At 71.8% G+C, this 113,313-nt stretch carries 103 protein-coding genes, 3 pseudogenes and 1 riboswitch (1 of these 107 only partly in view); of the genes and pseudogenes, 68 read left to right on the top strand and 38 right to left on the bottom strand.

Annotated elements, in window-relative coordinates:
• From glmS to ACZ4LX_RS21195, 8 genes are all read left to right on the top strand, one after another.
• Positions 1-321, top strand: the 3' end of a protein-coding gene (gene glmS / locus ACZ4LX_RS21230) for a glutamine--fructose-6-phosphate transaminase (isomerizing) (protein WP_467646857.1). Its footprint begins 1,527 nt before the window's first position; only the last 321 of its 1,848 coding nucleotides appear in the window; its start codon lies off the left edge, out of view; the stop codon is at positions 319-321.
• Between the two features lie 28 nt (positions 322-349).
• Entirely contained in the window at positions 350-718 is a 369-nt protein-coding gene (locus ACZ4LX_RS21225; RefSeq protein ID WP_467646854.1) for a holo-ACP synthase, read from the top strand.
• Between the two features lie 29 nt (positions 719-747).
• On the top strand, positions 748-2,214 hold the full coding sequence (locus ACZ4LX_RS21220; protein WP_467646852.1) for an NAD(P)H-hydrate dehydratase: 1,467 nt from the start codon (positions 748-750) through the stop codon (positions 2,212-2,214).
• A 47-nt stretch (positions 2,215-2,261) separates the two neighbouring features.
• A complete protein-coding gene (locus ACZ4LX_RS21215) occupies positions 2,262-2,648 on the top strand; it encodes a DUF488 domain-containing protein (protein ID WP_467646850.1) in 387 nt (128 codons plus the stop codon).
• An 82-nt stretch (positions 2,649-2,730) separates the two neighbouring features.
• Entirely contained in the window at positions 2,731-3,900 is a 1,170-nt protein-coding gene (alr, locus tag ACZ4LX_RS21210) for an alanine racemase (protein WP_467646847.1), read from the top strand.
• A 129-nt stretch (positions 3,901-4,029) separates the two neighbouring features.
• Positions 4,030-5,286: an alpha/beta fold hydrolase gene (locus ACZ4LX_RS21205; protein ID WP_467646843.1), complete on the top strand. Its 1,257-nt coding sequence runs from the start codon at positions 4,030-4,032 to the stop codon at positions 5,284-5,286.
• Positions 5,255-5,815 (top strand): tRNA (adenosine(37)-N6)-threonylcarbamoyltransferase complex ATPase subunit type 1 TsaE, encoded by a 561-nt coding sequence (gene tsaE / locus ACZ4LX_RS21200; protein ID WP_467646839.1) that lies wholly within the window; start codon positions 5,255-5,257, stop codon positions 5,813-5,815. Before ACZ4LX_RS21205 ends, tsaE begins: the two co-directional genes overlap by 32 nt.
• A 138-nt stretch (positions 5,816-5,953) precedes the next feature.
• Positions 5,954-6,130, top strand: a complete 177-nt coding sequence (locus tag ACZ4LX_RS21195; RefSeq protein ID WP_467646836.1) for a hypothetical protein — start codon at positions 5,954-5,956, stop codon at positions 6,128-6,130.
• A 222-nt stretch (positions 6,131-6,352) separates the two neighbouring features.
• On the opposite strand, the gene ACZ4LX_RS21190 is transcribed toward ACZ4LX_RS21195, so the two are convergent.
• The gene (locus tag ACZ4LX_RS21190) at positions 6,353-6,892 is read right to left on the bottom strand and encodes a hypothetical protein (protein ID WP_467646952.1); all 540 of its coding nucleotides are present in this window, start codon (positions 6,890-6,892) and stop codon (positions 6,353-6,355) included.
• Between the two features lie 192 nt (positions 6,893-7,084).
• Here ACZ4LX_RS21190 and tsaB point away from each other — a divergent pair, with 192 nt between their 5' ends.
• From tsaB to ACZ4LX_RS21150, 8 genes and pseudogenes are all read left to right on the top strand, one after another.
• Positions 7,085-7,732: a tRNA (adenosine(37)-N6)-threonylcarbamoyltransferase complex dimerization subunit type 1 TsaB gene (gene tsaB / locus ACZ4LX_RS21185; RefSeq protein ID WP_467646949.1), complete on the top strand. Its 648-nt coding sequence runs from the start codon at positions 7,085-7,087 to the stop codon at positions 7,730-7,732.
• Positions 7,729-8,262, top strand: a complete 534-nt coding sequence (rimI, locus tag ACZ4LX_RS21180) for a ribosomal protein S18-alanine N-acetyltransferase (RefSeq protein WP_467646833.1) — start codon at positions 7,729-7,731, stop codon at positions 8,260-8,262. The genes tsaB and rimI overlap by 4 nt, the downstream gene beginning before the upstream one ends.
• Positions 8,262-9,365, top strand: a complete 1,104-nt coding sequence (gene tsaD / locus ACZ4LX_RS21175) for a tRNA (adenosine(37)-N6)-threonylcarbamoyltransferase complex transferase subunit TsaD (protein WP_467646831.1) — start codon at positions 8,262-8,264, stop codon at positions 9,363-9,365. Before rimI ends, tsaD begins: the two co-directional genes overlap by 1 nt.
• Positions 9,362-9,640, top strand: a complete 279-nt coding sequence (locus tag ACZ4LX_RS21170; RefSeq protein WP_467646828.1) for a hypothetical protein — start codon at positions 9,362-9,364, stop codon at positions 9,638-9,640. Before tsaD ends, ACZ4LX_RS21170 begins: the two co-directional genes overlap by 4 nt.
• Positions 9,641-9,663: 23 nt before the next feature.
• A pseudogene (locus ACZ4LX_RS21165) lies at positions 9,664-9,867 on the top strand (RNA polymerase subunit sigma-24); the annotation flags it as partial.
• Positions 9,868-9,930: 63 nt separating this feature from the next.
• Positions 9,931-10,401 carry a VOC family protein gene (locus tag ACZ4LX_RS21160; RefSeq protein WP_467646826.1) on the top strand — a complete coding sequence of 157 codons (471 nt, stop codon included), beginning with the start codon at positions 9,931-9,933 and terminating at the stop codon, positions 10,399-10,401.
• A 53-nt stretch (positions 10,402-10,454) separates the two neighbouring features.
• Positions 10,455-11,120, top strand: a complete 666-nt coding sequence (locus ACZ4LX_RS21155; RefSeq protein WP_467646823.1) for a hypothetical protein — start codon at positions 10,455-10,457, stop codon at positions 11,118-11,120.
• A gap of 52 nt (positions 11,121-11,172) precedes the next feature.
• A complete protein-coding gene (locus ACZ4LX_RS21150) occupies positions 11,173-11,538 on the top strand; it encodes a hypothetical protein (protein WP_467646819.1) in 366 nt (121 codons plus the stop codon).
• A gap of 10 nt (positions 11,539-11,548) precedes the next feature.
• On the opposite strand, the gene ACZ4LX_RS21145 is transcribed toward ACZ4LX_RS21150, so the two are convergent.
• A complete protein-coding gene (locus tag ACZ4LX_RS21145; RefSeq protein ID WP_467646946.1) occupies positions 11,549-12,796 on the bottom strand; it encodes a class I SAM-dependent methyltransferase in 1,248 nt (415 codons plus the stop codon).
• Positions 12,797-12,926: 130 nt separating this feature from the next.
• Here ACZ4LX_RS21145 and ACZ4LX_RS21140 point away from each other — a divergent pair, with 130 nt between their 5' ends.
• From ACZ4LX_RS21140 to groL, 4 genes are all read left to right on the top strand, one after another.
• Positions 12,927-13,910: a polysaccharide deacetylase family protein gene (locus ACZ4LX_RS21140; RefSeq protein WP_467646816.1), complete on the top strand. Its 984-nt coding sequence runs from the start codon at positions 12,927-12,929 to the stop codon at positions 13,908-13,910.
• Positions 13,907-14,230 carry a hypothetical protein gene (locus tag ACZ4LX_RS21135; RefSeq protein ID WP_467646812.1) on the top strand — a complete coding sequence of 108 codons (324 nt, stop codon included), beginning with the start codon at positions 13,907-13,909 and terminating at the stop codon, positions 14,228-14,230. The genes ACZ4LX_RS21140 and ACZ4LX_RS21135 overlap by 4 nt, the downstream gene beginning before the upstream one ends.
• Positions 14,231-14,494: 264 nt before the next feature.
• Complete coding sequence (gene groES / locus ACZ4LX_RS21130) at positions 14,495-14,803, top strand: co-chaperone GroES (protein ID WP_024490209.1); 309 nt, start codon at positions 14,495-14,497, stop codon at positions 14,801-14,803.
• A gap of 102 nt (positions 14,804-14,905) precedes the next feature.
• Positions 14,906-16,528, top strand: a complete 1,623-nt coding sequence (gene groL, locus ACZ4LX_RS21125) for a chaperonin GroEL (protein WP_467646809.1) — start codon at positions 14,906-14,908, stop codon at positions 16,526-16,528.
• A gap of 129 nt (positions 16,529-16,657) precedes the next feature.
• Here the strand turns inward: groL and ACZ4LX_RS21120 are convergent, their stop codons facing one another.
• Both ACZ4LX_RS21120 and ACZ4LX_RS21115 read right to left on the bottom strand, forming a co-directional pair.
• Positions 16,658-17,431, bottom strand: a complete 774-nt coding sequence (locus tag ACZ4LX_RS21120) for an SDR family NAD(P)-dependent oxidoreductase (protein ID WP_467646806.1) — start codon at positions 17,429-17,431, stop codon at positions 16,658-16,660.
• Positions 17,432-17,599: 168 nt separating this feature from the next.
• On the bottom strand, positions 17,600-18,271 hold the full coding sequence (locus tag ACZ4LX_RS21115; RefSeq protein WP_467646941.1) for an MOSC domain-containing protein: 672 nt from the start codon (positions 18,269-18,271) through the stop codon (positions 17,600-17,602).
• Positions 18,272-18,362: 91 nt separating this feature from the next.
• Here ACZ4LX_RS21115 and ACZ4LX_RS21110 point away from each other — a divergent pair, with 91 nt between their 5' ends.
• On the top strand, positions 18,363-19,253 hold the full coding sequence (locus ACZ4LX_RS21110) for a LysR family transcriptional regulator (protein WP_467646803.1): 891 nt from the start codon (positions 18,363-18,365) through the stop codon (positions 19,251-19,253).
• A gap of 141 nt (positions 19,254-19,394) precedes the next feature.
• Here the strand turns inward: ACZ4LX_RS21110 and ACZ4LX_RS21105 are convergent, their stop codons facing one another.
• Entirely contained in the window at positions 19,395-19,721 is a 327-nt protein-coding gene (locus tag ACZ4LX_RS21105) for a WhiB family transcriptional regulator (protein ID WP_018550557.1), read from the bottom strand.
• Between the two features lie 411 nt (positions 19,722-20,132).
• On the opposite strand from ACZ4LX_RS21105, the gene ACZ4LX_RS21100 reads away from it, so the two are divergent.
• From ACZ4LX_RS21100 to ACZ4LX_RS21085, 4 genes are all read left to right on the top strand, one after another.
• Positions 20,133-20,744 carry a response regulator transcription factor gene (locus ACZ4LX_RS21100; RefSeq protein WP_003948568.1) on the top strand — a complete coding sequence of 204 codons (612 nt, stop codon included), beginning with the start codon at positions 20,133-20,135 and terminating at the stop codon, positions 20,742-20,744.
• 323 nt (positions 20,745-21,067) lie between these two features.
• A complete protein-coding gene (locus tag ACZ4LX_RS21095) occupies positions 21,068-21,643 on the top strand; it encodes a sigma-70 family RNA polymerase sigma factor (RefSeq protein ID WP_018101160.1) in 576 nt (191 codons plus the stop codon).
• Positions 21,644-21,780: 137 nt separating this feature from the next.
• Positions 21,781-23,283, top strand: a complete 1,503-nt coding sequence (gene guaB, locus ACZ4LX_RS21090; RefSeq protein WP_467646796.1) for an IMP dehydrogenase — start codon at positions 21,781-21,783, stop codon at positions 23,281-23,283.
• Positions 23,284-23,388: 105 nt separating this feature from the next.
• Complete coding sequence (locus ACZ4LX_RS21085) at positions 23,389-24,513, top strand: GuaB3 family IMP dehydrogenase-related protein (RefSeq protein WP_007453079.1); 1,125 nt, start codon at positions 23,389-23,391, stop codon at positions 24,511-24,513.
• 82 nt (positions 24,514-24,595) lie between these two features.
• Here the strand turns inward: ACZ4LX_RS21085 and ACZ4LX_RS21080 are convergent, their stop codons facing one another.
• A complete protein-coding gene (locus ACZ4LX_RS21080) occupies positions 24,596-25,159 on the bottom strand; it encodes a hypothetical protein (RefSeq protein WP_467646790.1) in 564 nt (187 codons plus the stop codon).
• Between the two features lie 117 nt (positions 25,160-25,276).
• Positions 25,277-26,539, bottom strand: coding sequence for a nucleotide sugar dehydrogenase (locus ACZ4LX_RS21075; protein WP_467646786.1), 1,263 nt, complete (start codon positions 26,537-26,539; stop codon positions 25,277-25,279).
• 410 nt (positions 26,540-26,949) lie between these two features.
• Between ACZ4LX_RS21075 and ACZ4LX_RS21070 the strand changes: the two genes are divergently transcribed.
• The 7 genes from ACZ4LX_RS21070 to ACZ4LX_RS21040 all read left to right on the top strand — a co-directional run bounded on the left by ACZ4LX_RS21070 (position 26,950) and on the right by ACZ4LX_RS21040 (position 41,748).
• The gene (locus ACZ4LX_RS21070) at positions 26,950-28,656 is read left to right on the top strand and encodes a glycerol-3-phosphate dehydrogenase/oxidase (protein ID WP_467646782.1); all 1,707 of its coding nucleotides are present in this window, start codon (positions 26,950-26,952) and stop codon (positions 28,654-28,656) included.
• A 433-nt stretch (positions 28,657-29,089) separates the two neighbouring features.
• Positions 29,090-31,060, top strand: a complete 1,971-nt coding sequence (locus tag ACZ4LX_RS21065) for a serine/threonine-protein kinase (protein WP_467646779.1) — start codon at positions 29,090-29,092, stop codon at positions 31,058-31,060.
• A gap of 177 nt (positions 31,061-31,237) precedes the next feature.
• Positions 31,238-34,057: a protein kinase gene (locus ACZ4LX_RS21060; protein ID WP_467646776.1), complete on the top strand. Its 2,820-nt coding sequence runs from the start codon at positions 31,238-31,240 to the stop codon at positions 34,055-34,057.
• Positions 34,058-34,204: 147 nt separating this feature from the next.
• The gene (locus ACZ4LX_RS21055; protein ID WP_467646773.1) at positions 34,205-35,935 is read left to right on the top strand and encodes a serine/threonine-protein kinase; all 1,731 of its coding nucleotides are present in this window, start codon (positions 34,205-34,207) and stop codon (positions 35,933-35,935) included.
• Between the two features lie 206 nt (positions 35,936-36,141).
• Positions 36,142-37,770, top strand: coding sequence for a succinic semialdehyde dehydrogenase (locus ACZ4LX_RS21050; RefSeq protein WP_467646771.1), 1,629 nt, complete (start codon positions 36,142-36,144; stop codon positions 37,768-37,770).
• Positions 37,771-37,817: 47 nt separating this feature from the next.
• Positions 37,818-39,671: a GMC oxidoreductase gene (locus ACZ4LX_RS21045; RefSeq protein WP_467646767.1), complete on the top strand. Its 1,854-nt coding sequence runs from the start codon at positions 37,818-37,820 to the stop codon at positions 39,669-39,671.
• 334 nt (positions 39,672-40,005) lie between these two features.
• Positions 40,006-41,748, top strand: coding sequence for a peptidase (locus ACZ4LX_RS21040; RefSeq protein WP_467646764.1), 1,743 nt, complete (start codon positions 40,006-40,008; stop codon positions 41,746-41,748).
• Between the two features lie 354 nt (positions 41,749-42,102).
• On the opposite strand, the gene ACZ4LX_RS21035 is transcribed toward ACZ4LX_RS21040, so the two are convergent.
• Entirely contained in the window at positions 42,103-42,420 is a 318-nt protein-coding gene (locus tag ACZ4LX_RS21035; RefSeq protein WP_467646761.1) for a chorismate mutase, read from the bottom strand.
• A 443-nt stretch (positions 42,421-42,863) separates the two neighbouring features.
• On the opposite strand from ACZ4LX_RS21035, the gene guaA reads away from it, so the two are divergent.
• The 4 genes from guaA to ACZ4LX_RS21015 all read left to right on the top strand — a co-directional run bounded on the left by guaA (position 42,864) and on the right by ACZ4LX_RS21015 (position 47,626).
• Positions 42,864-44,450 (top strand): glutamine-hydrolyzing GMP synthase, encoded by a 1,587-nt coding sequence (gene guaA, locus ACZ4LX_RS21030; RefSeq protein ID WP_467646758.1) that lies wholly within the window; start codon positions 42,864-42,866, stop codon positions 44,448-44,450.
• Positions 44,451-44,621: 171 nt separating this feature from the next.
• Positions 44,622-45,392, top strand: a complete 771-nt coding sequence (locus ACZ4LX_RS21025; protein ID WP_467646754.1) for a class II aldolase/adducin family protein — start codon at positions 44,622-44,624, stop codon at positions 45,390-45,392.
• A gap of 125 nt (positions 45,393-45,517) precedes the next feature.
• Entirely contained in the window at positions 45,518-46,783 is a 1,266-nt protein-coding gene (locus tag ACZ4LX_RS21020) for a hypothetical protein (protein ID WP_467646751.1), read from the top strand.
• Between the two features lie 333 nt (positions 46,784-47,116).
• Entirely contained in the window at positions 47,117-47,626 is a 510-nt protein-coding gene (locus ACZ4LX_RS21015) for a DoxX family protein (protein WP_467646748.1), read from the top strand.
• Here ACZ4LX_RS21015 and ACZ4LX_RS21010 read toward each other — a convergent pair.
• Positions 47,533-47,796, bottom strand: a complete 264-nt coding sequence (locus ACZ4LX_RS21010; RefSeq protein ID WP_467646745.1) for a hypothetical protein — start codon at positions 47,794-47,796, stop codon at positions 47,533-47,535. The genes ACZ4LX_RS21015 and ACZ4LX_RS21010 overlap by 94 nt on opposite strands.
• On the bottom strand, positions 47,783-49,102 hold the full coding sequence (locus ACZ4LX_RS21005; protein WP_467646741.1) for a PspC domain-containing protein: 1,320 nt from the start codon (positions 49,100-49,102) through the stop codon (positions 47,783-47,785). Before ACZ4LX_RS21005 ends, ACZ4LX_RS21010 begins: the two co-directional genes overlap by 14 nt.
• Before the next feature lie 253 nt (positions 49,103-49,355).
• Here ACZ4LX_RS21005 and ACZ4LX_RS21000 point away from each other — a divergent pair, with 253 nt between their 5' ends.
• A complete protein-coding gene (locus tag ACZ4LX_RS21000; RefSeq protein ID WP_467646738.1) occupies positions 49,356-50,654 on the top strand; it encodes a PspC domain-containing protein in 1,299 nt (432 codons plus the stop codon).
• Positions 50,638-51,342: a LuxR C-terminal-related transcriptional regulator gene (locus ACZ4LX_RS20995; protein WP_136327611.1), complete on the top strand. Its 705-nt coding sequence runs from the start codon at positions 50,638-50,640 to the stop codon at positions 51,340-51,342. The genes ACZ4LX_RS21000 and ACZ4LX_RS20995 overlap by 17 nt, the downstream gene beginning before the upstream one ends.
• A 58-nt stretch (positions 51,343-51,400) precedes the next feature.
• Here ACZ4LX_RS20995 and ACZ4LX_RS20990 read toward each other — a convergent pair whose 3' ends face one another.
• Both ACZ4LX_RS20990 and ACZ4LX_RS20985 read right to left on the bottom strand, forming a co-directional pair.
• Positions 51,401-52,174, bottom strand: a complete 774-nt coding sequence (locus ACZ4LX_RS20990) for a GNAT family N-acetyltransferase (protein ID WP_467646734.1) — start codon at positions 52,172-52,174, stop codon at positions 51,401-51,403.
• 43 nt (positions 52,175-52,217) lie between these two features.
• The gene (locus ACZ4LX_RS20985; protein WP_467646730.1) at positions 52,218-53,264 is read right to left on the bottom strand and encodes a C40 family peptidase; all 1,047 of its coding nucleotides are present in this window, start codon (positions 53,262-53,264) and stop codon (positions 52,218-52,220) included.
• Positions 53,265-53,619: 355 nt separating this feature from the next.
• On the opposite strand from ACZ4LX_RS20985, the gene ACZ4LX_RS20980 reads away from it, so the two are divergent.
• Entirely contained in the window at positions 53,620-53,973 is a 354-nt protein-coding gene (locus ACZ4LX_RS20980; protein WP_467646727.1) for a hypothetical protein, read from the top strand.
• A gap of 73 nt (positions 53,974-54,046) precedes the next feature.
• Here ACZ4LX_RS20980 and ACZ4LX_RS20975 read toward each other — a convergent pair whose 3' ends face one another.
• Positions 54,047-55,222, bottom strand: a complete 1,176-nt coding sequence (locus ACZ4LX_RS20975) for a C40 family peptidase (protein WP_467646724.1) — start codon at positions 55,220-55,222, stop codon at positions 54,047-54,049.
• Positions 55,221-55,386, bottom strand: a riboswitch (cyclic di-AMP (ydaO/yuaA leader). (Overlaps the previous gene by 2 nt.)
• A 260-nt stretch (positions 55,387-55,646) precedes the next feature.
• Here ACZ4LX_RS20975 and pcrA point away from each other — a divergent pair.
• On the top strand, positions 55,647-58,085 hold the full coding sequence (gene pcrA / locus ACZ4LX_RS20970) for a DNA helicase PcrA (protein WP_467646721.1): 2,439 nt from the start codon (positions 55,647-55,649) through the stop codon (positions 58,083-58,085).
• Positions 58,086-58,234: 149 nt separating this feature from the next.
• Here pcrA and ACZ4LX_RS20965 read toward each other — a convergent pair whose 3' ends face one another.
• Together ACZ4LX_RS20965 and ACZ4LX_RS20960 are read right to left on the bottom strand one after the other, a co-directional pair.
• A complete protein-coding gene (locus ACZ4LX_RS20965) occupies positions 58,235-59,965 on the bottom strand; it encodes a M23 family metallopeptidase (RefSeq protein WP_467646717.1) in 1,731 nt (576 codons plus the stop codon).
• A 260-nt stretch (positions 59,966-60,225) separates the two neighbouring features.
• Positions 60,226-61,302 (bottom strand): esterase/lipase family protein, encoded by a 1,077-nt coding sequence (locus tag ACZ4LX_RS20960; protein WP_467646712.1) that lies wholly within the window; start codon positions 61,300-61,302, stop codon positions 60,226-60,228.
• Positions 61,303-61,709: 407 nt separating this feature from the next.
• Here ACZ4LX_RS20960 and ACZ4LX_RS20955 point away from each other — a divergent pair, with 407 nt between their 5' ends.
• Positions 61,710-62,123 (top strand): cobalamin B12-binding domain-containing protein, encoded by a 414-nt coding sequence (locus tag ACZ4LX_RS20955; RefSeq protein ID WP_328898391.1) that lies wholly within the window; start codon positions 61,710-61,712, stop codon positions 62,121-62,123.
• A gap of 416 nt (positions 62,124-62,539) precedes the next feature.
• On the opposite strand, the gene ACZ4LX_RS20950 is transcribed toward ACZ4LX_RS20955, so the two are convergent.
• Entirely contained in the window at positions 62,540-64,270 is a 1,731-nt protein-coding gene (locus ACZ4LX_RS20950; RefSeq protein WP_467646707.1) for a DUF5691 domain-containing protein, read from the bottom strand.
• A 17-nt stretch (positions 64,271-64,287) separates the two neighbouring features.
• On the bottom strand, positions 64,288-65,760 hold the full coding sequence (locus ACZ4LX_RS20945) for an SWIM zinc finger family protein (protein WP_467646703.1): 1,473 nt from the start codon (positions 65,758-65,760) through the stop codon (positions 64,288-64,290).
• A 117-nt stretch (positions 65,761-65,877) separates the two neighbouring features.
• Here ACZ4LX_RS20945 and ACZ4LX_RS20940 point away from each other — a divergent pair, with 117 nt between their 5' ends.
• The 5 genes from ACZ4LX_RS20940 to sucD all read left to right on the top strand — a co-directional run bounded on the left by ACZ4LX_RS20940 (position 65,878) and on the right by sucD (position 73,557).
• A complete protein-coding gene (locus tag ACZ4LX_RS20940) occupies positions 65,878-67,089 on the top strand; it encodes an ATP-binding protein (RefSeq protein ID WP_467646700.1) in 1,212 nt (403 codons plus the stop codon).
• Complete coding sequence (locus ACZ4LX_RS20935; RefSeq protein ID WP_467646696.1) at positions 67,086-69,641, top strand: DUF5682 family protein; 2,556 nt, start codon at positions 67,086-67,088, stop codon at positions 69,639-69,641. The genes ACZ4LX_RS20940 and ACZ4LX_RS20935 overlap by 4 nt, the downstream gene beginning before the upstream one ends.
• A complete protein-coding gene (locus ACZ4LX_RS20930; RefSeq protein WP_467646690.1) occupies positions 69,638-70,963 on the top strand; it encodes a vWA domain-containing protein in 1,326 nt (441 codons plus the stop codon). Before ACZ4LX_RS20935 ends, ACZ4LX_RS20930 begins: the two co-directional genes overlap by 4 nt.
• 506 nt (positions 70,964-71,469) lie before the next feature.
• The gene (gene sucC, locus ACZ4LX_RS20925; protein ID WP_467646685.1) at positions 71,470-72,651 is read left to right on the top strand and encodes an ADP-forming succinate--CoA ligase subunit beta; all 1,182 of its coding nucleotides are present in this window, start codon (positions 71,470-71,472) and stop codon (positions 72,649-72,651) included.
• Between the two features lie 21 nt (positions 72,652-72,672).
• The gene (sucD, locus tag ACZ4LX_RS20920) at positions 72,673-73,557 is read left to right on the top strand and encodes a succinate--CoA ligase subunit alpha (RefSeq protein ID WP_467646680.1); all 885 of its coding nucleotides are present in this window, start codon (positions 72,673-72,675) and stop codon (positions 73,555-73,557) included.
• A gap of 203 nt (positions 73,558-73,760) precedes the next feature.
• Here the strand turns inward: sucD and ACZ4LX_RS20915 are convergent, their stop codons facing one another.
• Positions 73,761-74,642, bottom strand: a complete 882-nt coding sequence (locus ACZ4LX_RS20915; RefSeq protein WP_467646961.1) for a SigE family RNA polymerase sigma factor — start codon at positions 74,640-74,642, stop codon at positions 73,761-73,763.
• A gap of 516 nt (positions 74,643-75,158) precedes the next feature.
• Positions 75,159-75,314: pseudogene (locus ACZ4LX_RS20910) on the bottom strand (helix-turn-helix transcriptional regulator); the annotation flags it as partial.
• A gap of 125 nt (positions 75,315-75,439) precedes the next feature.
• Here ACZ4LX_RS20910 and ACZ4LX_RS20905 point away from each other — a divergent pair.
• Complete coding sequence (locus tag ACZ4LX_RS20905) at positions 75,440-77,230, top strand: cell division protein PerM (RefSeq protein ID WP_467646938.1); 1,791 nt, start codon at positions 75,440-75,442, stop codon at positions 77,228-77,230.
• Here the strand turns inward: ACZ4LX_RS20905 and ACZ4LX_RS20900 are convergent.
• Entirely contained in the window at positions 77,220-78,200 is a 981-nt protein-coding gene (locus tag ACZ4LX_RS20900) for a hypothetical protein (RefSeq protein ID WP_467646677.1), read from the bottom strand. The genes ACZ4LX_RS20905 and ACZ4LX_RS20900 overlap by 11 nt on opposite strands.
• A gap of 367 nt (positions 78,201-78,567) precedes the next feature.
• Here ACZ4LX_RS20900 and purN point away from each other — a divergent pair, with 367 nt between their 5' ends.
• Both purN and purH read left to right on the top strand, forming a co-directional pair.
• Positions 78,568-79,224: a phosphoribosylglycinamide formyltransferase gene (gene purN / locus ACZ4LX_RS20895; RefSeq protein ID WP_467646672.1), complete on the top strand. Its 657-nt coding sequence runs from the start codon at positions 78,568-78,570 to the stop codon at positions 79,222-79,224.
• Complete coding sequence (purH, locus tag ACZ4LX_RS20890) at positions 79,211-80,764, top strand: bifunctional phosphoribosylaminoimidazolecarboxamide formyltransferase/IMP cyclohydrolase (RefSeq protein ID WP_467646667.1); 1,554 nt, start codon at positions 79,211-79,213, stop codon at positions 80,762-80,764. The genes purN and purH overlap by 14 nt, the downstream gene beginning before the upstream one ends.
• A gap of 72 nt (positions 80,765-80,836) precedes the next feature.
• Here purH and ACZ4LX_RS20885 read toward each other — a convergent pair whose 3' ends face one another.
• The gene (locus ACZ4LX_RS20885) at positions 80,837-81,538 is read right to left on the bottom strand and encodes an RDD family protein (RefSeq protein WP_467646662.1); all 702 of its coding nucleotides are present in this window, start codon (positions 81,536-81,538) and stop codon (positions 80,837-80,839) included.
• 229 nt (positions 81,539-81,767) lie between these two features.
• On the opposite strand from ACZ4LX_RS20885, the gene ACZ4LX_RS20880 reads away from it, so the two are divergent.
• The 3 genes from ACZ4LX_RS20880 (at position 81,768) to ACZ4LX_RS20870 (ending at position 84,882) form a co-directional block, all read left to right on the top strand.
• The gene (locus tag ACZ4LX_RS20880; RefSeq protein ID WP_467646659.1) at positions 81,768-82,631 is read left to right on the top strand and encodes a bifunctional methylenetetrahydrofolate dehydrogenase/methenyltetrahydrofolate cyclohydrolase; all 864 of its coding nucleotides are present in this window, start codon (positions 81,768-81,770) and stop codon (positions 82,629-82,631) included.
• A 29-nt stretch (positions 82,632-82,660) separates the two neighbouring features.
• Positions 82,661-83,419 carry a DUF3017 domain-containing protein gene (locus ACZ4LX_RS20875; protein ID WP_467646656.1) on the top strand — a complete coding sequence of 253 codons (759 nt, stop codon included), beginning with the start codon at positions 82,661-82,663 and terminating at the stop codon, positions 83,417-83,419.
• A gap of 473 nt (positions 83,420-83,892) precedes the next feature.
• Positions 83,893-84,882, top strand: a complete 990-nt coding sequence (locus ACZ4LX_RS20870; RefSeq protein WP_136327632.1) for a malate dehydrogenase — start codon at positions 83,893-83,895, stop codon at positions 84,880-84,882.
• Positions 84,883-85,013: 131 nt separating this feature from the next.
• On the opposite strand, the gene ACZ4LX_RS20865 is transcribed toward ACZ4LX_RS20870, so the two are convergent.
• Together ACZ4LX_RS20865 and ACZ4LX_RS20860 are read right to left on the bottom strand one after the other, a co-directional pair.
• Positions 85,014-85,733, bottom strand: coding sequence for an isocitrate lyase/PEP mutase family protein (locus ACZ4LX_RS20865; protein WP_467646650.1), 720 nt, complete (start codon positions 85,731-85,733; stop codon positions 85,014-85,016).
• A gap of 46 nt (positions 85,734-85,779) precedes the next feature.
• A complete protein-coding gene (locus ACZ4LX_RS20860) occupies positions 85,780-86,286 on the bottom strand; it encodes a carboxymuconolactone decarboxylase family protein (protein ID WP_467646648.1) in 507 nt (168 codons plus the stop codon).
• 47 nt (positions 86,287-86,333) lie between these two features.
• On the opposite strand from ACZ4LX_RS20860, the gene pdxR reads away from it, so the two are divergent.
• On the top strand, positions 86,334-87,737 hold the full coding sequence (gene pdxR, locus ACZ4LX_RS20855; RefSeq protein ID WP_467646644.1) for a MocR-like pyridoxine biosynthesis transcription factor PdxR: 1,404 nt from the start codon (positions 86,334-86,336) through the stop codon (positions 87,735-87,737).
• Positions 87,738-87,763: 26 nt separating this feature from the next.
• Here pdxR and ACZ4LX_RS20850 read toward each other — a convergent pair whose 3' ends face one another.
• From ACZ4LX_RS20850 to ACZ4LX_RS20835, 4 genes and pseudogenes are all read right to left on the bottom strand, one after another.
• Complete coding sequence (locus ACZ4LX_RS20850; protein WP_467646640.1) at positions 87,764-88,150, bottom strand: hypothetical protein; 387 nt, start codon at positions 88,148-88,150, stop codon at positions 87,764-87,766.
• Positions 88,147-88,365 (bottom strand): hypothetical protein, encoded by a 219-nt coding sequence (locus tag ACZ4LX_RS20845; protein WP_467646958.1) that lies wholly within the window; start codon positions 88,363-88,365, stop codon positions 88,147-88,149. Before ACZ4LX_RS20845 ends, ACZ4LX_RS20850 begins: the two co-directional genes overlap by 4 nt.
• A complete protein-coding gene (locus ACZ4LX_RS20840; protein ID WP_467646636.1) occupies positions 88,362-88,559 on the bottom strand; it encodes a hypothetical protein in 198 nt (65 codons plus the stop codon). Before ACZ4LX_RS20840 ends, ACZ4LX_RS20845 begins: the two co-directional genes overlap by 4 nt.
• 4 nt (positions 88,560-88,563) lie before the next feature.
• A pseudogene (locus tag ACZ4LX_RS20835) lies at positions 88,564-88,794 on the bottom strand (hypothetical protein); the annotation flags it as partial.
• A 93-nt stretch (positions 88,795-88,887) separates the two neighbouring features.
• Here ACZ4LX_RS20835 and ACZ4LX_RS20830 point away from each other — a divergent pair.
• The 4 genes from ACZ4LX_RS20830 to ACZ4LX_RS20815 all read left to right on the top strand — a co-directional run bounded on the left by ACZ4LX_RS20830 (position 88,888) and on the right by ACZ4LX_RS20815 (position 90,647).
• Complete coding sequence (locus ACZ4LX_RS20830; protein ID WP_467646935.1) at positions 88,888-89,727, top strand: helix-turn-helix domain-containing protein; 840 nt, start codon at positions 88,888-88,890, stop codon at positions 89,725-89,727.
• Positions 89,724-89,933, top strand: a complete 210-nt coding sequence (locus ACZ4LX_RS20825) for a DUF397 domain-containing protein (protein ID WP_467646634.1) — start codon at positions 89,724-89,726, stop codon at positions 89,931-89,933. The genes ACZ4LX_RS20830 and ACZ4LX_RS20825 overlap by 4 nt, the downstream gene beginning before the upstream one ends.
• A gap of 147 nt (positions 89,934-90,080) precedes the next feature.
• Positions 90,081-90,290: a DUF397 domain-containing protein gene (locus tag ACZ4LX_RS20820; RefSeq protein ID WP_467646631.1), complete on the top strand. Its 210-nt coding sequence runs from the start codon at positions 90,081-90,083 to the stop codon at positions 90,288-90,290.
• A 147-nt stretch (positions 90,291-90,437) separates the two neighbouring features.
• Positions 90,438-90,647 carry a DUF397 domain-containing protein gene (locus tag ACZ4LX_RS20815; protein WP_467646628.1) on the top strand — a complete coding sequence of 70 codons (210 nt, stop codon included), beginning with the start codon at positions 90,438-90,440 and terminating at the stop codon, positions 90,645-90,647.
• A gap of 99 nt (positions 90,648-90,746) precedes the next feature.
• Here ACZ4LX_RS20815 and rocD read toward each other — a convergent pair whose 3' ends face one another.
• Positions 90,747-91,952 carry an ornithine--oxo-acid transaminase gene (gene rocD / locus ACZ4LX_RS20810; RefSeq protein ID WP_467646625.1) on the bottom strand — a complete coding sequence of 402 codons (1,206 nt, stop codon included), beginning with the start codon at positions 91,950-91,952 and terminating at the stop codon, positions 90,747-90,749.
• Positions 91,953-92,167: 215 nt separating this feature from the next.
• Here rocD and trpS point away from each other — a divergent pair, with 215 nt between their 5' ends.
• Both trpS and ACZ4LX_RS20800 read left to right on the top strand, forming a co-directional pair.
• On the top strand, positions 92,168-93,181 hold the full coding sequence (gene trpS / locus ACZ4LX_RS20805) for a tryptophan--tRNA ligase (protein WP_467646623.1): 1,014 nt from the start codon (positions 92,168-92,170) through the stop codon (positions 93,179-93,181).
• Between the two features lie 105 nt (positions 93,182-93,286).
• The gene (locus ACZ4LX_RS20800; protein WP_467646619.1) at positions 93,287-93,886 is read left to right on the top strand and encodes a 2'-5' RNA ligase family protein; all 600 of its coding nucleotides are present in this window, start codon (positions 93,287-93,289) and stop codon (positions 93,884-93,886) included.
• 133 nt (positions 93,887-94,019) lie between these two features.
• Here the strand turns inward: ACZ4LX_RS20800 and ACZ4LX_RS20795 are convergent, their stop codons facing one another.
• Together ACZ4LX_RS20795 and ACZ4LX_RS20790 are read right to left on the bottom strand one after the other, a co-directional pair.
• Positions 94,020-94,820 (bottom strand): decaprenylphospho-beta-D-erythro-pentofuranosid-2-ulose 2-reductase, encoded by an 801-nt coding sequence (locus ACZ4LX_RS20795; RefSeq protein ID WP_467646616.1) that lies wholly within the window; start codon positions 94,818-94,820, stop codon positions 94,020-94,022.
• A 61-nt stretch (positions 94,821-94,881) separates the two neighbouring features.
• Positions 94,882-96,261, bottom strand: a complete 1,380-nt coding sequence (locus ACZ4LX_RS20790; protein WP_467646613.1) for an FAD-binding protein — start codon at positions 96,259-96,261, stop codon at positions 94,882-94,884.
• Positions 96,262-96,401: 140 nt separating this feature from the next.
• Here ACZ4LX_RS20790 and ACZ4LX_RS20785 point away from each other — a divergent pair, with 140 nt between their 5' ends.
• Complete coding sequence (locus ACZ4LX_RS20785; RefSeq protein WP_467646609.1) at positions 96,402-97,379, top strand: YihY/virulence factor BrkB family protein; 978 nt, start codon at positions 96,402-96,404, stop codon at positions 97,377-97,379.
• Here the strand turns inward: ACZ4LX_RS20785 and ACZ4LX_RS20780 are convergent.
• Positions 97,327-98,595, bottom strand: coding sequence for a D-alanyl-D-alanine carboxypeptidase family protein (locus ACZ4LX_RS20780; protein WP_467646605.1), 1,269 nt, complete (start codon positions 98,593-98,595; stop codon positions 97,327-97,329). The genes ACZ4LX_RS20785 and ACZ4LX_RS20780 overlap by 53 nt on opposite strands.
• A gap of 121 nt (positions 98,596-98,716) precedes the next feature.
• On the opposite strand from ACZ4LX_RS20780, the gene ACZ4LX_RS20775 reads away from it, so the two are divergent.
• The 3 genes from ACZ4LX_RS20775 (at position 98,717) to ACZ4LX_RS20765 (ending at position 102,226) form a co-directional block, all read left to right on the top strand.
• Positions 98,717-98,962: an SCO4848 family membrane protein gene (locus ACZ4LX_RS20775; RefSeq protein ID WP_467646601.1), complete on the top strand. Its 246-nt coding sequence runs from the start codon at positions 98,717-98,719 to the stop codon at positions 98,960-98,962.
• An 83-nt stretch (positions 98,963-99,045) separates the two neighbouring features.
• A complete protein-coding gene (locus ACZ4LX_RS20770; protein WP_467646932.1) occupies positions 99,046-100,434 on the top strand; it encodes a metallophosphoesterase in 1,389 nt (462 codons plus the stop codon).
• A 238-nt stretch (positions 100,435-100,672) separates the two neighbouring features.
• Positions 100,673-102,226, top strand: coding sequence for an ABC transporter substrate-binding protein (locus ACZ4LX_RS20765; protein ID WP_467646929.1), 1,554 nt, complete (start codon positions 100,673-100,675; stop codon positions 102,224-102,226).
• Positions 102,227-102,333: 107 nt separating this feature from the next.
• Here ACZ4LX_RS20765 and ACZ4LX_RS20760 read toward each other — a convergent pair whose 3' ends face one another.
• On the bottom strand, positions 102,334-103,050 hold the full coding sequence (locus ACZ4LX_RS20760; protein WP_467646599.1) for a TetR/AcrR family transcriptional regulator: 717 nt from the start codon (positions 103,048-103,050) through the stop codon (positions 102,334-102,336).
• Positions 103,051-103,116: 66 nt separating this feature from the next.
• On the bottom strand, positions 103,117-104,343 hold the full coding sequence (locus tag ACZ4LX_RS20755; RefSeq protein WP_467646596.1) for an MFS transporter: 1,227 nt from the start codon (positions 104,341-104,343) through the stop codon (positions 103,117-103,119).
• 102 nt (positions 104,344-104,445) lie between these two features.
• On the opposite strand from ACZ4LX_RS20755, the gene ACZ4LX_RS20750 reads away from it, so the two are divergent.
• On the top strand, positions 104,446-104,958 hold the full coding sequence (locus ACZ4LX_RS20750; RefSeq protein WP_467646593.1) for a MarR family winged helix-turn-helix transcriptional regulator: 513 nt from the start codon (positions 104,446-104,448) through the stop codon (positions 104,956-104,958).
• A 146-nt stretch (positions 104,959-105,104) separates the two neighbouring features.
• Here the strand turns inward: ACZ4LX_RS20750 and ACZ4LX_RS20745 are convergent, their stop codons facing one another.
• The 5 genes from ACZ4LX_RS20745 to ACZ4LX_RS20725 form a co-directional block, all read right to left on the bottom strand.
• Positions 105,105-105,881 (bottom strand): succinate dehydrogenase iron-sulfur subunit, encoded by a 777-nt coding sequence (locus ACZ4LX_RS20745; RefSeq protein WP_467646590.1) that lies wholly within the window; start codon positions 105,879-105,881, stop codon positions 105,105-105,107.
• Positions 105,881-107,635: a succinate dehydrogenase flavoprotein subunit gene (sdhA, locus tag ACZ4LX_RS20740; protein WP_467646588.1), complete on the bottom strand. Its 1,755-nt coding sequence runs from the start codon at positions 107,633-107,635 to the stop codon at positions 105,881-105,883. Before sdhA ends, ACZ4LX_RS20745 begins: the two co-directional genes overlap by 1 nt.
• Before the next feature lie 29 nt (positions 107,636-107,664).
• Entirely contained in the window at positions 107,665-108,138 is a 474-nt protein-coding gene (locus ACZ4LX_RS20735) for a succinate dehydrogenase hydrophobic membrane anchor subunit (protein WP_467646585.1), read from the bottom strand.
• Positions 108,139-108,143: 5 nt separating this feature from the next.
• Complete coding sequence (gene sdhC / locus ACZ4LX_RS20730; RefSeq protein ID WP_026249405.1) at positions 108,144-108,524, bottom strand: succinate dehydrogenase, cytochrome b556 subunit; 381 nt, start codon at positions 108,522-108,524, stop codon at positions 108,144-108,146.
• Positions 108,525-108,766: 242 nt separating this feature from the next.
• Positions 108,767-109,252 carry a 2-oxo-4-hydroxy-4-carboxy-5-ureidoimidazoline decarboxylase gene (locus tag ACZ4LX_RS20725; protein ID WP_467646580.1) on the bottom strand — a complete coding sequence of 162 codons (486 nt, stop codon included), beginning with the start codon at positions 109,250-109,252 and terminating at the stop codon, positions 108,767-108,769.
• Between the two features lie 376 nt (positions 109,253-109,628).
• On the opposite strand from ACZ4LX_RS20725, the gene ACZ4LX_RS20720 reads away from it, so the two are divergent.
• From ACZ4LX_RS20720 to ACZ4LX_RS20705, 4 genes are all read left to right on the top strand, one after another.
• A complete protein-coding gene (locus ACZ4LX_RS20720) occupies positions 109,629-111,230 on the top strand; it encodes a beta-N-acetylhexosaminidase (protein ID WP_467646578.1) in 1,602 nt (533 codons plus the stop codon).
• Between the two features lie 220 nt (positions 111,231-111,450).
• A complete protein-coding gene (locus ACZ4LX_RS20715; protein ID WP_467646575.1) occupies positions 111,451-112,167 on the top strand; it encodes a DUF4328 domain-containing protein in 717 nt (238 codons plus the stop codon).
• Positions 112,168-112,322: 155 nt separating this feature from the next.
• The gene (locus ACZ4LX_RS20710) at positions 112,323-112,892 is read left to right on the top strand and encodes a hypothetical protein (protein ID WP_467646572.1); all 570 of its coding nucleotides are present in this window, start codon (positions 112,323-112,325) and stop codon (positions 112,890-112,892) included.
• A 112-nt stretch (positions 112,893-113,004) separates the two neighbouring features.
• Positions 113,005-113,313 (top strand): SseB family protein (locus ACZ4LX_RS20705; protein WP_467646568.1); only part of this gene is annotated, 309 nt, incomplete at its 3' end.

The raw sequence follows: 113,313 nt of genomic DNA, 5'->3' as shown, positions 1-113,313 counted from the left end.
ATCGCGCTGATCGAGGACGGTCTGCCGGTGGTCGTCGTGGTGCCGTCACCGGCCGGACGCTCCGTGCTGCACGGCAAGATCGTGTCGAACATCCAGGAGATCCGGGCCCGCGGCGCCCTCACCGTCGTCATCGCCGAGGAGGGCGACGAGGAGGTCGTTCCGTACGCCGACCACCTCATCCGGATCCCCGCAACGCCTACGCTGCTTCAGCCGCTGGTCGCGACCGTGCCGTTGCAGGTCTTCGCCTGCGAGCTGGCGACGGCCCGCGGCAACGAGGTGGACCAGCCGCGCAACCTGGCGAAGTCCGTCACCGTGGAGTGAGCCGTGAGCGAGCAGTGAGGGTGTGTACGTGATCATCGGGGTCGGGATCGATGTGGCGGAGATCGAGCGGTTCGACGCGGCGCTGGAGCGCACGCCGCAGTTGGCCCAACGGCTCTTCGTCGAGAGCGAGTTGCTGCTTCCCAGCGGTGAGCGGCGCGGGATCGCCTCGCTGGCCGCCCGGTTCGCCGCCAAGGAGGCCCTGGCCAAGTCGCTCGGCGCGCCCGCCGGGCTGCTGTGGACGGACGCCGAGGTGTACGTGGAGGAGAGCGGGCAGCCCAGGCTGCGGGTCCGGGGCACCGTCGCCGCGCGGGCGGCGGCGCTGGGTGTGCGGCAGTGGCACGTGTCGCTGAGTCATGACGCGGGGGTGGCCTCGGCGGTGGTGATCGCGGAGGGGTAGGGCGGCGGATCCTTGCGTACGTTGGATCCATGCGTACCGCTTACAGCGTCTCCACCGTGCGGGCGGCCGAACAGGCCCTGATGGCGCGGCTCCCCGAGGGCGCGCTCATGCAGCGCGCCGCCGCCGGACTCGCGGCCGCCTGCGCCGACCTTCTGCGGCGCGGCGGCCGCGTCTACGGTTCCCGGGTCGTCCTCCTCGTCGGCAGCGGCGACAACGGCGGCGACGCGCTGTACGCGGGAGCCAGGCTGGCGCGGCGCGGCGCGGGCGTCGTGGCCGTGCGGGTGTCACCCGGCCGGGCCCACGAGCGCGGCACCGCGGCCCTGCTGGCGGCCGGCGGACGGGTGATGGACGGGGGCGACGTCGCCCCGCACCGCGACTGGGGCGGGCACATCGACCTCGTGGTGGACGGCATCACCGGGATCGGCGGGCGCGGCGGACTGCGGCCGGACGCCGCCGCCCTGGTCGCCCACTACGCGGCGCACGGGATCCCCGTCCTCGCCGTCGATCTGCCGAGCGGTGTCGAGGCGGACAGCGGCGAGGTGCGGGGGGCGGCCGTGCGGGCCGACGCCACCGTCACCTTCGGCGCGTACAAACCCGGGCTGCTCGTCGACCCGGCGGCCGGACTGGCCGGGGCCCTGCACCTCGTCGACATCGGACTCGGCGCGGAACTGCCCGAGGTGCCCGACCTGGAGGCGCTCCAGTACGCGGACGTCGCCGCCCTGCTGCCCCTGCCCGCCGCGGAGAGCGACAAGTACCGGCGCGGTGTGGTCGGCATCGTCGCCGGATCGGCGCGCTACCCGGGAGCCGCGGTGCTGGCCGTCTCCGGCGCGCTGCGCGGCGGGGCGGGGGCCGTGCGCTACGTCGGGCCGGGCGGGGACGCGGTGATCGCGCGGCATCCGGAGACGCTGGTCCACACGGGCCCGCCGTCGAAGGCCGGGCGCGTACAGGCGTGGGTGGTCGGGCCGGGGCTCGGCGACGGCACGGACGCCGTCGGGGCGGTCTCCGACGTGCTGGCCACGGACGTCCCCGTACTCGTCGACGCGGACGGGCTGCGGCTGCTGGACGCCGACGTCGTACGGGCCCGCACCGCGCCCACCGTCCTCACCCCGCACGCCGGGGAGGCCGCGGCGCTGCTCGGCGTTCCGCGCGAGGAGGTCGAGGCGGGGCGGCTCGCCGCCGTACGCGAACTCGCCGCCCGGTTCCGTGCCACGGTCCTGCTCAAGGGGTCGACGACCCTGATCGCCACCGACACCCCGCACACCCCCGTGCGGGTCAACCCGACAGGCACCTCCTGGCTGGCCACCGCGGGCAGCGGCGACGTGCTCTCCGGGCTGACCGGCTCGCTGCTGGCCGCGGGCCTCGCCCCGCGCGACGCCGCGTCCGTCGGCGCCCACCTCCACGGCCTGGCCGCCAGGCACGCGTCGGACGGTTCCCCGGTCGCCGCGCAGGACGTCGCCGAGGCCGTCCCGGCGGCGTGGCGGGACGTCCGGGCCTGAGCGATGCTGAGGGCTGTCCCGTTGGGAGCGGCGAGAGGGGAATGCCAGTGACCGCCAGCAGCGAACTGCGCGTACGCAGGGTGTACGACCCCCAGGAGGACGGCGACGGCACCCGCGTCCTCGTCGACCGGCTGTGGCCGCGCGGCGTCTCCAAGGACCGGGCCGCGATCGACCGCTGGCTCAAGGACGTCACCCCGTCGGACGAACTGCGCTCCTGGTACCACGAGGACCGTTCCGGGGCCCGGTACGACGCCTTCGTGGACCGCTACCGCGCCGAGCTCGCCGACCCCGTGCACACGGCGGCCGTGGACGCCCTGACGGCGCTCGTCCGGGAGGGCGGTCCGGTGACACTGGTCACGGCGGTCAAGGACGTTCCGCACAGCCACGTCCCGGTCCTTGTCGACCATGTGGAACACGAGTTGCGCCACCACTGACGTGCGCGTCCGCCCGCGCCCCGCGCCCTGCCCCGGCCGCCGACCGGGGGCCCCGCCGTACGCCAGTGAGACACTGGGCGCGATGAACGAGACAGCGTCCTTGAGAGCCCGTGCCGAGATCGACCTCGCCGCACTCCGCGCCAATGTGCGCGTGCTGCGGGACCGGGCGTCCGGGGCGCAACTCATGGCCGTGGTCAAATCCGACGCCTACGGGCACGGCGCGGAGCGCTGCGCCCGCGCCGCGCTCGAAGCCGGCGCGACCTGGCTGGGCACCGCCACCCCGCACGAGGCGCTGGCCCTGCGCGCGGCCGGTGTCGGAGGCCGGGTGATGTGCTGGCTGTGGACGCCGGGCGGGCCCTGGCGCGAGGCGATCGAGGCCGACATCGACGTGTCGGTGAGCGGCCTGTGGGCCCTGCGTGAGGTCACCGCGGCGGCGACGGAGGCGGGCCGGCCCGCCAGGGTCCAGCTGAAGGCCGACACCGGCCTCGGCCGCAACGGCTGCCAGCCCGCCGACTGGCCCGCGCTGGTCGCCGCCGCCCGTACGGCCGAGCAGGCGGGCACCCTCCGCGTCACCGGCCTCTGGTCGCACTTCGCCTGCGCGGACGAGCCGGGGCACCCCTCCATCACCGCGCAGCTCGACACGTTCCGCGACATGGTGGCGTACGCGGAGAAGGCCGGAGTCGAGCCCGAGGTGCGGCACATCGCGAACTCCCCGGCGACGCTGACGGTCCCCGAGTCGCACTTCGACCTGGTGCGGACCGGGATCGCCATGTACGGCATCTCGCCCAGCCCCGAGCTCGGCACCCCGGCGGACTTCGGACTGCGTCCGGTGATGACGCTCGCCGCCTCCCTCGCCCTGGTCAAGCGGGTGCCGGCCGGTCACGGCATCAGCTACGGGCACCACTACACGACGGTCGCCGATTCCACGCTCGGCCTGGTTCCGCTGGGGTACGCGGACGGCATCCCGCGCCATGCGTCGGGCCGCGGCCCGGTCCTGGTCGGCGGTGTCCGGCGGACGATCGCGGGCCGGGTGGCGATGGACCAGTTCGTCGTCGACCTCCACGGGGACGAGCCCGCGGTGGGCAGCGACGCCGTGCTGTTCGGCCCGGGGGACCGGGGCGAGCCGAGCGCGGAGGACTGGGCGCAGGCGGCCGGCACGATCGCGTACGAGATCGTCACCCGCATCAGCGGCAGAGTGCCGCGCGTCTACCGGGACGACGAAACGCCGGAGGGCCCCTCGGCCGGGTCCTGACCGAACAGGCGCCCCTGACCAGGCACGATCTGAGACACCGGGGGCGGCCGGAGGAGATCGCGGGAGACCGGGGACGGCCGTCGGACCCGACCCGACGGACACGACACGACCGACGAGGAGCGCGGCACGGTGAGCGAGATCAGCGCGGGGGACGCGGTGGTGACGGCCGCTTCGGCGGCCGGCTGGCGCCGGGCGGGGATCGCCGGGGCCGCCATAGGCGTGATCGCGGCGGGCGCGGCGGCCGGGGTCGCGGTCGAGCGGCTGACGGTCGGCCGGGGGACGCGCAAGCGGGCCAGGCTGGCCCTGGACGCCACCGGACCGTACGGCTCGCTGCGCGGGCTGCCGGGCCGGGCGACAGCGGACGACGGCACCGAGCTGTACTACGAGATCGACGAGGCCGAGCCGGGCGGCGGCGGTGGTACGGGCGGCGCACCCGCCCCCGGTGCGGCCGCCGCCGGTCCCCGCAGGCGCCGTCTCTTCGGGCGCAAGGCCCCCGCCCCGGTGACGGTCGTCTTCAGTCACGGGTACTGCCTCAGCCAGGACTCCTGGCACTTCCAGCGGGCGGCCCTGCGCGGCATCGTGCGCACCGTCCACTGGGACCAGCGCAGCCACGGCCGCTCCGAGCGCGGCCGGGCGCAGGCGCAGGGTGTCCACGTCGGCATCGACCAGCTCGGCCGCGACCTCAAGGCCGTGATCGACGCAGCGGCCCCGGAGGGGCCCGTGGTGCTGGTGGGGCACTCCATGGGCGGCATGACGATCATGGCGCTGGCCGACCAGTACCCGGCCCTGATGCGGGACCGGGTCGCCGCCGTCGCCTTCGTGGGCACGTCGAGCGGGAAGCTCGGCGAGGTCAGCTTCGGGCTGCCGGTGGCGGGTGTGAACGCGGTACGGCGGGTGCTGCCCGGTGTGCTGAAGGCGCTCGGCTCGCAGGCGGAGCTGGTGGAACGGGGGAGGCGGGCGACCGCGGACCTGTTCGCCGGCCTGATCAAGCGGTACTCGTTCGGCTCACGGGATGTGGACCCGGCGGTCGAGCGGTTCGCCGAACGGCTCATCGAGTCCACGCCCATCGATGTCGTCGCGGAGTTCTACCCGGCCTTCGCCGAGCACGACAAGAGCAACGCGCTGCCGCTGTTCCGGGACGTCCCGGTGCTGGTCCTGGCGGGCGACAAGGACCTGGTGACGCCCAGCTCGCACAGCGAGGCGATCGCCGACCAGCTGCCCGACGCGGAACTCGTGATCGTCCCGGACGCCGGTCACCTGGTGATGCTGGAGCACCCGGAGACGGTGACGGACCGGCTGGCGGACCTGCTGGTGCGGGCCGGCGCGGTGCCGGAATCCTCTAACGTTGGCGGGCATGGAAGCACCGCACAGCAGCCCGGCGGCTGAGCCCGCCGGATCCCCCGCGCACGACACCGTCACGGTGACGCTGGCCGTCGAATCACCCGAACAGATGCAGGCCCTGGGCCGCCGGATCTCCGGCGTCCTGCGCCCCGGCGACCTGGTGATGCTCACCGGCGAACTCGGCGCGGGGAAGACGACCCTGACCCGCGGTCTCGGCGAGGGCCTGGGGGTGCGCGGCGCCGTCACGTCCCCCACCTTCGTGATCGCCCGCGTCCACCCCCCGCTCGGTGACGGCCCCGCGCTGGTCCATGTCGACGCGTACCGCCTGGGCGGCGGGCTCGACGAGATGGAGGACCTGGACCTCGACGTCTCGCTGCCCGACTCGGTGGTCGTCGTCGAGTGGGGCGACGGCAAGGTGGAGGAGCTTTCCGAGGACCGGCTCCAGGTGCTGATCGACCGCGCGGTCGGCGACACGGACGACGAGCGGCGCGAGGTCAGGCTCGTGGGCGTCGGCACGCGGTGGGCGGGGCTGCGGAACGACTCCTGGGACCCGTGGGACGTCGCCGGCGCCTGAGGCGAGCCCGCCCCGGCCCGTTTCCGACATGGTGTCGGTAAATTGTTGCGCGGGGCGGTGCGGCCGTGGTGACATGGAGGGCGAGAGCAGGTTAGGTCTGCCTAACCGTGCCTTCCATCGGAGCCCGAGGAGGCGTCCATGCCGACATCCGAGCGTGACGTGCAGCCGCCGCGGGCGGTATCGATGAGAGAGCTGCTGGCCGCGGGGGCGGCGGCCGACGCGGTCTCCACCCCACCGCCGAGCCCGAGCGCGCGACCGCAGGTCGCGGCACCCGTGCCGCGCGAGGGCGCCGGAGCGGACACGAAGCGGCCCTGAGCAGCCGCGCGGACGCGTCGGGTGGGGCCTCTCGCGCGACGCGTCCGGAGGCGGGTCTTTGGTCCGGATCGCGGCCGGAGCGTCGGAGCCGGGGCGAGGGCCGGAGCGGCGAGGGCTGGAGCGCGGCCGGCGCCGGCGCAGGGGCCGGACCACGTTCGGCCCGTGCAGCAGGCGCGCGGGCGCGGGGCCCGCGTGACGGATGCCCGCGCCCAGGTCCTCCGGCTAGGGGACGACGTTGACCTTCACGCCCACCGTGGCGAACGTCCACACCGCGTTGCCGTCCGCGCGGGACATGCGTACGCCGCCCGCCTTCAGGTTGGGGTCCGGGCTCTCCATCGAGCCGTCCTGCGCGGCGCTGAAGCCGATGGCCACGTCGTCGGCCGTCGCGAACCGCACCACGTGCTCGATCGGCACCCCGTCGGAGCCCGTGACGCTGCCGGAGCGCGAGCTCACCCGGTAGGTGCCCGGCAGCGGGCTCACCGCGCTCGGCATCACCTTGAAGGTCCGGGACGACTTGTTCTGCGCGTCCACCAGCCACACCCGGCGGTCACCCAGCGCGTACACCACGCGCACGCCCGTGCCGGACGCGGCGGGAACCGCGAGCACGTCCTTCTTCGGCTTCGGCTCGGCGGGCTCGTTCTTCGCCGGTGCGCTGGCGGACGCCTTCGGCGTGGCGGCGGTGCTGTCGGGGGCGTTCGCCGATGCCTGGTAGGCCAGGACGCCGACCACGACCACGGCTGCGGCGGTGAGCGCGGCCACCATTCCCGAGCTGCCCCTAGCCACCGTTCGCGCCTCTTTCGCCGTTGCGGTCCGTCGTATGTCGTACAAGCGTTTACACGTACTCCGCGTATACCCGGTGACGGTAGCACCGGAGCACCCCCGCACCGGGACGCCGTACGGGGAGCGGTGCCGCCCCCGGCGGAGCCGTAGGCTGTTTGCGTGCTCTTGCTCGCTATGGATACCGCCACCCCCGCCGTCACCGTCGCCCTGCACGACGGGACCCGCGTCGTCGCCGAGTCCGGTCAGGTCGACGCCCGAAGGCACGGGGAGCTGCTGCTGCCCGCCGTCGACCGGGTCCTCGCCGAAGCCGGTGTGAAACTCGACGCGGTGACGGAGGTGGCCGTGGGCGTCGGCCCCGGCCCGTACACCGGGCTGCGGGTCGGCCTTGTGACGGCCGCGACGTTCGGCTCGGCGCTGTCCGTGCCGGTGCACGGGCTGTGCACCCTGGACGCCCTCGCGTACGCCGCGGGGCAGGCCGGGACGGAGGGGCCGTTCGCCGTCGCCACGGACGCCCGCCGCAAGGAGGTGTACTGGGCGCGGTACGAGGACCCCCGCACCCGGACCGGTGAACCCGCCGTCGACCGGCCCGCCGACATCGCCGAGCGGCTCGCGGGCCTCCCCGTCGCCGGGGCGGGCGCGGTGCTCTACCCCGACGCGTTCCCCGTCGCGCGCGGCCCCGAGCACGTCGCCGCCGGCGCGCTGGCCTCCCTCGCCGCCGAACGCCTCGCCTCCGGCGGCGAGCTGCTGCCGCCGCAGCCGCTCTACCTGCGCAGGCCCGACGCGCAGGTCCCGAAGAACTACAAGGTGGTCACCCCGAAGTGACCGCCACGACCGCAGTGCTGCGCGAGATGCGCTGGTGGGACATCGACCCGGTGCTCGACCTGGAGCACGAGCTGTTCCCGGACGACGCCTGGTCGGCCGGGATGTTCTGGTCCGAGCTGGCGCACGCCCGCGGACCGCGCGCCACCCGCCGCTATGTGGTCGCCGAGGACCCGGTGACCGGCCGGATCGTCGGATACGCGGGCCTCGCCGCGGCCGGCGACCTCGCGGACGTACAGACGATCGCCGTCTCCCGGAGCCAGTGGGGCGGCGGACTCGGCTCCGAGCTCCTGAGCGACCTGCTGAAGCACGCCACGGCCTTCGAGTGCGCCGAGGTGCTGCTGGAGGTACGCGTCGACAACACCCGGGCGCAGAAGCTGTACGAGCGCTTCGGCTTCGAACCGATCGGCTTCCGCCGGGGCTACTACCAGCCCGGAAACATCGACGCACTCGTCATGCGCCTCCATGTACACGAGGACGTACACGAGGACGTACCGGGGCATGTACACGTACAGGAAACAGAGACTGACTGATGGCTGACGAACCGCTCGTACTCGGCATCGAGACCTCCTGCGACGAGACCGGCGTCGGCATCGTCCGGGGGACGACGCTGCTCGCCGACGCCGTCGCGTCCAGCGTCGACACGCACGCCCGCTTCGGCGGCGTCGTCCCCGAGATCGCCTCCCGCGCGCATCTGGAGGCGATGGTCCCCACGATCGAGCGCGCCCTGAAGGAGGCCGGTGTCACCGGCCGCGACCTCGACGGCATCTCCGTCACCGCGGGTCCCGGCCTCGCCGGCGCGCTGCTCGTGGGTGTCTCGGCGGCGAAGGCCTACGCGTACGCGCTGAACAAGCCGCTGTACGGCGTGAACCACCTCGCCTCGCACATCTGCGTCGACCAGCTGGAGCACGGCCCGCTGCCCGAGCCGACGATGGCACTGCTGGTCAGCGGCGGGCACTCCTCGCTGCTGCTGGCGCCCGACATCACCAACGACGTGCGGCCGCTCGGCGCGACCATCGACGACGCCGCCGGCGAGGCCTTCGACAAGATCGCCCGGGTGCTCCAGCTCGGCTTCCCCGGCGGCCCGGTCATCGACCGCCTGGCGAGGGAGGGCGACCCGAAGGCCATCGCGTTCCCGCGCGGTCTGACCGGCTCGCGCGACCCCGCGTACGACTTCTCCTTCTCCGGCCTGAAGACCTCCGTGGCCCGCTGGATCGAGGCGAAGCGCGCGGCCGGCGAGGAGGTGCCGGTACGGGACGTCGCGGCGTCCTTCCAGGAGGCCGTGGTCGATGTGCTCACCCGGAAGGCCGTCCGCGCCTGCAAGGACGAGGGCGTCGACCACCTGATGATCGGCGGCGGTGTCGCGGCCAACTCACGGCTGCGGGCGCTCGCCCAGGAGCGCTGCGAGCGGGCCGGGATCCGGCTGCGCGTGCCCCGGCCCGGACTGTGCACCGACAACGGGGCGATGGTCGCCGCGCTGGGCGCGGAGATGGTGGCCCGCAACCGGCCCTCCTCCGACCTGGAGCTGTCGGCCGACTCCTCGCTGCCCGTCACCGAGCCCCACGTACCGGGCGCCGACCACGTCCACACGCACGACCATGTGCACGAGATCAGCAAGGACAACCTGTACTCATGAGCGGCACCACCGTCGCGCTGATGTGGGAGGCGCGGGCCACCGAGGGCCGGGGCGCGGAACTGCTGGAATGGGCCCGCGCCCGCGCGGGCGAGCTGGCGCGGCCCCCGCTGCGCAGCGAACTGCTGTGCGCCCCCCAGGACCGTGTCCTGGTCATGACCTGGTGGCAGGGCGGCTACGGCGACGAGCTGCCGGAGCTGCCCGAGCCGGACGCGGCCCTCGTCACCCGGCCGGTGCACCGCTGGCGGTTCGAGTCGCTGGGGCCGGCCGACCGCTGAGGTTCCCGGCCCTCGCGCCGAGGGGTCCGGCCGCCGGTCTCGTCCTGGTCGACGCCCTGGCCGCAGGCCCGGCGCTCAAGGGCTGCCACTTGCCGCCGAGCGTCCGCGGGGATCTGCTGGAGCGGATGGGGCGTACGGACGAGGCACGCGCCGAGTTCGTACGGGCTGCGGCGCTGACCCGCAACGAGCGGGAACGGGAGCTGCTCCTGGGCCGGGCCGGCCGATGAGTTCCGGGCCTGCCACCGGTCTGCCCCGCACGGCATTCCGCACCACCGAGTGAGGAGAGGACCATGCAGAAGGTCACCACGTTCCTGTGGTTCGACAACAACCAGGCCGAGGCGGCGGCGGACCACTACATCTCCGTCATCGGCGGCGATTCGCGCGTCCTGGACGTGACCCGCTGGACCGCGGCGTCACCGGGCGACGAGGGCGCGGTGATGACGGTCCGCTTCCAGCTGGAGGGCGCCGAGTACATCGCGTTCAACGGCGGCCCCGAGTTCCCCTTCAGCGAGGCCGTCTCCCTCTCCGTCGAATGCGACTCGCAGGAGGAGGCGGACCGGCTGTGGGGCGAGCTCACGGCGGACGGCGGACAGGAGAGCCAGTGCGGCTGGCTCAAGGACAGGTTCGGCGTCTCGTGGCAGATCGTCCCGCCCGGTCTCGGTGAGGTCCTGACCGACCCGGATCCGGACAAGGCGGCCCGTGCCATGAAGGCGATGCTCGGTATGAGGCGTCTCGACATCGAGGCCCTGCGCGACGCCTGACAGGTGATCACTCGGGCACTCGGCGGTGCCCGGCGCTGGGTAGGGTCTGGCCCATGTCCCCTCGCCCAGCGCTGCCGCCGCCCCCGCCGCCCGTGGAGATACGTTCCTGGCCCGACCGGGGCGCGCTGCTCGCCGACCGGGCCTTCGTCCTCGGCGCGCTGGTGAGGACGCACCTGGGACCCGGACGGCTCGGGCTGCTGTGGCTGTGGGGCGCGCTCGGCGCACTCGGCTGGGCACTGATCGGCACGGCGTTCCTCACCTTCGAGGAGTCGTACGACGTCATCAGCGCCGCCATCGGCCTGATCATGCTGGTCATGGGCGTCTGCTGTCTGCTGACGGCCGTCATCTTCGTCGTCGTCGGTCTGCGCCGGGACCGGGTGGTACGCCGACTGCTCACCCAGTGGGGCGCGTTGGAGCGTGATCCGGCGGGCGACAGCGCGCTGCGGCTGCCCGGTGCGAGCCTGGCCTGGCTGCTGAGCTCCTTCACGCTCTGCGCGTTCGGGCTGTACGCCTGCTTCGCCGTGCCCGCGGGCGCCGTCCGAGGTGATGACACCTACGGCCTGATGGCCCTGATCATGGGCCTCGGGTTCATCGGCTGGCTCATCGGCCTGATCGGCGTCACCAAGGCCTTCTGGCACCGGCGTTGGATCCTCGGGACGCTGGCCGGTGCGGCCGCGCCCGGGCCGTTCGTCTCCTCCGGCGGCGGCGCCCACCGCTGACCCCGGCCCTATCCTTGGGGCGTACACGGGCGACTTGGGGGAGGGCGTTTCCATGGACTGGTACTGGTGGGTGCTCATCATCTTCTGGACGGGCGGTTTCGGCTGGGTGGCCGACAACGTCCGTACGGCGCTGCGCGACCGGCACGCCCGCAGGATGGAACTGCTGGAGGCGGGGAAGCAGGAGCGGCTGGCCTTGGAGGCGGCGAACCGGCCGCCCGAGCCGGTCTGCGGCTGCACGCACCACCTCGCCAAGCATGACAAGCGGGGCGGGTGCCACGAGCGGGTCGAGGTGCCGACCGCGTGGGACGAGCAGAAGAAGCCGGTGCGTTTCGAGCCGGGACGGTGCAACTGCCAGCAGTACGTGGGTCCGCAGCCGCTCTCGCAGGTGTACGCGGAGGACCTGACCGACCTCGCGTAGCGCCTGTCCGTCAGCCGAGGCCGGCCTCCGGGCCGGTCACGGGACGGCCGACCAGCATCGTCGGCACGTCCGCGACCCGGGTCAGGAAGACGGTCGCCGCGTTCGGGCCCCGGAGCTTCATCTTCCTTCGCAGTTCCTCCGGTTCGACCGCCGAGCCGCGCTTCTTGACGGTGAGGACGCCGACCTCCCGCTCCCGCAGCAGCGCCTTCAGCCGCTTCATGTTGAAGGGCAGCTGATCGGTGATCTCGTAGCCGGCGGTGTACGGGGACTCGTACAGCTCGTCGCTCGTGACGTACGCGATCATCTCGTCGAACAGCCGGCCGTGGCACCGCTCCACGATGCCGGCGACCAGATGCGCCCGGATCACGGCACCGTCCGGCTCGTACAGATAACGGCCCACCGGGCCGACCGGCGGGGCGGGCAGCGCGGCCGGAGCGGACAGGGTGGCGCCCGACGGGAGCAGGGTCGCGCGGTAGGAGCCCGCCTCGAAGCCATCGCCGAACCAGAGCACCGCCTCCTTCACATCGCCGCCGTCCGAGATCCACTCGGCCTCCGCCTGCGGCCCGATCGCCTCGTGCGGCACCCCCGGGGCGATCTTCAGCGCGGCCCTGGGTGCCTTCAGCGCGGCCTCGGTCGCCCAGGAAAGGGGCGGGGAGTACGCCTCGGGGTCGAAGATCCGGCCGCGTCCGCCCCGGCGGGCCGGGTCGACGAAGACCGCGTCGTAGGGCGAGGTGTCGATCTCCGTGACGTCGGCGCACCGCACCTCGATCAGCGCGTCCAGGCCGAGCGCGGTGGCGTTGGAGCGGGCCACCTCGGCGGTCAGCGGGTCGCGGTCCACGGCGAGGACGGAGATCCCGGCCCTGGCCAGCGCGATCGCGTCGCCGCCGATCCCGCAGCAGAGGTCGGCGACGCTGCGCACCCCGGCGTCCGCGAACCTGCGGGCGCGGTAGCCGGCCACCGAGGTGCGGGTCGCCTGCTCGACGCCGTCCGGCGTGAAGAACATCCGGTGCGCGTCCTCGGTGCCGAACTTCGCCACCGCCCGCTGCCGCAGCCGGGCCTGCCCGAGCGCCGCCGAGACGAGGGCGGCCGGGTGGCTGCGGCGCAGCCGGGTGGCGGTGGCCAGTTCGGTGGCGGGGTCGTACGACCGCAGCCCGGCCAGCAGCCCGGCGCCCTCGGGGGCGCGCAGGGCCAGGAAGGCGGCGACGGGGTCGGGGGCGTCGGACGGGCCGGTCGGGGCGAGAGCGTTCACCCGCCCCATTGTGGGCCAGTCGGCTGCGCGCCAGCCGGGCGGACCGTGCGGGGCGGGCGCTGTGTCGGCCCGGACACCCGGTACGGGGCTGGCAGGATGCGGCGCCATGCAGCCAGTACGACAAAAGGAAGAATTCGTCATGAAGTGGCGCGAACCAGGTGCGGTGTCGGGTGGGCAGAGGGGCGGGAGGCGCGGCCCCGGGCATCTGCGGCGCAGGCCGGGTTACGCGGTCCTCGCCGCACTCCTGGTCGCCGCCGTCGGCTCGGGCTGCGCGGCCGGGACCGGGGACCGGGCCGCGACCGACCCGGTACGTGAGGCGGCGGACCGGGCCGCGCCGGCAGGCGGTGCCCCGGCGGGAGCGGCGGGCTCCGCCGCCGCGCGGGCGGAGAAGGCGCGCCTCGCCCAGGCCGCACGGGCCGTCGCCGCGAAGAAGTGGGGCCTGGCGAGCACCCCGCTGACCCCGCCGGTGCCGCCCGCCGCGAAACCGCGCCTCACCACCCGCGAGGGCTTCGAGGTCGAGGGCGGCGACGCGTCGCTGCCGCCGGTCTTCACCACGGTCCCCACCAAGGAGAAGATCGTCTTCCTGACGATGGACGACGGGGACGACAAGGACCCCGAGCTGCTGCGGATGATGTCGGAGCTGAACATCCCGTACAGCGCCTTCCTCAGCGACTACCTGGTGCGCGACGACTACGCGTACTTCAAGGACGCCCAGGCCCGGGGCGTCGTCATCGGCAACCACACACTGAACCACCGCTACCTGCCCGGACTCTCCCCTGCCGAGCAGAAGCGGGAGATCTGCGACCAGCAGGACATCCTGGAGAAGCAGTACGGCGAGCGCCCCCGGCTCTTCCGGCCGCCGTACGGCAACTACAACGGCGACACCCTGCGGATCGCCAAGTCCTGCGGCGTCACGGCCGTGCCGCTCTGGGCCGCGGAGGCGTTCCCCGACCACATGGAGTGGCGGGAGGAGGACCAGGACCTGCACCCCGGCGACATCATCCTCACGCACTTCCGGGGCAAGAAGGACTGGAAGGGCAGCATGCCCGACCTGATCCGGTCCGTCATGAAGGTCGTCACGGACAAGGGATACGCGGTGGCACGGCTGGAGGACTACGTATGAGCAGGGCGCACCGGCTGCTGGCCGGACTGCTGACCGCCGGTGCGCTCCTGACCGCCACCACCGGCTGCGCGCAGTCGGTGGACCCGATCGAGCGGCTGGGCCGGAAGGCGGCGCAGCGGGTGCATCCGTCACCGAGGGCCCCCGGCGTGCGGCCCGCCGAGGTGCGCGGTGATCACGGGGCGCCGGGGGCGATGGTCGTCGTCGCCTGCGGCCGCCTGGTGGCCGGGGGAGCCAGAGTGCGGACGCCGGTGCGGTGGTGGCCGGGGCGGCCGGGGCCGCGCGACCGGGCGGTCGCCGACGCGGGGTGCCGGCGCACCTGACCTGCGGAACGGTTCGGGGGCTTGCGGCGTTCTCCCGGAACCGGCGCCGGTCCCGTGGTGGACGCCTGTCCGCCACGAGGGGCGTGAATTGGCACTCCGCTTGACCGAGTGCTAATCGCGGCCATAGTCTCAGTGTTGGCACTCCCCACTGGAGAGTGCCAGCAGTACTGTGCGACCGGCAGGTCCGGCACCCGCGACGACGGGCCCATCTGGTCGCCACCCCAAGACTGATAACCCCGTGAGATCTCCGAAGGGGGAGACCGGATCGTGTCGACCAGCACCAAGGTTGCGATCAAGCCGCTCGAGGACCGCATTGTGGTCCAGCCGCTCGACGCCGAGCAGACCACGGCCTCCGGCCTGGTCATTCCGGACACTGCCAAGGAGAAGCCCCAGGAGGGCGTCGTCCTGGCCGTGGGCCCGGGCCGCTTCGAGAACGGCGAGCGCCTTCCGCTCGACGTCAAGACCGGCGATGTCGTGCTGTACAGCAAGTACGGCGGCACCGAGGTGAAGTACAACGGCGAGGAGTACCTCGTCCTCTCGGCTCGCGACGTGCTCGCGATCATCGAGAAGTAATTCACTCAACGTTTGCTTCTGTTCTGCGCCCCTGGTCCCCTGCGAGATAACTAGCCGGGCGGCAGGGGCGCAGTTCTTGTTTTGAGAGGACAGTTCAGCTCCATGGCGAAGATCCTGAAGTTCGACGAGGACGCCCGTCGCGCCCTCGAGCGCGGCGTCAACAAGCTTGCCGACACGGTGAAGGTGACGATCGGCCCCAAGGGCCGCAACGTCGTCATCGACAAGAAGTTCGGTGCGCCCACCATCACCAACGACGGTGTCACCATCGCGCGCGAGGTCGAGCTGGACGACCCGTACGAGAACCTCGGTGCCCAGCTGGTGAAGGAGGTGGCGACCAAGACCAACGACGTAGCGGGTGACGGTACGACCACCGCCACCGTCCTGGCCCAGGCGCTCGTCCGCGAGGGTCTGCGCAACGTGGCCGCGGGCGCGTCCCCGGCCGCCCTGAAGAAGGGCATCGACGCCGCGGTCAAGGCCGTGTCCGAGGAGCTCCTCGCGACCGCCCGTCCGATCGAGGACAAGTCCGACATCGGCGCCGTGGCCGCGCTCTCCGCGCAGGACGCCCAGGTCGGCGAGCTCATCGCGGACGCGATGGACAAGGTCGGCAAGGACGGTGTCATCACCGTCGAGGAGTCCAACACCTTCGGTCTGGACCTTGAGTTCACCGAGGGCATGGCCTTCGACAAGGGCTACCTGTCCCCGTACATGGTGACCGACCAGGAGCGTATGGAGGCCGTCCTCGACGACCCGTACATCCTGGTCCACCAGGGCAAGATCGGCTCGATCCAGGAGCTGCTGCCGCTCCTGGAGAAGGTCATCCAGGCCAACGCCTCCAAGCCGCTGCTGATCATCGCCGAGGACGTCGAGGGCGAGGCCCTGTCGACCCTGCTCGTCAACAAGATCCGCGGCATCTTCAACGCCGTCGCGGTGAAGGCCCCCGGCTTCGGCGACCGCCGCAAGGCCATGCTCGGCGACATCGCCACCCTCACCGGTGCGACCGTCATCGCCGAGGAGGTCGGCCTCAAGCTCGACCAGGCCGGTCTGGACGTGCTGGGCACCGCCCGCCGCGTGACCGTCTCCAAGGACGACACCACCATCGTCGACGGTGGCGGCAAGTCCGACGAGGTCGCCGGCCGCGTCAAGCAGATCAAGGCCGAGATCGAGTCCACGGACTCCGACTGGGACCGCGAGAAGCTCCAGGAGCGCCTGGCGAAGCTGGCCGGCGGTGTCTGCGTGATCCGCGTCGGTGCGGCCACCGAGGTGGAGCTCAAGGAGAAGAAGCACCGTCTGGAGGACGCCATCTCCGCGACCCGCGCCGCGGTCGAGGAGGGCATCGTCTCCGGTGGTGGCTCCGCTCTCGTCCACGCCGTCAAGGTCCTCGAAGGCAACCTCGGCAAGACCGGCGACGAGGCCACCGGTGTCGCGGTCGTGCGCCGCGCCGCCGTCGAGCCGCTCCGCTGGATCGCCGAGAACGCGGGCCTCGAGGGCTACGTCATCACCTCGAAGGTCTCCGAGCTCGACAAGGGCCAGGGCTTCAACGCCGCGACCGGCGAGTACGGCGACCTGGTGAAGGCCGGCGTCATCGACCCGGTCAAGGTCACCCGCTCCGCGCTGGAGAACGCCGCGTCCATCGCGTCGCTGCTGCTCACGACCGAGACCCTGGTCGTCGAGAAGCCGGCCGAGGAAGAGGCCGAGGCCGGTCACGGCCACGGTCACTCGCACTAGCGTGTAGCCGCCCGCTCAAGCGGTGAGGCCCGGCACCCCCCCCAGGGGGTGCCGGGCCTCACCGCTTGAGCGGGCGGCTCACCTGACGGCCGGGCGCGGTGCGACGGGCTCACCCCCGCGCCGGGCCGCTCACTGGGGTCCGTACTTGCGGCCCGTCCTGGAGGTGACCCCGCCCAGCAGCCCGCGCGGCGTCACCTTCACCAGCCCCATCAGCGCCTTGTACCGGGGGTCCGGCACCGAGACCGACTTGCCGCGCGCCAGGTCCGCCAGGGCCGAGGCCACCAGCTTGTCGGCGTCGAGCCACATCCAGCCCGGGATGTTGCCGGTGCCCATTCCGGCCCGCTCATGGAACTCCGTCCGTACGAAGCCGGGGCAGAGCGCCATCATCCGCACCCCGGAACCGGCCAGGTCCTTCGCCGCGCCCTGGGTGAACTGCACGACCCACGCCTTGGACGCCCCGTACGTGCCGCGCGGCACGAACGCCGCCACCGAGGCCACGTTCACGACGCCGCCCCTGCCCCGCTCCTTCATGCCCGCGGCGGCAGCGGAGGTCAGCCGCAGGACCGCCTCGCAGTGCACCTTCAGCATCGCCAGCTCATCGGCCATGGGGACATCGAGAAAATGGCCCTTGTTGCCGAACCCGGCGTTGTTGACCAGCAGATCGACCGACTGCTTCCGGTCGGACAGCCGCGCCTCGACCGCGGCGATCCCGTCGTCCCGGGACAGGTCGGCCGTCAGCACCTCGGCCTCGATGCCGTGCCGGTCGTGCAGTTCGGTGGCCTGGTCCCGCAGCCGGTCGGTGTCGCGGGCCACCAGCACGAGGTTGTGCCCCTCGGCCGCGAGCCGCCGCGCGAAGGCGGCCCCGATGCCCGCGGTCGCGCCCGTAATCAGTGCAGTCGTCATACGCGGCACGTTAGTGCCCCGTGTGACCGCTGGGACGACCCGCCCGCTGTCCCGGCTCCACGACCACGAACTGCCCCTGGCCTGACGGTTCCCTCAGTGCCCGTCAGATGGACGAGGGCCGGACAGCCTCCGCGCGGCCGGGGCGCGAGCCGTCTGTCTGCCGGGGCGTCAGGACGAGGCGGGCTTCTCCTCGTACGCGCGTACCTTCCGCAGCGTCTCCGGGTGCAGTGCGTCACCGGCCGGCAGGAGCAGCGGCAGCAGTTCGCGCTGTGTCGTCACGGCCCTGAACTGCATCTCCACCGTCACTTCGTGGTCCGGGCGGTGCACGATCTCGACCGGGTCGCCGGCCCGGACGGCGCCCGGAGTGATCACCCGCAGGTACGCACCCGGGGCCGCCGCCTGCGTGAACCGCTTGACCCAGTGCGCCTCGTCGAGGTGGCGCGCGAACGTACGGCAGGGGATCCGGCCGGAGGTCACCTCCAGGACCAGTGCGGCGCCGACGCGCCAGCGCTCGCCGATCAGCGCACCGCTGACCGCCACTCCGGCCGTGGTCAGGTTCTCGCCGAACGAGCCGTTGGGCAGCGGACGTCCCAGCTCCCGTTCCCACGCGTCGAGCTCCTCGCGGGCGAAGGCGTAGACGGCCTGGTGCGAGCCGCCGTGGTGGCGGAGGTCGCAGACCGTGTCCCCGGCGAGGCCGCTGCCGCCCTGGCCCTTGGGACCGGGGTCGCTGACCTGTACGAGTCCCTGGACGGGGCGCTTGTCGATCCCGGTCACGCTGCCCGGGGTATCGGTGTAGGGCACTTCTGTGGGAGGTCCAGCATTCACGGTGAGCACAGTCATCGCAGTCATACCTGAACGCTAAGGGCTGCCCCGGCTCAAAGTCACACGCGATTAATTCGCGAGCAGCCCAAGAATTTCTTATGGTTGAGGGGTGATCGAAGCCCGTCATCTCCGAGTCCTGCGCGCCGTGGCCGGCACCGGCTCCTTCTCCGCCGCCGCCCGCGAGCTGGGCTGCACCCAGCCCGCCGTGAGCCAGCAGATGAAGGCGCTGGAGTCCTCCGCGGGCACCACGCTGCTCATCCGCACCGGACGCGAGATGCGGCTGACACAGGCCGGCGAGGCGCTCGTACGCCATGCCTCCGGGATCCTTGCCGGGCTCACCGCCGCCGAGGAGGAGGTCGCCGCGATCGCCGGACTGCGGGCCGGCCGGGTCCGGCTCGTCTCCTTCCCCAGCGGCAGCTCCACCCTGGTCCCGGGCGCCCTCGCGGCACTCCGGGCCGCTCATCCCGGCACCAGGGTCTCCCTGGTCGAGGCCGAGCCGCCCCGCTCGGTGGAGATGCTGCGCGACGGCGACTGCGACATCGCGCTGGCCTTCCGGTACGGCGCACCGGGAGCCGAGTGGGACGACCTCGTGGTGCGCCCGCTGCTGACCGACCGGCTGATCGGCCTGGTCCCCGAGGGGCACGTGCTCGCGGAGCGGGCCGAGGTGGGCATCGGGGAACTCGCCGGCGAACCGTGGATCGCCGGCTGCCCGCGCTGCCGCCGACAGCTGGTGGAGGTCTGCGAGGCGTCCGGCTTCACCCCGCGGATCGACTTCGCGACGGACGACTACCCGGCGGTGATCGGCCTGGTCGGCGCGGGTCTCGGCGTCGCCGTCCTGCCGGCGCTGGCGATCGAGTCGGTACGTCCCAGGGGCGCTCGGACCGTCAGCGTGGAGCCGGCCATCGAGCGCGAGATCGTCGCGCTGACCCTGCCCGACCTGGCGCAGGTCCCGGCGGTGGCGGCCACCCTGGACCAGCTGTCACTGGCGGCCGCACGCTGAGCGGCCACCGCGGGCCCACAGGCCCGTGCGCGGGGAGCCGTGCGCCCTCGGGGCGGTGAAGCGTGCCCCTGCCACGACGGAGGGGCCGTGCGCTCCGGCCTGATTGAAGAATCGTTTCTGCCTTTACGGGAAGCGGGGGGCTCAGCCGTGTCCTGGCGGCGATGACGGTGCTGCCGCACTGATCAGCCGGTTCCTGGCCCGGCCCATGAGCTCCTCGCGCTCGTCCTCGGTCAGCCCTCCCCACACCCCGTAGGGCTCACGTACCGCCAGCGCGTGCGCCGCACACTCGGCACGTACCGGGCATCGCATGCAGACCTCTTTCGCGGAGGTCTCGCGGGCGCTTCTGGCGGCTCCGCGTTCCCCCTCGGGGTGGAAGAACAGTGAGCTGTCGACCCCTCGGCAGGCCGCCAGCAGCTGCCAGTCCCACAGATCGGCGTTGGGTCCGGGAAGGCGGGAGAAATCTGCCATTGCTTGTCCCCTCGAAACCATGCTGAGTCGGAAACGTCGTGGTCGTCCGGCGTACCGTGCCCATGACCGTACATCTACGGTGCTAGTAGATGTAAATATGACTGATTGCGAATCTAGTCACAGACACCAGCAAAAGGGAAGAAAATCCGCTAAATGGGGCATAAGAACCTGGAAAGGTTCGATTGACGGCTGAACGACCCCGTGGTGCTCTCCTCCGTGCGCACCCCCTCACGTACAGTGCCGAACCCGGGCGTTCGGCCCGTAACTCTTTCGAGTGACCATCGTTGAGAGTGCGGAAGTGGTTGACAGGGAAAGCGATCGGGCAAGTGTCCGAGAGCGTCAACCGCGCAGGTGACGACTTGTAACAGCCTGGAGGCTCAAGGTGACGCGCATCAGCTGGGGAGGGCGGTCATGACATCCGTTCTCGTCTGCGACGATTCCCCGCTTGCCCGAGAAGCGCTCCGTCGCGCGGTCGCGACCGTGCCCGGCGTGGAGCGTGTGACGACTGCGGCCAACGGGGAGGAAGTCCTCCGCCGCTGGGGTGCCGACCGTTCGGATCTGATTCTCATGGACGTACGCATGCCCGGTCTGGGGGGAGTGGAGACCGTTCGCCGGCTGCTCTCCGCCGACCCCGGGGCGCGGATCATCATGCTGACCGTCGCCGAGGACCTGGACGGTGTCGCCCTCGCGGTCGCCGCCGGGGCCCGCGGGTATCTGCACAAGGACGCCTCCCGGGCGGAGCTCCGGGCGACCGTCACCCAGGCACTGGCCGATCCGACGTGGCGGCTCGCCCCGCGTCGGCTCCGGTCGGCCGAGATGGGTGCGGCACCCACGCTCACGGCCCGGGAGATCCAGGTGCTCGAAGGGATGAGCCACGGCCGTTCCAACGCGGAGATCGGCCGTGAGCTGTTCCTCTCCGAGGACACGGTCAAGACGCACGCCCGGCGGCTCTTCAAGAAGCTCGGTGCCTCGGACCGCGCGCACGCGGTGGCGCTCGGCTTCCGCTGGGGGCTGGTCCGCTGAAGGGCGGCCCCGACCGGCCGCCGACACCCACCCCCGTCCGCTCGCGGGCGGACGGGGCGACCCCGGGCGAGGGGTGCGGAGCGGGGCCGGGTCCCCGGACGCGCCCCGCTCGAACCCCGCCCGTGCAGCCCGCCGCCCCGGCGGCATGTGACGCTTCCCGGCCAATGACGCATCCTTGAGGCGTGGAGTTCCTCGGGAACGATTCGGTCGAGCGGAAGGGGAGGGCGCAGGACATGACTTCCGGCGCACCCGCTCATAACGCTTCGGTGCACAACTACGGACGCGATGCCACGGATGACGCGGCACCGGGGCACGATGGTTCGATGCGCGACGACGGAACGACGGTGATCGGTGCCCTGGTGCATCGCGCCGTCGAGGGCGACGCGCAGGCCACCCATGACCTGCTGGCTCATGTCCACCCCCTCGCGCTGCGTTACTGCAGGTCCCGGCTGAACCGGCTGCCCGGTGACGCCCGTCACTTCGTGGAGGACCTGGCGCAGGAGGTCTGCGTCGCGGTGCTGATGGCGCTGCCGCGCTACAAGGACACCGGCAGGCCGTTCGAGGCCTTCGTCTTCGCCATCGCCGGTCACAAGGTGGCCGACCTCCAGCGGGCCGCGATGCGGCACCCGGGGTCGACCGCCGTGCCCTCCGACGAGATGCCGGAGCGGCCCGACGATTCGCTCGGGCCCGAGGAGCGGGCGCTCCTCAGCAGCGACGCCGCCTGGGCCAAGAAACTTCTCGCCAATCTTCCGGAGAACCAGCGCGAGCTGCTGGTGCTGCGGGTCGCCGTCGGGCTCACCGCCGAGGAGACCGGACAGATGCTCGGCATGTCGCCGGGTGCCGTCCGGGTCGCCCAGCACCGCGCCCTGAGCCGGCTGCGGGCCCTCGCGGAACAGTGAACCGGGCCTGCGGTGTCCCGGCGGAGCCCCGTAGGAAGCTACAGAACCTCCCGGTGATCTTGCTCATGGAATGAGACACCCCCGGAGGCCGTTAGCATGGACATCCGCACCGATCAAGGCCATTTGGGGAAGGTGTCATGACTGCAAACGTCGACGGAGTGCCCGAGAAATTCGCGACACTCGGGCTGACATACGACGACGTGCTGCTGCTGCCGGGCGCATCCGAAGTGCTCCCCAACGCGGTCGACACCTCGACGCTCATCTCGCGCAACGTACGGGTGAACATCCCGCTGCTCTCCGCGGCCATGGACAAGGTGACCGAGGCGCGCATGGCCATCGCCATGGCCCGGCAGGGCGGCGTCGGTGTGCTGCACCGCAATCTCTCGGTCGAGGACCAGGTCAACCAGGTCGACCTGGTGAAGCGGTCCGAGTCCGGCATGGTCACCGACCCGATCACGGTGGGCCCGGACGCGACGCTCGGCGAGGCCGACGCCCTCTGCGCCAAGTTCCGCATCAGCGGCGTCCCGGTCACCGACCCGGCGGGCAAGCTGCTCGGCATCGTCACCAACCGCGACATGGCCTTCGAGTCGGACCGCTCGCGCCAGGTGCGCGAGGTCATGACGCCGATGCCGCTGGTCACCGGCCGGGTCGGCATCTCCGGCGTGGACGCCATGGAGCTGCTGCGCCGCCACAAGATCGAGAAGCTTCCGCTGGTCGACGAGGCGGGCATCCTCAAGGGCCTCATCACGGTCAAGGACTTCAAGAAGGCCGAGCAGTACCCCAACGCGGCGAAGGACGCCGAGGGCCGCCTGCTCGTCGGCGCGGCCGTCGGCGCCAGCCCGGAGGCGCTGGACCGCGCCCAGGCGCTGGCCGGGGCCGGGGTGGACTTCCTGATCGTCGACACCTCGCACGGCCACAACAGCAACGCCCTCAACTGGATGGCGAAGATCAAGTCGGCCGTGAACGTCGACGTCATCGGCGGCAACGTCGCGACCCGCGACGGCGCCCAGGCCCTGATCGACGCCGGTGTCGACGGCGTCAAGGTCGGTGTCGGCCCCGGTTCGATCTGCACCACCCGTGTGGTCGCCGGTATCGGCGTCCCGCAGGTCACCGCGATCTACGAGGCCGCGCTGGCCGCCCGTGCGGCGGGCGTCCCGGTCATCGGCGACGGCGGCCTCCAGTACTCCGGCGACATCGGCAAGGCGCTCGCCGCCGGTGCCGACAGTGTGATGCTGGGCTCCCTGCTGGCCGGCTGCGAGGAGTCGCCCGGCGAGCTCCTCTTCATCAACGGCAAGCAGTTCAAGTCGTACCGGGGCATGGGCTCGCTGGGCGCGATGCAGTCCCGCGGCCAGGGCCGCTCGTACTCGAAGGACCGCTACTTCCAGGCCGAGGTCTCCTCCGACGACAAGCTCGTCCCCGAGGGCATCGAGGGCCAGGTGCCCTACCGCGGCCCGCTGGCCAATGTGCTGCACCAGCTCGTCGGCGGTCTCCGTCAGACGATGGGCTACGTGGGCGCGGCCTCCGTCGACGAGATGGAGAGCAAGGGCCGCTTCGTACGGATCACGTCCGCGGGCCTCAAGGAGAGCCACCCGCACGACATCCAGATGACGGTCGAGGCACCGAACTACAGCAGGAAGTAGTACAGCGACGCAGGTGAGGGGCGGTCCGGGGTTCCCGGAACCGCCCCTCACTCGTGTGTCGGGGATACTGGACAGCGCAGACGTAGAGGGAAAGGCCACACCATCGTGACTGAGATCGAGATCGGGCGCGGCAAGCGCGGCCGCCGGGCATACGCATTCGACGACATCGCCGTCGTCCCGAGCCGCCGGACCCGCGACCCGAAGGAGGTCTCGATCGCCTGGCAGATCGACGCCTACCGCTTCGAGCTGCCGTTCCTGGCCGCTCCCATGGACTCCGTCGTCTCCCCGCAGCACGCCATCCGGATCGGTGAGCTCGGCGGTCTCGGCGTGCTCAACCTGGAAGGCCTGTGGACCCGGCACGCCGACCCGCAGCCGCTGCTCGACGAGATCGCCGAGATGCCGGTCGAGTCCGCGACCCGGCGGCTCCAGGAGATCTACTCCGCCCCCATCCAGGAGGAGCTGATCGGGCAGCGCATCAAGGAGGTGCGCGACTCAGGTGTCGTCACCGCCGCCGCGCTCTCCCCGCAGCGCACCGCCCAGTTCTCCAAGGCCGTCGTGGACGCGGGCGTGGACATCTTCGTCATCCGCGGTACGACGGTCTCCGCCGAGCACGTCTCGGGTGCGGCCGAGCCGCTCAACCTGAAGCAGTTCATCTACGAACTGGACGTCCCGGTGATCGTCGGCGGCTGTGCCACGTACACCGCGGCCCTGCACCTGATGCGTACGGGCGCGGCCGGTGTCCTCGTCGGCTTCGGCGGCGGCGCCGCGCACACCACGCGCAACGTCTTCGGCATCCAGGTCCCGATGGCGACCGCGGTCGCCGATGTGGCCGGTGCCCGCCGTGACTACATGGACGAGTCCGGCGGCCGGTACGTGCACGTGATCGCGGACGGCGGCGTCGGCTGGTCCGGCGACCTGCCCAAGGCCATCGCCTGCGGTGCGGACGCCGTGATGATGGGCTCCCCGCTCGCCCGCGCGACGGACGCGCCGGGCCGGGGCCGCCACTGGGGCATGGAGGCCGTCCACGAGGACGTGCCGCGCGGCAAGCTGGTCGACCTGGGCTCCGTCGGCACGACGGAGGAGGTCCTGACCGGTCCTTCGCACACCCCCGACGGTTCGATGAACATCTTCGGCGCGCTGCGCCGGGCGATGGCGACGACGGGGTACAGCGACCTCAAGGAGTTCCAGCGCGTCGAGGTCACGGTGGCGGACTCGCAGCACCGGCGCTGAGTGCGCGGAACATGACGGGAGGGCCCGGACCGCGGCTGCGCGCAGCCGCGGTCCGGGCCCTCCCGTGTGGTTCGGGCCCCGGCTACGAAGCCTTCTTCGCGCCGCCGATCGCGCCGACCGCACCGATCACGAGGAACAGGTACGTCTTGAAGTCGGCCGCTTCCTTCCACGCGTCGGTGAGGTCGCCGAAGTGGTTGAAGAAGATGCTGGACGCCGACTGGTCGGCCAGGTCGGACAGGGCGATCGACACGCCCAGGATCTGGCCGAGGTAGACCGCGACGATCGAGAGGAGCGCGCTGACGACGGGCAGCACCGGGCTCGGACCGCCGACCTTGCTCGCCGCGAAGCCGACGAGGAAGCCGACGCCGACGGCGATGTAGCCGATCTCCCGCTCGATCGAGCCGGCGATGAGGCCGTAGAGGAACGCCCCCACGAGTGCCGCGGCCACGGCCGTCAGCAGTCCGAGACCCACGTTGTCGCGCGCGGGCGCGGGCGGGGCGAACGGGGCGCCGCCACCGAACGGGGCACCGCCGGGCTGCTGGCCGGGGAACGGGGCGCCGGGCTGAGGCTGGCCGGGCTGGGCCCCGTACGGGTTGCCGGGCTGGGCGTCGTACGGCTGGTTCGGCGGTGGTACGGGCGTGCTCATGGTGGGTTCCCCCTGGGACGTGTACGCACGAGTGTGCGATGAGTGACGCCGCAGGCTAGCAGTCGGTTCCGACATCGGCCCACCGGAATCCTTGGGGGGACTGAGCGGGGAGCGGTTTCAGAGCCGGTGCGCGGCCCCCGCCGGGGTGGCGCCCCGGGTGTCGAGGAGGAGCTGCGCCTTCACCGCCAGGCCCTGGAGGTCGTAGGTGCGGTGGTGCTGGAGCAGCACCGTCAGGTCGGCGCTGGAGGCCGCCTCGTACAGCGAATCGGCCCGGGGGACGGGGAGTTCGCGTACGCGCCAGTCCAGTACGTGCGGATCGTGGTAGCCGATCTGGGCGCCCATGTCCATCAGCCGGGTGGCGATCTCGCGGGCGGGGGAGGCCTCCTGGTCGGCGAGGTCCGGCTTGTAGGTGACACCGAGGAGGAGGATCCGGGCGCCTCGGACGGATTTTCCGTGCTCGTTGAGGAGGGTGGCGCAGCGCTGGATCACGTACTGCGGCATCCGGTCGTTGATCTCCTGCGCGAGGGAGACCATGCGCAGGGGGTGGCCGGGGGTGCGGCTGTTGTACGGGAGGTAGCCCGGGTCGACCGGGGCGCCGTGGCCGCCGACACCGGGGCCGGGGCGGAAGGGCTGGAAGCCGAAGGGCTTGGTCTCGGCGCACCGGATGACGTCCCACAGGTCGACGCCGAGATCGTGGCAGAGCACGGCCATCTCGTTGACCAGGGCGATGTTGACGTGCCGGAAGTTGGTCTCCAGGACCTTCGTCATCTCGGCCTCGCGCGGGCCGCGGGCGCGGACGACCTTGTCGGTGAGCCGGCTGTAGAAGGCGGCGGCCGACTCGGTGCAGGCGGGGGTGAGGCCGCCGATGACCTTGGGGGTGTTGGCGTAGACGTGGGCGCGGTTGCCGGGGTCGAGGCGGCTGGGGGAGTGGGCGAGGTGGAAGTCGCGTCCGCCGCGCAGCCCGGAGCCCTCTTCGAGGAGGGGCAGCAGGAAGTTCTCGGTGGTGCCGGGGTGGACGGACGATTCCAGCAGCACGGTGGTGTGCGGGCGCAGCCGGGCGGCCAGCGCGCGGGCCGCGTCGCCCACGCCGGTGAGGTCGAGGGTGCGGTCGGGGCCCAGGGGGGTGGGCGCGCAGATCACGGCGGTACGGACCCGGCCCAGCTCGGCCTGGTTGGTGGTGGGGCGGAAGCCTCTGGAGAGCATGCGGCGGATGTCGGACGCGGTGAGCGATCCCTCGACGGGTGTGCGGCCGGCGGAGAGTTCCGCGAAGGCCCGGGGATCCGTGTCGTAGCCGACGGTCTGGATCCCGGCGGCGACGGCGGCCTGGGCGAGGGGCAGGCCGAGGTGCCCGAGTCCGATGACGGCGAGGTCTGCAGGCACGTGGGTGGCCGTCCTTCCCTAAGACCGACCGGCACATGACGGGTGGCGTCGCGGGGCCGGGTGTGCGCGTCCGCGGCGTTGCCGACGGTCACCGTGGCTCCGCCATGGCTCGGTCCTCCGCCTTGCAGCCGCACGCACCCGGTTCCGCTCCTCCTTTCACCCCGCATGTGCCGGTCGGTCAACGGCCATGAGGAGAGAAAGCGCAACTGCTGGGGACAGCGCAATGTCAGACTAGGCGTAAATATGACCTATATGTCGCATTGTCCGGGCCTCGTCGTCCGGGTGTTGTCCACAGGCGGTGGCTGAAGTCGCCGAGCGCGGACAGAATCGAGAGGTGGGCACGGGCATTCGACCCCGCGGTCGGACCGCATCCCCCGTGCCGTACCACCCCGATCTACCGGGAGGCAGCAGTGAGGACAGCGACACTGGGACCCGCGGAGCGCGCCGAGGCGCTCGCCGCGATGGCCGAGCGCGAACTGGACGTGCTGGTCGTGGGGGCGGGTGTGGTCGGCGCCGGGACGGCGCTCGACGCGGTGACGAGAGGGCTCTCGACCGGGCTGGTCGAGGCGCGCGACTGGGCGTCCGGCACGTCGAGCAGGTCGAGCAAGCTGATCCACGGCGGGCTGCGCTATCTGGAGATGCTCGACTTCGCGCTCGTCCGCGAGGCCCTGAAGGAGCGCGGGCTGCTGCTGGAGCGGCTGGCCCCGCACCTGGTGAAGCCGGTGCCGTTCCTCTACCCGTTGCAGCACAAGGGCTGGGAGCGGCTGTACGCCGGTTCCGGTGTCGCGCTGTACGACGCGATGTCCGTGTCGTCCGGGCACGGCCGCGGACTGCCCGTGCACCGGCACCTCTCGCGCCGGCAGGCCCTGCGGGTCGCACCGGCGCTCAAGCGGGACGCCCTGGTGGGGGCCCTGCAGTACTACGACGCGCAGATGGACGACGCCCGCTATGTGGCGACGCTGGTGCGCACCGCCGCCGGGTACGGCGCGCAGGTGGCGAACCAGGCACGGGTGACCGGCTTCCTCCGGGAGGGCGAGCGTGTCGTCGGCGCCCGGGTGGAGGACGTCGAGGCGGGTGGCGAGTACGAGGTCAGGGCCAAACAGGTGGTCAACGCCACCGGCGTCTGGACGGATGACACCCAGGCGCTGATCGGCGAGCGCGGCCAGTTCCACGTGCGGGCCTCCAAGGGCATCCATCTCGTCGTCCCGAAGGACCGCATCCACTCCTCCACGGGCCTGATCCTGCGCACCGAGAAGTCCGTGCTCTTCGTCATCCCGTGGGGACGGCACTGGATCGTCGGGACCACGGACACCGACTGGGACCTGGACAAGGCGCACCCGGCCGCGTCCAGCGCGGACATCGACTATCTGCTCGAACACGTCAACTCGGTGCTGTCCACCCCGCTGACCAGGGACGACGTCGAGGGCGTCTACGCGGGGCTGCGGCCGCTGCTGGCCGGTGAGTCGGACGCGACCAGCAAGCTCTCGCGCGAGCACACGGTGGCGCATCCGCTGCCGGGGCTCGTCGTCGTCGCGGGCGGGAAGTACACGACGTACCGGGTGATGGCCAAGGACGCCGTCGACGAGGCCGTGCACGGTCTCGACCAGCGGGTCGCGGAGTGCGTCACCGAGGACATCCCGCTGCTGGGCGCCGAGGGCTACCGCGCCCTGTGGAACGCGCGCGCCAGGATCGCCGCCCGCACCGGCCTCCATGTCGCCCGGGTGGAGCATCTGCTGAACCGGTACGGCTCCATGACCGAGGAGATCCTGGAGCTGATCGTCGCCGACCCGGTGATGGGTGAGCCGCTGCCGTCCGCCGACGACTATCTGAAGGCCGAGATCGTGTACGCGGCCTCGCACGAGGGGGCCCGCCACCTCGACGACGTACTGACCCGGCGCACCCGGATCTCCATCGAGACCTTCGACCGGGGCGTGCGCTCCGCGCGGCTGTGCGCGGAGCTGATGGCGCGGGTGCTCGGCTGGGACAAGGGCCGGATCGACCGCGAGGTCACGCACTACGAGAAGCGGGTGGAGGCGGAACGGGAGTCGCAGCGCCAGCCCGACGACCTGACGGCCGACGCGGCACGCCTGGGTGCGCCGGACATCGTGCCCATTTAGGGCCCGTGGTGCGGATCGTGTGGGATGTGCCGGCCGTGCGACGTTTCCCGGTGCCCCGTCGGCGGGCACCGGGGGGAGCTGTCGGCGCGCCGGAACTCCCGGGCACGCGGCGTGGGTTCGAAGGGGGTGCGGTGGCGCGCTGCCGGGTCTCCGGGGCGGTGCGGCGGGGCGGGTGCGGAACGCGGCGGTCCGGGGCGCAGCCGCGGACGACGGGCCGCGGCAGGCCGGAAGGCGCCGGGGGTGAGATGTGGTTCCCTGGGCAGGGAACGGTGGGGGCGCGGCCATGGCGCGGCAGCGCCGCGCGCGTACGGGCCCGGCCGGAATCACTTCCGCCGGCCGTGTGAGGACGGTCCCTCACCCCGGCACCAGGACCGGTCCCGGGGTGAGGGACAATGAACGCTCTGCCAGGGCGGGTTGATCGCAGAGGGGACGCATGTCGGAGGCGGAGCAGGCACGGGGGCCCCAACGGGACAAGGACGGACGTCTTCTCGCGGGGCGGTACCGGCTCGGAGAGGTGCTCGGCCGCGGTGGAATGGGCACGGTCCACCGCGCGGTCGACGAGACGCTGGGCCGCACGGTCGCGGTCAAGGAACTGCGGTTCCCCTCGGCGATCGACGACGACGAGAAGCGCCGGCTCATCACGCGAACGCTGCGTGAGGCCAAGGCGATCGCCCGGATCCGCAACAACGGCGCGGTCACCGTCTACGACGTGGTCGACGAGGACGACCGGCCGTGGATCGTCATGGAACTCATCGAGGGCAAGTCGCTCGCCGAGGCGGTGCGCGAGGACGGCGTCCTGACGCCGAAGCGCGCGGCCGAGGTCGGCCTCGCCATCCTCGACGTGCTGCGCTCGGCACACCGCGAGGGCATCCTGCACCGCGACGTGAAGCCGTCCAACGTGCTGATCGCCGAGGACGGCCGGGTCGTGCTGACCGACTTCGGGATCGCCCAGGTCGAGGGCGACCCGTCGGTCACCTCCACCGGCATGCTCGTCGGCGCCCCCTCGTACATCTCGCCGGAGCGGGCCCGCGGGCACAAGCCCGGACCGCCCGCCGACCTGTGGTCGCTCGGCGGACTGCTGTACGCGAGCGTGGAAGGCTGCCCGCCGTACGACAAGGGGTCCGCGATCGCGACCCTGACCGCCGTGATGACCGAGCCGCTGGACCCGCCGAAGAACGCGGGCCCGCTGGAAGAGGTCATCTACGGGCTGCTCGCCCGGGACCCCGAGCAGCGGCTCGACGACGCGGGCGCGCGCGCCCTGCTCAACGCCGTCATAGACGCCCCGGAGCAGCCGGAGCTCCCGGTGCCGCCGCCGGCCGACGCCACCCAGGTGATGGCCCTCCCCAAGAACGTGGCCGATGCCCCGCCCAAGGCGGCGCAGAAGCCCGGCGATACGGGCGAAGGGGCCCGGGACCGCCTGCGCGGGGCGCTGCGATCGGCGCGGAACGCGAAGGCCGCAACAGGTGCCGGTGCGGCCGCGGCCGCCTCCGCGCCGGCCCGGCCGGCCACCGCTCCCACGACGGCCTCGGCCTCCCCCTCGGGGGCCGTACCGCCGCAGCGTCCGGCGACCTCGCCGGTCACCCCGCCCCGCGCGTCCCTCACGGACGTGGTGCCGCGCCGCACCCTGGCGATCATCGCGGCCGTCATCGTGCTCGCCGTGCTCGGCACGGTCCTCGCGCTCACGCTCGGCGGGGACGACAAGGGCTCGGGCAGCGAGGGCAAGGCCAAGGACGGCACGTCCGCCTCGGCCGGATCCACCGCGGGCAGCGCCGGCACCGGCGGCTCCGCCGGCACGGAGCAGGGCAGCGGCACGGAACAGGACAGCGGCAAGGGGCAGGACCAGGGCGACGACGCGAAGAGCGGCGGCCAGGGCGCGGACGGCGACGCGGACGACGACGCGGGCAAGAAGTCGGAAGGCGCGGAGGACAAGAAGCCGGGCGACACCGTGCCCGCCGGATTCCGGACCATCGAGAACAAGCAGTTCCACTTCTCCATGGCGATGCCCGAGGACTTCCGCTTCAACAAGACGGCGGGCGCCAACTCCGGCGCCATCTACAACGTCAGCGGCGGCTTCCCCCGCATCCAGGTCGACTTCACGGACTCGCCCGGCGGCAACGCCGCCGGAGCGTGGCGAGCGGCCAGGTCCGCCGTCGCGGCCACCAGCAACGGTTACCACCACCTCGGCATCAACGACGTCGAGTACAAGGGCTACCCGACCGTCGCCGACTGGCAGTTCGAGCGCACCCAGCAGGGCCAGCGGGTCCACGTCATCAACCGGGGCTTCAAGGTCGACGGCGGCCACGGGTACGCGATCATGATCAGCTGCAAGGCCGACGAGTGGGACGGCAAGGAGTGCCGGACGCTGCGCAAGGCGGCGTTCGACACGTTCAAGCCGGTCGACTGAGGCAAGCCGCCCGGCCGGGTTGAGCCGACCGGCCGCGCGGCCGCCTCCTGCCACGTATGGTGAGACCCCGAAGACCGTACGCAGCCGGGGCCACAGGTCAATTGTGCAGGAAGTGACTGCAATTGACGGGCTCGTGCGGTCGATGTGCCGGGGGACAGCGCGCTCTGGGGAGGCGTCGTGGACGACTATGCGGGTCGGGTGCTTGCCGACCGCTACCGCCTTCCGCTGCCCCCGTCCGACGAGTACGAACTGGTCGAGACCCGGGCGTTCGACACATACAGCGGCCAAGAGGTGCTGGTCCGTCAGGTGCCGTTGCCCGAGGTCGTGGACGCCGAGGTGCTCGACGCCGACGGGCAGCCCACGGCGGCGCGACGGGCGAGCGGGCGCACGGTGCGGCGGTCCACCGATCCGGCGGTCCGGCGCGCCATCGAGGCCGCCCAGGCGGCGGCCCAGGTGCCCGACCACCCGCGCCTGGACCAGGTCTTCGACGTGTTCGCCGAGGCCGGTTCGCTCTGGATAGTGAGCGAACTGGTCGCGGCCCGGCCGCTGGCTGCCCTGCTCGCGGAGCACCCGCTCAATCCGTACCGGGCCGCCGAGATCGGCTCCGACGTGCTGACCGCCCTGCGTGTCCTGCACGCCCATGGCTGGACCCACCGCAACATCACCGTGCGCACGGTGCTCGTCTGCGACGACGGACGCGTCGTGCTGACCGGCCTCGCCGCCGGGGCCGCGGAGGAGGCGCTCTGCGGGTACGTTCCGGTGCCGCGCACCGACGACGGCGAGGACGGCTACGGCGGCCCCGCGGTCGAGACGGGGCCCACGGGCCCGTACGCCCCGCCCGGGATCGAGCCGGGTGGGACCGGCCCGTACGGCCCGTACGGCCTGTCGAAGGCGGCGCCGGGCGGCGTCGATGCCTACGGCCGGCCCGAGGCCGAGGCAGGTGGGACGGATCCCTACGGCCGGCCCGAGGCCGGGCCCGGTGAACCGTACGGGACGCCCGAGGTGCCCGGTTCCCGGGGGCCCGCGGCCATCGAGGCGGGGCCCGGGGGTGCTCCCGCGCAGCCCTACGGAGCCGCCGAACTGGAGGCCGTGCGCCGCCCGCCGCCGCCCGCCACCGTGCCCGTGCCCGCCTCCGAGGGCGGCAGCGCCCAGGCGCGCGCCGCGCGGGCGGGGGCCATCGCCGCGTACCGCGCGGGCGCCCGCGCCGCCGCCCGGCTCAGCGAGGAGGAGCGCCGGGCCGGTACGGACGAGGCACGGGACACCGGCACCCTGCCGGTCCCCCGGCCCGCCCCTCCTCGGCCGCCCCTCGCCGGGCCCGCCACCCCGGCCACGTACGACGCCCAGGACCTGTACGACGACGAGGACCCCTACGACGACGAGGCCGACGACGAGCGCGACGGCTTCGACGGCGGTGACCGCGGTGACGACGAGGGCCGGACCCCGCCCCGGCGCCTCCATCTGACCGGTTCCTGGGACGACGGACCCGGCCGCGGCCGCCCGGTGCCCGCCGGGGGTTCCGGCGAGGACGCCCTGCGCGCCGACTCCCGGCGACAGGGCACCACCCCGGCCGTGCGCCCGCAACTGCCGGTCCCCGTCCAGGAGACCTCCCCGGGCCGCTGGGACGAGATCGTCGCGGGCGGCCGTGAACCGTCCGCCTACCGAGGCCCCGCCACCACCCTCGCCGCCGAGCGCGCCCGGCAGGCCCGGATCGCCGTCGTCGGCGCGGTCACCGAGCGCTGGGCTCCCGAGCAGGCCGGTCCGGTCCACGAGAACTGGCAGCTGGCACCGCCCATCGGCCCCTCCACCGACCTCTGGGCGCTGGGCGCCCTGCTCTACCGCGCCGTACAGGGCCACGCCCCGTATCCGGAGGAGAACGCCGCCGAACTCGTCCAGATGGTCTGCGGCGAACCGCCCGCCTTCGCCGAGGAGTGCGGGCCGCTGCGGCCCGTCGTCGAGTCGCTGCTGCGGCAGGACCCCACCGAGCGCCCGGACTTCGAGGAACTGCGCGGCTGGCTGCGCTCCCTCGTGCGGTCGGCGCCCGAGCCGGAGGCCGGTGCCGACGTCGTGACGCTGCCCTCCGCCGACACCGCCCGGCTGCCCGTCGTGCGCCGCAAGGGCGAACTCGTCCGCAAGCGCCGGGGCCGTCGCGGCGGGGGAGCACACGCCCGCCACCGGCAGACCAGGGACCGGCTGGAACCCGCCGAGCGGGCACCCCGCCAGGCGTACGAGTCCACAAGTCCCAGGCCGCCGCGCGAACCCAAGGGCCCGAAGGCGCTGCGCACCCCGCCCCGCCCGCGGCAGGAGGGGCACGCGCCGCGCAGGCTCGGCCGGCTGCTGCTCGTCCTGATCCTGCTGCTCCTGGCGGCGGCCGTCGCGTACGCCGTGATGTTCATGCCCAAGTCCGGTACGGAGCAGGGGACCGGCGCCGGCCCCTCCCGTACCGACTCCGCGGCGCCCGACCCCGGTTCCCCGGACTCCGGGGAACCGGCACCCTCGGGCTCCGCCGGTGCGCAGCAGCCCCAGACAAGCCGCTCCGCCGTCGCGCTCGCATCCGGCTACGCCCTGCGCAAGGACGCCGAGGGCTTCGAGGTCGGGGCTCCCAAGGGCTGGCAGCGCAGCCCCGCCAACACGGACCGTCAGATCCGGTACGGAAGCGACGGCTTCAGCCTCCTCATCGTCCCGGGCCGTGACACCGTGAAGGCCAACGGCGGAGACCCGCTCGACTACCAGCGGGACAAGGAGCCCGAGTTGAAGCAGTTCCGCGACTCCAGCTGGGCGTCGGCGAGCGGGCTGCGCAGGATCGACGTCGGCCGGCAGGCCATGGCGGAGGGCCAGTTCACCTGGCGGGACGCCGGCGGACGCGAGGTCTACGTCCGCAACCTCGTGATGGTCGTCGAGGGCCGCTACCACGTCCTCCAGGTCATCGGCCCGGAGAGCCAGCGCGACAAGGTGACCGAAATCTACCAACAGGCCAGTCTTTCCTACCGTGTGACGTAGTGAATCCGCGCGGTCCGGCGGGCCTCGGGCGGGGACCGGTCCGGCAGAGCGACAAGCATCACAGTGCGATCTCGTGAGCGGTGCGAGGTTCCGTGGTCGTGCTTCCCCTCCGTAACCTGGCATCCGAAGGAACGGGGCTGGGGACACGTGGATCGATCACAGGGCACGGAAGCGGGACTGGTGCTGGCCGGGAGGTACCGGCTCGGCGAAGTCCTGGGACGTGGCGGCATGGGCAAGGTCTGGCGCGCCCATGACGAGGTGCTGCACCGCACCGTGGCCGTCAAGGAGCTGACCGCCGGGCTGTACGTCGCGGAGGCGGACCGGGTCGTGCTGCACGCGCGCACCCAGAAGGAGGCCCGCGCAGCCGCCCGCATCACGCACCCGGGCGTGGTCACCGTCCATGACGTGATCGAGTACGACAACCGGCCGTGGATCGTCATGCAGTACGTCGACGGCCCGTCACTCGCCGACCGGATCAAGGAGTCCGGCGAGACCGAGCCGCGCGAGGCCGCCCGGATCGGGCTCCATGTGCTGGGCGCCCTGCGCGCGGCCCACGCCGCCGGGGTGCTGCACCGTGATGTGAAGCCGGGCAACGTGCTGCTCGCACGGGACGGCCAGGTGCTGCTGACCGACTTCGGGATCGCGGCCATAGAGGGCGACTCGACCATCACCAGGACCGGTGAACTGGTCGGCTCCATCGACTATCTGGCACCCGAGCGGGTCCGCGGCGGCGACCCGGGCCCCGCCTCCGATCTCTGGTCGCTGGGCGCCACGCTGTACACCGCGGTCGAGGGGCGCTCGCCGTTCCGCCGTACCTCCCCGATATCCACGATGCAGGCCGTCGTCACCGAGGACCCGCCGGCGCCCGCGCGGGCCGGGGCGCTCGCGCCCGTCATCACGGCGCTGCTCCGCAAGGAACCCGAGGACCGGCCCTCGGCCGAGCAGACGGAACGGATGCTGCTGGAGGCCATGGAGGGGCGCGAACCCCGGTCGGCCCAGGCGTACGTCCCCACCCAGCGCGTCCCCGAGGAGATGCTGCGCTCCATGGGCGCGGACGGCACCTCCGGCGGCGGGACGGTGAACGGCGGCACGGCCCAGCTGCCCTACCCCGGCCCCGTCCCTCCCCACGGCCCCGTTCCGGCCCACGGCTCCGTCCCGGTCCACGGCTCCGCGCCCGCCACCCGGCGCAGCCGGGGCAGGTGGCGTACGACGGTCGTGGTCATCGCGCTGGCGGCCCTGGTGGGCGGCGGCGCCGGAATCGCCGCGATGCTGTACGCGAACCGCACGGACGCGGGCACCGGCGGAACCGGTGGCGGCACGGCGTCCCACACCACCCGGACGCCGGGGCCGGCCAAGGACAAGCCCACGCCCGAGCCGTCCCCCACCCCGACGTCCTCGCCCGATCCGGCGAACGAGGGTGTGCCGGACGGCTGGCGGCGCGTGGAGGATCCCTCCGGGTTCAGCATCCTCATGCCGATCGGCTGGGAGCGCCGGGTGGAGGGCACCAACATCGACTACACCCCGGACGACGGTGTGCACTACCTCCGCGTCAGCGTCGACCCGGCGCCCGACTTCGACCACCCGTACACGCACATGCAGGACCTGGAGACCACCCTGCGCAAGCGGCTCCCGGACTACCGGAGCCTGGAGATGAACAGCAACGTCTACCGTGACCGCCCCGGATCCATCTGGGAGTTCACCTGGACCGAGAAGGGCGGCGCCGGACCGAGGCACGCCATCGACCAGATGTACTACGCGGAGGAGGGCGGACCGGAGTACGCGCTGTACATGACGGGGCCGGCCGACGACTGGGACATCACCCGGGACCAGTTCAACACGATGCTGCGCAGCTGGCGCGCTCCGGTCGACGCCAACTGACCGGGCGGACCGCCACAGGCCTGCCGCGGCTCCGCGGACCGGGTGGTCAGGCGGCGAATCGCCAGTGGATACGACCTGATCAGCGGTTATGCAGCCAGTGATCACTGGCTGGATCGGTGGGCGGGCGCAAGGGCCTGTTGTGGGGAGTGTGAAAAGCTGTTACCCACGGGTACCCAAAGCATCCGGCGCGACGTACTCTCGCCCTCATGACGGACTCGCAGGCCTCCACGTCCACCTCCGCCGCGGTTGTCGGTACCAACCCGGTGGCCGCCGCGCCCGAGGGTGTGCGTACGGCCGCCGATGTCGTGACGCCCGAGGTGATCGCCCAGCTGACCCGTGGCGTCGTCGGCTCCGGCCGTACGGCCAACCACACCCCCTTCACCGGCGAGAAGCTGGCCGACCTGCCCGAGTCCACCCCCGAGGACGTGGCGGACGCCTACGCGCGCGCCCGCGCCGCCCAGCCGGCCTGGGCCGCGACATCCGTCCGGGCCAGGGCCGCCGTGCTGCTGCGCTTCCACGACCTCGTCCTCGCCCGTCAGTCCGAGGTCCTCGACCTCATCCAGCTGGAGACCGGCAAGGCCAGGCTGCACGCCCACGAGGAGGTGCAGGCGGTCGCCGTCGCCGCCCGGCACTACGGCCGCAGGGCCGGTGCGTATCTCAGGCCGAAGCGGCACACCGGCGTGGTGCCGACCCTCACCAAGGTCACCGAGCTGCGCCAGCCGCGTGGGGTCATCGGCCAGATCGCGCCGTGGAACTACCCCTTCGAGCTGTCCGTCGGTGACGCGCTGCCCGCGTTCGTCTCCGGCAACGCCGTGGTGATGAAGCCGGACACGGAGACCGCGCTGACCGCGCTGTGGGCCCGTGACCTGCTCATCGAGGCCGGTCTCCCGGCCGAGGTCTTCCAGATCGTGCTCGGGGACGGCCCCGTCGTCGGCCCCGAGGTCGTCAAGCACGCCGACTACGTCTCGTTCACCGGCTCCACCCGCACCGGCCGTGAGGTCGCCCAGGGGGCCGCGGCCCGGCTCGTCGGCGTCTCGCTGGAGCTCGGCGGCAAGAACGCCATGCTGGTCCTGGAGGACGCCGACGTGGAGAAGGCCGCCGCCGGCGCCGTCCGCGCCTGCTTCTCCTCCGCCGGACAGCTCTGCATCTCCATCGAGCGGCTGTACGTCCACGAGTCGGTCGCCGACGACTTCGTGGCCCGGTTCGCCGCCCGTACGAAGGCGATGCGGCTCGGCAACTCCCTCGCGTACGGGGCCGACATGGGCTCGCTCGTCGGCGAGCGCCAGCTGGAGACCGTCAGCCGGCACGTCGCGGAGGCCGTCGAGAAGGGCGCCACGCTCGTCGCGGGCGGCGTCGCCCGCCCGGACATCGGCCCGCTGTTCTACGAGCCGACCATCCTCGACGGCGTCCAGGCCCCGATGGCCGTCTGCGGTGAGGAGACCTTCGGACCGGTCGTCTCCATCTACCGCTTCCGTGACGAGGACGAGGTCGTCGCGCTGGCCAACGCCACCCCGTACGGCCTCAATTCGAGCGTCTGGACCAAGGACGGCCGGCGCGGCCACCGGGTCGCCGCCCAGCTGCGGACCGGCACGGTCAACATCAACGAGGGATACGCCCCCGCGTACGGCAGCGTGCAGTCCCCGATGGGCGGCATGAAGGAATCCGGCCTCGGCCGCCGCCACGGCTCCGAGGGCATCCTCAAGTACACCGAGGCCCAGACCGTCGCCCAGCAGCGGCTGATCCCGCTCGCCCCGTCCTTCGGGATGGACGACGCGAAGTACGCGGCGTTCATGAGCCGCAGCCTCAGGGCGATGAAGGCCTTCCGCCTGCGCTGACCCCGCACCACCGCAGCATTTCTGTCCTTTTCGCCCCGAGGAGAGCCATGTCCCAGGTCAGCCCTGCCCGGAATCAGCCCGTGGACCCGGAAGGAGCCGATGACGACGCCGCGTACGACTACGACGTCCTGATCGTCGGCTCGGGCTTCGGCGGCGCGGTCTCGGCGCTGCGGCTGTCCGAGAAGGGGTACCGGGTCGGCGTCCTGGAGGCGGGCCGCCGCTTCACCCCCGCCACCCTGCCCAAGAACTCCTGGGACCTGAAGAACTACCTCTGGGCCCCTGCCCTCGGCCTCTTCGGCATCCAGCGCGTGCATCTGCTCGGCAAGGTGATGGTGCTGGCCGGCGCGGGCGTCGGCGGCGGCTCGCTCAACTACGCCAACACGCTGTACGTACCTCCGGCACCGTTCTTCGAGGACCGCCAGTGGGCGCACATCACCGACTGGCAGGACGAGCTGAAGCCGTACTACGACCAGGCCACGCGGATGCTCGGGGTCCGGCTCAATCCGACGATGACGCCGTCCGACGTCCATCTGAAGGCGACCGCCGAGGTCATGGGGGTCGGTGACACCTTCCATCTCGCCCCGGTCGGCGTCTTCTTCGGCGACGGCCGGGACGCCGACGGTACGGCGAGGGCGAAGCCCGGCGGCACCGTCGCCGACCCGTACTTCGGCGGCGCGGGCCCGGCCCGCAAGGCGTGCACCGAGTGCGGCGAGTGCATGACCGGCTGCCGCCACGGCGCGAAGAACACCCTCAACGAGAACTACCTCCACCTCGCCGAGAAGGCCGGAGCGGTCATCCACCCGATGACGTCCGTCGTCGCCGTCACGGACGACCCGGAGGGCGGCTACCACGTCGCCACCGTGCCGACCAACCGCCGGAAGAAGGCGAAGCCCACCCTGCTGCGCGCACGCGAGGTGGTCGTGGCGGCAGGCACGTACGGCACCCAGACACTGCTGCACACGATGAAGGACCAGGGGCTGCTGCCCCGGCTGTCGAACCGGCTCGGCGAACTGACCCGGACCAACTCCGAAGGCCTCGTCGGCGCGCAGACCTCCGACCGCCGCTACCGCAGGAAGCACGGCACCGAGGCCGACTTCACCAAGGGGGTGGCCATCACCTCCTCGATCCACCCCGACGAGAACACCCACATCGAACCGGTCCGCTACGGCAAGGGATCCAACGCGATGGGCGGCATGACCATCCTCCAGGTCCCCTACGGCACCCACCGGGTGCTGAGCTGGATCGGGAACATGGCCAGGCACCCGACGCTCGCCGTGCGTTCGCTCTCCAACCGGCGCTGGTCGGAGCGGACCATCATCGGGCTCGTCATGCAGTCACTGGACAACTCCCTGACCGCGTACCGCAAGCCCCGGGGCATCGGGAAGGGCCTGCTCACCGCCCGGCAGGGCCATGGCGCCCCCAACCCGACGCAGATCGCCGAGGCGACGCGGAGCGCGACGCTGCTGGCCGACGAGATCAACGGCTTCCCGGGCTCCAACATCGGCGAACTGATGGGCACCCCGCTCACCGCGCACTTCCTCGGCGGCTGCCCGATCGGCGCGAGTGCCGAGGAGGGCGTCATCGACCCGTACCACCGGCTGTTCGGCCACCCGGGCATCTCGGTCGTCGATGGTTCCGCGGTCTCCGCCAACCTCGGCGTCAACCCGTCGCTGACGATCACCGCGCAGGCGGAGCGGGCCATGTCCTTCTGGCCCAACAAGGGCGGTCGGGACCCGCGCCCGGCCCCGGGCGAGGCGTACGAGCGGCTGGCGGCGGTCGAGCCGCAGGCGCCGGCCGTCCCGGAGGAGGCGTTCGGCGCGCTGCGGCTGCCGTTCCTGGGAATGCCCGCGATGCCGCCGAAGAAGGCCGCTGAGCCGGCGTCGGCGTCGGAGCCGGAGTAGAGGCAGCGCCCGACGGGTCCGGACACGGACAGCGGGAGAGGGTGCAGCCCCTTCGAGGACAGCAGAAGGGGCTGCACCCCCCTCCGAGTGCAGCCCCTCACGCTGTAGCCGGTGCTACCGCGCAGCGGTGTGACCGGTGTTCGCCATGCATGACCTTCGAGTCGTCAGGATGGTTGTCCCCGGGACGACGACATTCCGGTGTGAGGTCGATCACTTCCCGGTGGCGTACCCGATTCGTGATCCGAAGGTGCGCAACCATCCCGGCGCGCCCGTGGTCGTACCCATGCCGTTGTCACAGCGGCCGCACAGCTCCCGACGACCCAAGGGCCCGAGAATGAGAAGCAAGCCCCCGAGAGCAGCTCTCCGTCGCGTCACCGGAGGTTTCGCCGCAGCAGCCCTGCTGGCCGCCGGCGCTCTCGCCCTGAACACCCCGGCGCATGCCGCGCCGCTCGAAATGACGCTCGGCGGCCCCGCCGATACCGCCCTGCACCCGTACCCGGCCACGGGCGCCCCGCAGAAGGCGACCCTCGGATTCACGGTCAACAACCCGTCCGAGGATCCGGAGAACGGGACCTTCGGCGACGAGTACACCGTGCGCTTCGACCTCAGCGGGATCGCCGGTGTCGCGGACGCGTCGTTCAGCAAGGAGGGCAGTGCCGACTGCCGGATCACCGGGACCACCGCCGTCTGCACCGACTCGGGCATCTTCCCCGGCCTGAGCACCGTCGCCGACCTCGAACTCACCGCGGCTCCGGGCAGCAAGGACGGCGACGCCGGAACCATCGAGGTCACCGGGGAGGCGCAGGGAGCCACCTTCCGGTCCTTCACCGCCCACGTCGGCATCGGCGGGCCCGACCTGTCGATGAAGCGGATCCCGTTCACGACGAAGCTCAAGACCGGTGACACCCAGCCGGTGCCGGTCACCTTCACGAACAACGGCACACGCGCGGCCGACGGGGTCCTGCTCACCCTGCGGCACACCCGGGGCATGGCGTTCACCGAGCGGTACCGGAACTGCGAGTACAGCGAGGCCGAGCTGGGCATGGGCAGCCCCGGCGCCTGGACCACCGCCCTGTGCACCTTCGACGGCAGCTACGAGCCGGGCGCCACGTACACGCTGGCCGAGCCGCCCTCCCTCAAGGCCACGAAGCGCGCGCTCTTCGACTCCTTCATCTACCGCGTCCAGGAGGACGGCTCCGCCGCCCGCACCGCGGAGCGGGCCGGTGCGCGGTACAGCTCCGGCACGGGCGCCACGCTGGTCCTGCGCAAGGCTCCGTCGACCCGGTCTGCGGACCTGGAGCCGGGCGACAACCAGCAGGAGGCCGACTTCCAGACCACCAACAGCGCCGACTTCGCGGCGTACGGGGCGCGTGCCAAGGGCGCCGCGGGCGACACGGTCGAGGTGACCGTCGGATTCCGTAACCGGGGACCGGCCTGGGTCGGGAACATCCGCTCCGGCGAGGACGTCGCCACGGTGGACATCACCGTGCCCAAGGGCGCCTCGGTCATCGGCAAGCCCGAGACCTGCCGCGGTGTGACGGCGGACGGTGACTACCGCGAGAACCAGAAGGCCGCCCCGCGCTACTTCTGCTCGACGCCGATGTCCGTGCGTGAGGACGCCGACTTCGCCCTCCCCTTCAAGCTGAAGATCGACAAGGTCGTCGCGGGGGCGTCGGGCAAGGTCTGGGTCCGCAACCTCTACCTCGGTGACCCCGGCCTGCGCTTCGACGCGAAGTCCGCCAACAACACCGCGTCCCTGGTGCTGAACGCCAAGGACTCGGGCTCGGGCTCCACCGGCTCCACCACCGGAGGAACCACCTCCGGCTCGGGCGGAGCGTCCGCCACGGGCGGTTCCACCGGAGGTTCCTCCGGCAGCGGCGGCGCGGCCGGCGGCTCCGGCGGTTCGGCCGGCTCGTCCTCGGCCGGCACCACCACCGGGGGCGGCAGCGGTGACACCGGGGGCGGTCTGGCCGCCACCGGTTCCTCCGCGCTGATGACCGGCGGCGCGGCTCTCGTCGCCCTGGTCGCCGGTGGTGTCCTGTACACGGCATCCCGTCGCCGCCGCGCGACCCGATGACCCCGGCCGCGCAGAGAGCACAGCCGCAATGAAGAACGGCCGGCTCCGGGCGTCCCCGGAGCCGGCCGTTCTTTGGCGGGACCGGCGAGCGGTCCCTCCGAGTGACCGGGCTGCTGTCCCCTGCCGACCGGTCACGCACGCCGGTGCGCGGTCCCACGGCGTACACGCGGTACGCCACACACCCCGGCGGAGCCACGCGTGGTTTCTTACCGAAGCCGCCCCTGGCTGGCACGGACACCGGGACCAACGAAGCCGTACGGGGCCCGGTCACGCGCCGTACGGGTGAGAGTCCGCCCGAACTGGGATACGCCCGTACAGCCCCGCCCGTCCTCGGCGCGCCTGATCCGCGGCATGTCACACGCGGCCGCGGCACAGCTCCAGCAGGGTCATCGCGAGGGAGGTGCCGGGCTTGCCCAGCGCGTCCCGGTACTGGCCCAGGATCTCCATCTCGCGGGAGAGGTTCACCCGGCGGCCTCCGGAGGTCATCCGGGCCTCCTGGATGACCGAGGACACCGCCATCCGCTCCTGGACGAGGCCGATGATCCGGTCGTCGAGGGCGTCGATGCGCGTCCGGGCGTCCGCGATCAGGGACGCGGCCTCGTCGGTGTGCGCGCCGGTCACCTCGGCGGCGGTCCTGGTCGCGGTGGTGGTGCCGGTGGTGATGCTGCTCATATCGGGTCTCCCGGTGGGGTACGGCTCCCCGGGGCCGACAGGCCCGGAACGCCAGAACGCCCCGGGCCTGTCGGCCCGGGGCGCCTGGAACGTTGCTTGTCAGTTGCTCAAGCAGCACGACCATGGCAGCCGGCGGGCCGGTTGCCATAGGTAAAGACGAAGGTCGTGTGCTGACGCATGGGGGACAGTATGGACCCGCCGTCGGCCCCCGGCCAAAGCCCGGCCCGGATCGTGAGACGGCGACGGCCGCGGTCGATGGCCCCCGGTGGCGACGAGGGCCGGGAGGGCCCTGCCTCCCGACGGCGACGGGGGCCGAGCGGTCGGCGCCTCCCGGCGCGACGACGGCCGGGCGGGCCCTGCCTCCCGGCGCGACGAGGGTCGCTCCCGGCCGCCGGTAGAATCGGAAGAACCGACCCCCTCTCCACCGCCGGAAGGCCGCCCCCGTGCCAGCAGCACCCCCCGCCGCCCCCGACACCACCACCGACGTGGTCCTCGTTGTCGACTTCGGCGCGCAGTACGCCCAGCTCATCGCCCGACGGGTCCGTGAGGCCCGGGTCTACAGCGAGATCGTGCCGTCGACGATGCCGGTGGCCGAGATGCTGGCCAAGAACCCCCGGGCGATCATCCTGTCCGGCGGCCCCTCCTCCGTCTACGCCGAGGGCGCCCCCTCGCTCGACCGCGCGCTGTTCGAGGCCGGTGTCCCCGTCTTCGGTATGTGCTACGGCTTCCAGCTGATGGCCACCACGCTCGGCGGCACCGTCGACGACAACGGTGCCCGTGAGTACGGCCGTACCGCGCTCACCGTCTCCAAGTCCGGCTCCACCCTCTTCGAGGGCACCCCCGACGCGCAGTCGGTGTGGATGTCGCACGGGGACGCCTGCTCCGCCGCCCCCGAGGGCTTCACCGTCACCGCGTCCACGGACGTCGTCCCGGTCGCCGCCTTCGAGAACGACGAGAAGAAGCTCTACGGCGTCCAGTACCACCCGGAGGTCCTGCACTCCACGCACGGCCAGCAGGTCCTGGAGCACTTCCTGTACCGGGGTGCGGGCATCGAGCCGACCTGGACGACGACCAACGTCGTCGAGGAGCAGGTCGCCGCGATCCGCGCCCAGGTCGGCGACAAGCGCGCCATCTGCGGTCTCTCCGGCGGTGTCGACTCCGCCGTCGCCGCGGCCCTCGTCCAGAAGGCCATCGGATCCCAGCTGACCTGCGTGTACGTCGACCACGGCCTGATGCGCAAGGGCGAGACCGAGCAGGTCGAGAAGGACTTCGTCGCCGCCACCGGCGCCAACCTGAAGGTCGTCGACGCGAGCGAGCGCTTCCTGAACGCGCTGGCCGGAGTCTCCGACCCGGAGACCAAGCGCAAGATCATCGGCCGCGAGTTCATCCGCGTCTTCGAGCAGGCCCAGCTGGAGATCCTTCAGGAGGACGGCCCCGAGGTCGCCTTCCTCGTCCAGGGCACGCTCTACCCGGACGTCGTCGAGTCCGGCGGCGGCACCGGCACCGCCAACATCAAGTCCCACCACAACGTGGGCGGACTCCCCGACGACATCGAGTTCCAGCTCGTCGAGCCGCTGCGCCAGCTGTTCAAGGACGAGGTCCGGATGGTCGGCCAGGAGCTCGGCCTGCCGGAGGAGATCGTCCAGCGCCAGCCCTTCCCCGGCCCCGGCCTCGGTATCCGGATCGTCGGCGAGGTCACCAAGGACCGGCTCGACCTGCTGCGCGAGGCCGACGCCATCGCGCGCGAGGAGCTGACCGCGGCCGGCCTGGACCGGGACATCTGGCAGTGCCCGGTGGTCCTCCTCGCGGACGTCCGCAGCGTCGGCGTCCAGGGCGACGGCCGCACCTACGGCCACCCGATCGTGCTGCGTCCGGTCTCGTCCGAGGACGCCATGACGGCGGACTGGTCGCGACTGCCGTACGAGACCCTGGCCAAGATCTCCACCCGCATCACCAACGAGGTCGCCGACGTCAACCGCGTGGTGCTCGACGTGACGAGCAAGCCGCCGGGCACCATCGAGTGGGAGTAGTCCCTCCCCTCAGCGCTCCACCGATGCCGCCGCCCGGTCCCACGGGCGGCGGCATCGCCGCGTTCCCGGCCGCGATCGATGGCCTGTGCCTCTGGCCACCTGCGGCGACCGGCGGTAACTTCCGATCCCGTACGCCTGATCCCGTACGCCCGGGAGCCCCGAGGAGTCGCCATGCCCGAGCCCACACCCGTACCCGTGGAACAGCTCCGCTTCGCCATGCCGCCCGTCCACACCTCCGTGGAGGAGGAGCGCGCCCACCGCAAGGAACGCCTGGCCGGGGCGCTGCGCCTGTTCGGCGAGTACGGGTACGAGGACGGCGTCTCCGGACACATCACGGCACGCGACCCGGAGTTCGGTGACTGCTACTGGGTCAACCCCTTCGGCGCTCCCTTCGAGGGGCTGCGCCCGGACGAGCTGATCCTGGTGAACGGCGAGGGCCAGGTCGTGGAGGGGGACCGGCACGTCAACCAGGCCGCGTTCGCCGTCCATGCCCAGGTGCACCGCGCCCGTCCCGATGTCGTCGCGGTCGCCCACACCCACTCCGTGCACGGCAGGGCGCTGGCCGCGCTGGGGGAACTCGTCGAGCCGATCACCCAGGAGGCCTGTGCCTTCTACGAGGACCACGCGCTCTACGACGCGTACACCGGGGTCGTCGTGGACGAGGACGAGGGGCGCCGGATCGCCGCCGCGCTCGGGGCGCGCAAGGCCATCGTGCTGCGCAACCACGGGCTGCTGACCGTGGGCGACTCGGTGGACGCGGCGGCCTGGTGGTTCCTCGCCCTGGAGCGCTCCTGCCAGGTCCAATTGGCCGCGCGGGCGGCCGGAAAGCCGGTCCTGATCGAGCACCGTGACGCGGTCACCACCCGCGAACAGCTCGGCAGCGACCTGGTCGCCTGGATCAATTACCAGCCGCTCTGGCAGCGAATCTCTCGAACATTCTGACGATCCCACCCGCCCGTGTGCCCCGATGTGGGAACCGCCCGCGCCGTACGGCACAATTCGCAGCAATCACAGTCGAGTTGGGTTGAACGACGGCTGTACCGGGGCGGGAAGGGGCGGAGTTCTCCGTGGCGTTGGAAGAGGCACGACTGGGCACGCACGGCGGTGGCTGTACGTGCGGCGACTGCCCGCACGGAGCGCGCCAGGGACACCGGCGCGCGGTGGCCGCCTTCCTGGCCAAGCGGGACGAACTCGCCGCGGGCCAGGGGCTTCCCGCCGGGGTGGCACAGTCCCCTTCCGCGACCCGGCAGTGGGTCTCGGACGAGCTGACCCAGTCCGCGCACGCCGTCGCCGACCGGGGCCGGGAGGCCGGTGACGCCTGGCTGTACCGGGTGTGGCAGCGCACCCTGGTCATCGTCTGGGGCGCCGTGGCCGTACTGGCCGTGACCGAGGCCGCCACCGCCATCGGGGCCGGCTGGACCAACGCCAGGACCGCGGGCCTGGCCGCCGGACTTGTCACTGCGGGGCTGCTCACCGCGGCCGCGCATGTCCACCGGGCGCGCGGCGGACTCCTCGCCCCGCTGATCGGCGAGGACAACCGGCTCTCCACCTCGCGCGTGGTCGCCGCGTCCTGGGTACTGCTCGCCGTCTTCGCCGTTCTCGTCCTCGCCCTCCAGCTGGCGGGCGCCTCCGGCCACGCACAGCGCGACGCGCTGATCGAGGGCCTGGACCTGGCGCGCGGTGCCGGGGTGGTGACCGTGCTGGCGCTGGTGTGCGCCATCGCGGTGGTCGTCCGGCGGGTGGTGAGCGTACGGGTGCTGTCCGGGCGGCTGCAGAAGCTGCGGGCGGACCGGCCGCGCGCGGCGGATCTGCTCACCGACGACTCGGGGCGGGGCGCGTTCACCGATGTGAGTTACGTGCTGGTGTCCACCGTCGCCGTGCTCTTCGCCGCGGTCCGGCTCGCCCGCCGGCCCGAGCAGCTGCCCGATCTGCCGTGGGGGCTCGCTCTGCTGGTGGCCGTCGCGGCGGCGGCCTACTTCGCCGGGAAGTACAGCGAGGGCGGCCGGCCCGTGGTGCTGTCGGTGGTCCGGGCCCGGGAGGCGGGTGACCTGGACGCGTCGATCAGGACCGGCGACGACATCGAGATCCGGGGTGCGGGGTTCGTGCCGCCCGGCGCCGGGACCCCGGACCGGCTGGCCCGCATGGTCGTGCGGATCGGCCCCGTCCACGTACACGTCCCGATGGTCCCGGTGACCGGCGGCTTCGCCAACCCGACCGACACCGTGCTGACCGTGCCCGTGCCGGTGGAGGTGGAGCCCGGAGTGGTCGAGGTGCAGGTGGTGACCGCGTCCGGGGCGGAGTCGAACCGCGTCGCGATCGATGTGACCGACTGACCCGGGCGCCGCGACGCCGTTGCACCCGGGCGCCGCACAGCTGTCGGACCCGGGCCGCACAGCTGTCGGACCCGGGCCGCACAGCTGTCGGACCCGCGCCGCACAGCTGCCGGACCCGCGCCGCACAGCTGCCGCATCCGTGCCGCACAGCTGACGTATCCGCGCCGCACCGCCGTAGCATCCGCGCGCGATGAACCCGACCGCGCACCTGGTGAGCCGAGTGTCCGGAGCGTACGTAAGGTCTGGTAAAGATCGAACAGTGCGGCGAGGGTCGAACGGTTTCTGTGGGCGGACCCGGGTGGTCCGGCGGCAGGACCGCGGAAGGCGGAAACCATGAGCGGATACAACCTGCACGGGCGCGGGCTGGGTGAGGCCAGGAACCTGGGGGAGCTGGCGCGCGAGCATGCCCTGCTGCCCCTGCGGATCTTCCTCGGCGTCACCTTCATCTACGCCTCGCTCGACAAACTGACCGACAGCGCCTTCTTCCACGCCACGGGAGCGGGATCGATCGGCGCGCAGATGACCGCTCTCCGCGACTCCGCCGCGATCCCGGCCCTCGTCGACCTCGCGCTGAAGAGCCCGGCCGGATTCGGATACGCCATCGCCTTCGGTGAACTCGCCGTCGGCATCGGCACGCTGCTGGGCCTGTGGACGCGGATCGCGGCACTCGGCGGGGCACTGATCTCGCTCAGCCTGTGGCTGACCGTCAGCTGGCAGGTCTCGCCGTACTACCTCGGCAACGACCTGATCTACCTCATGGCCTGGCTGCCGTTGCTGCTCGGCGGGGCCGCGACGTTCTCCGTGGACGCCGTCCGCGCGACACGGCGGCGGCGGATCCGGTAGGCGATCCAGGTCACCAGAACGGCCGTCCAGAGGCCGCCGGTGAACAGCGCGACGAAGAACTGCGGCGGGGCGTCCCAGAGGCCACCCGCATCCGCCGCGTACCCGGCGGCCAGGCCCAGCATCACCAGGCCCGCGACGGCCCGTCCGGGCCGGAACTCATGACGCGGCACGGTTGACCTCCACCTGTCCGTAGCCGACTTCCAGATCGAGCTCGATGGTGCCGCCCGGCCTGCCGCCCCCGGCCGGTTCCAGCGTCCGGCGCTCGTCCTGCGAGGCACGGATGTCCAGGTCGGCCCTGCTGCGCCCGTCCCGCACCACGATCGCGCCGACCCGGGTCGTCGCGTGCATCCTGACGGTGACCTCCCGGGGCACGTGCACCAGGACCCGGCCGGCCCTGGCCTCCACCCGGGTCCGGACCGTGTCGCCCCCGGGGACGGTGATCCGGGTGAGGTCCAGCTCCGCCTCCCCGGTGCCGACCGCGTAACGCGACTGCACCGAGGCGGCCGACACGGGCCGCCACTCCTCGCGCACCCAGTGGGTGGTGATGTCCTTGGGCAGGGCCGAGGCGCCCGCCAGCAGACCCGCCGTGATCATCGACAGGAGGAGCGTGCCGAAGCCCGTCCGGCCGACGAAGGCGCCGATCAGCATCCCGGCCCCGAACACCGCGAGCGCCGCGGACAGGCCGATCTGCAGACTCGTACCGAGCGGCTGGGAGCCCCAGCTCAGCCACGTGCCGAGGCCGCCCGCCACCAGCGCGGTCAGGAACACCGGGCCGGCGATGGACCACGGCCGCCGGAGCTCCCGCGACCGTCTCGGCGGGCAGAACGGGGCGTCGGCAGTCGCCCGGCGCGCACCCTCCGCCCGCCCGTCCAGCACGGCGTCCGGCGGGCCCCACAGATAGCCCGCCCCGGCCCCCGAGGCAGCCGTCCCGTCCTTGACGACCGGGTCGCGCCACCAGGACGGGCCGGACGGCGTCGGCGGCGCCTTCACCTCGGGCGGCGCGTCCGACACGACCCGGTCGGCAGCCGGACGCGCCCGCTCCTGCGGATCGGCCGTCCTGCGGTGCTGCGTCCAGACGGTGCAGCCGATGACCGCGAGCGAGAGCATCGCGGAGAACGCCAGCGTGCCGCTGTTGCCGAGCATGGACAGGAACAGACCGCAGCCGATCAGCGCACACAACACCGCGATCAGCGACGAACCCTCGACCCGGCCCGACAGCAGCCGGCGCGCCTCGTTCTCCTCCTCGCCCTCCAGCGGGATCAGCAGCCACGCGAAGCCGTAGAAGACCAGTCCGAGGCCGCCGGTCACGGAGAGCACTCCGAGCACGATCCGGAAGATCACCGGATCGACGTTGCAGTACCGGCCGAGCCCACCGCACACCCCGGCCACCGCCTTCTGCCGCGAGCTGCGGTGCAGCCGCGGTACGGGCCCGGGGGGCGGTACGACGCCGGGGGGCGCATCCTGGGGAACGGTCATGGCTCCATGGTGACGGGCACCGGCCCCGTCCGGCACCCGCCCCGACCCTGGCCGTTCCCTGATATTGGTCGGGCCCGACCCTGAGAGACCCGGACCTGTGGGACCCGGACCTGTGGGACCCGGAGCCTGAGAGAGATCCGGCCCCTGAGGGAACCGGACCCTGAGGGACCCGCGCGCCCACCGCACGGTCTCAGGGTGGAAGTGGGGGCCGACCCTGATGCCCTCACCCGCACGGACGTGTGACGATCGGGTCATGCCAGCCGCCCCGACCCGAGCCGCCAGCTCCCTCGTCCCCGACCCGGAGGAGCCGCCCCAGCGCAAGCTGTACCGCAGCGCCGACGGGCGTCTGCTCGGCGGCGTCGCACGCGGTCTCGCCGGACACCTCGGACTGCCGGTCGCCTGGGTCCGCTTCGTCTTCTTCGGGCTGTTCTTCGCGGACGGCCTCGGCGCGCTCCTGTACGCCGTGTTCTGGATCGTCGTCCCGCTCGGCGTCGGCGGTGTCGACGGTCCGCGCTCCCTCTTCGAGACCGCGCCCGACGGCACCCGCAGACTCCGCAAGCCCGACAAGGGCCAGGTCTTCGCGCTCATCGGGCTGCTCATCGGCGCCCTGATCTTCGTCGGCAACGTCGACATGGGCAGCAAGGCCGACCGCTACATCTGGCCCACCCTGCTGATCGGCGCCGGCTCCGTCCTGGTGTGGCGCCAGGCCGACAACGCCCGTCGCGCCCGCTGGATGGAGGTCGGCAACCGCCGCCAGGTCCTGCACCTGGCCCGGGGCCTCGCCGGAGTCGCCCTGGTCGGCCTCGGACTCGCCGGATTCATGGTCGTACGCGGCTCCGCGGCCCAGCTCGGCAACGTCCTCACCGCGGCCATCGCGGTGCTCACCGGCATCGCCCTGCTGGCCGGTCCCTGGCTCGTCCGGATGACCCAGGACCTCTCCGAGGAACGCCTGATGCGCATCAGGGCCCAGGAACGCGCCGAGGTCGCCGCCCATGTGCACGACTCGGTGCTGCACACCCTCACCCTGATCCAGCGCAACGCCGAGGACGCGGGCGAGGTCCGCAGACTCGCCCGCGCCCAGGAACGCGAACTCCGCAACTGGCTCTACAACCCCGAGGGCACCGGCAAGGACGAGGACGACGAGCCCGAGACCCTGGCCGAGGCGGTCAAACGCGCGGCGGCCGAGGTCGAGGACAAGCACGGCGTCCCGCTGGAGGTCGTCGTCGTCGGCGACTGCCCGCTCGACGAGAAACTGACCGCACAGATGCAGGCCGCACGCGAGGCGATGGTCAACGCCGCGAAGTACGGTGGCGAGGGCGGCGCCGTCCAGGTCTTCGCGGAGGTCGAGGGCCGTACGGTCTTCGTCTCGGTTCGCGACCGGGGCCCCGGGTTCGACCTGGATTCCGTACCGGGGGACAGAATGGGCGTACGAGAATCGATCATCGGCCGGATGCAGCGCAACGGCGGTACCGCAAGGCTGCGTTCGGTGCCCGGCGGGGGCACGGAAGTCGAGCTGGAGATGGAGAGGACGAGCGATGAACGGGACCACTGAGGCGACCGGGGGCCACGAGGGCCCGGAGCGCCGGGTACGAGTCGTGCTCGTCGACGACCACCGGATGTTCCGCACCGGAGTACAGGCCGAGATCGGCCGCACCGAGGAGACCGGTGTCGAGGTCGTCGGCGAGGCCGCCGATGTCGACCAGGCGGTCACGGTCATCACGGCGACCCGCCCCGAGGTCGTCCTCCTCGACGTCCATCTGCCGGGCGGCGGCGGCGTCGAGGTGCTGCGCCGCTGCGCCCCGTTCATGGGCGCGGTGGAGAACCCGGTGCGCTTCCTGGCGCTGTCGGTGTCGGACGCCGCCGAGGACGTCATCGGGGTGATCCGGGGCGGCGCCCGTGGCTATGTCACCAAGACCATCACCGGCGCCGACCTGGTCGACTCGGTCTTCCGGGTCCAGGACGGCGACGCGGTGTTCTCGCCCCGGCTGGCCGGCTTCGTCCTGGACGCCTTCGCCTCGACGGACGCGCCGCCGGTCGACGAGGACCTCGACCGGCTGACCCAGCGCGAGCGCGAGGTGCTGCGGCTGATCGCCCGGGGATACGCGTACAAGGAGATCGCCAAGCAGCTGTTCATCTCGGTGAAGACCGTCGAGTCGCATGTCTCGGCGGTGCTGCGCAAGCTCCAGCTCTCCAACCGGCACGAGCTGACACGGTGGGCGACGGCGCGGCGGCTGGTCTGAGCGGGACGCGGCGGGCGGCGGGCGCGGCGGCTGGTCCTAGCGGGACGCGGACAGCCCGTCAGGCGCCTTCACGTTCGGGGCCGAGCGAGATGTTCAGCTTCTCGCCGATCCGGCGGTAGCCGATCGCCGCGTAGATCCGCTCCACATCGGCGTCGCCCGGCTCCAGCCAGACCACCCGGCAGCCCCGCGCGAAAGCGGTCTCCGTCAGATGCGCGGAGAGGGCGGCCCCGATGCCCCGGCGGCGGAAGTCCGCCGCGACCGCCAGTCCCGCCAGCTCGCTGAGGCCGTCGACGGGGACCGAGCAGCCGCCCGCGCCCGCCGGGGTGCCCTCGACCGTGGCGAGGGCGGCGACCCCGCCGTCCGACGCGGCGGTGCGCAGCCACTGGGCCGTACCCGCCTCGGGCTCGCCCGTGCCGCCGTAGCCCAGGTGCTGGACGAGGGCCGCGGCCCGGAACTCCGCGTCCGTGACGGGCTCCGCCATCACCAGACCGTCCACCGGCTTCGGCCGCAGCAGACCGGCGGGGGAGCAGGCCAGCAGCGGGGCCCGGTTCTCCACCGTGAACCCGGCGGCCAGCAGCGCGGGTTCGACGGCCGGCGCAGAGGTGGGCAGGAACTCCAGGCGCGGCATCCGGTCCCGTTCCCGGAAGGCTCCGATCAGGGCGTCGAGTTCGGCGGGTGTCGGCTCCGCGCCCTGATCGGGGATGGCGTAGTTGGCGTACTTCAGGGACCAGCCCGGGTTGTACCGGATCACGAACGGGCCGACCCGGACATGGTCGGGGGAGCGCAGCGTGAGCGTACGGGCGTGGTCCTGGACATCGGCGTCCATGGGCATGTTCGGGTGTCCTTACGGCCGTTCCGGTTCGCAAGCCGGGACCCTACGCCACCCGGGTCGCTCCGGCGAACGGCATCTGGTCGATCGGCGCGACACGGACCGGCGCTCCCGGGCGCGGGGCGTGGATCATCTGGCCGTTGCCGATGTAGAGGCCGACGTGGCTGATGCCCGAGTAGAAGAACACCAGGTCTCCGGGGGCGAGTTCGGAGCGTGGGACGCGCCGTCCCGCGTCGATCTGGGTGTATGTCGTCCGGGGGAGCGAGACACCCGCGGAGCGGTAGGCGGCCTGGGTGAGGCCGGAGCAGTCGAACGAGGAGGGGCCGGTGGCGCCCCAGACGTAGGGCTTGCCCAGGGCGGTGTACGCGAAGGCGACCGCTGCGGCGGCGCGGGCGTTGGGCGCCTGGGCGGTGCCGCGCGGGGCGCCGCGGTCGGCGCGGGCGCTGCCCCGGCCGCCCTCGGAGGCGTCGTAGGAGGCGCGCTCGGCGGGGGAGAGGCGGGCCAGCAGCTGCCGGGCCTCGGCGAGCTTGGCGTGGACCGTGGCCTTGTGCTCCTTGAGGGCGGCCTGGCCGGCCGCGAGTTCGGCCAGCTGCCCGGCGGCCTCGGCGCGGACCTGGGCCACGTCCGCCACCTGGCGCCGCACGGCGCGGACCTCGGTGGCGCGCCGCTCGCCGGCCCGTTCCACATACGAGGCGCGCTGGAGGTACTGATCGGGGTCCGAGGAGAGCACCAGCCGCACGGAGGGATCGATGCCGCCGGAACGGTACTGCGCGGCGGCGTACGCACCCAGTTTGTCGCGCGCCGTGTTGAGCCGCTCGGTCCTGCGGGCCGCCTCGTCGCGCAGGGCGTCCACGGACTCGGCGGCGGCGGCCGCCTTCTCCTTGGCGCCGTTGTACTGCTCGGTGGCGACCTCCGCCTCCCGGTACAGCCGGTCCACCTCGGCCTTCACCTGGGCGGGCGTCGGTGCCGGATCGGCGTGCGCCGACCCCGGCAACGCGGCGGCGGTCGCGGCCCCGGCGAAGGCGAGCGTCGCCGCGGTGCGGGCAGCAGTGCCGGTGTACGGGCGCTGCTTGGGTTTCCGGTGCGCTGCCACGAGGGCGGGCGTCCTTCCTTTCGACGGCCCGCCGGGGTCTACCGACGGGCCCGCCCGGCCCGGCGACGGACCGCCAACAGGGGGAGCGGTCCGCCGCCGGAACCCTGGCGGGGTGACCGGGAACGCCGTCCGGGTGCGGATCGGCGGTGTGCCGGTCACCTGGCAGGGACGCTAAACCCGGGGCACGGGAAAGTGTTGTAATGACGCTTATTGTCCGAATTTGGCGTTGCGTTGCCCTCGTGTGATCGGGAGAATTGCACCAGAGTCAGGCAATTGGTGCATCGCACGGACAAGTGGTTACTAAGCCGCACCCGGCTGTGGAGTGCTGATATGGCCGGAGCTAGGCTGCGGAGCCATGCGTGTACTCATCGATGTCTTCGTCGCCCTGCACATCATCGGCATCGCCTCTCTGCTGGGCGGTTTCCTGACCCAGATGAAGGCGATGGGCGCGGGCACGGCACGGTTCGTCCCGGCCATGCTGCACGGCGCGCTGACCATGCTGGTCACCGGAATCGCGCTGGTCGGGCTCGACCAGGCCGACGACCACCCGGTGAACAACATAAAGATCGGCGTCAAGCTGCTGATCCTGGTCGTGATCCTCGCGCTCGTCTACGTCAAGCGCGACGACGAAAAGGTCGACAAGGGCCTCTTCGCCGCGGTCGGCGGACTGACGATCGTCAACATCTTCATCGCCACGCTCTGGACCTGAGCCCTCGCTCACGCCGCTGCCCGGACCCCATGGGGTCCGGGCAGCGGCGTTCTCGCGTGTGGGCGGGGAGAGGTCAGCCCGGCCGCACGCTCCCGTAGATCGGCATGTAGAAGATCGACTCCTCGCGCACGTTCGCCCCCGGCTTCGGCGCGTGGATCATCATGCCGTCACCCTTGTAGATGCCGACGTGGCTGATGTCGTCGTAGAAGAAGACCAGGTCACCGGGTTGCAGATCCGCCGTGGCGATCCGGGTGCCGACGTTCACCTGGTCCCAGGTGGTCCGCGGGATGTCGACGCCGGCCGCCTTCCAGGCCGCCTGGGTGAGCCCCGAGCAGTCGTACGAGGCCGGGCCGGTAGCCCCCCAGACGTACGGCTTGCCGAGCTGCGCCCTGGCGAACGCCATGACCTTCTCGGCCTTGGTGGAGGCGTCGGTGTCCGAGCCCGTGCCCGTACCGGTTCCCGTACCCGTCCCGCTCCCGGTGCCCGCTTCCTGGTCGGCCTTCTTGGCGGCCTCCTCGGCCTTGCGGTCGGCCTCGGCCTTCGCGGCGGCCTGCTTCTTCGCCAGTTCCGCGGCCTTGCGCCTGGCCTCGGCCTCCTTCTTGCGCTCCAGCTCCGCCAGACGCGCCTTCTCCTCGGCGGTCAGCTTCGACAGCAGGCTGCGGGCCTGGGACAGCTTCGTCTGGACGTTCTGCTTGCTGGTGCGCAGCGTCGTCTGCGACTCGGTGAGGGTCTCCAGGCTCGCCACGGCCTCGGCCCGCTGCTTGGAGGCCTTCGCCTGCTGCGTACGGAAGTCCGCCACCGCCTGCGTCTGGCGCGAGGTCATCCGGTCCATGAGGTGGGTCTGGTCGAAGAACGACTGCGGGTCGTCGGCCAGGAAGAACGTGGCGGTCGGAGCGAGGGCGCCGCCCCGGTACTGGGCGGCGGCGTAGGTGCCGAGCGTCCTGCGGGCCTCGTTCAGCTTCTCGGTGCGCCGGGCGACGTCGTCCAGCAGCGTGTCCACCTTGGAGCGCTGCTTGGCCGTCGCCTCCTTCGCCTGGTTGTACTGCTGGGTCGCGGTGCCCGCCTGCCGGTAGAGGCCGTCGACCTTCTTCTGCACGTCCTCGATGCTGGGCTTGGGGGCCGGGGCGGCCAGTGCGCTCTGCGCGGACAGCAGGGTCACCGACGCCAGCGCGGCCGTCGTGATCCCGACTGCCGGGCCGGTGCTGCGCACACGGGTGCGCGGTTTGCGATGCGACGCCAAGGCCGGCATCTCCTTCCGTGGACCGCCTACCGGGTTAGCTGTCGGGTTCGGGCGGAACGGAAGGCTGCCCTACGGTCCTGGTGGGGGATGCGGACCGATTCACCCCGGTGACGCGTGTGGGTCCCCGGTTCCGGACTCCCGCACGGGCAGCCCGGATTCGGCGTGGACGCCCGCTCGGCGTGGATCGCCTCTTGGGGGTACGGGCCGTCCGAACGAGCACGCTAGCCAACTCATGGTGCCGCTGTGAAGGTTGATGTTCGATATGCCCGATACATTTTCGTGACCTCGGCGCATCGGGGTGCCCAGCGGCAGGTGGGAGCCGCACCCGCTCCACACAGCGCGGTCTCCCGCTCGCTCTGTGTGCCCGCTCCCGGATGCGTGCTTCGTCACTCGGCCGCGGAGTGTCGGTGCGCACGCCTAGACTCGGGAGGCGATGAGCAGCCTCTTTGACGACAGTTTCCTGGCCGGCCTCCAGCACACGGAGGAAGAGCCCCCGCCGCCCCCCGAGGACTCCGCACCCGAAGCGGTGCCGGAGGGCCTTTTCGCGGGCGTTTTCGACGGGCCCCCGCCGCCCCGCGACGCGTACTACCGCGACGGGGCCCACCGCCCGGTCATCGATGCCGCGGCGCTGCTCGACGGGCTGAACACCGAGCAGCGCGCCGCCGTCGTGCACGCCGGATCGCCGCTGCTCATCGTCGCCGGTGCCGGTTCGGGCAAGACCCGCGTACTGACCCACCGCATCGCCCACCTGCTGGCCGAGCGCGGGGTGCACCCGGGCCAGATCCTGGCGATCACCTTCACCAACAAGGCCGCGGGCGAGATGAAGGAGCGCGTCGGACAGCTCGTCGGACCGCGGGCCAACGCCATGTGGGTCATGACCTTCCACAGCGCGTGCGTGCGGATCCTGCGCCGCGAGTCGAAGAGGCTCGGCTTCACCTCCTCGTTCTCGATCTACGACGCCGCCGACTCCAAGCGCCTCATGGCCCTGGTCTGCCGCGATCTCGACCTCGACCCGAAGCGCTTCCCGCCGAAGTCGTTCACGGCGAAGGTCTCGAACCTGAAGAACGAACTGATCGACGAGGAGACCTTCGCCGGACAGGCGGCCGACGGTTTCGAGAAGACGCTCGCCCAGGCGTACGCGCTCTACCAGTCCCGGCTGCGTGAGGCGAACGCCCTGGACTTCGACGACATCATCATGACGACGGTGCACCTGCTCCAGGCGTTCCCCGATGTCGCCGAGCACTACCGCCGCCGCTTCCGGCACGTCCTCGTCGACGAGTACCAGGACACCAACCACGCCCAGTACACCCTCGTACGGGAGCTGGTCGGCCCGGCCGGTCCCGAGGACGCCCCCGCCGAGCTGTGCGTCGTGGGTGACGCGGACCAGTCGATCTACGCCTTCCGCGGCGCGACCATCCGCAACATCCTCCAGTTCGAGGAGGACTACCCGGACGCGACCACGATCATGCTGGAGCAGAACTACCGCTCCACGCAGACGATCCTGTCCGCGGCCAACGCGGTCATCGAGCGCAACGAGAGCCGCCGCCCCAAGAACCTCTGGACCAACGCCGGCTCCGGCGCCCGGATCACCGGATACGTCGCGGACACCGAGCACGACGAGGCGCAGTTCGTCGCCGACGAGATCGACCGGCTGACCGACGCGGGCGACGCGAAGGCCGGCGACGTGGCGATCTTCTACCGGACGAACGCGCAGTCCCGTGTCTTCGAGGAGATCTTCATCCGCGTCGGCCTGCCGTACAAGGTCGTCGGCGGGGTGCGTTTCTACGAGCGCAAGGAGGTCAGGGACGTCCTGGCCTACCTCCGGGTGCTCTCCAACCCCGAGGACACCGTCCCGCTGCGCCGCATCCTCAACGTGCCCAAGCGGGGTATCGGCGACCGGGCCGAGGCGATGATCGACGCCCTGTCGATGCGCGAGAAGATCTCGTTCCCGCAGGCGCTGCGCCGCGTCGACGAGGCGTACGGCATGGCGGCCCGCTCGTCGAACGCGGTGAAGCGGTTCAACACGCTGATGGAGGAGCTCCGCACGATCGTGGAGTCCGGCGCGGGACCGGCGGTCGTGGTGGAGGCCGTCATGGAGCGGACCGGCTATCTCGCCGAACTCCAGGCATCCACCGATCCGCAGGACGAGACCCGCATCGAGAACCTCCAGGAGCTTGCCTCCGTGGCCCTGGAGTTCGAGCAGGACCGGGCGGAGGAGGAGGGCGCGGGCACACTCGCCGAGTTCCTGGAGAAGGTCGCGCTCGTCGCCGACGCCGACCAGATTCCCGACGAGGACGAGGACGGCTCCGGCGTCGTCACGCTGATGACGCTGCACACCGCCAAGGGCCTCGAATTCCCGGTGGTCTTCCTGACCGGCATGGAGGACGGCGTCTTTCCGCACATGCGGGCGCTGGGGCAGGTCAAGGAGCTGGAGGAGGAGCGCCGGCTGGCCTACGTCGGCATCACGCGCGCCCGCGAGCGGCTCTACCTCACCCGGGCGGCGATGCGCAGTGCCTGGGGCCAGCCCTCGTACAACCCGCCGTCGCGGTTCCTGGAGGAGATCCCGGACCAGCACCTGGAGTGGAAGCGCAAGGGCCCGATGGCGGCGCCGGCGGGACCGACGTCGGGCATCACCTCGTCGCTCTCCGCGTCCCGTGCGCGCTCCGGCCCCTCGGGCTTCGCGACCCGGCGGACCTCGGACAAGCCGACGATCACGCTGGCGGCAGGCGACCGGGTCACCCACGACCAGTTCGGCCTGGGCACGGTGACGGCCGTCGAGGGCGTCGGGGACCAGGCCAAGGCCACGGTCGACTTCGGGGACGAGCGCCCGAAGAAGCTGCTCCTGCGGTACGCCCCGGTCGAGAAGCTGTAGCGCCGCCCGGCTCCCGGCTCCCGGCTACCCGGCTTTCCGGCTTCTCCTGCGGGTGACCGTCGGCAGGAGAAGGCCGCAGCCTGGCTTGATCGGGTTGGGCCCGGCCCGGGTTGGGCCCGGCCCGGACCGGCTCAGTTGGTCGGCCCGGCTCAGTTCGGGTTGACGTTGTGGCTGCGGAGCCAGGGCAGCGGGTCGATGGCCGCGCCGCCGCCGGGCCGCACCTCGAAGTGCATGTGCGGGCCGGTCGAATTGCCGGAGTCGCCGGAGTACGCGATGACGTCACCGGCCTTGACCGAGCCCGAGCGGATCCGGGTGCTGCTGAGGTGGCAGTACCAGGTCTCGGTGCCGTCGGCCGCGGTGACGATGGCCATGTTCCCGTAGGCGCTGTTGAACTGCGTACGGACGGTGCCGTCGGTCGCCGCCATCACCGGCGTGCCGTAGTCGACGGGGAAGTCGATGCCCGTGTGCACGGACATCCAGTTGACGCCCGCCTGGCCGAAGTACGCGCTGAGCCGGTGATCCTTGACCGGCATGACGAACTTGGGGCGCAGGGCCTCCTTGCGGGCGGCTTCCTCCGCCCGCTTCTTCTTCTCGGCGGCCTGCCGCTCCTTCAGGTCGATGCGTTCCTGGGTGCGGCTGGCGCGGTCGGCGAAGTTCTCCGCATCGGCGCTGAGGTTGGCCAGCTGGGTGTCCAGCTCGTTGTTGGCCGCGACGGGCTTGACCGTGCCGGGGTCGGCGGCCGCCATCGTCGTGGTCTCGTCCTTCTTCTCCTCGCCGCCGCCCATGCCGCCCACGGAGGCTGCGGCGATGCCCGCCACGCTCATCACGCAGGCGGACGGAACGGCGACGGTGAGAAGCGCGGAACGCTTCGCGGGAGTACGCCTGCGGCTGCGGCTGCCGCCACCGCTGCGCGTGACGGGACGGCCTGCCGGGCGGTGGCCGGCGTCCTGTGCGGATCCGTGGCCGCCGTTGTGCGCGTCGGCATCGGTTTCGCTGTCGGTGTGGGTTTCGGCGTGGGCGCGGGCGTCGGTGTGATCGACGGCCTCGGTGTGATCGTCGGCCTCGGTGGGGGCGCTGCCGGTGGCCTCTGCGCCGGGGCCCGTCTCCGAGAGGCCGAACTCGGCGGTCCGGTAGGGCTCGTACGGATCGTAGGAGGCCTGCTGCTCGTAGGCGGTCTCGTGGGTGACCTGCTGCTGCTCGTACGTCGCTTCGTGGGAGACGTGCTGTCCGTACGCCGCTTCGTGGGAGGCCTGCTGTTCGTACGCTGCTTCGTGGGAGGCCTGCTGTTCGTAGGCCTCGTTGGCTCCGTACGGGGGCTGCGCCGTCCGTTCGGATTCCTGCGGCGACATCGCGGTGTGCACGGATTGCTGTTCGTGCTCGGGCGTGGCGCCGGTGTTCCAGGCGGTGGCGTCGTAGGCGCCGGTGTCGTATCCCATGGTTCCGGCGCCGGCCGCCCACTGGCCGTTCTGCTGCTGCCACGTGGTGGTGTCCCACTGCCCGGAGGAGTCCGGGGAGCCGTGCTGGGCCGGGATCGTGTGGCCGTGGCCCAGGTCCGCCGGGATCCAGGTCGCGCCGGTGTCGTACTGCGGGCTGCCGGTGGTGTCGTACGGGTGCTGCTGGGGCTGCTGGGTGGGGGCCGCGTAGCCGACGGTGTGGCCGTAATCGGCCGTGCGGTGTGCGCCCGTGTCCCACTGGGAGGTGTCGTATGCGCCGCTGTAGTCGGCCTGGCCGCTGCCGTACGGGGCGGCGTAGGCCGCCGTGGTGTCGTACGAGCCGTCGTAGTCGCCGGGGAGGGAGCCGAAGAGCGGGTCGCTGTCGAAGCCGCCCGTTGGGGGGCCGTCGTATCCGGCGTACCCGGCGTAGGGGTGCTGGTCGTTCACCAACTTCTCTCTCGCCTCGGCAGCAGGACCAGTATCTCCGGGGTCCGGTGGGGACTCCGGGGAAGCAGTGGCCGCGACTGTACCCGGCGGTATGCGACACGGACAATCTTCGACGGCCTCCCGGCGCTCAGGAAACGGGCAATCGGCCGTCTTTCGGCGGGCTGCTCACACACCCTTGGCTCTATGTTCGAAATTCGTTCTATTCGTTGGGGGAGTGGCGTGCAGGCCGTACGGGGTAAGTCTTCCGGAATGTGCGGGATTCAGGCGACCGAGGTGGCGTCGGCCGGTCCGTGAGCCGTCGCGGGGGTATCGAGCGCCCGGCGGATACCGGCCGCTACGGCGGGGTGCACGAGCAGGGCGAGATGGCCCACCCCGCTGACGCGCACGTTCACCGCGTCGAGGTCCGGGTGGTCGATGCAGGCCGCTTCGACGGGGGTGATCACTTGGTCCAGCTCGCTCCAGAAGCTGACGAACCGGGTACGGCAGCCGGGTGCGGGCAGCCTCAGCTCCTCGATCGGCGCCGAACCGCCGCGCATCTGGCGCACGATGGGGTGGACCCCGGCCAGCGGGGCGGCGGAGGTGCCGCCGTGCGGCGTGCCGAGCGTGACGAGGGTGCGGACCCGTCGGTCACCGCCCAGCCGCTGGACGTAGTAGCGCGCTATCAGGCCACCGAGGCTGTGCCCGACGATGTCCACCTCGCGGTGGCCGGTGCGGGCGCAGATCTCCTCGATGTGCAGGCTGAGCAGTTCGGCGGCCGTGCGGATGTCGCAGGTCAGCGGGGAGTAGTTGAGTGATTCCAGGTGGCGCCATCCGTGCCGGGCCAGTGAGCGGCGCAGCAGGACGAAGACGGAGCGGTTGTCGATGAATCCGTGCAGCAGCACGACGGGAGGCCGGCCGGGGAGGCCGGGGAGAGCGGTGGTCGGGGTGGGGGTTTCTGCGGGGGCGGTCGGGGGTGCGGATGCGGGCGCCGGGCCGGTCGTGGGTGCGGGTGCGGGGCCGGTCGTGGGTGCGGGCGTCGGGCTGCCGGTTGCGCCTGGCGTGCCGGCTGTCGTGGCCGTTCGTGTTGCTGTTGCTGCTCCTGTTTTTGTTCCTGTTCCTGTCCTTGATGCCGTTGCCGTTGCCGTTGCCGTTCCGGCGGTGGGGGGCCGCTCGTTGGTGATGCCGGTGGGATAGAGGAGTGCGTGCCCTGCGAGTACGACCAGCTCAAGGGCGTTTGCCTTCAGCAGGGCGGCGGACAGGCGGACCGGCGGGAACGGGGCGGACGGCAGCTGGGTGGTGCACGTACACAGTCGGCGCAACAGCAAGGGGAGAAGGGGAAGGAAAGGCGGGGTCTTCATGGTCGACCTCCTGCTCCGGCGCACCCGGGGTGGAGCGGCTCGCTCCTCGTATGCCCTCGTGGGGCGCCATGGCGGAGGCCCAGGGCGGCAGGCCGCCGTCCGGGACGCGCTGCCCGCCGTGCCCTCCAGATCACCTTCGGTGACCGGAGGCGGGCAGGTGGTGGGCCGAACCACCGTGCCGTGCGGCTGACGGCGCGGTGGTACGGCGACCTCGTCGCGGCTCCCCTGGCGGCCGGTCCCGCACGGCAGGACTGCCGCGTGCTGCGGGAACGGCGCCCGGTGAACATGTCCCACGTGTGATTTCCCCCTCCCCGTCCACCGCGAAACGGCGGCTTGCGGGATGCTGGCGATAACGTTCGTTCACATTCCCCGGCTTTCGGGCGCGGGAGACGCATGTGGAGGCAGTGATGGGTGTGACCGGTCCGATCCGTGTGGTGGTGGCCAAGCCAGGCCTCGACGGCCATGACCGCGGGGCCAAGGTGATCGCGCGGGCGCTGCGTGACGCGGGTATGGAGGTCATCTACACGGGGCTCCACCAGACACCTGAGCAGATCGTGGACACCGCGATCCAGGAGGATGCCGACGCCATCGGTCTCTCGATCCTCTCCGGTGCGCACAACACGCTTTTCGCGAAGGTGATCGAGCTGCTGAAGGAGCGCGACGCGGCGGACATCAAGGTGTTCGGCGGCGGCATCATCCCGGAGGCGGACATCGCGCCGCTGAAGGAGCAGGGCGTCGCGGAGATCTTCACGCCGGGGGCGACGACCGTCGCGATCGTCGACTGGGTGAACGCCAACGTCCGCCAGCCGGCCGAGGCCTGAGTTCGAGGCTGACGGCTGAGTACGGCGCCGCACAGCGCCGCACGGCGGCGCATGCCGGAGACGGGCTGCTCCCTGGAGACGAGTCGGCGCGCGGGCAGCGATGCGGGCGGGGCCGTCCGGGCGGGGCCCTTCGCGCAGGGCCGTCCGCGCAGGGCCGTCCGGGCGGGCCGGGCAGAGGCGCCGGACGCCACACGCGCGGGTCGTACAGGGCGCTCGTCCGGAGGCCCTCCCCACCACTGCCTCGGACCGTCCCCGGGACGGCCCCGGCCTGCGCCGGACCCCAGTCTCGGTTCGTCCCGTGCCCCGGGCTGCGCCGGATCCCAGTCTCGGGCGGCCGTTCCTCTGTGGCCCTGCCTCGGGCCGGCCACCCCCCGCCCTTGCCTCGGGCCGGCCGGCTCCGGGTGCCGCCCGCTGGCTCAGGGGCGGTGGCCCGGTCTGAGCTCCAGGTCCATCGCAGCGCGCAGCCGCAAGGTGGAGACCAGGCGCTGGAACGCCTCGGACCAGTAGCCGTTCGCGCCCGGTGAGGCGTCCGCGGGTTCGTCCGGTGTGGTGGTGAGGACCTCCAGCCGGTCCGCCTCGGCAGGGTTCAGGCAGCGTTCGGCGAGGCCCATGACCCCGCTGAAGCTCCAGGGGTAGCTGCCGGCGTCCCGGGCGATGTCGAGAGCGTCCACGACGGACCGTCCGAGCGGCTCCGCCCACGGTGTCGGGCAGACCCCCAGCAGCTGGAACGCCTCCGACAGGCCGTGGGCCGCGATGAACCCGGCCACCCAGTCGGCCCGTTCGGCGGCGGGCAGGACATCCAGGAGCTTCGACCGCTCGGCGAGCGACGCCGTACCGGGGCCGTTCGACGGAGGCAGGGAGGGGGCGCCGAGCAGTGCCCGTGCCCACTCGGGATCGCGTTGCCGCACCGTCGCCCGGCACCAGGCCGCGTGCAGCTCCTCGCCCCAGTCGTCGGCCACGGGCAGCGCGACTATCTCCCCGGCGCCGCGGCCACCGAACCGTGTCGTCCACACGGACAGCGGGGACGACTCCACCAGCTGTCCCAGCCACCACGACCGTTCGCCCCGCCCCGACGGCGGCAGCGCCACCACTCCGTCACGCTGCATCGCCGCATCGCATTCGTGCGGGGCCTCCACGGCCACGGACGGTCCGGTCCCGGTGAGGCCGGGGCTCACGCAGGACAGGGCGCGGGCCGCCATCCGGTGGGCCAGCGCCGATCCGGGGAGTGCGGACAACAGCTCGGCGGCCGTGGCGCGCACATTACGGCTGCGGTCGGCGAGAACCTGCTCCAGGAACTCCTCGTCGGCTTCGGACAACCCGGTGCGCAGGGAGTCGATGAACATCATCCGGTCCTCGGCCCGCTCCGTGGACCAGGTGGTGGCGAGCAGGGCAAGGGCGGCGTTCGCGTCATGCACCCGCACGGCGGACAGCAGAGCGACGCGTTCGGCGAACAGGCCCTCCTCCCAGAGCCGGGCCACCGCCTGTCGGTCCGTCACCTCGGGGAGCAGCGCACTGCCGGACGCGCCGCGCAGTGCGAACTTCCACTCGGGGTTCAGCCCGGCCAGCCACAGCCCGCGCAGCCCGGCGAACGCCAGGGCCTGGGGACGCAGATCGGTCCGCGCCCGAGCCGCGTCCAGCAGGAGCGGCAACGCGGCTTCCGGCGCCCGGTATCCGTGCAGATTGGCGGTGGCGAGCCACTGCGGGAGCAGCTCCATGAGATCGGGGGCCGTGCCGCGCCTGCCGCCCGAACCGTGCGGCGCCGCACGGTCCGTGAGCAGCTGTGCCAGCCGGCTCCTGGCGGCCTCCGGCAGCGCGGGCCGAGGATCGGACGGGGCCGGACGGGGCCGGGGTGCGGCGGGGGCGGGCAGCAGGCCCGCCCGGCGCCGCACGGTGTGCAGGGCGGCAGCGTCCAGCAGCGCGACCGCCGCGCCGTCCGGCCCGGTGCCGGGCTCCGTCCCGGGCGGGCGGCGGTCCGTGCCGAGCAGCGCCGAGGTGACCAGTTCCTCCCACGGAGGAAACACGGGCCTTCCGGCGGACGTGGTGGTTGCGGCGCCCGTCCGGGGTGCGGCCGAGGGTGCGTCCGTGGGTGCGGGCGGAGGCGTGGTCGCAGGCGTGGTCGTGGTGGTGGTCGTTGTGGTGCGATGCATTGCTCCTCCTCCTCGGGTCAGATGAGCTGCACGATCGTGGCGGTGGCGGTGGCGGTGGCCGTCGTGCCGGTTTCGGCGGCGACGCCGGAGTCCGCTCCTGCGCCCGTCGCCGGATCCGGCGACGCGTCGTCGTCACCGCAGCTCCTGGCCGGCCAGGCGGCGAGCGGGTCGAAGCCGCGGTGACCGCACTCCCCGAAGACGGTGAGCGGGCGGCCGCCGGAGAGCGCGACGAGCTTCCACAGCGCGGGCCGGGACAGGGCGGTGGCGGTGACGGGCAGGGCCGCATCGCCTTCCGCGTCCGCCAGTTGCCAGCCGTCCGGGGACGGCACGGGTATGACATCGCGCAGCGTCACCGGCCAGGAGTCCAGCCAGGGGTCGTCGCCCAGCGCCCTGCCGTACGCGGCGATCGCCCCGGTGACCGGAACGCCCGGAGGCGGCGATCCGCTCGGCACCGGCAGGCCGAACTGCGGGCCCAGCTCGGCCCGTAGCTGCCCGGCTCCCTCGTAGGGCGTGATTTCGGCGTCGAGGGTGACGCCCACCGGGAGAGCCTGACCGGGGGAGCGCCCGGCGGCCCCGAAGGACAGCAGCAGCACGAGGCGGCCCGATTCCCTGCCGTGCAGCCAGATGCGGCGGGTGACGATCTTGCCCTCGGGCGTGTCGTACTGCGCGAGGACCAGCCAGCGGTCACGGATCGGCGGCCCGCCCGCGGTGGCCGGCAACCCCACGCGGGTGCGGACCGTCGCCGCGAGCGGCAGCGGGAGCCGTTCGATGCCCAGCCACGCCGTGTCCAGCAGATGGAGCAGCGCGCACTCCTCCAGCAGTCGCACCGGCCAGCCCGGCCCGGAGGACGCGATCGCCCCCAACTCCCTTACGCGTCCTGCCAGTCCGGGCGCCTGCGCGTCGATCATGCGGGCGGCCGTCTCCTCCCACAGCCCGTACCCCGACTGTTCGGCTGCGGCCAGCCCGCCGCGCAGCAGGTCGGCCAGGCGCTGCTCCAGCTCCTGTGCGCCGCCGTCGATCCGCTCCGCCCGGCGCTCGGCACGGCGTCGGGCGGCCTCGGGATCCGCGGGGCCCACGCTCCCGCTTGCGGCCCTCTCCTTGACCTCGGCGCGGGCGCGACGGCCCGTCAGCCATTCCTCGGCCCAGTCGGGTGGAACGCCGGCGGGCAGCGCCGATCCGTCGGACGCGAGGAGCAGCAGCAACCCCAGCGCGTGCTTGCACGGGAACTTGCGGCTGGGGCAACTGCACTTGTAAGCGGGCCCGGTGGTGTCGATCACCGTCCGGTACGGCTTGCTCCCGCTTCCCCGGCACAGCCCCCACACCGCGCCCGACGCATCCCCTCCGGTGTCCGACCACGGACCGGCCGAACCCAGCTTGTTCCCCGCCTTGCGTGAAGCGTCATCAGGAGCCAGGGCCAGGACCTGCTCCACCGTCCAGCGCGCCGCCGGAGCAGCGGCGCCCAAGGGTTCTCCCCCGTCAGTCAGCAGCATGGGAACGACGGTAGGCCGCACCACTGACAACTGGCCCTGACCTGCGGGAAGGTCGATTGTCAGTGCCATGGTGCACCGTGGGAACCACATCAGGTCGACCGATCTGGAGGGGGATCCATGACCGTGTCCGCAAACACCGAGACCACCGCAAACGCCGTGACCACCGCAGGCACTGCGACCACCGCAAGCACTGCGACCACCGCGACCGGTGCGACAGCCACAACCACAGCCACAGCCGCAGCCACCGGTGCCGAAGTCCTGCGCCCGCATGCCGAGGATGCCTTCGCCGACGAGCTGAAGGCGCTCGCCGCGGCCGACGACCGTCCCCGGCCCGAGCGCTGGCGCCTGTCGCCGTGGGCCGTCGCCACATATCTGCTGGGCGGCACCCTGCCCGGCGGTGCGGTGATCACACCCAAGTACGTGGGCCCGCGCCGCCTCGTGGAGGTCGCCGTCACCACCCTCGCGACCGACCGGGCGCTGCTGCTTCTCGGCGTGCCCGGCACCGCCAAGACCTGGGTGTCCGAGCACCTTGCGGCGGCCGTCAGCGGCGACTCGACCCTCCTCGTCCAGGGCACGGCCGGCACCCCCGAGGAAGCCGTCCGCTACGGATGGAACTACGCCCAGCTGCTCGCGCACGGCCCCAGTCGTGACGCGCTGGTGCCCAGCCCGCTGATGCGGGCCATGTCCGAGGGCATGACCGCCCGGATCGAGGAACTCACCCGCATCCCCGCCGATGTGCAGGACTCGCTGATCACGATCCTGTCGGAGAAGACCCTGCCACTGCCCGAGCTGGGCCAGGAGGTCCAGGCCGTCAGAGGCTTCAACGTCATCGCCACGGCCAATGACCGCGACCGAGGGGTCAACGAGCTCTCCAGCGCGCTGCGCCGCCGCTTCAACACCGTGGTCCTGCCGCTGCCGGCCACCCCCGAGGCCGAGATCGACATCGTCTCGCGCCGCGTCGACCAGGTCGGGCGCTCACTCGACCTCCCGCCCGCGCCCGACGGGCTCGCGGAGATCCGCCGTGTGGTCACGGTCTTCCGCGAGCTGCGCGACGGGGTCACCACCGACGGCCGCACCAAGCTCAAGTCCCCCTCCGGGACCCTGTCCACGGCCGAGGCCATCTCCGTCGTCACCAACGGCCTTGCCCTCGCGGCCCACTTCGGCGACGGCGTGCTGCGCCCGGGGGATGTGGCGGCAGGCATCCTGGGCGCGGTCGTCCGTGATCCGGCGGCCGACCGCGTGGTATGGCAGGAGTATCTGGAGACCGTGGTGCGCGAGCGGGACGGCTGGAAGGACTTCTACCGCGCCTGCCGTGAGGTCTCGGTATGACGGGCGCCCGGCCGTCGGGGCCGCTGCTGCTCGGGGTGCGGCACCACGGCCCGGGGTCCGCCCGCGCCGTCCGGGCCGCCCTCGACGCGGCCCGCCCGCAGGCGGTGCTCATCGAGGGCCCGCCCGAGGGTGACGCGCTGCTGCCGCTCGCCGCCGACGAACAGATGCGGCCGCCCGTCGCACTGCTCGCCCACGCGGTGGACGACCCGGGACGGGCCGCGTTCTGGCCGCTCGCCGCGTTCTCGCCCGAGTGGGTCGCGATCCGCTGGGCGCTGGCACACGGCGTCCCCGTCCGCTTCATCGACCTGCCCGCGGCGCACTCCCTGGCCATGACGGAGGAGGGCGAGGGGGCGCGGGGCGGCCCGCAGCCCGAGGACCCGGATGGGGACGACGGGCCCCGGCCCGTTCCCGTCGACCCGATCCGGGTGCTGGCCGAGACGGCTGGATACGACGACCCCGAGCGCTGGTGGGAGGACGTGGTCGAACACCGCGTACCCGGCGTCCCGGGCGGTCCCGGTGCGCATGACGCACTCGGCGTGGGCCCCGGCGCGCCCGGAGTCCCCGGCGCCGCTTCCGCCGCCGATCCCCTCGCCGCCTTTGCCGCGCTCGGCGAGGCGATGACAGCCCTGCGCGAGGTGTACGGGGACGGCGGACACCCCAGGGACGCGGTCCGGGAGGCGTACATGCGCATCCAACTCCGGGCTGCTCGAAAGGAGTTCGGCGGCGCCTTCGCCGTGGTCTGCGGTGCCTGGCATGTTCCCGCTCTCGAAGCGAGGACGACGCAGACCGCCGACCGGGCGCTTCTCAAGGGCCTCCCCAAGGTCAAGGCCGAGCTGACCTGGGTGCCCTGGACCCATCAGCGGCTCGCCCGGCACAGCGGATACGGGGCCGGGATCGACTCGCCGGGCTGGTACGAGCACCTCTTCGCCTCCCCGGACCGGCCGGTCGAACGCTGGATGACCAAGGTCGCCGGACTCCTGCGCGCCGAGGACCGGTTCGTGTCCTCCGCTCATGTCATCGAGGCGGTCCGGCTCGCCGACACCCTGGCTGCCGTGCGAGGCAGACCGCTCGCCGGACTGGGCGAGACCACCGACGCCGTCCGCGCCGTGATGTGCGACGGCTCCGACGTGCCGCTCGCCCTCGTCCGGGACCGTCTGATCGTCGGCCTCACGCTCGGGGAAGTGCCGGACACCGCCCCCGCCGTGCCGCTGCAGCGCGACCTCAACCGGCAGCAGCGCACCCTTCGCCTCAAACCGGAAGCCGCCGACAGGGAGCTGGAACTCGACCTCCGCAAGGACACCGACGCGGCGCGCAGCCGGCTCCTGCACCGGCTGCGCCTCCTGGGCATCGGCTGGGGCGAACCCGCCGAGGGACGCGGGAGCACGGGCACCTTCCGGGAGAGCTGGCGGCTGCACTGGGAGCCCGAGCTGTACGTACGGGTCGCGGAGGCGGGTGTCTGGGGCACCACCGTGCTCTCCGCCGCCACCGCACGCGCCGAGTCGGACGCCCTCGCGGCCACCACGCTCTCCGAGGTGACCGCCCTCGCCGAGCGGTGCCTGCTCGCCGGACTGCCCGAGGCACTTCCCACCGTGATGCGGGTACTCGCGGACCGCGCAGCCCTCGACGCCGACGTCGGCCACCTCGCGGACGCCCTGCCGGCCCTGGCCCGCACCCTGCGCTACGGGGACGTCCGCGCGACGGACACCACAGCGCTGGGGGAAGTGGCGGCCGGAATCGCGGAGCGGATCTGCGTAGGACTGCCGCCCGCCTGCACCGGCCTCGACGCGGACGGGGCCGCCGCTCTGCGCCGTCAGCTGGATGGCGTTCACACGGCGATCGGTCTGCTCGCCGGGGCCGTACCGGCGAACGCGGACGGGCTGCGCGAGCGCTGGCGAGCCGTTCTGCACCGGCTGACCGTCCAGGACACGGTCGCCGGTGTGATCCGTGGCCGGGCCGCCCGGTTGCTGCTCGACGAAGGACACCTCGCGCAGGACGAGGCTGCCCGGCTGATGGGCCTTGCCCTCTCACCCGGCACCCCGCCCGCGGACGCCGCCGCATGGATCGAGGGCTTCGTCGGCGGAGCGGCAGGCGGCGGCATGCTCCTGCTCCACGACGACCGGCTGCTCGCCCTGGTCGACGCGTGGCTCACGGGTGTCCCCGCGGACACCTTCACCGATGTGCTGCCGCTGCTGCGGCGCACCTTCTCGGCGTACGAGCCGGGAGTGCGGCGCACCCTGGGCGAACTTGTCCGGCGTGGCCCGGCCGTCGGCACGGCCCCGGGCACCGGAGCGGTGCCCGGCCGCGAGTCCACGGCACCCGGATTCGGACCCGTCCTCGACGGGGCGCGAGCGGACGCGGTGGTGCCGGTGCTGCGTCTGCTGCTGGGCCTGGACATCGAACCTCCGGACGGGCCGACGAGTGAGCGGACGAATGAGCCGCCGAGCGGGACGCCGGACGAGCCGCAGATCGGGGCTGCGAACGAGCCGCCGACCGGGACCGCGGCGGGGACACCCGACAACCACCACGAGGAACGGCTGGGGGCAACGGGATGACGACAGGAACCGGCTCGGAAGCGGTCGCAGACACGGACAGGACTGCAGAAACGGACGCGGTCGCGGTCGCGGTCGCAGACACGGACAGGACCGCAGAAGCGGACACGGACGCGGGGAGCGGGGCAGTGGCGACGACCGCAACGCCACAAGCCTTCTCGGACGGTGGGGAGCGGCTGCGGCGGTGGCGCCTGGTGCTGGGCGCGGAGAGCACCGGACAGGCCCTCACCGGCCGCGACGCCGCGATGGACGGTGCGCTGACCGCGCTCTACGAGAGCGGCAGCCGGTCCGGAGGCAGGGGCGGCAGCGGACGATCGGCCGGACTCGGGGCCTCCGCCCCGTCCGTGGCCCGCTGGCTCGGCGACATCCGTACGTACTTCCCGACGTCCGTCGTCCAGGTCATGCAGCGTGACGCCATCGACCGGCTCGGCCTGTCCGGGCTGCTGCTGGAACCGGAGATGCTGGAGGCCGTCGAGCCGGACGTCCATCTCGTCGGCACCCTGCTCTCGCTCAACAAGGCCATGCCCGAGACGACGAAGGAGACGGCAAGAGCCGTTGTGCGCAAGGTCGTCGAGAAGCTGGAGAAGCAGCTCTCCACCCGGACCCGGGCCACGCTCAGAGGCGCTCTGGACCGGTCCGCGAAGGTCGCCCGGCCCCGGCACCACGACATCGACTGGAACCGCACCATCAGGGCCAACCTCAAGAACTACCTGACCCTCCCCGGCGAGGACGGGGCCGGCACGATCGTCCCCGAGCGGCTCATCGGCTACGGGCGGGCCGCGCAGTCCGTGAAGAAGGACGTCATCCTCTGCATCGACCAGTCGGGCTCGATGGCGGCGTCCGTCGTGTACGCCTCGGTCTTCGGCGCCGTCCTCGCCTCCATGCGCTCGCTGCGGACCAGACTCGTCGTCTTCGACACGGCGGTCGTCGACCTCACCGACCAGCTCGACGACCCGGTCGACGTGCTCTTCGGCACGCAGCTCGGCGGCGGCACCGACATCAACCGGGCGCTGGCCTACTGCCAGTCCAGGATCACCCGTCCGGCCGACACGGTCGTCGTGCTCATCAGCGATCTCTACGAGGGCGGTATCCGTAACGAGATGCTGAAGCGGGTCGCCGCGATGAAGGCGTCCGGGGTGGGGTTCGTGACCCTGCTCGCACTCTCCGACGAGGGCGCGCCCGCCTACGACCGGGACCACGCGGCGGCGCTCTCCGCCCTGGGCGCTCCCGCCTTCGCGTGCACGCCGGACCTCTTCCCGGATGTGATGGCGGCCGCGATCGAGAAGCGGCCCCTGCCCATACCGGACACGGAACCCCAGCGGTAGCCGGGCAGGACCCGGCCCCGACCGGTACCCGGGCAGGGAGCGCACCCGTGCCCGGGCATGGGGCGCACCCGTACCCGGGCACGGAGCCCCGCCGACCGCCGACCGCCGACCGCCGACCGCCGACCGCCGACCTGCCGACTGACGACTGCCGACCTGCCGACCTGCCGACCTGCCGACTGCCGTCCGCCGACCCGCCGGTGACAGGGGCCTGCGTGACCTGGGACGGTTCGCGCGCGCATCGTCGCGTCGGATGCCGACCCGCCGTCGCCCCGGGCCGTTTTGTCCACCGCGACCCGGCCACCAGCGTGATCTGTGACCGTAATCACCGCCCAGGTGGGATCTGCGATTTAGGGTCATGCGGGGCTCGGGGATAACCTGCGAGACGGACATGCCGCGTATTCGGTCACCGTGTGCGCTTTCCTTGTGACAGAGCAGTCACGTTGCCCCTCGCGGCACGCCCACGCAGAAAACCAACCGCGAGACCATTTGATAAGGGACGGACGCGCGTGGACCTGTTCGAGTACCAGGCGAGGGACCTCTTCGCCAAGCACGGTGTACCGGTGCTGGCCGGTGAAGTGATCGAGACGCCTGAGGCAGCCCGCGAGGCGACCGAGCGGCTGGGCGGCAAGTCGGTCGTCAAGGCCCAGGTGAAGGTCGGTGGCCGCGGCAAGGCCGGTGGCGTGAAGCTGGCCGCCGACCCCGACGAGGCGGTCGCCCGGGCGACCGACATCCTCGGCATGGACATCAAGGGCCACACGGTCCACAAGGTGATGATCGCCGAGCTGTCCCCGGAGATCGAGGCGGAGTACTACGTCTCGTACCTCCTCGACCGCACCAACCGCACCTTCCTGGCCATGGCCTCGGTGCAGGGCGGCATGGACATCGAGGAGGTCGCGGAGAAGACCCCCGAGGCCCTCGCGAAGGTCCCGGTCAACGCCGTTGACGGCGTCGACATCGCCAAGGCCCGCGAGATCGTGGCCCAGGCGAAGTTCCCGGCCGACGTGGCCGAGGGCGTCGCCGAGGCCCTGGTCACCCTGTGGGACACCTTCGTTGCCGAGGACGCCCTCCTCGTCGAGGTCAACCCGCTGGTGAAGACCAAGGACGGCCGCATCCTGGCGCTGGACGGAAAGGTGTCTCTCGACGAGAACGCCGACTTCCGTCAGCCGGGTCACGAGGCGCTCGAGGACAAGGCCGCGGCCAACCCGCTCGAGGCCGCCGCCAAGGCCAAGAACCTCAACTACGTCAAGCTCGAGGGCGAGGTCGGCATCATCGGTAACGGTGCCGGTCTGGTCATGTCGACCCTGGACGTCGTCGCGTACGCCGGTGAGAACCACGGCAACGTGAAGCCCGCCAACTTCCTCGACATCGGTGGCGGCGCCTCCGCAGAGGTCATGGCGAACGGCCTGGAGATCATCCTCGGCGACCCGGACGTCAAGTCCGTGTTCGTCAACGTCTTCGGTGGCATCACCGCCTGCGACGAGGTCGCCAACGGCATCGTCCAGGCGCTCGAACTGCTCAAGTCCAAGGGCGAAGCGGTTACCAAGCCGCTCGTCGTGCGCCTTGACGGCAACAACGCGGAGCTGGGTCGCAAGATCCTTTCCGACGCCAACCACCCGCTCGTTCAGCGCGTGGACACCATGGACGGCGCGGCCGACAAGGCCGCCGAGCTCGCCGCGGCTGCGAAGTAAGGAAGAGGGACTCAGACCACCATGGCTATCTTCCTCACCAAGGACAGCAAGGTCATCGTCCAGGGGATGACCGGCTCTACGGGCATGAAGCACACCAAGCTCATGCTCGCCGACGGCACCAACATCGTCGGCGGCGTGAACCCGCGCAAGGCCGGCACGTCCGTCGACTTCGACGGCACCGAGGTACCGGTCTTCGGTTCCGTCGCCGAGGCGATGGAGAAGACCGGCGCGAACGTGTCCGTCCTCTTCGTGCCGCCGGCCTTCTCGAAGGCCGCCGTCATCGAGGCGATCGACGCCGAGATCCCGCTCGCCGTCGTGATCACCGAGGGCATCGCCGTCCACGACTCGGCCGCCTTCTGGGCGTACGCCGGCGCCAAGGGCAACAAGACCCGGATCATCGGTCCGAACTGCCCGGGTCTCATCACCCCCGGCCAGTCCAACGCCGGCATCATCCCGGGCGACATCACCAAGCCCGGCCGCATCGGTCTCGTGTCGAAGTCCGGCACGCTGACCTACCAGATGATGTACGAGCTCCGTGACATCGGCTTCTCGTCCGCCGTCGGCATCGGTGGCGACCCGGTCATCGGTACGACGCACATCGACGCCCTCGCGGCGTTCGAGGCCGACCCCGAGACCGACCTGATCGTCATGATCGGTGAGATCGGTGGCGACGCCGAGGAGCGTGCGGCGGACTTCATCGCGAAGAATGTCACCAAGCCGGTCGTCGGTTACGTCGCGGGCTTCACCGCCCCCGAGGGCAAGACCATGGGCCACGCCGGTGCCATCGTCTCCGGCTCCTCCGGCACCGCCCAGGCCAAGAAGGAGGCCCTTGAGGCCGCCGGCGTCAAGGTCGGCAAGACGCCGACCGAGACCGCCAAGCTGGCGCGCGAGATCCTCGGCGCCTGACGCCTGGCGACTGATGCCCTGACGCCTCACCGCGCCGGAGCACCACCGCAGGAACGCGTCACGCACAAGAACGCGGGCCCGCATCCCCTCGTCGGGATGTGGGCCCGCGTTCTTGTGCGTCCGGGGACGGACCACCGGGAGCCTGCCGGACCGGCCACCCAGGGGAATCACAACCACCCCGGGGGACCAGCCCTCCTGCGGGATCAGCCGACCTGGGGGACCAGCCGGCCCGGACCGCGCCCCAGTTCACTGCCGAGCTTCTTCTGCAGTTTCTTGTCCTGCGGCGTGAGCTTCTGCGGGCCGCCGAGCGGAGGCACCCCCTCAATTCGCTGCGGGGGCGACTCGGGCGTCTCGTACTGCCTCGGGGCTGTCGCCAGGGTGATCAGCGTCAGCCCGATCAGCAGCACGGTGAACGCGACGGCCGCACGGGTCCACAGCTGCGCCTTGCGCTCGCAGCCTGTCCGGATCAGGTCCGGAACCGGGAGCGAGGACACGGGCTGGGCGAGGGCGAGCGCGCCGAGGTGTTCGCGCAGCAGCGCGGACTGTTCGTCCGGCGTCGGGGGACCGGCGAGCTCGGGCAGCTGCTCGGCTACCGAGGCCCGCGCGTTCACCAGTCGTCCGGCCGCCGCCGGAGTACTCGCCTCGGTCTCCGCGGCGGTCTCCGGCAGCCCCAGGCCGACCCCGTCGTGCAGCAGCAGGGTGCGGCGGTACGAGGGCGGCAGGGCCAGCAGCGCGCCGAGCAGGGCGCGCGGGCCGGGCGCCTCGGGCGGCGGGTCGGGGTGCCGGTGCTCGCGGCGCAGCCGGTGCCACGGCGACATCGCGTACTCGTAGGCGGCCGCCCGTACCCAGCCCACCGGGTCGCGGTCCACGGCGACCTCCGGCCAGCGCTGCCAGGCCAGCTCGAAGGCCTTGCCGACTGCCTCCCGGGAGAGGGCGCGGCGGCCGGTCAGCAGATAGGTCTGGCGGTAGAGCGCGGCGGCGGAGTGCCGGTACAACGCGTCGAACGCCTCGGCGGGCGAGAGCCCGGCCCCGTCGGCTCCTCCTGCTGTACCGGCCGCCTCAGCCGCCTCAGCCGCCTGAACCACCGGAACTGCCTGAACCACCGGAACTGCCTCAGCCGCCTGAACCGCCCGAGCCGCAGCAACCTCAGCAGTCCCAGCCACCTCAGCAATCCCAGCAACCTGAACCGCCCCAGCAGCCTTGGGCATCTCGGCTACCTCAACCACCTCTGCCGCCTCAGCCACCTTGGCAGCCTCTGTCACCTCCGTAGCCTCCGCAGTCTCGGGTACGGAGGTGCCTGGGGGCTCGGTCGGATCCATGGCGTCGCTCCCGGTGGCTTCGACGGGGGTCGGCGGACGGGGCTCGGTGGACGGCGCCGAGCGAGGTTCGGCAGCCTTCGGAGCCGAAGGCGTGACAGCCTTCCGCGTCTCACTCTCGGTCGCCTTCGCGGCCGCGGCCGACCGGGCCCGCCGCGCGGCGGCGGCCCTCGGCGGGTTGTTCGGAGTAGCGGGCTTGACGGCGGAGGGGCGTGCGGTGGACCGCGTACCGCCGGTTCCGATCAGCCGCGCGTAGGCCTCGCGCTTGCGTCCGCGCGGGGTGGTGCGGCCCGTTTCCCAGGCCCTGACCGTGGCCCGGGTGACGCCCACGGCAGCCGCGACCTGCTCCTCGGTCAGTGACTTCGCCTCGCGCAGCCTGCGTCGCTCCTTGGGCGAGGGGAGCGGTTGGGCAGTGGCCGTACCGGTCGTGCTCTGCGTCATGAAGGCCCCTCGCCCGGCCGGCACGGGCTGAAAAAGTACATAAACGTATATTGAGCGACACAGCGGCTGTTCGCGCGTTACATGGAATAAGCGCGTGTCGTTGGGAACATGGCGGTGTGACCCAAATGACCGAACGCGGACCGTCGTTGCCGGCAGAGCACGGACGGTCCGCCGTGCAGGCGCGGGCGCTGCTGCGCGGCGCCGTCGCGGCGGGGCTGGGACTGGGCTCCGTCGCCGTGCTCGTCGTGGTGCTCTGGATCAGTTCCCCGGCACCCGACAGCGGCGCCGGTGAGGCCGTCCACGCGGCGGCGGGTCTCTGGCTGCTCGCGCACGGCGCCGAACTCATCAGGACCGACACCCTGACCGGGGCGCCGGCTCCCGTCGGCGTCGTTCCGCTGCTCCTCACGGCCCTGCCCGTCTGGCTGGTGCACCGGGCTGCCAGGGATGTGATGGAGCCCGAGGAGGGGCGCGGAGCCCCCTCGCCCGGTGGCGCGTTCGCCCTGGTGACGGGGGGATATCTGCTGGTCGGAGCGGCTGTCGCGCTCTACGCCCGGGGTTCCTCACCGTCCGCGCGTCCGTTCTCCCTGCTGTTTCCGGCGGTCCTCGTGGTGGTGGGCGCGGCGGCCGCCGGGGTGTGGACGGCCTCGGGACGTCCGCTCGGGCCACCGCCCTCCTGGGCGCCCGTGCGGCTGCACGAGGCGATGGCGCGCTCCCGCTTCGCGCAGCGCGCGGAGGCGGTGGGCCGGTCCGCGGCGGCCGGGGTGGCGGCCCTGCTCGGCGGGGGTGCCGTGGTGACCGCGGCGGCGCTGGTGTGGCACGCGGAACCGGTCCAGGAGTCGTTCCTGCGGCTTTCCGGCGACTGGGCCGGGCGGATCGCGGTGCTCCTGCTGGCGCTGGCGCTGGTGCCGAACGCCGCGGTGTGGGGCGCGGCGTACGGGCTCGGCCCCGGCTTCGCGCTCGGTACGGCGTCCACGGCCACTCCGGTCGCCTTCGGGGGGCGCCCCTCGCTGCCGGACTTCCCGCTGCTGGCCGCGCTGCCTGCTCAGGGACCGGGGGCGCCCTTGAACTGGGCGGCCGCGGCGGTGCCGGTCGCGGCCGCGGCGATGGTCGCCTGGTTCACCGTACGAAGGGCGGCACCCGCCCACGGCGAGCGCGAGGAGGCGTGGAGCCCGCGGGAGACGGCGCTCGTCACCGCTCTGGCGGCGGTCGGCTGCGGAATGGGCGCGGCCCTGCTGGCGGCGGCGGCCGGAGGGCCGCTCGGGACCCACGCGCTGGCACGGTTCGGACCCGTCTGGTGGCTCACGGGGGCGGCGGCCCTGGTGTGGACGGCGGCGCTCGCCGTCCCGGTGGCGCTGTTGCTGCGGGCCTGGCGGCTTCGTGGGCGTACGCCGGACGAAGAGCGGGCGGCCGAGGTGGCGGGCGCCGTTCCGGGCGGTGCGAACGAGGCCCGCAGGTCCGGGAGCGAGGCGCGGAAGGCAGGGAAGGCAGGGAACCCCGGGAATCCCCGGGGCGAGGCGGAGGACGAGACAGGGAAGGCCAGGCGCGGGTGGTGGCCGGGGCGCGGCTCCCGGCCGGGCGGATCCGGAGCGGACGAGGCCCCCGTGTCCGTACCGCGTCCGGCCGGCCCCCGTCGGACCGGCGAGGACGACGCGTTCGACGAGTTCGACACGTACGACACGTACGACGAGAACGACGAGGACGCCGAGTTCGACGCGTACGACTTCCTGCCGACCGACCCCTGGCACGCGAAGGGGTCCGAGGTGGGGCCGACCCGGTCCGCGGCGCCCGCAGCGCCCTCGGCAGCCGGAGAGCCCGTATCCGCGCCCGCACCCGACTCCACGACGGCCGGACCGGCCACGCCTCACGGACCGGCCGCACCGCACAGGCCGGCCGGTCCTCGGGACGCTACTCCTTGACGCCGAAGAAGGGCTCCAGCGGCTTCGGCAGCAGGTCGTTGCAGGACAGCTGGCCCGTCTTGGTGAGGGCGTCGTTCACACAGGTGTAGTAGTCCCGGTAGACCAGCTGCACGGTGAATGTCGTCGCGACGATGGACAGGGCGATCAGCGCCGTCACCAGTCCGCTGACCGCGGCCGTCGTCTGCTGCCGGCTGCCGCGCTGGATGTAGTGGGTTCCCTGCGGACCGGCCGCGGCCGTGGATCCGGTGATCGGTCCCGGCGCGGACGAGGTGCCGGGTGCGGAGCCGTGGCCCGGTCCGGAGGCGGCAGTGCCGGGGGCCCCGGCCGCTCCGTCGGCCGCTCCCGGCGCCGACGGATCCGTCGGCTTGGCCCGGAGCGCGCTGATCGACCAGTAGGTGGCGAGTGCGCCGAGCAGCAGCGCGATCTCCTGGAGGTCGAAGAGCGCGAAGAAGAAGGCCCACATGCCGGAGAGCAGCGAGTAGCGGGCGCGACGCTGGACCGGGTCGGTCGGGTCCCAGCGCGGGCCGCCGCGCGAGCCGTCGGGGCCGCCCCGTCCGCCGCCCTGGCCACCGGGTCCTGCGGGCCGCCCGCCGAAGTTGCCGCTCTGGCGCCCCGGCTGGTGGCTGCTCCACTGGCTGCCCCAGACGGGCCGCTTGTCGGAGGAGCCCCCCTCGGACCCGTCCCCGGAGTCGCCGTTGCCCTCGCCGTTGCCGTTCGTGCCGCCGTTGACCGGGCGGCGCGGCTGCCACGGCTGGTCGGGGCGGCCCTCGGGCGGTGCGGCGAACGGGTTGTCGTCGTCGGGGCCGGAGGACCCGGAGCCGGAGGACCCGGAGGACGAGGGCGGAGTCGACGAGGAAGAAGCGGAGGAAGAGGAGGAGGGGCCCGGCGTGGGGGACTGGCGCTCACGCATCAGCGGTGTGGACAGCTCGGGCAGCGGGTGGCGGAAGGCGGTGCGTCGTGGGTCCGGCATGTGGTGAACGTCTTCCCCATCTCGTCATTTCCGCCCGGTGGACGGTTCGCTGTCCCCTGACGCTACCCTCCGGCGCGGAGGCGCCGAAAGCTGGGCGTACGGGCAGGGTGGCCGGCAGCCGCCACCTGACAGCCGCCCGCCCCTGCCGGGCCGGCGGCCACCGGACCCTCACCCCCGTCAGACGAGGGCCTTCCGAGGTGCCGGTATCGTTGCTGACGGTCGGCCCGTTCGTAGAGTTCCCCGTATCGAGGGGTGCGATTCTTTCGTACGACCGTACAAACAGCATGGCCGTCGTGCCGCCGGTCCCGCAATGTGGCGGGTGGTGCGGCCGTTTCGAACTGCTCCACACGCGAGAAAGGGCCCAGCCGTGGCCTCCCCGCTCTCCTCCGCCGGACCGGCCCGCCTGGTCGTGCTGGTCTCCGGTTCCGGTACGAACCTCCAAGCCCTGCTCGACGCGATCGGTGACGACCCCGAGGGGTACGGCGCCCGGATCGTGGCCGTCGGCGCGGACCGTGACTCCATCGTCGGCCTGGAGCGGGCCGAGCGTGCCGGGATCCCCACCTTCGTGTGCCGCGTCAAGGACCACGCCTCGCGCGCGGAGTGGGACGCGGCACTCGCCGCCGCCACGGCCGAGCACCGCCCGGACCTCGTCGTGTCCGCGGGCTTCATGAAGATCGTGGGCAAGGAGTTCCTTGCCCGGTTCGGCGGCCGGTTCATCAACACCCACCCCGCCCTGCTTCCCAGCTTTCCCGGTGCGCACGGGGTGCGCGACGCGCTCGCGTACGGCGTGAAGGTCACCGGGTGCACCGTCCACTTCGTCGACGACGGCGTCGACACCGGTCCGATCATCGCGCAGGGCGTGGTCGAGGTGACCGAAGAGGACACCCCGGAGGGCGAAGCCGCTCTCCATGAACGCATCAAGGAAGTCGAGCGCAAGCTGCTCGTCGAGGCCGTGGGGCGGCTCGCCCGTGACGGCTATCGCATTGAGGGACGAAAGGTTCATCTCGCTCATGTCGGTGAATAAGCCCATCCGCCGCGCCCTGGTCAGCGTCTACGACAAGACGGGGCTCGAAGACCTCGCGCGCGGTCTGCACGAGGCGGGTGTCGAGCTGGTCTCCACCGGCTCCACCGCCGGGAAGATCGCGGCCGCCGGAGTGCCGGTCACCAAGGTCGAGGAGCTCACCGGCTTCCCCGAGTGCCTCGACGGCCGCGTCAAGACGCTGCACCCCCGCGTCCACGCCGGCATCCTGGCCGACCTGCGTCTGGACGCCCACCGCGAGCAGCTCGCCGAGCTCGGCGTGGAGCCGTTCGACCTGGTGGTCGTCAACCTCTACCCGTTCAAGGCGACCGTCGCCTCCGGCGCCTCGGACGACGAGTGCGTCGAGCAGATCGACATCGGCGGCCCGTCGATGGTCCGTGCCGCCGCCAAGAACCACCCCTCGGTCGCCGTCGTCACCAGCCCCGAGCGCTACGCCGACGTCCTGGCCGCCGTCAAGGCCGGGGGCTTCGACCTGACCGCCCGCAAGCGGCTCGCCGCCGAGGCCTTCCAGCACACCGCCGCGTACGACGTGGCCGTCGCCTCCTGGTTCGCCGACGACTACGCCGCAGCCGACGACTCGGGCTTCCCCGACTTCACCGGTGCGACCTACGCGCGCAAGAACGTCCTGCGCTACGGCGAGAACCCGCACCAGCCCGCCGCGCTGTACACCTCCGGCACCGGCGGCCTCGCCGCGGCGGAGCAGCTGCACGGCAAGGAGATGTCGTACAACAACTACACGGACACCGACGCCGCGCGGCGGGCCGCGTACGACCACACCGAGCCGTGCGTCGCGATCATCAAGCACGCCAACCCGTGCGGCATCGCGATCGCCGACGACATCGCCGAGGCGCACCGCAACGCGCACGCCTGTGACCCGCTGTCGGCGTACGGCGGCGTCATCGCCGTCAACCGTCCGGTGACGGTCGCCATGGCCGAGCAGGTCGCGGAGATCTTCACCGAGGTCATCGTCGCCCCGGCGTACGAGGACGGCGCGGTCGAGATCCTCGCCCGCAAGAAGAACATCCGCGTGCTGCGCTGCCCCGACGCCCCGTCCTCCGAGGTCGAGGTCAAGCCGATCGACGGCGGCGCGCTGCTCCAGGTCACCGACCGTCTCCAGGCCGAGGGCGACGACCCGGCCAACTGGACGCTCGCCACCGGCGATGCGCTCTCCGCCGAAGAGCTCCGGGAGCTCTCCTTCGCGTGGAAGGCGTGCCGCGCGGTCAAGTCCAACGCGATCCTGCTCGCCAAGGACGGCGCCTCGGTCGGCGTCGGCATGGGCCAGGTCAACCGCGTCGACTCCGCGAAGCTCGCCGTCGAGCGCGCGGGCGAGGAGCGGGCCCGGGGCGCGTACGCGGCCTCCGACGCCTTCTTCCCCTTCCCCGACGGGCTGGAGATCCTGACCGAGGCCGGCATCAAGGCCGTGGCCCAGCCGGGCGGTTCGGTCCGTGACGAGCTGGTGGTCGAGGCCGCGAAGAAGGCGGGCGTGACGATGTACTTCACGGGTACGCGGCACTTCTTCCACTGATCCTCACGGCGAAGGGCCGGTCTCCCCGAACGAGTTCGGGGAGACCGGCCCTTCGTGCGTTGCCGCGGTGCGTTACTTCTTGATGACCAGGGTGTTCGCGGCCTTGTCGTGCCAGCCGCGCAGCTGACCGGTGTTGTCGAAGAACGGCGATATCACGATCAGCACGTAGCCCAGGAAGCACGTGATGTAGCCGAGGCCGATCGGGAAGCCCCAGCGGACGAGTGCCGGGCCGAAGGTCGGCTTCTGGCCGGTCCGGGAGTTGACGATCCGCATGCCGAGGATCATCTTGCCGGGCGTGGTACCCATCGCGCTGACGAAGATGACGTCGTAGAAGATGAACGTCAGTGCCGAGACGAGCAGGGCTCCGAACATGGATCCCACGGCCAGCCCGGCCGATGCCTCGTCGTCCGAGCTGATGCCCGCGAACGCGGCACCGAAGATGATCATGTTGATCACGATCACCACGATGTACGCGAAGATCATGTCGAGCAGTCGCGCGCCGAAGCGGGCACCGTACGTGCCGACCTCCACCGGTCCCAGACCGGGCACGTTCGCGAAGCCCTCGGGCAGCTGGCCGCCGGGCTGACCCGGATACTGCGGGGGCGCGCCGTACGGAGCCTGGCCCGGCTGCTGCGGGTAGCCGTAACCCGGCTGACCCTGCGGCGGGACGCCCTGGGGGGCCTGCTGCGGGTAGCCGTAACCCGGCTGTCCCTGGGGCGGCTGACCGGGCTGCTGCCCGTAGGGGTTGTTCGGGTTCGGGTCGCCGAAGCTCATCTGGGCGTTCCTCCAACGGACGTACGGGGACGAATGCGGCCGCACGGAGGAAAGAAAACATCAGCGGTCCGCCCCCCGGGTACTTCTGCGGCACTGCGGCCTTAATCGTTATAAGCGGAACGTAAGTTTGTCCAGCCGCCCACGTAAGAAGTTGTCCAAGTGCAACCTTGTGTCCATGGGTGGTACCTGCAATTGGTCCGCGGGCGGGGTCATCCGCGAGAATGGCACCATGACTGCCCAGATTCTCGATGGCAAAGCCACCGCAGCCGCGATCAAGTCCGATCTCACCGTCCGCGTGGCGGCCCTCAAGGCCCGGGGTATCACCCCCGGCCTGGGAACCCTGCTGGTCGGGGACGACCCGGGCAGCAGGTGGTACGTGAACGGCAAGCACAAGGACTGCGCCCAGGTCGGCATCGGCTCCATCCAGCGCGAACTCCCCGACACCGCCACGCAGGAGGAGATCGAGGACGTCGTCCGCGAACTCAACGCCGACCCCGCGTGCACCGGTTACATCGTGCAGCTGCCCCTGCCCAAGGGGATCGACACCAACCGCGTCCTGGAGCTCATGGACCCGGCCAAGGACGCCGACGGTCTGCACCCGATGAGCCTGGGCCGTCTCGTGCTCAACGAGCAGGGCCCGCTGCCCTGCACCCCGCAGGGCGTCGTGCAGCTGCTGCGTCACCACGGTGTCGAGATCAACGGGGCACACGTCGTGGTCGTCGGACGCGGTGTCACCATCGGCCGGTCGATCCCGCTGCTGCTGACGCGCAAGTCCGAGAACGCCACGGTGACCCAGTGCCACACCGGTACCCGTGACCTCTCCTCCCACCTCCGCCGGGCCGACATCATCGTGGCCGCCGCCGGCGTGCCGCACATCATCAAGCCGGAGGACGTGAAGCCGGGCGCTGCTGTGCTCGACGTCGGCGTCAGCCGCGACGAGAACGGCAAGATCGTCGGCGATGTCCACCCGGGCGTGGCCGAGGTCGCCGCCTGGATCTCGCCCAACCCCGGCGGTGTCGGCCCGATGACCCGCGCCCAGCTGCTCGTCAACGTGGTCGAGGCGGCCGAGCGCGACGCCGCCGACGCCGTCTGAGCCGGTCGATCCGACCCGGAAGGAACCCCATGGGTGCTGGTACGAGTCCGGCCGACCGGGCCGCATCGGCGACCGGCCCGGCCGGCGAGCGGACACCGGGCACGGCCGGTGCCACGGCCGATCTCCGGGCCGCGGATGCGACCGACGTCCCGGCCCAGGACGAGGCCGGCCTCCCGGCCGAGGGTCTGGGTGAGGTCGGCCTCCCGGCCGAGGGTCTGGGCGAGGGCGAGGGCGAGGGCGAGGGCGAGGGCGAGGGCGAGGGCAAGGGCGAGGGCAAGGGCGAGGGCGAGGGCGTGGACGGGGATCCGGACGGCCGCACCGGCAGCCACCCGGAGCCCGGCCCCGGCACGTCGTCCGAGCCGCCTGCGCCTCCGGCGGCGTCCTCGGCGCGCCGGTCGCGGCGTTTCCCGTCGTTCACCCGGGACACCGCGCGTCCCGAGGGCGGCGGACGGGCGGCGGGCGGGGACGCTCTCGCACCCGCCCGCCAGTGGCCGCTGCTGGCCGTGCTCTGCACGGCCGGGGCCGGTCTGCTGATCGTGGCCGCCGACCCCTTCGAGCAGGCCTTCAGGATCGGCACGATCCTGATCGGGGTGGCGCTCATCGGGGGCGCGGTCCTGCGGCTGCTGGTCCCGTCGGTGGGCATGCTCGCGGTGCGGTCCCGCTTCACCGACCTGGTGACGTACGGACTGCTGGGCGTCCTCATCGTGATGCTGTCGCTCATGGCGCAGCCCAAACCGTGGCTGGACATCCCGTTCCTGGAGGACGCGGTGCACTTCACGATCCGATGAGACGGTGGCCGTCCCCTCCCCCGAGAAGGGACGGACACCGGAGGCGGGGCGTACCGGAGTGAAAAACCTCCGGAACGTGGCGACTTGAGCGGCCTTGCCCCGTCCTGGAACCAGCCTTGTCGACCGGGATCGAGGGTTCAAGGGATGACTGTGGCCTGTGGCACGGAAGTGACCATTCCGCCACTGTGTGATCGCTGGGCAACGGTGCCGTCCCGCCCCTGGCCGCCACGGCCGGGGGCGTGCGAGTACCCGGGGGCGCGAGGCCGCGGCGGCGCCGGTGCGCGCCCGGCGGGGGCACCGGGCCGGGGCCGCCGCGGGTGACCGGCTGTGGGCGGTGCCACAGGGGGGCGGGGGGCCGAGGGCTTCCGGGTCGGATAGCCTGATCGCTGGATATCTCTTCACATCAAGATTCAAGGGATGTCCAGCACCAGGGGCCAGTAGCCCCCACCGCCAGCTGTCTAACGGAGATCGCCATGACCCGCACTCCCGTGAATGTCACCGTGACCGGCGCAGCCGGCCAGATCGGCTACGCGCTGCTCTTCCGCATCGCCTCCGGCCACCTGCTCGGCCCGGACGTGCCGGTCAACCTGCGTCTCCTGGAGATCCCTCAGGGGCTGAAGGCCGCCGAGGGCACCGCGATGGAGCTCGACGACTGCGCCTTCCCGCTGCTGCGCAACATCGAGATCACCGACGACGCCAACGTCGGCTTCGCCGGTGCCAACGTCGCCCTGCTCGTCGGCGCCCGCCCCCGCACCAAGGGCATGGAGCGCGGCGACCTGCTCTCCGCCAACGGCGGCATCTTCAAGCCGCAGGGCAAGGCGATCAACGACAACGCCGCGGACGACATCAAGGTCCTCGTCGTCGGCAACCCGGCCAACACCAACGCGCTCATCGCGCAGGCCGCCGCCCCGGACGTACCGGCGGAGCGCTTCACCGCGATGACCCGTCTGGACCACAACCGCGCGATCTCGCAGCTGGCCGCCAAGACCGGTGCCGCCGTCTCCGACATCAAGAAGCTGACGATCTGGGGCAACCACTCGGCCACCCAGTACCCGGACATCTTCCACGCGGAGGTCGCCGGGAAGAACGCCGCCGAGCTCGTCAACGACGAGGCCTGGCTGGCCGACACCTTCATCCCGACCGTCGCCAAGCGCGGCGCCGCGATCATCGAGGCCCGTGGCGCGTCCTCGGCCGCCTCGGCCGCCAACGCCGCCATCGACCACGTGCACACCTGGGTCAACGGCACCGCCGCGGGCGACTGGACCTCGATGGGCATCCCGTCGGACGGCTCCTACGGCGTCCCCGAGGGCATCATCTCGTCCTTCCCGGTCACCACCGAGAACGGCACCTACAAGATCGTCCAGGGCCTGGACATCAACGAGTTCTCCCGTGCGCGCATCGACGCGTCGGTGAAGGAGCTCACCGAGGAGCGCGACGCGGTCCGCGAGCTCGGCCTGATCTGATCGGATCTGATCCGTACGTCTCCTCTGGGGGCACGTCTCTCCCTGGGGGACACTCGGACGCCACCGCCCCCGGCAGCAGTCGCTGCCGGGGGCGGTGGCGTTTCCCGGCAGGGCCGCCGGAGCACGTGTCGTCAGAGCGCGGTGGCGAACCCGCCCAGGGCCGCCATGGCGCGGCGCTGGAGGCCGGGGCCGAAGGTGACGCGGGCGGCGCCCAGCGCACCGAGGCGCCGTGGGTCCGGACCGTCCGGCAGGGCGAGGGCGTTCAGCGGCACCCGTACGGCGGCGGCCAGACGGGGGAGCGCCTCGGGCGGTGCCAGGATCGGGTAGACGCCGTCGGCGCCCGCCGCCACGTACAGCAGCGCGCGGCGCACCGTCTCGGCCTCCTGGCCGGTGCCCTCCGGGACGCCGGTGACGTACGTGTCCACCCGGGCGTTGACGAACAGCTCGTCCCCGGCGGCGGCCCGCACCGCCGCCAGCCGGTCCGCCTGCCACCCGGCGTCCACGAGACTCCCGTCCACCGTGTCCTCCAGATTGCAGCCGACGGCCCCGGCGTCGAGCAGCCGCTCCACCAGTTCCTCCGGCGCCAGCCCGTACCCGGCCTCGATGTCCGCCGACACGGGTACGGAGACGGCGCGGGCGATCCGCGCCACCGCCGCGAACATCTCGTCGGCGGGCGTCGCCCCGTCCTCGTACCCCAGCGAGGCCGCGATCCCCGCGCTCGGGGTGGCCAGGGCCGGGAACCCCGCGTCGGCGAGGACGCGGGCGCTCGCCGCGTCCCACGGGCCGGGGAGGACCAGCGGATCGCCGGAGGGGCGGCCGTGGTGCAGGGCGCGGAGTGCGGACGCGGTCATGGGCGAGGGCTCCTGAGGTGGGCGGTGCGGGGCGCGGGCGCCGGGATCAGTGGTCGCCGGGGGTGTAGTGGCCCGGAACCATCCGGGTGGTCACGGCGAACCGGTTCCAGGCGTTGATCGTGATGATCGCGGCGATGAGGTGGGCGAGTTCGGCCTCGTCGAAGTGCTCGGCGGCCTTCGCGTACACCTCGTCCGGCACGAAGCCGTCCGTCAGGACGGTGACCGCCTCGGTCAGCTCGATCGCCGCGATCTCCTTCGGCGTGTAGAAGTGCTGCGACTCCTCCCAGGCGCTGAGCTGCACGATCCGCTCGATGGACTCACCCGCGGCCAGCGCGTCCTTGGTGTGCATGTCGAGGCAGAACGCGCAATGGTTGAGCTGTGAGGACCGGATCTTCACCAGCTCGGCCACGACCGGGTCGATCCCCTTGCGGGACGCGGCCTCCAGCCGGGCCATGGCCTTGTAGACGTCGGGGGCGTGCTCGGTCCACTGCATGCGGGGGGTGTGCTCGGGGGTGTACTCGGACGTTGCGTGGCTGTGCTCGTTCGTCGTCATGGATATGACGCTACGCGGCGAATGGCACACCTGTATGGTCCAATTCCATGACGGATATCCGGGCCACTTTCGGTTCCGACCTGCATCTCGACCTCACCGGATCGAGCGGGCTGCGGGCCGGGCTCACGGACGCCCTGCGGGAAGCGGCTCGGACCGGCCGGCTGGCGCCCGGGACCCGGCTGCCGTCCTCCCGGGTGCTCGCCGCCGACCTCGGCATCGCCCGCAACACCGTCGCCGACGCCTACGCCGAACTGGTCGCCGAGGGCTGGCTCACCGCCCGGCAGGGCTCCGGCACCAGCGTCGCGCGGCGGTCCGAGCCGCGCCCGTCCGCCACCAGGCCGCCGCGCACCCGGCCGCCCCGCAGCAGCGCCACGTACAGCCTGATGCCCGGCTCGCCCGACCTGGCGACGTTCCCGCGCGCCGCCTGGCTGAAGGCGGCCCGCCGCGCCCTCACCCACGCACCCAACGAGGCCTTCGGCTACGGCGACCCGCGCGGCCGCGTCGAGCTGCGCACGGTGCTCGCCGACTATCTGGCCCGCGCCCGCGGGGTGTACGCGGATCCCGAACGCATAGTGCTCTGCGCCGGCTTCGTCCACGGGCTGACGATCATGGGGAAGGTGCTGCGCGAGCGCGGTGTGCGCGAGGTGGCCGTCGAGTCGTACGGGCTGGACATGCACGCGGGCCTGCTCACCGGCGCCGGACTGCGTACCCCCTGCCTGCCGCTCGACGGTCTCGGTTCCCGGACCGGCGAGTTGCACGGGATGGGGGAGGCGGGCGCGGTGCTTCTGACACCCGCGCACCAGTTCCCGACCGGGGTACCGCTCCACCCCGACCGCCGGGCCGCGGCGGTCGACTGGGCGCGCAGCACCGGCGGGCTGATCCTGGAGGACGACTACGACGGGGAGTTCCGCTACGACCGCCAGCCGGTCGGCGCACTCCAGGGACTGGACCCCGAACGAGTCGTGTACCTGGGGACGGCCAGCAAGTCCCTGGCTCCGGCGCTGCGGCTGGGGTGGATGGTGGTGCCGCCGTCCATGGCGGGCGAGGTGGCCGAGGCCAAGGGCTGGAGCGCCTGGGCGTCGAGCGCGCTGGACCAGCTGACACTGGCGGAGTTCATCGCCTCCGGCGCGTACGACCGGCATGTGCGCTCCATGCGGCTGCGCTACCGCAACCGCCGCGACGAACTGGTCGCGGCCCTGGCGGAGCGGGCCCCCGACATCCGCGTCAGCGGAATCGCCGCCGGGCTGCACGCCGTACTCGAACTCCCGGAGGGCAGCGAGGCGTCGGTGATCCGGTCGGCGGCCTGGCAGGGCCTCACCGTGCAGGGCCTGTCCTTCTTCCGGCACCCGGACGCCGAGACGGGGCGCGAGGCGCTGGTCATCGGTTACGGAACGCCGGCCGACAGCGCGTGGGCGGGTGCGCTGGACGCGCTGGTACGGGTGCTGCCGTGAGGCGCCGTACGCGGGGACGCCGAGCGTCATCGGCCGCCTGCCGACGGCTGGTCCCTGCCTGAGCTCCGCACGGCGAGCATCACCAGCAGTCCGGCGACGGGGTCGACCACGGTGAACGCCTCGGGGCACCCGGATTCCAGCCGCGCCATCGCCCGGTCCTGCTGTCCGGGGTCCTCGGCCCAGCCCCGGAGCCCGTCCAGCACGGCGGAGCTGCGCAGCACGGCCGACCGTACGTCCGTCCCTCCGGAACGCCCCGGGCCGAACGGGGCCGCGCGTGCCTCGACGAGCCGGAGCGCCTGCCGCCGCAGCCACCGGAGGGCGAGCCGGCGGTTGCGCACCACGGCTTCGCCCAGCGGAACGGGACGCCGCCCGTCGGTCACGGTGATCTCCGCCCCGTACTCCACACCGCTCACGCGGCGCGCTCGCGGAGACCTTCCGCGGCCTTCGATTCCGCAACCACTGCTTCGACAGCGGCCGCGAACGCCTCCAGCGCGGCCGCGTGCTCGACCGCACGCCTCTCGATCGCCAGGTCCAGCGCGGCGAAGAACTGTGCGCGGGACTCCGGGTCCGAGCCGACGCGGTCCCACGCCGGGGGCGACTCGCTCGCCTCATCGGGGAACCGCTTCACGACTGCGCCCCCCGCTGCTTCCCGCGCGCGGCGTGTGCGGAGTCCCGGTGCCGCTTTCGCAGCACCCGGCAGTCGGTCGCCCGGCTCTCGTCCCGCTCGCTCCGGGCCACGGCTTCGGCCAGCTCGAACTCCTGGCAGGTCCGGCACTCGTCGGGCTCGGCGGGCTCGGCGGCGGTGTCGCTGCGGCCGGTCATGCCACTTCCCCCGGCTCCTGGCGTTCTCGTACGCGGTACGGGCGCCGAGGGCCTCGTCACGGGTCGCGCACCGGACGCAAGCGGGGACGGCCTCCCACTCGGGCCCCCCGCCGACCGGCCGCAGAGCCCAGTACGGGCCTGCGACGCCCCGGAACTCGCCGACGCGGTCCTTACGGCCCCGGTCCACCACGAGGGTTCCGGCGGGCGGGGGTTGGAGGCGATTCTGCTCAGACATTGGCCGCACCTCTCTGTAGTCATTCCACTACCAAGGGCGTTCAGAGTGGCCTAGGCTGAGACTGTCTTCAACGTGGCGAAAGGGGAGGGCACATTGGTAAACCGTAAAGAATTGAATCCCGAAGCAAGTGCGCAGGCGGCATACGGGGCGCGTTTACGCAGACTGCGCGAGCAGCGCGGCTGGACCCAGGACCACCTGGGCGGACTGGTCGGCTGCTCGGGCCGGCACATCTCGGCGATCGAAACTGGCCGCAAGTCGCCAACGCTGCCATTCTCACGCAGAGCTGACGTCGCTTTGGGCACAGTCGGCAATTCCGACTCGTTCGAGCGGGAGTGGCGGGAGATCAAGCACGGCAATCTGCTGGAGGGCTTCCCGGAGTACGTCAGCTACGAGGGCCGGGCTGTGGAGATCCGGCTGTTCGAGATCGGGATCGTCTCCGGGCTGTTGCAGACACCAGAGTATGCGCGTGTGCTTGCCGACAGTGCCGTCCGGCTGGGCGCCATCACGCCCGAGCAGGCCGAGGAACGCGTCTCGTTCCTGGCGGCGCGACAGGAGGCGCTGATGCGAACCCGGCCCCCCATGGTATTCGTCATCCTGGACGAAAGCTGCGTTCGGCGGCCCATTGGCGGGGCCGCAGTGATGGATGGCCAGCTAGCGCGCTTGATCGAGTTCGCGGAGAGGCCGAACACCTTGCTCCAGGTGGCGCCGTACGTGATAGGAGAGCGTCGCACGTTCGACCTGCCCGTCAACTTGCTGACGATGTCAGACCGGTCGGTGCTCTGCTATGCGGAGTCTCAGGCTCAGGGCCACCTGGACCGGGAAACCTCTTCCGTGGTGCCCATGTTGACCGCCTACCATCAACTACAGGGCGAAGCGATGTCACCAGCGGCATCCATGGCCATGATCAGTGAGTTGCGAAAGGGCATCCAGTGACGACCGAATCCCCCCGTTGGTTCAAGTCCTCGTACAGCAACAACGGCGGCAACTGCCTTGAGGTCGCCACCAACCTCGTCGCCTCGCGCGGCGTAGTCCCCGTCCGTGACTCCAAGAACCCGAGCGGGCCGGCCCTGGCCGTTCCCGCCGCCTCGTTCACCTCCTTCGTGGCGGGCGTCAAGGGCGGAGGGTTCGGCGCGGTCTGACCCGTACTCCATGCCGGAGCGGTCCCGTCGTGCGGTGTGCGGCGGGGCTTCTTGTTGTCGGCGCATCAGGGGCGTGTGGGGTGGGAACCACTCCCGTAGGAGTGTTGTGTCCGTGGCCATGATCAGTGAGTTGGGAAAGGGCATCCAGTGACGACTGAATCCCCCCGTTGGTTCACGTCCTCGTACAGCTCCAACGGCGGTGACTGCGTCGAGGTCGCCACCAACCTGGTCGCCTCGCGCGGCGTCGTTCCCGTCCGTGACTCCAAGAACCCGGGCGGGCCGGCCCTGGCCGTTCCCGCCGCCTCGTTCACCTCCTTCGTGGCGGGCGTCAAGGGTGGAGGGTTCGGCGCGGTCTGACCCGTACTCCATGCCGGAGCGGTCCCGTCGTGCGGTGTGCGGCGGGGCTTCTTGTTGTCGGCGCATCAGCGGCGCGTGGAGTGGGAACCACTCCCGTAGGAGTGTTGTGTCCGTGGCCATGATCAGTGAGTTGGGAAAGGGCATCCCGTGACGACTGAAACCCCCCGTTGGTTCACGTCCTCGTACAGCAACAACGGCGGCGACTGCGTCGAGGTCGCCACCAACCTTGTCTTCTCGCGCGGCCTCGTCCCCGTCCGTGACTCCAAGGTCCCGGCCGGCCCGGTCCTGAGCGTCCCCTCCGCCTCGTTCACCTCCTTCGTGGCGGGCGTCAAGGCCGGAGGGTTCGGCAGCGGCTGACCGATCCGGGCGGCAGGGCTCCCGGGCCCGGCGCGCCGGGACCCCGAGGGGCCGGCCGCGCGGGACGGCAGCCCCGGCACCGGAAGACGGGCGGCCCCGTCAGCCCCGCAGCACCTCGCGCAGCTGCTCCAGGCCCCAGTCCAGGTCCTCCTTGCTGATCACCAGCGGCGGGGCGAGCCGGATCGTCGAGCCGTGGGTGTCCTTCACCAGCACCCGGCGCCGCATCAGCTTCTCGGAGATCTCCCGTCCCGTGCCGCGCCGCGGATCGATGTCGACACCCGCCCACAGCCCGCGCCCCCGCACCGCCTCCACCGCGCCGCCGCCCACCAGCAGGCCCAGCTCCTGATGGAGGTGCTCGCCCAGCTCGGCGGCCCGCTGCTGGTACTCGCCGGTGCGCAGCATCGCGATGACCTCCAGCGCGACCGCGCAGGCCAGCGGGTTGCCGCCGAACGTCGAACCGTGCTCCCCGGGCCGGTGGACCCCCAGCACCGCCGAGGACGAGACCACCGCCGACACCGGCACCACGCCTCCGCCCAGCGCCTTCCCGAGCACGTACATGTCGGGCACGACCCCCTCGTGCTCGCACGCGAAGGTCTTCCCGGTCCGGCCGAGGCCGGACTGGATCTCGTCCGCGATGAAGAGGACGTTCCGCTCGCGGGTCAGCTCCCGGACCCCGCGGAGATAGCCGGGCGGCGGCACCAGCACCCCGGCCTCGCCCTGGATCGGTTCGAGCAGCACCGCCACGGTGTTCTCGGTCATCGCCTCCCGCAGCGCGGTCAGGTCCCCGTACGGCACGATCTCGAACCCGGGGGTGTACGGACCGAAGTCCGCGCGCGCCTCGTGGTCCGTGGAGAAACTGACGATCGTCGTCGTCCGGCCGTGGAAGTTGTCGGCCGCGACGATGATCTTCGCCATCCCGTCCGGCACGCCCTTGACCCGGTAGCCCCACTTGCGGGCCGTCTTCACCGCCGTCTCCACGGCCTCCGCCCCGGTGTTCATGGGCAGAACCATCTCCATACCGCACAGCTCGGCGAGCTCCGTACAGAAGTCGGCGAACCGGTCGTGGTGGAACGCCCGCGAGGTGAGCGTCACCCGATCCAGCTGAGCCTTGGCCGCGTCGATCAGACGGCGGTTGCCGTGGCCGAAATTGAGCGCTGAGTAACCGGCGAGCATGTCGAGGTACCGTCGGCCCTCGACGTCGGTCATCCAGGCACCGTCAGCGGTGGCGACGACGACGGGCAGCGGATGGTAGTTGTGCGCGCTGTGTGCCTCGGCGGAGGCGATGGCGGTTTCCGTGGTCGACACGGGATCTCCGTTCGTCGTGCGGCGTGGGCCGTGGATATGCCCACTTTGTATCGTCGGCCGGATCCCGTACGAGGAAACCTTCACTTCCCGGCGCGCCCGCGTGCTCCGCCGCCGCGAGGCCCCCGCGGCCCGTCCCCGTACCACCGTCCGGCGGCCCGGGACCTTTCCCGCACCGGCGGCCCGGGATCGGTTGCGCACCTGAGACAATGGCCTACATGGCCTCTGAACGTCCCCGTGTGCTCTCCGGAATCCAGCCCACCGCAGGCTCGTTCCACCTCGGTAACTACCTCGGCGCGGTCCGCCAGTGGGTGGCTCTGCAGGACTCCCACGACGCCTTCTACATGGTGGTCGACCTGCACGCGATCACCGTCCCCCAGGACCCCGCGGAGCTGCGCGCCAACACCAGGCTCGCCGTCGCCCAGCTGCTCGCCGCCGGGGTGGACCCGGAGCGCTGCACGCTCTTCGTCCAGAGCCATGTCCCCGAGCACGCCCAGCTCGGGTGGGTCATGAACTGCCTGGCCGGATTCGGCGAGGCGTCCCGGATGACGCAGTTCAAGGACAAGTCGGCCAAGCAGGGCACCGACCGCACGACGGTGGGCCTGTTCACCTACCCGCTGCTGATGGTCGCCGACATCCTGCTCTACCAGGCCGACCAGGTCCCGGTGGGCGAGGACCAGCGCCAGCACCTGGAGCTGACCCGTAACCTCGCCGAGCGGTTCAACGGCACCTACGGGGACACGTTCACCATGCCGGACCCGTACATCCTCAAGGAGACGGCGAAGATCTACGACCTTCAGGACCCGTCCGCGAAGATGAGCAAGTCGGCCGCGACGACCAAGGGCCTGATCAACCTCCTCGACGAGCCGAAGGTGACGGCCAAGAAGGTGAAGAGCGCCGTCACGGACACCGACACCGTGATCCGCTTCGACCAGGTGGAGAAGCCGGGCGTCAGCAATCTGCTGTCGATCTACTCGACCCTCACCGACACGTCCGTCGCCGACCTGGAGCAGAAGTACGAGGGCAAGGGCTACGGTGCGCTCAAGACCGACCTCGCCGAGGTGATGGTCGACTTCGTCACACCGTTCCGTACCCGCACCCAGGAATATCTCGACGACACCGAGACGCTGGACTCGATTCTGGCCAAGGGAGCGGAGAAGGCACGGGCCGTCGCCGCCGAGACCCTGGCCCGGACCTATGACCGGATGGGCCTTCTGCCCGCCAAGCACTGAGTCCAAGGACACTGGCGTCAGGACCTCCACAGGCGGCACACTGGCGGCGTAAAGCGTCGGCTGTCAGTGGCTGAAAACAGACCATCGAGGATTGAGGAGAACGATGTGGGGACCGTAACGCTCGGCGTTTCGATCGCGGTCCCGGAGCCCTACGGCAGCCTGCTCCAAGAGCGGCGCGCGAGCTTCGGGGACCCTGCCGCACACGGCATTCCCACCCACGTCACCCTCCTGCCGCCGACCGAGGCGGAGGCGGCCGACCTGCCCGCGATCGAGGCGCACCTCGCCGGGATCGCGGCCGGTGGCCGCCCCTTCCCGATGCGGCTCTCCGGTACGGGCACCTTCCGCCCGCTCTCGCCGGTCGTCTTCGTCCAGGTCGTCGAGGGCGCCTCGGCCTGTTCCTGGCTCCAGAAGCGGGTCCGGGACACCTCCGGGCCGCTGGTGCGCGAGCTCCAGTTCCCGTACCACCCGCACGTGACCGTGGCGCACGGCATCTCCGAAGAGGCGATGGACCGGGCGTACACGGAGCTCGGCGACTACGAGGCGTCCTGGACCGTCGGGTCCTTCGCCCTGTACGAGCAGGGCGTGGACAGCGTCTGGCGCAAGATCAACGAGTTCGCCTTCGGGGACGCCGACACCGGCAGCCCCGGCCCCGCCGTGCCCGCTCAGACCGGCAGCTCCCTGGACGAGCCCTCGCTCCATCCCTGAGGGGCCGGGCCTCTGAGGGGCCCGGCTTCCGAGAGGCCGGGCGTCCGGCAGGCCGGGCTTCTGACAGGTACCAGTCCGGGCCCGTCCGTTGGCAGGTCGGGCTTCTGACAGGTGCCGGTCCGGGCCCGTCCGTTCAGACCGGCAGACGCCGGAACAGCGGCCGGGGCACATGCCGCAGGGCCGACATCACCGCCCGTAGCGCCCCCGGCACCCACACCGTCTCCGAACGCCGCCGCAGCCCCGTCACGATCGCCTCCGCGACCGCGTCCGGCGTGGTCACCAGCGGAGTCCGGGTGAACGGAACCATCGCGAGCGGCGCCTCGGCCGCCGCCGCGCCCGATCCGGCCGGTGCGGTCGACGGCCGGACGAGGCCGGGGCGGACGACCATCACATGGACCCCCGTCCCGTGCAGGGCGTCCCCGAGCCCCTGCGCGAACGCGTCCAGACCCGCCTTGCTCGACCCGTAGATGAAGTCCGCGCGCCGGGCGCGCTCCCCCGCCACCGAGGAGAGCACCACCAGCGAGCCGTGCCCCTGCGCCTGGAGCGCGCCGGCGCACACCAGCCCGGCGGAGACGGCCCCCGTGTAGTTCGTCTGGGCGACCCGGACCGCGGCGAGCGGTTCCTCCTCGTCGCGCTCCTGGTCGCCGGCGATACCGAAGGCGAGAAGGACCATGTCGATGTCGCCCTCGGTGAAGATCTTGCCGAGGCCGGTCTCGTGGGACTCGGTGTCCAGGGCGTCGAAGTCGACGGTACGGACGTAGGCGCCCCGGCCGCGCAGCTCGGCCGCGGCCGACTCCAGGGCGGGGGAGGGGCGTCCCGCCAGCCAGACCGTGCGGGTGCGGCGGGCGATCAGACGGCGTGCGGTGGCGAGCCCGATGTCCGATGTGCCGCCGAGGACGAGCAGGGACTGCGGGGCACCGAAGGCATCCTTCACGAGAACGCTCCTTACTGAAGGCGGAGGTGGGGGGCGCGGCGGGGTGGCTGCCGCCGCGCCGTCAGAGGGCGAGCCGGCGCGAAAGATCCGAACGGAACGCCCCGCGCGGGTCCAGCTCGGCTCGCAGATCCCGGAATTCGCCCAGCCGCGGGTACATCGCGGCCAGCGCTTCGGGGCGCAGCCGGGAGTCGGCCGTCAGACAGACCCGGCCGCCCGCCGCCGCCACCTCCTCGTCCATCCGGTCGAGGAAGCGGGCCAGTCCGGGCAGGGCCGCGGGCAGGTCGAGGGCGAGACCCCAGCCGGGTTCCGGGAAGGACAGCCAGCCGGGGTCGCTCGGGCCGAACCGCTTGAGCACGGCGAGGTACGACGGGCAGCGCCGCTGCGAGACCTGCCCGACGATCCGGCGCAGTGTCTCCGCCTGCCTGTCCCCGACGGTGAACTCGTAGTGCACGAATCCGCCCCGGCCGTGGAGCCGGGGCACATGCGGCGCGGCGTCCAGGGGGTGGAAGAACGTGGAGATCCGCTGGAGTTCACCGGAGCGGGAACGGGGTGCGCGGCGGTAGCGGAGCTCGTTGAACGCGGCGGCGGACATCCGGCCGAACAGCCCACCGGGCACGAGGCCGGACCCCGGTCCGAGGCCCGCCACGAGGGTGTGCGGCGAGGGCAGCTTGGCGGGGCGGAAGAGCAGCGGTGTGCGCCGGGCGTGCGCGGGGAGCATGTGCGGGGGAGCGTGCTCTCCCCGGGTCAGGACGCCACGCCCCGTCGACCGGCCGCGCGCGGTCAGGTCCACCCAGGCCGAGGCGTAGCGGTGGCGGCGGCTGCCGGTGGCGAGTCGCGTCATCAGGTCGTCGAGATCGAGGGCCCGCTCGGTGTCGACCGCCATCAGGGCCGTCGTGACGGGACGGAACCGCAGGGTGGCCGAGAGGATCACCCCGGTCAGGCCCAGGCCGCCCGAGGTCGCGTCGAAGAGCGGGGTGCCGGGGCGGACCGTACGGATCCCGCCGTCCGCCGTGAGGAGCTCGAACTCCGTGACATGGCGGGAGAAGGAGCCGGCGGTGCGGTGGTTGTGACCGTGGACGTCGGAGCCGATCGCCCCGCCCACCGTGATGTACCGGCTGCCGGGCATCACCGGCAGGAACCAGCCGAGCGGCAGCAGCGCCTCCAGCAGCCGGTGCAGGCTCACCCCCGCGTCGCACACCACGAGCCCGGACCGGGCGTCGATGGTGCGGATCCGGTCCAGCCCCGTCATGTCGAGGACGGAACCCCCGGCGTTCTGCGCCGCGTCGCCGTGCGCCCGGCCCAGGCCGCGCGCGATCGAGCCGCGCGGCCCGCAGCCGCGCACCGCGGCGACGGCCTCCTCGTAACTCCGGGGGTGAAAGCGCAGCGCGGTCGTCGGGGCGGTACGGCCCCAGCCGGTCAGGGACACGGTGTCGACAGACATGAGGGTGACCGTATCGCCCGAGAAAACACCTTTGAGGGATTTGTTACAACACTCACCGAAATGGGTGATTGAGGGAGCGTCATTTCCTCCGTGTGGGACCGGTCGCCTGTTTTCGGGGTCCGGGAGGGTAGTCGTACTGCATGGACTGGCTGAAAAAACTCCCCGTCATCGGGCCGATCGCCTCCCGGCTGATGGAGACGCACGCCTGGCGGAGCTACGAGACGCTGGAACGGGTCCACTGGGCCAGGCTCGCCGCGGCGATCACCTTCATCAGCTTTCTGGCGCTCTTCCCCCTGATCGCGGTGGGTGCGGCCATCGGTGCGGCGATGCTCTCCGCCAAGCAGCTGCGCACGATCGAGGACAAGATCGCCGAGCAGGTGCCCGGCATCTCCGACCAGCTCGGCATCGAGAATCTGGTCGACCACGCGGGGACGGTCGGGCTGGTGGCAGGTGCGCTGCTGCTCTTCACCGGCGTCGGCTGGATCGGCTCGATGCGGGACTGCCTGCGCGCCGTCTGGGACATGGACGACCTGGACCAGGGCAACCCGGTGCTGCGCAAACTCAAGGACGCCGGGGTCCTGTTCGGCCTGGGCGGAGCGGCCCTGGTGACTCTGGCGATCTCCTCGGTCGGCTCCGTGGCCGTCGGGCGGGTCGCCGATCTGGCCGGCATTCCGCAGGACGGCGCGGGCGGCGTGCTGCTGCGGTTCGCGGCCCTGGCGGTGGCGGTGATCGCCGACTTCCTGCTGCTGCTCTATCTGCTGACCCTGCTGCCCGGTGTCGAGCCGCCCCGGCGCCGGCTCCTGGTCGCCGGGCTGATCGGCGCCGTCGGCTTCGAACTGCTCAAGCTGCTGCTCGGCAGCTATATGCAGGGCGTCGCGTCCAAGAGCATGTACGGCGCCTTCGGCGTGCCGATCGCGCTCCTGCTGTGGATCAACTTCACCGCGAAACTGCTGCTGTTCTGCGCCGCCTGGACGGCGACCCCGAGCAGGGCCGAGGCCGGACCGGCGCCGGACACGGAGGGGGACTCCGCGTCCGACGCGGGACAGAAGGCCGGTGGCAGCACCCTCAGCGGCGGGGCAGACGGCGCACCAGGTCCGGCAGCGGCCAGCGCCGGTTGACCAGGAACACCGCCCCGGCCAGCAGCACCAGCACCCCGCCGACGATGCCCAGGGCGACCCCCACCCCGCTCGTGCTGTCGGGGGCGGCGGCGGTCTTCGTGGCCGCGGGGCCGCTCCCGCCCTTGTCAGCGGCCGGCTTGTCGGCCTGGGCACCCTTGCCCGTAGCCGTGCCCGTCCCCGTCTCGGCGGACTTCGGCGGAACGAGTTCGCCGACCGGGGTGACCTTGCCCTCGGCGGCGAAGCCCCAGTCGAGCAGGCTCGCGGCCTCCTTGTAGACGGCGTGCGTCTCGTTGGACGACGGGTTCATGACGGTGACGAGCAGCACCTTGCCGTTGCGCTCGGCGACACCGGTGAACGTGTTCCCGGCGTGCGTCGTGTAGCCGTTCTTGACGCCCGCGATGCCCTTGTACGCGGTGACGCCGTCGGCCCCCGTGAGCAGCCGGTTGGTGTTCTGGATGCCGAAGCTCTCGCGCTTCTTGCCCTTCTTCTGCTCACCGGGGAACTGCGCCGTGGCGGTCGCGCAGTACTCGCGGAAGTCCGCCTTCTGCATCCCGCTGCGGGCGAACAGCGTGAGGTCGTACGCGCTGGAGACCTGCCGGGGGGAGTCGTATCCGTCGGGCGACACCACCGTGGTGTCCAGGGCCTGGAGCTCCTCCGCGTGTGCCTGCATGTCGGCGACGGTCTTGGGGATGCCCCCGTACATCGAGGCCAGCACATGCACCGCGTCGTTGCCCGAGCGCAGGAAGACCCCGAGCCACAGATCGTGCACCGTGTAGCTGAGGTCCTCCTTCACCCCGACGAGGCTGCTGCCCTCACCCAGGTCGGCGAGGTCCTCGTCCTTCACCGTGTAGGCGAGGCTCTTCGGCTGGAGGGCCGGCGACTGCATCACGGTGTCGGCGAAGAGCATCTTCAGCGTGGAGGCCGGAGGCAGCCGCCAGTGCGCGTTGTGCGAGGCGAGGATGGAGCCCGTCTCCGCGTCCGAGACCATCCAGGACCTGCCCGTCAGATCCTTCGGCAGGACCGGAGCGCCGGTGCCGAGATTGACCTGGGTCCCGCTCCGGCCGAGCTGCGCGCCACCTACCTGTGACATGCCGGCGGGCGGCTTCGGATCGTCGTCCGCCGTGTCCTGGCTGACCGCCGACGCGGGACTGACGAGGAAAATGGACAGCAAAGCGGCAGAGGTGACCGACAGGGCGGCCTTCTTGAGAGCTGGCACGGTCGAAAACGTACATGCAGTTGATCTGAATATGGATACCGGAGGTATGACCCGCCGCGCGTACCGCCGGGACAGCCCACCCCGGGCGAGGCGGCCGGAGCGTGGCGGAGATACTGATTCCATGAAGCTCAGCCGCCCCGTCTCCTGGTTCCTGCTCGCATTCGGGGTGTGGAGCTGGTTCATCTGGATCACTTTCGTCAAGAACTTGTGGAAGGACGGCAGTGGTCTCGCCTTCGACGACGCGGGTGACCCGACCGCCTACTTCTGGGTGCATCTCCTGCTTGCCATCACGTCCTTTCTCCTGGGGACGGCGGTGGGGGTGATCGGGTTCCGGGGCGTCAGGGCCTGGCGCCGGCAAGGCGCGTAGTACGTCGACTTCCGGCCGGATCCGGAGCCGGGGCAAGCAGGGACGAGTGGGACGAAAAGGTCAGGGGAGCGCCGGTGGCGGTCATGGGATTCGCGCTGCTGCTGGTGGCGGTGCTCGCGCTGCTGGCCCTCGTCCACCGCTATGTGTGGCGTCGCTTCGTCGGTGACACGACGCGGGCCGGCAGCCCCCTGCGCCGGGCCGGCACGGTCGCGGTGTACGTGCTGCCGCTGCTGAGCGTCGGTGCCCTGGTCTCCGGGCGTACGGGGGCACCCTTCTGGCTCCAGCAGGTGCTGGCCTGGCCCGGCTATCTCTGGCTGGCCGCCCTGCTCTATCTGACGCTCGCCCTGCTGGCCGGGGAACTCGTACGCCCGCTGCTGAACCGGCTGCTCGCCCGCAGGGCCGGGCGCGTGCCGGAAGCACCGGCAGCGGAGACGGTGCCCACCGGACCCGCGGCCGGACCGGCGGCCCATGCGGCGCCCGCCGAACCGGCCACCGCCGCACACGGGGCCACCGTCACCACCGGGGTCCCGCCGGCCCCCACCCCCGTCGCGGAAACCCCCGCCGCCGAAACCCCCGTCGCCGAAACCCCTGCCGCGGGCACCCCCGTCGCGGACCCCCCTGCTGCGGACATTCCCCCTGCCGCCGCCCCTTCGCGCCGTCTCTTCGTCGCGCGGGCCGTCGGCGGTGCCGCCGCCGTCGCCGGTCTCGGTGTCACCGGCTACGGCGCCCACGGGGTGCTGCGCGGCCCCCGCGTCAAGCGCGTCACCGTCCCGCTGGCCCGGCTGCCCCGCTCCGCCCACGGCTTCCGGATCGCCGTCGTCAGCGACATCCATCTGGGGCCGGTCCTGGGCCGGTCGCACACCCAGCGGATCGTCGACACGGTCAACCGGACCCAGCCCGATCTGATCGCGGTCGTCGGGGACCTGGTCGACGGATCGGTCGCCGATCTCGGCCCGGCCGCCGAACCGCTCGCCCGGCTCCGCTCCCGGCACGGGGCGTTCTTCGTCACCGGCAACCACGAGTACTACTCGGGGGCCGCCGAATGGGTCGATCACGTAAGAAAACTGGGCCTGCACCCGCTGGAGAACGCCCGGGTCGAGATCGACGGCTTCGATCTCGCCGGGGTCAATGACATCGCGGGCGAGAGCGAAGGGCAGGGCCCCGACTTCGGCCTGGCTCTCGGTGACCGGGACCCGGAGCGCGCCGCCGTTCTGATGGCCCATCAGCCCGTCGTCATCGACGAGGCCGTCGAGCACGGTGTGGACCTCCAGCTCTCCGGGCACACCCACGGCGGCCAGCTCTGGCCCGGCAACTACATCGCGGAGCTGTCCAATCCCACGGTCGCCGGGCTCGAACGGTACGGCGACACCCAGCTGTACGTCACCCGAGGCGCCGGCGCCTGGGGCCCGCCCGTGCGGGTCGGCGCGCCCTCCGACATCACCGTCGTCGAGCTCGCGTCACGCCGGGCCTAATCACCCCACGGCGCACAATCCCTGCCGAACGCCGCCGAGATCACCGATCGGGTGACCGGGCATGAACCCTCTGTATTCGGTGTTAGGGCCCAAGGTTTCAACTAACGAACAAAAGGCTATGAGCCTCTGATTTCCTCTTCCAGATGTGAAAGTCGTGTGCTTGGCTGAGCCCGAACGTGCGGTGATCTGCGTATCTGAGCGCGACACCGAGGTGGGGCTGGTAAGGGAGAGCACGGCAATGCGGTCGATCCGGATACGGATTCTCGCGATTCTCGCGGTATTGGTCATCGCAGGCGTCGGCGCCTGGCAGCTGCTTCCCACGAATGAGGGGAAGAGCGATCCGGTCACGGTCGGCACGACCGACGAGGTGACCTCGCTCGACCCGGCGGGCGCGTACGACGCGGGTTCGTGGGCGATGTACAGCAACGTCTACCAGTCCCTGATGACGTTCAAGTCCGGGGCGATCGTCCCCGAGCCCGACGCCGCGGAGAGCTGCCAGTTCATCGGCGGGAAGCTCCAGACGTACCAGTGCAAGCTCCGGGACGACCTGACCTTCTCCGACGGCAAGGCGGTGACCGCCGAGGACGTCAAGTACTCCTTCGACCGGATGATGGAGATCGCGACGGACGTCGGTCCCTCGGTCCTCTTCCCCAGTCTGAAGAACGTGGTGACCGAGGGCCGGACCATCACCTTCAACCTCTCGGCGCGTGACGCGACCTTCCCGCAGAAGCTCGCCACCGGTGCGGGTTCGATCGTCGAGAAGGACTCCTACTCGGAGCACAAGCTGAAGGCCGGCAACACGGTCATGGGCTCGGGGCCGTACGTACTGAAGTCGTACGAGCCGGGCGTCTCCGCGGAGCTCGTGCCGAACACGAGGTACAAGGGCGCGCTGTCGAGCGTCGGCGGCCCGGTCAGCGTGCGCTACTACAAGCAGTCGGACGATCTCCTGGCGGCCTGGAAGTCGGGTCAGGTCGATGTCACGCACCGTCAGCTGCCGCCGTCCACGCTCGCCGAGCTGGACACCGGTGACGTCAACCAGCGTGTGACGGAAGCCGACAGCGCCGAGATCCGCAACCTGGTCTTCAACGTCCGCGCGGGCTCCCCGCTCGCCGACAAGAAGGTCCGCCAGGCCATCGCCGCGATCATCGACCGCGCGCCGCTGGTGAGCGACGTCTACAAGAGCACCGTCGAACCGCTCTACTCGCTGATCCCGCAGGGCTACATCGGGCACAGCACCCCGTTCTTCGACCTGTACCCGGCGCCCGACGCCAAGCGTGCCCGTCAGCTGATGCTGGAGGCCGGTGTGCAGCTCCCGCTGCCCGTCACCTTCGCCTACCGCGACGACGACGCGTACACGAAGGAGACGGAGGAGATCCGCCGCCAGCTGGAGGCGGACGGCCTGTTCAAGGTGACCGTGAAGGCCGTGGAGTGGCAGACCTTCCAGAAGGGTTACGCGGCCGGCAAGTACGACATGTACACCGTCGGCTGGCTCCCGGACTACCCGGACCCCGACACCTTCAGCCAGCCGCTCGTCGGCCGTGACAGCAGCCTTCACAACGGCTACACCAGCAAGAAGATGGACCAGCTGATCAGCTCCACGCTGCAGTACAGCGACCGCAGCCGCACCTCCGCCGACTTCAAGCAGCTCCAGAAGCTGGTCGGCGAGGACGTGCCGCTCGTACCGCTGTGGCAGAAGAAGGACTACGTCGTCGCCAAGACCGACGTCGCCGGATCGCAGTACCTCTCCGACGGCAGCGGCATCTGGCGGCTGTGGGAACTGGGCTGGATCTGATCCGGCGTCACAGCACCGCGTCGAGCGGCCGTCCCGGAATCCGGTCCCGGGGCGGCCGCTCGGCCGTTTCCACCACGGACACGCCTGCCTTCGCCGCTACCGGGCTTCTACCCGGCCGCTGTCCGGCCCGCCGCACCCGGCAGGAACTCCTCCAGCACCCCGTGGATCTGGCGTACGAGCGGCCGCAGCACCCGGAACCGGGACAGGGCGATGGCCCGCGCGACGATCGGGGCGGTGCGCTCGACGAGGCGGCGGCTGCGTTCGGCGTCGTCCGTCCGGTCGTGGACCCAGTACAGCACCAGGCCCATCTGGTTCAGCCACATCAACTGGGGCAGCAGGGCTGCCAGCGCGGGATCCGTCCTGGTGCCGGAACCTGCCAGGCAGCGCTCATGGATGGAGATCGCGGCCTCGCGCGCGGAGACCGAGTCCGGCGAGAACGGGCTGAGCGGGCTCTCGGGGTCCGCCGCGTTCTTGAAGAACTGGGCCGCGAAGCGGTGGTACGGCTCCGCCACGTCCAGCCAGCAGAGCAGGACCCCGCGAATGCGTGCCGCGAGGTCCTTGTCGCCGTTCAGGACCGGCTGGACCGCGAGTTCGTGCTCGGCGGCGATCCGGTCGTAGAAGCCCTGGACGAGATGTTCCTTGGACGAGAAGTAGTAGTAGGCGTTCCCCACGGAGACGCCGGCCTCCTGGGCGATGGCCCGCATCGTCGTCTTGTCGTAGCCGCGTTCGGCGAAGAGCCGGAGCGCGGTTTCGAGGATGAGTGTGCGGGTCTGCTCGCTCTTGGGAGCCTTGACTTCCTTCACGTCCTTCTCTTCCTTCACCACGGTCCCGAGGGTATCCGGACGGACCGGTGACGGGCCGGGGCCCTCCGCCCGCGCCGTCGAGCGGGTTCAGGTCACGGCCTCGGAGGCCGTCCGCACGCTCTTGGCAGGGGCCCCGAAGCGCCGCACCCCCGGCACGGCCGCAGTGGCCAGGCAGGCCGCGCCGACCAGCAACCCGGATGCGGCCAGCGGGACTTCGGGTCCCCACGCGGATGCGGCGAGCGGGGCCAGGGCGTAACCCAGCGGCATCGCGCCGAGCGAGAGCAGCCAGTCGTACGAGGTGACCCGGGCGAGCGCGTGGGTGGGGACGGCGGACTGGACGGCGGTCTCCCAGACCGGGTTGAGGAAGCCCAGTCCGGCCAGGGCGATCCCGTACGCGACGACGGCCACGGCGACGGGGGCGTGCGTGGCCAGCAGACAGAGCGGAAGGGCGTAGAGGGCGCCGCCCAGATTGGCGATCAGGACCGGGCGGCGCGGCCGGGCCCTTGTGGCCGCCAGGGAACCGAGCAGCAGACCGACGGCCCCGGTCTGGAGGAACACGACCCAGGCCCCCTTGCCGCCCGGGCCGTTGAGGAAGAGCGCCGGGCCCGCCGTCATCAGGACGGCCGCCGCGCCGTTCCAGACGGAGTGGGCGATCAGGCTCGTCCAGTACCAGTCGCGGCCCCGGACCTCGCCCCAGCCCTCCTTGAGGTCGGCGATCACCGTGTTCCTCGGGACGGGGACGTGCCGGACGTCGATCGCGGCCAGCAGTGCGGCGCTCACCGCGAAGGTCGCGCCGTCCAGGACGAAGGCCCAGCCGGGGCCCGCGGTGAACACCAGGGCCCCGGCGACGGCGGGCCCGCCGAGCCGGGTCGCGCTGCCGGCGACCGCCATCAGGGCGTTGGCGCGCAGCAGTCCGGACTCGTCCACGGTGCCTCGGATCAGCGGTGAGACGGTCGGCATCGAGAAGGCTCCGGCGGCGCCGCCGATCGCCTCGGCCGCGGCGATCTGCCACAGCGCGGGTGTCCCGGAGAGCAGTTCGGCGCCGACGAAGAGCTGGGTGACGCACCGTACGAGATCGGTGGTCAGCGCGACCGTACGGGCGTTGAAGCGGTCACCGGCCACACCGCCGAGGGGGAGCAGGAGCAGCTTCGGCACCATCGCGCAGGCGAGTACCAGGGCGAGGGCGCCGGTCGATCCGGTGGCCATGTAGACGGCGATGCCGAGCGCGGCGGGGATCGCGGCGTCGCCGAGCAAGGAGAGGCTGCGCCCGACGAAGAGCAGGCGGAAGGACCGGGTCCTTAGGGGATGAGGCATGAGGGTGAATGTATTTCGGCGCCGAACTATTCGTCAACGAACTATTCGTCAACGAAATATAAGCTTCCGAAGCGTGGGAGGGCCCGGCGTAGGGTGTGACGCATGCAGCAACGCGACTGGACCGACGGCCATGTGGAGCGGTGGAAGCCGGTGCTTCCCGACCTCGACCCCGAGGTCGAAGGCGCGGTGACCCGGATGAACAAGCTCTCCGTCCATCTGCGCCGGGTGCGCGAGCAGTCCCTGATCGACTTCGATCTGGACCGCCAGGAGTTCGACACCCTGCACAAGCTCGCCGGCCGGGGCGGCAGGGCCACCCCCTCCGAACTGGCCGCCGACCTCGATCTCGCGCCCGCCTCCGTCACCGGCCGGCTGGACGCCCTGGAGCGTCGCGGCTTCGTCCGCCGCACGCCCTCCACCACCGACCGGCGCCGCGTCGACGTGGAGCTGACCGACGAGGGCCGCTCGACCTGGACCGGCGCGATGGTGTTCCTCGGGCACGAGGAGGAGCGGCTGCTCGGTGTCCTGCCCAAGGAGGAACGCGCGCTGCTCAACGACATGCTGCGACGCGTCATGGTCGTCGCCGAGCACCGGGGCGGGGGAGCGGACCGGGACTGATCCGCCCCGCGTCACGGACCGGGGCCGAGCCTTTCCGTGTACGGCAGGAGGCCCCGTCCTCCGCAGCGATGCTGCGGGGGACGGGGCCTCCGTCGTGCTCGGGCGGGAGGACGGGGCCTCCTGCCGTACGCGGGGTGTTCCCGGGGTCAGAAGCGACGCGTGATCAGCGCGCGCTTGACCTCCTGGATCGCCTTGGTGACCTCGATGCCACGCGGGCAGGCGTCCGTGCAGTTGAAGGTGGTGCGGCAACGCCACACACCGTCACGGTCGTTGAGGATCTCCAGGCGCTGCTCGCCGCCCTCGTCGCGCGAGTCGAAGATGAAGCGGTGCGCGTTGACGATCGCCGCCGGGCCGAAGTACTGGCCGTCGTTCCAGAACACCGGGCACGAGGACGTGCACGCGGCGCACAGGATGCACTTGGTGGTGTCGTCGAAGCGCTCGCGGTCCTCGGCGGACTGAAGGCGCTCGCGGGTCGGCTCGTTCCCCTTGGTGATGAGGAAGGGCATGACGTCGCGGTAGGCCTGGAAGAACGGGTCCATGTCGACCACGAGGTCCTTGAGGACCGTGAGGCCCTTGATGGCCTCGACCGTGATCGGCTTCTCCGGGTTCAGGTCCTTGATCAGCGTCTTGCAGGCGAGCCTGTTCTTGCCGTTGATCCGCATCGCGTCGGAACCGCAGATGCCGTGCGCGCACGAGCGGCGGAACGTCAGCGTGCCGTCGGTCTCCCACTTGATCTTGTGAAGGGCGTCGAGAACACGCTCCTTCGGGTCGATCTCGATCCGGAAGTCCTGCCACTGGGCCTCGTCGGAGACCTCCGGGTTGAACCGGCGGATCCGGAAGGTCGCCATGATGTACGGCGAGTCGGCGAAACCGGCCTCGGGCTCGGGAGCCTTGTCGGCCTTGTCCAGGGTGGGGGTAGCCATCAGTACTTACGCTCCATCGGCTGGTAGCGGGTCTGGACGACCGGCTTGTAGTCCAGCCGGATCGACTCGGTGCCGTCGTCGGCGACCTCGCGGTACGCCATGGTGTGGCGCATGAAGTTGACGTCGTCGCGGTTCGGGTAGTCCTCGCGGTAGTGACCGCCGCGGGACTCCTTGCGCGCCAGCGCCGAAGTCGCCATGACCTCGGCGAGGTCGAGCAGGTTGCCCAGCTCGATGGCCTCCAGCAGGTCCGTGTTGAACCGCTTGCCCTTGTCCTGGATGGACACGTCGAGGTAGCGCTTGCGCAGCTCGGCGATCTTGTCGACCGCGGTCTTGATCGTCTGCTCGGTGCGGAACACCATCACGTTGGCGTCCATGCACTCCTGCAGCTCCAGGCGGATCGCCGAGACGCGCTCGGTGCCCGTGGAGTTGCGCAGCCGCTCGACCTGGTCGACGACCAGCTGGGCCGGGTTCTCGGGAAGCTCGACGAAGTCGTTCTTCGCGGAGTACTCGGCGGCGGCGATGCCCGACCGGCGTCCGAAGACGTTGATGTCGAGCAGCGAGTTGGTGCCCAGGCGGTTGGCGCCGTGCACGGAGACACACGCGACCTCGCCGGCGGCGTACAGGCCCGGGACGACGGTGGTGTTGTCGGCCAGCACCTCGCCCTCGACGTTGGTCGGGATGCCGCCCATGGCGTAGTGCGCGGTCGGCTGGATCGGGATCGGGTCCGTGTAGGGCTCGATCCCGAGGTACGTACGCGCGAACTCCGTGATGTCCGGGAGCTTGGCGTCCAGCTGCTCCGGCGGGAGGTGCGTCAGGTCCAGGTAGACGTGGTCGCCCTCGGGACCGCAGCCCCGGCCCTCACGGATCTCGGTGTAGATGGAGCGGGACACGACGTCACGGGACGCGAGGTCCTTCATGACGGGCGCGTACTTCTCCATGAAGCGCTCGCCGTCCTTGTTGCGGAGGATGCCGCCCTCACCGCGGGCGCCCTCCGTCAGCAGGATGCCCATGCGCCAGATGCCCGTCGGGTGGAACTGGAAGAACTCCATGTCCTCCAGCGGCAGGCCGCGACGGTACGCGGCGGCCTGGCCGTCACCGGTCAGGGTGTGCGCGTTCGACGTCACCTTGAAGAACTTGCCGGTGCCGCCGGAGGCGAAGATGATCGACTTCGCCTGGAAGACGTGGATCTCGCCGGTCGCCAGCTCGTACGCGACGACGCCGGCCGACTTCTTGACCCCGTCGACCTCCTGGAGCAGGAGGTCCAGGACGTAGAACTCGTTGAAGAACTCCACACCCTCCTTCACGCAGTTCTGGTACAGCGTCTGGAGGATCATGTGGCCGGTGCGGTCCGAGGCGTAGCAGGACCGGCGGACCGGGGCCTCGCCGTGGTTACGGCTGTGGCCGCCGAAACGGCGCTGGTCGATCTTGCCCTCGGGCGTGCGGTTGAACGGCAGGCCCATCTTCTCCAGGTCGAGAACGGAGTCGATGGCCTCCTTCGCCAGGATTTCGGCGGCGTCCTGGTCGACCAGGTAGTCGCCGCCCTTGATCGTGTCGAAGGTGTGCCACTCCCAGTTGTCCTCCTCCACGTTGGCGAGCGCGGCGGCCATGCCGCCCTGCGCCGCGCCCGTGTGGGAGCGGGTGGGGTAGAGCTTGGTCAGCACGGCGGTGCGGCTGCGCTTGGTCGACTCGATGGCCGCGCGCATGCCGGCGCCGCCTGCGCCGACGATGACGGTGTCGTACTTGTGGATCTGCATGGTCTACCTCTGGTCTTCGGGCCCGGCGCCTAGCGGATGTTCGGGTCGAAGGTGAAGATCACCAGCGTGCCCAGCAGGACGGTGAACACCGTGGCGGTGTACAGCAGCATCTTCAGCCAGAAGCGGGTGTTGTCCCGTTCGGCGTAGTCGTTGATGACCGTACGGAGACCGTTGGCGCCGTGCAGCATGGCGAGCCACAGCATCGCCAGGTCCCAGACCTGCCAGAACGGCGAGGCCCAGCGGCCCGCCACGAAGGCGAAGCCGATCTTGGAGACGCCGCCGTCCAGCACGAGCTGGATCAGCAGGTGGCCCAGGACCAGGACGACCAGCACGATGCCCGACAGGCGCATGAAGAGCCAGGCGTACATCTCGAAGTTGGTGCGCGAGCCCTTGGGGGTCTTGCCGGTCCGCTTGCGCGGCGGCTCGATCACGGGCGCCGGGTTGTCGACGTCGTAGAGGGCGGCACCCTCGACGGCGCCGATCGCGGGAGTCTCGGTGGACATTGGCCTCAGCTCCCGAATACTTCGCGTACGGCGTGGCCGAGGACGGGGTACAGGGCCCCGACCATCAGCACGATCCAGATACCCAGCACGGCCCAGAGCATCTGCTTCTGAACGCGCGGGCCCTTGGCCCAGAAGTCCACGGCGACGATGCGCAGACCGTTCAGCGCGTGGAAGAGAATCGCGGCCACCAGGCCGTATTCGAGGAGCGCGACGATCGGCGTCTTGTACGTGGACACGACATCGTCGTATGCCTCGGGGGAGACGCGGACGAGAGCGGTGTCCAGGACATGTACGAACAGGAAGAAGAAAATGAGGACACCAGTGACTCGATGAGCCACCCAGGACCACATGCCTTCCCGGCCGCGGTACAGCGTTCCAGCCGGCACGGAAGAACCCTCCGGGAGCGGGGATTGGGGTCGGCCGGCTTGACTGTCGGTCTGACCCGGCCGGGTACGGTCCACCGGCCCCGGCCATCGTAGCGACGGTTTGTCGGTTCGTTCGCCCCGGGGCCTCTGGTGTGATCAAAGTGGCAATCAAACAGGCACGTACGGGCTATAGCGGCGCTCCGACGGGCCTCTCGACCGGCCTGTGGCCGGGGGATCCGCACGTCAGGGGCGCCTGCCGGCCGTTACTGACTCGATACCAGCTCGATGATGCGGCCCCGGGCGAGTCGCCGCATTTCGTCGGCCGTCACCACCCGCTCCTGATCGGGTTCGTGCGCCAGCCGGGCGCGGATACCGGCCAGCACCTGGTCGGGGTGCTCGGCGGGCCGGAAGCCGTCCAGGCAGATCACGAAGACATGACCGAATTTGCATTCGTACGCGGCGTGCGCGGCGGCCAGCGCGAGATGGGCGGAGTGCGGCGCGTCCGGGTGCAGCCCCGGGGACGCCTCGACGGCGAGTGCCTCGGCGCGCTCGGCGGGGGAGAGGTCGTAGCCCGCCTCGTCGGCGGCGGCGAGCAGCGCGTCCAGGTCGGGGTACGGGCGGTGGCCCGCCAGCCGCTCGGCCCAGCGGCGGCTGGCGCAGCACTCCAGCAGGGCGGCCTCGGCCTCGGCGGCGGGGGCGGTGTTGAAGAGGTGCAGGCCGCCTGGGCCGAAAGGGGTGCGGCCGGGCACGGGGCCGCCGCTCTGTACGGGTACGGCGTTCGGCCGGGCGGACGGGGGCGGCTGCTCGGGAAGGCCGGCGTGGGACTCGCTGGACCTGGACAGCGTGGGCTCCTCGAATCAACGGATCTGTGAACCTGGAGTGGGGAGGGACCGGAGAGACCAGGTGGATGCAGGGTGAAGGAAGAGGTGAATGTGTCTCAAAGCTAAGGGTGCCGGGCAACGGCTGTCCGACGTATGCGCGAATTTCACCCGGACGGGAGGGTTTCGTGAGGTGCGGGGGGTGGGTCGGCGAGGAGAATGCCCGGCTGTCCCTGGTATCGCCCGACAGCTGCCGGAAAGTCTCGTTTCTGCTCTTTTTTGCACTGAATCCGGAGGTTTCTGACTGATGTCGCCCTCACGCGGCGCCCTCATGGCTGTCACGGCGGTGGCCGCGGCGACCGTCACCGTGGCCGGCTGCGACAGCCCCGGCATCGAACACCGGAACGGCTCCGAGACGTCCCACGCGCCGACGTCACCGTCCGCGTCCCCCACGCCCTCCCCGACCCGGAGCTACCCGCTCTCGAAGACACCCCGCACCATCCCCGCCGTACGGGAACACACCCCCGCCCGCGGCCCCGGCTGGCAGCCGGGGAAGGACAGCGCGGTGGTGATCGGCCGGGGCGACAAGGCGCTCGCCGACGAGGGGCGGCTGCTCGCCGGTGAGCTGAGGATCGGCTACCGGGGCGAGGCTTCGGCCCGTGCGGGCGATGTGGAGCTGGCCCTGAACCCGGGGGGCGGCGGCGGGAGCGAGTCGTACACCCTGAAGACCCACGACGGGCGCGTCACGATCAGCGGACCCGGTGAGGCGGGGGTCTTCTACGGGACCCGCACCCTCAAGCAGTCCGTGCGGGCCGACGGTGCCATGCCCGAGGGGGAGGTGCGCGACCGCCCCGACCGCCCGCAGCGCGGACTCAACCTCGACATCGCGCGCAAGCACTACAGCGCCGGCTGGATCGAGGACCGGCTGCGCGAGATGGCCGACCTCAAGCTCAACCAGCTCGGTCTGCACTTCTCGGACGACCAGGCGTTCCGTATCGAGTCCGACACCCACCCCGAAGTGGTGTCGCCCGACCATCTGACCAAGGCGGAGGTGCGGCGCATCGTCGCCCTCGCCCGCCGGCTGCACATCGAGGTCGTCCCCGAGATCGACTCCCCGGGCCACCTCGGGGCCGTCCTGCTCGCCCACCCCGACCTCCAGCTGCGCAATGTCTCGGGTGTGCCCTCGAAGGGATCGCTCGACATCTCGAAGCCGGGTGCGGCGAAACTCGTCGACGAACTCCTCGACGAGTACACCGCACTGTTCGGCGGCGCCTACTGGCATCTGGGCGCCGACGAGTACCAGGCACTCACGGTGCGCGACCCCGCCGCCTCGTACCCGCAGCTCCAGCGCGCGGCCGTGAAGAAGTACGGGGCGTCGGCCGGCATCCAGGACCTCGCCACCGGCTGGCTCAACGACCGCGCGGCAGTGGTCCGCCCGCACGGCATGAAGCCCAAGGCGTGGAACGACGGGCTCTTCCGCGACAGCACCGTCCGGGCCGACAAGGACATCGAGATCGAGTACTGGACCGGCAAGGAGTACGGCGCCCGTCCGCCGGAGCAGTATCTGCGCGAGGGGTACAAGCTGCTGAACCTCAACGACGAGTTCCTCTATTACGTGCTCGGCGAGCCCAACACCTTCGTCTACCCCACCGGCAAGCGCATCTACGAACAGTGGACCCCGCTCGTGCTGCGCGGCACGAGCCCCGTCCCGGCGAAGTACTCGGACCAGATCCTCGGCGGCCGGTTCGCCGTCTGGGGCGATCTGCCGAACGCCCAGACCGCCGCGCAGGTGGCCGAGGGCATCCGGATGCCGTTGCGGGCGACGTCCCAGAAGCTGTGGGACCCGGGCGCGCCGAAGCTCGGCTGGGACGGCTTCAAGGCGCTGGCGAAGGAGATCGACCAGGGCTGAGCCGCCGGCCGCCCGAACTCCGTGGACAACGCGGCGCGCCGGGGCTACGTTCCGGTTGCCGCGCGGTCCGGGGAGGGACGCGCGCTCCATGCGCAGACGTCCGGATCCGGGGGGTTCCACTTTCATGCTCTGCTCACTCTGCGGCAAGAGACCCGCCTCCACCGCCGACGGGCGGTGCACGGTGTGCGCCGCCTTCCGCCGGTCACGGGCGGGCGGTCTGATGCCGGCGCCGACGGGACGGCCGACCACCCGGTCGCTGCGGTCACCGGTCGGGCTCGGCCGGGCGGTGTGTGTGCTGCTCGGCTCGGTGGCCGTGGCGGACCTGCTGGCCATCGGCACCGGTTTCCACGCGCGGCGGCTCCTGAGCGAGGGGATGGCCGACGACTTCCTGACGTACGACGAAGCGGCCGCGGACCGCGCCGACGTGCTGTACGAGACCGCCGGGGCGTTGCAGCTGCTGACGTTCCTGGCCACCGTCGTCGTCTTCCTCGTCTGGTTCCGCCGGGTGCGGCTCAACGCCGAGGTGTTCGACCCGTACGCCCACGCGCAGCGGCCCGGCTGGGCGATCGGCGGCTGGTTCGTCCCCATCGGCGCTCTCTGGCTGCCCCACCGTGTCGCGAGCGGCATCTGGACCGCGAGCTCCCCGGGCGGGAGCAACCGGCCGCCGGCCCCGCGCAAGCTGCTGCACGCCTGGTGGGCGACGCTGCTCTGCGCGGAGATCTACTCCCGGTACGCCGGCCGGGTCTACCAGGACGCGGAGGAGGCGGACGAGATCCTGAACGCCTTGGACCAGGTCATGGCCGCCGACGCGCTGGAGGTGGTCGCCGCCGTGCTCGCGGTCCTGTTCGTCCGCCGGCTGACCGCGATGCAGGGCGAGCGGGCGGCGCTGGGACCCGCGGGCGCCGACTCACAGCTCCCGGGGGAGCGGGCCGGCTGAGGCCGGGCGCACTGAGAGCCGGAGGCCGACCGAGGCGGGGCGGCGATATTCGGACGGCATGAGTGACGATTTTCGGCCACTCGGCGCTGAAGGCGATAAGACGATGCGCTGTGTCCCCGTACGCGTGCGTACGGAGAGGCCGACGGGAGACGCCGATGAGCCTGCTCGAACTGATCGCCGCCGCTGACCCTCGGGGGCTTGCCGCGAGCGGGGCCGCCTGCCTCGACCGCTGCCTGCCACAGCCCGCCCAGGGAGCCGAACCGGACCCGCTGCGCCCGCTCTGGGCGGGCTGCGCCGACCCGCGCGACTGGCCGGCGCGGCTGGCCGAGGCGCGGGCGGCGCTGAACGCCCTGCCCGGCCCTCCGGAGAGTGTCCAGCGCGTCAGGGCCCTGCTCGGCGAGGCTCCGGCGGACCGGTCGGGCGAGGCGCTGCGGAGCTGGGCGGACGCCTGCTCACTGCTGGCCCTCGACATCCACCGCGAGCACGACGCGGTGGGCGCCGACGCCGTGGAACTGGTCGGGCGCTGCCGGGCCGGCGATCCCTCAGGGGCGGGTCCGCTGCTGTCCGGGGAGACCGCCCGGCAGGTCCTGATCCTGGAGATGCTCGCGGAGACCGGGGGCGCCGCCCCCGTCGGCGCTGGGCTGCGCCAGGTGCTGGACGTCTCGGCCGAGGGGCGCCGGGTCCTGCGCGCCGCGGTCACACGGCGGGCGCGGGTGAGCGGCTGACGGCGGGCAACAGGGCCCGTGGCCGGCGTCGCCGCGGTGACGCCGAACTGCTTTGCTCACACAAATGGCTTGTCCTACTGTGTGCCCCTGAGACGAGCGTGGGGGTGGGGTCTTGGAGCAGTCCGGAACAGCGCTCGCCGAGCTGATTGCCGACCGGAGAGGCGGAGTTGGTGATCCGCGGGCGCTGGTGGGCGAGATGCGGCGTTCGGTCCTTCTGGTGCCGACCGAGGGCGAACGGCTCTGGTCGGCACGGTTGGGCGGGGTCCGGTGGATCTACGGGTTCACCGACGAGGCGGCGCTGGCACGGTTTGCTCTGCTTCGCGCATCGGGCGATCAGGCCATGGACTACGCGGCGTTGCTGGGCGCGCGCATCGTCGACGAGATCGTGCCGTCTCTGGGGGAGCCCGCCGGTCTCGCGGTC

Source organism: Streptomyces sp. NPDC026062 (genome assembly GCF_055568375.1).
The sequence above is the reverse complement of the archived record's forward strand: the minus strand, read 5'-3'. Positions and strand labels throughout refer to the sequence as shown.

Bases quoted from the DNA above. Each gene is read 5' to 3' on its own strand.
- ACZ4LX_RS21160 (WP_467646826.1), top strand. From the start codon at position 9,931: ATGCAGAAGGTCACCACGTTCCTGTGGTTCGACAACAACCAGGCCGAG.
- ACZ4LX_RS20880 (WP_467646659.1), top strand. From the start codon at position 81,768: ATGACTGCCCAGATTCTCGATGGCAAAGCCACCGCAGCCGCGATCAAG.
- ACZ4LX_RS20735 (WP_467646585.1), bottom strand. From the start codon at position 108,138: ATGTCCACCGAGACTCCCGCGATCGGCGCCGTCGAGGGTGCCGCCCTC.
- ACZ4LX_RS21080 (WP_467646790.1), bottom strand. From the start codon at position 25,159: ATGAGCACGCCCGTACCACCGCCGAACCAGCCGTACGACGCCCAGCCC.
- ACZ4LX_RS20765 (WP_467646929.1), top strand. From the start codon at position 100,673: ATGCGGTCGATCCGGATACGGATTCTCGCGATTCTCGCGGTATTGGTC.
- ACZ4LX_RS20860 (WP_467646648.1), bottom strand. From the start codon at position 86,286: ATGACGACGAACGAGCACAGCCACGCAACGTCCGAGTACACCCCCGAG.
- ACZ4LX_RS20940 (WP_467646700.1), top strand. From the start codon at position 65,878: ATGACCGTGTCCGCAAACACCGAGACCACCGCAAACGCCGTGACCACC.
- ACZ4LX_RS20975 (WP_467646724.1), bottom strand. From the start codon at position 55,222: ATGCCGGCCTTGGCGTCGCATCGCAAACCGCGCACCCGTGTGCGCAGC.
- ACZ4LX_RS20955 (WP_328898391.1), top strand. From the start codon at position 61,710: ATGGGTGTGACCGGTCCGATCCGTGTGGTGGTGGCCAAGCCAGGCCTC.
- tsaD (WP_467646831.1), top strand. From the start codon at position 8,262: ATGGCTGACGAACCGCTCGTACTCGGCATCGAGACCTCCTGCGACGAG.
- ACZ4LX_RS21190 (WP_467646952.1), bottom strand. From the start codon at position 6,892: ATGGTGGCCGCGCTCACCGCCGCAGCCGTGGTCGTGGTCGGCGTCCTG.
- ACZ4LX_RS21025 (WP_467646754.1), top strand. From the start codon at position 44,622: ATGCCCGAGCCCACACCCGTACCCGTGGAACAGCTCCGCTTCGCCATG.
- ACZ4LX_RS21000 (WP_467646738.1), top strand. From the start codon at position 49,356: ATGCCAGCCGCCCCGACCCGAGCCGCCAGCTCCCTCGTCCCCGACCCG.
- ACZ4LX_RS21140 (WP_467646816.1), top strand. From the start codon at position 12,927: ATGAAGTGGCGCGAACCAGGTGCGGTGTCGGGTGGGCAGAGGGGCGGG.
- ACZ4LX_RS20950 (WP_467646707.1), bottom strand. From the start codon at position 64,270: ATGCATCGCACCACAACGACCACCACCACGACCACGCCTGCGACCACG.
- ACZ4LX_RS21170 (WP_467646828.1), top strand. From the start codon at position 9,362: ATGAGCGGCACCACCGTCGCGCTGATGTGGGAGGCGCGGGCCACCGAG.
- ACZ4LX_RS20870 (WP_136327632.1), top strand. From the start codon at position 83,893: ATGACCCGCACTCCCGTGAATGTCACCGTGACCGGCGCAGCCGGCCAG.
- ACZ4LX_RS20775 (WP_467646601.1), top strand. From the start codon at position 98,717: ATGAAGCTCAGCCGCCCCGTCTCCTGGTTCCTGCTCGCATTCGGGGTG.
- groL (WP_467646809.1), top strand. From the start codon at position 14,906: ATGGCGAAGATCCTGAAGTTCGACGAGGACGCCCGTCGCGCCCTCGAG.
- ACZ4LX_RS21040 (WP_467646764.1), top strand. From the start codon at position 40,006: ATGAGAAGCAAGCCCCCGAGAGCAGCTCTCCGTCGCGTCACCGGAGGT.
- ACZ4LX_RS21145 (WP_467646946.1), bottom strand. From the start codon at position 12,796: ATGGGGCGGGTGAACGCTCTCGCCCCGACCGGCCCGTCCGACGCCCCC.
- ACZ4LX_RS20755 (WP_467646596.1), bottom strand. From the start codon at position 104,343: ATGCCTCATCCCCTAAGGACCCGGTCCTTCCGCCTGCTCTTCGTCGGG.
- ACZ4LX_RS20930 (WP_467646690.1), top strand. From the start codon at position 69,638: ATGACGACAGGAACCGGCTCGGAAGCGGTCGCAGACACGGACAGGACT.
- pcrA (WP_467646721.1), top strand. From the start codon at position 55,647: ATGAGCAGCCTCTTTGACGACAGTTTCCTGGCCGGCCTCCAGCACACG.
- ACZ4LX_RS20875 (WP_467646656.1), top strand. From the start codon at position 82,661: ATGGGTGCTGGTACGAGTCCGGCCGACCGGGCCGCATCGGCGACCGGC.
- ACZ4LX_RS20960 (WP_467646712.1), bottom strand. From the start codon at position 61,302: ATGAAGACCCCGCCTTTCCTTCCCCTTCTCCCCTTGCTGTTGCGCCGA.
- ACZ4LX_RS21150 (WP_467646819.1), top strand. From the start codon at position 11,173: ATGGACTGGTACTGGTGGGTGCTCATCATCTTCTGGACGGGCGGTTTC.
- ACZ4LX_RS21095 (WP_018101160.1), top strand. From the start codon at position 21,068: ATGCGCGACGACGGAACGACGGTGATCGGTGCCCTGGTGCATCGCGCC.
- ACZ4LX_RS21105 (WP_018550557.1), bottom strand. From the start codon at position 19,721: ATGGCAGATTTCTCCCGCCTTCCCGGACCCAACGCCGATCTGTGGGAC.
- ACZ4LX_RS20710 (WP_467646572.1), top strand. From the start codon at position 112,323: ATGAGCCTGCTCGAACTGATCGCCGCCGCTGACCCTCGGGGGCTTGCC.
- ACZ4LX_RS21015 (WP_467646748.1), top strand. From the start codon at position 47,117: ATGAGCGGATACAACCTGCACGGGCGCGGGCTGGGTGAGGCCAGGAAC.
- ACZ4LX_RS20715 (WP_467646575.1), top strand. From the start codon at position 111,451: ATGCCGGCGCCGACGGGACGGCCGACCACCCGGTCGCTGCGGTCACCG.
- pdxR (WP_467646644.1), top strand. From the start codon at position 86,334: ATGACGGATATCCGGGCCACTTTCGGTTCCGACCTGCATCTCGACCTC.
- ACZ4LX_RS21115 (WP_467646941.1), bottom strand. From the start codon at position 18,271: ATGACTGTGCTCACCGTGAATGCTGGACCTCCCACAGAAGTGCCCTAC.
- ACZ4LX_RS21220 (WP_467646852.1), top strand. From the start codon at position 748: ATGCGTACCGCTTACAGCGTCTCCACCGTGCGGGCGGCCGAACAGGCC.
- ACZ4LX_RS21100 (WP_003948568.1), top strand. From the start codon at position 20,133: ATGACATCCGTTCTCGTCTGCGACGATTCCCCGCTTGCCCGAGAAGCG.
- ACZ4LX_RS20990 (WP_467646734.1), bottom strand. From the start codon at position 52,174: ATGCCCATGGACGCCGATGTCCAGGACCACGCCCGTACGCTCACGCTG.
- ACZ4LX_RS20900 (WP_467646677.1), bottom strand. From the start codon at position 78,200: ATGCCGGACCCACGACGCACCGCCTTCCGCCACCCGCTGCCCGAGCTG.
- ACZ4LX_RS21050 (WP_467646771.1), top strand. From the start codon at position 36,142: ATGACGGACTCGCAGGCCTCCACGTCCACCTCCGCCGCGGTTGTCGGT.
- ACZ4LX_RS20885 (WP_467646662.1), bottom strand. From the start codon at position 81,538: ATGAGCTTCGGCGACCCGAACCCGAACAACCCCTACGGGCAGCAGCCC.
- guaB (WP_467646796.1), top strand. From the start codon at position 21,781: ATGACTGCAAACGTCGACGGAGTGCCCGAGAAATTCGCGACACTCGGG.
- ACZ4LX_RS20720 (WP_467646578.1), top strand. From the start codon at position 109,629: ATGTCGCCCTCACGCGGCGCCCTCATGGCTGTCACGGCGGTGGCCGCG.
- ACZ4LX_RS20840 (WP_467646636.1), bottom strand. From the start codon at position 88,559: ATGACCGGCCGCAGCGACACCGCCGCCGAGCCCGCCGAGCCCGACGAG.
- sucD (WP_467646680.1), top strand. From the start codon at position 72,673: ATGGCTATCTTCCTCACCAAGGACAGCAAGGTCATCGTCCAGGGGATG.
- ACZ4LX_RS20865 (WP_467646650.1), bottom strand. From the start codon at position 85,733: ATGACCGCGTCCGCACTCCGCGCCCTGCACCACGGCCGCCCCTCCGGC.
- ACZ4LX_RS21045 (WP_467646767.1), top strand. From the start codon at position 37,818: ATGTCCCAGGTCAGCCCTGCCCGGAATCAGCCCGTGGACCCGGAAGGA.
- purH (WP_467646667.1), top strand. From the start codon at position 79,211: ATGTCGGTGAATAAGCCCATCCGCCGCGCCCTGGTCAGCGTCTACGAC.
- ACZ4LX_RS21120 (WP_467646806.1), bottom strand. From the start codon at position 17,431: ATGACGACTGCACTGATTACGGGCGCGACCGCGGGCATCGGGGCCGCC.
- ACZ4LX_RS20935 (WP_467646696.1), top strand. From the start codon at position 67,086: ATGACGGGCGCCCGGCCGTCGGGGCCGCTGCTGCTCGGGGTGCGGCAC.
- ACZ4LX_RS21065 (WP_467646779.1), top strand. From the start codon at position 29,090: ATGTCGGAGGCGGAGCAGGCACGGGGGCCCCAACGGGACAAGGACGGA.
- tsaE (WP_467646839.1), top strand. From the start codon at position 5,255: ATGGAAGCACCGCACAGCAGCCCGGCGGCTGAGCCCGCCGGATCCCCC.
- ACZ4LX_RS20790 (WP_467646613.1), bottom strand. From the start codon at position 96,261: ATGTCTGTCGACACCGTGTCCCTGACCGGCTGGGGCCGTACCGCCCCG.
- alr (WP_467646847.1), top strand. From the start codon at position 2,731: ATGAACGAGACAGCGTCCTTGAGAGCCCGTGCCGAGATCGACCTCGCC.
- ACZ4LX_RS20750 (WP_467646593.1), top strand. From the start codon at position 104,446: ATGCAGCAACGCGACTGGACCGACGGCCATGTGGAGCGGTGGAAGCCG.
- ACZ4LX_RS20745 (WP_467646590.1), bottom strand. From the start codon at position 105,881: ATGGCTACCCCCACCCTGGACAAGGCCGACAAGGCTCCCGAGCCCGAG.
- trpS (WP_467646623.1), top strand. From the start codon at position 92,168: ATGGCCTCTGAACGTCCCCGTGTGCTCTCCGGAATCCAGCCCACCGCA.
- ACZ4LX_RS21035 (WP_467646761.1), bottom strand. From the start codon at position 42,420: ATGAGCAGCATCACCACCGGCACCACCACCGCGACCAGGACCGCCGCC.
- ACZ4LX_RS21195 (WP_467646836.1), top strand. From the start codon at position 5,954: ATGCCGACATCCGAGCGTGACGTGCAGCCGCCGCGGGCGGTATCGATG.
- ACZ4LX_RS20980 (WP_467646727.1), top strand. From the start codon at position 53,620: ATGCGTGTACTCATCGATGTCTTCGTCGCCCTGCACATCATCGGCATC.
- ACZ4LX_RS21135 (WP_467646812.1), top strand. From the start codon at position 13,907: ATGAGCAGGGCGCACCGGCTGCTGGCCGGACTGCTGACCGCCGGTGCG.
- ACZ4LX_RS20995 (WP_136327611.1), top strand. From the start codon at position 50,638: ATGAACGGGACCACTGAGGCGACCGGGGGCCACGAGGGCCCGGAGCGC.
- sdhA (WP_467646588.1), bottom strand. From the start codon at position 107,635: ATGCAGATCCACAAGTACGACACCGTCATCGTCGGCGCAGGCGGCGCC.
- ACZ4LX_RS21005 (WP_467646741.1), bottom strand. From the start codon at position 49,102: ATGACCGTTCCCCAGGATGCGCCCCCCGGCGTCGTACCGCCCCCCGGG.
- ACZ4LX_RS21155 (WP_467646823.1), top strand. From the start codon at position 10,455: ATGTCCCCTCGCCCAGCGCTGCCGCCGCCCCCGCCGCCCGTGGAGATA.
- ACZ4LX_RS20785 (WP_467646609.1), top strand. From the start codon at position 96,402: ATGGACTGGCTGAAAAAACTCCCCGTCATCGGGCCGATCGCCTCCCGG.
- tsaB (WP_467646949.1), top strand. From the start codon at position 7,085: ATGGATACCGCCACCCCCGCCGTCACCGTCGCCCTGCACGACGGGACC.
- ACZ4LX_RS20905 (WP_467646938.1), top strand. From the start codon at position 75,440: ATGACCGAACGCGGACCGTCGTTGCCGGCAGAGCACGGACGGTCCGCC.
- ACZ4LX_RS20945 (WP_467646703.1), bottom strand. From the start codon at position 65,760: ATGCTGCTGACTGACGGGGGAGAACCCTTGGGCGCCGCTGCTCCGGCG.
- ACZ4LX_RS20770 (WP_467646932.1), top strand. From the start codon at position 99,046: ATGGGATTCGCGCTGCTGCTGGTGGCGGTGCTCGCGCTGCTGGCCCTC.